We start from the raw sequence: 111,605 nt of genomic DNA, 5'->3' as shown, positions 1-111,605 counted from the left end.
TCGCTGCCGATCCGCAGGTAGAGGTCGGGGCGCATCGGCTCGCCGCTGGACTTGTCGGCGACGCCGAAGGCCCGTTCGTAGTTCCCCTTGCCGGGCGCCGAGACGCTGACGAGGACTCCGGGCACGTCCGCCTCGCGCATGACCTGCTTGATCGCGTCGTCCAGTCGCTGGGCGACCGCCGGGGACAGTTCGGCGAACTCGGTGTCGGAGGGCGACGGCGGGGGAGAGGGCGCCGTGAGGGCGGTCGGGGAGGCCGCCGGCGCGGTGCCGCCGTAGGCGGCTCCGGCGGAGACCGGGACCGCCAAGGTCCCGGCCAGGGTCAGACCTACACAGAGCTTGCGCCAGTGGGCTGGTGAGTACCTCATGGCAGATCCTCCCTGTCAGCCGAGGACGGAACCTTCTTCAGGCTAGGCCGGGCACCCCACCCCCGCACGGCGGGAGCGCGGAGCCCGGCCGCCGCCTCAGCTACGGAACACCGTTGCCAGGTGGGCGGCGAGCGCGTCCTCGGCCGGGAGGGGAAGCCGCGCCCCGAGGTATCCGTCGGGCCGCACCAGGAAGACGGTCGGGGCCCGGACGCCATAGCGGTCGGCGAACTCGCCCCGGGCGTCCCGGTACACGGGGAGCCCGGCCTCGGCGGCGGGCGCACCGTCCCCGGCGAGCAGGGCGCACGCCTCGACCCGGCCGCCCGTCGACTCCTTTGCCATGTCGGCGAGTCGGCGCAGGCCGGCGACGGCCTCACCGTCGCCGTAGAGCAGCAGGACGTGGCCGCGGTCGCGCAGCAGGTCGTACAGCCGCAGCGGGTAGGTGGCGATCCGGCCGGTGAGGCCGCCGCAGTCCGGCGCGCGGTCCCCGGCGCGCGGCCCCGCCGTCTTGTCCTCCCGCCCCGCCCCGCCGTCCTGCCCGTGCTCGGGGGCGCCGGTGGTCCGCGGCGCGGCCGCCGCTCCGTCCACGATCGGGCTGCCCCGGTAACCGACGAGGAGTTGGGCCTCGCGGAGCAGCAGCGTCGCGGGGTCCTCCGGGTCCGCTTGCACGCCCTCGGCGGCGTGCCGGACGGTCCGCCCGACGACCTCCTCGCCCACCGGCCGGCGCTCGGCGTCGTAGCTGGCGAGCAGACGCGGGTGGGCGGCGGCGTCGAGGGCGAGGGCGAGCTTCCAGGCCAGGTTGTAGGCGTCCTGGATACCGGTGTTCATGCCCTGCGCCCCGGTGGGCGGATGGATGTGTGCGGCGTCCCCCGCGACGAAGACGCGCCCCTCGCCGTACCGGTCCACTAGCCGGTGGCTGATCCGGAACACCGACGACCAGCGCAGTCCGTACGCGGTGACGGGCTGGGGTGACAGCCGGTCGAGGACCGGCTGGATGTCGGAGAGGGCGGGCCCCTGGGCGCCGTCGAGGCCGTGCGCCACGCCGTCGGGGTTCCCGGCGGTGTCGTGCGCGCGCCGGGCGGCGGAGAGTTCGGCCGGCACCGTCATCGACATGCGGTACCGTCCCCGGCCGGGCAGCGGGATGCACACGAGCGTGTCGTCGACCGTTCCGTCCTCGGCACGGTGCAGGGAGCGCACGCCGTATCCCTCCGGCAGCTCCCAGTCGACCTGGAGGTCGCCCAGCATGTACTCCTCCGGGAACGCGCCTCCCTCGAAGGAGAGCCCCAGCCCCTTGCGTACCGTGCTGTGGGCGCCGTCGCAGCCGATCAGGTACCGGCAGCGGATCTCCTCCCCGCCCGTTCCCGCCGGGTCCGGCACCGGGTCCGGCACGGACTCCAGGCGGGCCGTCACGCCGGTCTCGTCCTGTCGGAACGACACCAGCGCGACACCGCGCTCGATCCGGGTCCCGAAGCGGGCCAGGTGCTCTTCGAGGACGCGCTCCGTCTCGTACTGCGGCAGCGCGGCGAAGCCGTACGGCACCTCGGGCGGCAGGGTGAGCTCGAACCGGCCCGCCTCCGAGCCGTTGACGTAGACGAGCTGGCCGCGCATCGGGACGGCGGCGTCCAGCGCCTCGCGCACCATGCCCATCCGGTCCCAGATCTCCAGTGTCCGGGGCTGGACGCCGACGGCTTTCGCGTACGGGAGCCGCGCGGGCAGCCGGTCGACGATGCGGACGGTGGCGCCCTGCCGGCGCAGCTCGGCCGCGGCGGTGAGCCCGACCGGCCCGGCGCCGACGACCAGGACGTCGGGGGAGTGGTCCCTGCTGTCGCGCATCACCGGCGCCTCCTGAGGTGCGGCCCCCGCCTCCTTGTCTCATGGTCGGCCGGGGCGCGTGGGGCCGCACCTCCGGACGGGCCCGGGCGCGAGGACGCCGGGCGGGGCGTACGGGGGTCCGTATGCCCTGCCCGGCGTCGTTCGTCGTGCGGGAAGTTACGGTGCGACGGTGATCTGCTGGGCCGGGTCGGTGGTGTCGGTGACCTTGTAAACGGCGTTGAAGGTGGATGACGTCGCGCTGGTCGGGCAGCCGAACCCGCCGGTGACCTTGACCGGGACCGAGGCGTTGGTGAAGGTCAGGGAGGGCGGGGCGCCGTTGGCCCAGGAGCCGGGGACGCTCGCCGCGGCGGTGGGCGCGGTGACGACCGTACACGTGGCCAGGCCGGTCGTCTTGACCACGAGCCCGCCGGAGGGGACGGTCATGGTGGCCGTGATCGGCGTCCCGTGCTGCATGGACACCTGCCAGGCACCGCTGGTGGTGACGGTCGGGGTCACGCCCGGCATGCTGGACGTGCAGGAGCTGTAGGTCGGAGCGGAGATCGGCGAGGAGACCGCGCCGGCCGGGTTGTGGTTGCCGGGGGCGGCCGGGACGGTGCCGGTGGAGACGGAGACCGAGCAGGTCACCGTGACCGAGCCCGCCTTGAGGGTGGCCTTGCCGCTGAGCGTGGCCTTGAAGGCGTGGCCGGCCGGGGTGACGGTGGTGGAGCCGGCCGCCGCCGTGGGTAACGGCGCGGCGGTCGCGGCGGCGGCGCCGAGGGTCAGCGCGCCGGCGGCGGCGAGTCCGAGGGCGAGGGGGACGAGGGTGTGCGTACGGCTCATGGCTGTGCTCCTTGGGGATCGGAGTGTGGAGCGGGGACGGAGGGCTTGCCGGGCGTGGGGGAGCGCGGCTGCCAGGCGAACATGAGGCCCCCGCCGAGGATGCCGAGCAGGGTCCCGACGAGGAATCCGCCGAGGTTCGACAGCACCAGTGCGGCGGTGGCGATGAGGACGGTGACGATCCCGGCGAGGGTGCGGTAGTGCGGGGAGAACCAGACGGAGAGACCGAGGACGATCATCACGAGGCCCATGAGGACCGACGGGATGCCCGCGACGCCCTGGGTGAGCATGACCTTCATCGGGGCGAGCGGCAGGACGCAGATCTCGGCCCCGGCGAGGGCGGTGACGAGCCCGCCCCAGAACGGTCGGCTGCGGCGCCACCGCCGGAACCGCGTCCGCCCTCGGGTCAGAAGCATTCCTTCTTGCCCTTGCTGACGTGCATGTTCAGCCCGGAGAGCTTGAAGGTCCCGGCGTTGGTGGCCCAGGCGGTCTGCCTCAGCTTGGTGATGGTGACGGTGTCGGCCTGCTGGGCGAACAGGTCCTGCATGCCCTGTGCGTCCTCCGGACCCTTGTCGAGGGTGGAGGCGTCGCGGCCGATCTCGATGTTGGTGAAGGACGCGTTGCCGGAGAGCTGGGTGGCGTCGACGAAGAGGTTCGTCGCCTCGACGGGGTCCTTCTGACCTGCGGTCAGGTAGAGCGAGATGTCGCCGATGACCGGGAGCGTGGTGACCACCGACTGGCAGAGGCTGTTGAGTTCGGCCTCCTTGATGGCGGTGACCGCCACCGGGATGAGCTCGTTGCGGGCGTTGACGTCGACGCTGCCGTACTGCGCGAAGCCCGTGCCGTTCAGGCTCTCGGCGGAGACCTTGAACTGCTGGCCCGAGACGGCGAAGGAGGCGGCGAGCGCCCCCTGGGCGAGGGCGATGCCGAGGCCGGCGGTGACGGCGACGGCGGGGACGGTCAGGACGGCGAAGCGTCGCCATCTCACCCGGCCGTCCTCCATGTCGGGTAAGTCGTTCGAATCGTGTCCCATGACGGATCCCCTTGGCTGAGTGGGGTGGGGCAGTGGGTGTGAGGTGAGACGGCCCGACCGGTGCGATCCGGCTCCGCACATGCGTTACTCGCCGGTATGACCGTGGAGACGAATGTAAGAGTGCCAATGGCGGTTGGCAAGGTTGTGGGGGAGCGCCCTTTCGGACAAGTCCTACTGCTGCGTACGCAGCAGAGCGGCGACTTCCGCTTCCACCCGCCGCGCCATCGCACGGGCGAACTCCGTGGCCACGACCTCCCCCGCCACCGGGCGCAGCGCCGCGGCGGCCTCCGCGATGTGATCCAACCGCCCGGCCGAAATCCGCTCCAGGCTCTCGGCACCGATCACATGCCGCCGGAACAGCGCGACGAACCGGTCCGCCACCGCCGCTGCCTGCGTCTGCACGAAGTCGCCCGCGTCCAGGATCTCCGCCAGCGGCAGCCCCCGGCGCACCAGCGTGAGCGTCGCCTCCAGCAGCCGCCGGCTCGGGAACGTGACCGTGTCCCCCTCCACCCGTACGTACTCCAGCGCCGCGGCCCGTCGGGTGTCCTGCGCGGTCGCCGTCGAGCCGAACATCTCCCGCAACTCCGCCAGCGTCATCGTGACCGGCTCCTCCTGCACCCAGTCGCGGGTCATCTCCCGCTCGAAACCGAGGAGTTGGGCGATTCCCCCGCCCTGCTCCCAGGCGTCCAGGAGCTCGGCGATGCCGTTCACGGTGTAGCCGCGGCCCAGCAGATCGTCGATCAGCCGCAGCCGGGTCAGGTGCTCGTCGGAGTACCAGGCGATCCTGCCCTCCCTGCGGGGCGGGGGCAGCAGACCGCGTTCCTGGTAGTAGCGCAGATTGCGCACCTTCACCCCGGCCGCCCTGGCCACTTCCTCCCGGCGATACCGCGCCCCGCCCGCCACTGCCGTGTCACCCGCCGCCTCGCTGCTCACGGCCCCGAGCCTAATGCCGCGAGGGGTTCGTTTCAGCCATGCCGCAAGACCCGCGGCTCCCTCCGGCGGCTCGGCTCCGATGCCCCTCTCCGCGTACCGGCGGGCGGCCGAGTTCCGGACGCCGCCCGCGTCGGCGAAGATGGGGGCGTCACTGTTCCGCCCACACGAGGAGCGACGGCAGATGCCCACATCCGGGGCCGGCTCGAGACCACCGACGATCGCCGACGTCGCCAGCGCCGCCGGAGTGTCGCGCACCACGGTCTCCCACGCGCTGAACGGCCTCGGAAAGGTCGACCCCCGGACCCGCGAGCGCATCAAGCGGGTGGCCGGCGAGCTCGGTTACCGGCCCAACCTCCGCGCCCAGCGCCTGCGGCGCGGAGAGGCCAAGGCCATCGCCCTCGCCTCCTCCATGCCGTTCGCCGTGGCCGCCGGACCCTCCCGGCTCGGCTTTTACATGGAGATCGCCGCCGCGGCCGCCGAGAGCGCGCTGCTGCACGAGTATGCGCTCGTCCTCGTCCCGCCCGTACGGTCCGGATCCGGACTGAACTCCGTGGACATCGACGGCGCCATCGTCGTCGAACCGGACGTGAACGACGCCGCGGCGGCCCACCTCACCGAACGCGGCCTGCCGTACGTCGCCCTCGGCCGGCCGGTCTCCCCCGACGAGCAGGCGCCGTACATCGACCTGCACGGCCGGCTCGTCGCCGAGCTGCTCCTCACCCACCTGCGCGATCAGGGCGCCACCCGCCCCGCCCTGATCATCGGAGCCGGCGAACGCCACTCGTCGGTCGACGCGCGCGCCGCGTACGAGCGGCTCGCCGAGGAGCACGGCTGGGAGGCGATCGTGGCGACCGCCCCCGAGGCCGGCGGCGAACAGGCCGGCTACGACCGCTGCGCCGAGCTGCTGGCCCGGCACCCCGGGATCGACGCCGTGTGCGCCCTCGTGGACGCCTTCGCCGTCGGCGCGGTACGGGCGATCCGGGACAGCGGCCGGGCCGTGCCCGACGACGTCATGGTCGCCACGCGGTACGACGGGCTGCGCGCCCGGACCTGCGAGCCGCCGCTCACGGCCGTCGACCTCCATCTGGACCGGGCGGCCTCCGACGCGGTGGAGCTGCTCCTCGGCCGACTGCGCGGCGAGGTGACCACCGGCGCGGTGGTCTCCTCGCCCGAGCCCCGGGTGATCCCGCGCGCCTCGTCCCTGCGGGTCACAGCCCGAGCATGAGCACCACCCCGGAGACCAGCGCGAACCCGAGCACGAACAGGCGCATCCGGGAGGCGTCCAGCCGGTGGTGCACCAGTCGGCTCGACCACGCCCCGAGGGCGATCGCGGGGACCAGCGCCGCCGCCCAGCCCAGGTCCCCCGCCTGACCCTCGCCCGTCGCGAACAGCAGTGCCAGGGAGGCGACTTCGCCGACCAGGAAGCAGGCGGCGACCGTGGAGCGCAGCTCCGCGGGCGGCCGGTGCTGGTAGACCAGAGCGAGCGGCGGACCGCCGACGCCGGTGGCCGTCTCCGTCAGCCCGGTCACCGCGCCCGCGCCGAGGTAGGCGGCCCGCCCGGGCGTGAACGCGGGCGCCGCGAGGCTCACCACCGCCGCCAGGACGGTGGCGCCGCCCACGAAGAGGCCGAGGCTGCGGTCCGGGATCAGCCAGAGCAGCGCCAGACCGGCCGGGGTGGCGGCGAGCCGCGCCGTGGTGATCCAGCCGGCCCCGCGCAGATCGAGCGAGGCCCGTTCGCGCCAGGCCACGTACACGTTCAGCGGGATCATCGACGCGAGGACGAACACGGGGAGCAGGCCGGGATCGAGGATCCCGGCCACGGGCGCGACGATCAGCGCGAAGCCGAGCCCGCTGGTGCCCTGCACGAACGCGGCGACGGCCACGGTGAGGGCGAGGACGGCCAGGGTTTCGGTGCTCACGGCGCGGTGCTCCCTCCGCGGGCCCCGGCGATCGCGCCGGGCGCCCCGGGCGGGACACGGGGCGCCGGTACCCCGCCGCGGTCCGCTGCGCGGGCGCGCGCCACGGTGGACGCGCGGGCCGCCGTGGAGGTGGGGTGGACGCGGGTGACCGGGGCCCGGTCCACCGCGGCGCGGGCCAGTTCGGCCGCCCGGCGGACCAGCGCGGGGCCGTCCCAGGTGGTGGGCAGGCCCCGCCACAGCCGCAACCGGCCCCCGACGAACACCGCCGTGATCTGGTCCCGGTTGCCCCGCCGTACCAGCTCCCAGGGCACGTCCCAGGAGAGGGCCAGTTCGGGGGTGGTGACATCGACGAGGAGGAAGTCGGCCGCCAGACCCTCGGCGACGGTGCCGGTCCTGGCGCCGAGGCCCACGGCGTCGGCGCCGCCGCGCGCGGCGTGCTCCAGCCAGGTCCAGCCGGCCCCGCACGAGGAGTCGCCGGTGGCGAGACCGTACGCGATCCGCTGGGCGAACTCGGCGGCCTCGGCGAGGCGGAAACCGTCGCCCCGGGTCCCGTCGGTGCCGAGGCCGAAGCGGATGCCGCGCTCGGCCATCGTCAGGGCGGGCGCCACGGCGTTGCCCTTCCAGGCGCTGGCGACCGGGTTGTAGCTGACGGCCGTCCCGGTGTCGGCGAGCAGCGTCAGCTCGCGAGGGGTGAGCAGGGTGGCGTGGGCGGCGAGCAGCTGGGGGCCGAGCGCGCCGAGGTGGTGCAGGTACTCCAGCGGGCGCAAGCCGTGCCGGACCAGGGAGCGTTCCACACCGGCCAGGTGTTCGTTGACGTGGATCTGCAGGGTGGCGCCCGCCTCGGCGGCGAGCCGCGCGACACCGCTCAGGGTCGCCGGGGTCGCCGCCTCGGGGATCGAGACGGCGAGGGACGGATGGACGAGCGGGTCGCCGGCGTAGCGGGCGAGGTGCTTCTCCGCGTCGGCGAGGGCCGAACGCCCCCTAGCCGCCGTGGCGTCGGAGCCGTCGGCAGGGGGAGAGGCGCCCGAGCCGTCGGCGTCGTTGGCGACCAGACCCAGGACGCAGCGGATCCCGGCGTCACGGGCGGCCGACGCGACCACCTCGATGTCCACGGCGGCCCGCGTTCCCGCGTCGGCGACGGTGGTGAATCCGCCCCGCAGCGCTTCCAAGGCCGCCAACTTCGCCGCCGAGTAAGCCGATTCCTCGTTCAGTGCCCCCTCCAGCGGGACCCAGACGCGGCGGAAGATCTCCGACGGCTCCCCGAAGGCGAGTGCCGAGCCGAAGCTCTGCGTGAGGTGGTGGTGGGCGTCGACGAAGCCGGGCATGAGCACATGGCCGTGCAACCGCGCCTCCGCGAGGTGCGGATGGGTGCGCCGGACCTGCGCCGTGGGGCCGACGGCGCGGAACGAGCCGTCGGCGACGACGACCGCGAAGTCCTCGGCGGGGCCTTCGGGCAGCAGGACGGCGTCCGGTACGAGCAGGAGCGGGCCGGGCCCGTCGAGGGGCTCCCGGGGGAGCTGGTTCATCGGTCACTTTCCGTACGGTGGGCGGTCAGGCGGGCGGCGATGCCCGGCCTGACGTGGTGGAAGAGGATGTTGAGGACGGCGGCGACGCACGCGCCGACGGCGACGCCGCTCTCCAGGAGGATGCGGAGGTTCGGCGAGAAGCCCGCGTACACGCCCGGGATGAGGATGGGCAGCAGGCCGAGCGCCAGGGCGACCGCGCAGACGAAGGTGTGGGTGTGGCTGTCGAGGTCGGAGCGGCCGAGCATCTGCACGCCGAGCACCGTGATGACCGCGAAGACGACCATGGCGGTGCCGCCGATGACCGCCGACGGGATGACGCTGATCGCGCGGATCACGGGGGCCAGGAAGCCGATGGCGATGAGGACCACGCCGGCCGCGGCGGTGACGTATCGGCTGCGGACGCCGGTGACACGGACGATCCCGATGTTCTCGCCGCTCGTCACCATCAGCGGCAGGCCGACGAAGCCGCCGGCGAGGGAGGTGAGCGCGTCGCCGCGGATGGTCTTGGGGACGGCGGAGCGCCGGTCGATGTCCTTGCCGACGGCCTCGGCGTTGATGACGGTCTGGCCGGTGGCCTCCGCCATGGAGGCGAGGCTGTAGAGCATCAGCGGCAGCGCGGCGAGGAGGTTGAACTGGGGCGAGCCGAACGGCATCAGCTGCGGCAGGCTGACCAGGCCGCCCTCGGCGGCGCGGCTCAGGTCCATGTGCCCGAGGACCGCGGCCAGCGCCGTGCCGGCCAGGAGTCCGAGCATGACCGCGAGTTGACGCAGGATGCCGGTGAACAGCAGGTAGAAGGCGACGGTGAAACCGATCGTCGCCATGCCGAGCATGAGGTTGGTCGGATCGGCGAAGCCCGGCGTGCCGGGGCGGCCGGTGACCAGGACGGCGCCGACCTTCACCAGGTTGATCCCGACGATGACGATCATCGTGCCGATGACGAGGGCCGGGAAGAACGCGAGCAGCCGGGAGAACAGGGGCAGGACCACGAAGATGAAGAGGGCGGTGAGGATCACCGCGCCGGAGGCCGTGCGCAGCCCGTGCTGCTCGGCGATGGCGAGGAAGAGGATCAGGGGGGCGCCGCCCGGCAGCATCACGAAGGGCAGTCGGGGCCCGAACTTCCACGGTCCCAGTGACTGGACCAGGGATCCGACGCCGGAGAGCACGAAGGCCGCGGAGAGCAGGTCGACCGTCAGGCCGGCGTCGAGCCGGAGGGTGGCGCTCATCAGGAAGATCGCCGATATCGGCGTGGCGGCCATGACGAGGACGTGCTGGATGCCGAAGAGGAGGATCCGGCCCCAGGGGCGGGATTCGTCGACGGGGTGGACGGGGGCGGGGTCGAGGGGCTCCGGCGCCGGAGGCTGCTCCGTACCGGGAAGGGTCTGGCGGGGACTGGACACGTTCGAGCTCCGATCGGCGTTCGACACGTTCTGGTTCAGCCGCGATCCGGCCCTGGACGGGGAGCCAAATCGATTTGGCCGTCAGTATGGGAGGCCCGGTGGCGGCCGTCAAGGGCCGGGCCGTCGACCGGCTCGGACAGGGACGGGGGTCCGCCCCGCGGAGGCCGAGGGGCGGGGCGCGGGTCGGGGTACGCGAGCAGGAGCGCCCTCGGGGGCCGGCGAGGGGAGCCGTGGCGGGCCGCTCGTCACAGGTGCGGCGCCCAGGTGGGGCCCCGGTCACCGGGGCCGTTCCCCCGGCCCGGCGCCCGGTCGGCGAGGCACAATCGCGGCATGCAGATCACCGCGCGGGCGCTCAACCGCGCCACCCTCCACCGGCAGTTGCTCCTCGAGCGCGCGCCGCTCGACGTCGCCGACGCCGTCCGGCGCGTGGTCGCCCTGCAGGCACAGGAGCCCGCATCGCCGTACCTGGCGCTGTGGAACCGGCTCCACGCCTTCGACCCCGCCGAACTGGACGCGGCCCTGGCCGGCTACGAGGTGGTCAAGTCGACCCTGATGCGGGTCACCCTGCACGCCGTGCACGCGGCGGACCATCCCGTCTTCTGGGCGGCCATGGAGCCGAGGCTGCGCGACTCCCGGCTCGGCGACCCGCGTTTCACCGCCTCCGGGCTCACGCCCGATGACGTCGCCGGCCTCGTCCCCGACCTGCTGGCGTACGCCGCCGAACCGCGCTCCGGGGCCGAGATCGAGGGCTGGCTGGAGGCGCGCCTGGGTGCGCGCGTGGAGCGGCAGGCCTGGCGGATGCTGCGGCAGTACGCGCCGCTGTGGCACGCGCCGGTCGGCGGACCCTGGTCGTTCGGGACCCGCCAGTCGTTCACCGCCGCCAGGGTCCGGCCGCCGGCGGCCGCGGATCCCGGCCGGGCCGCCGAAGCGCTGGCGACCCTGATCCGCCGCTATGTGGAGGGCTTCGGGCCCGCCTCGGTCGCGGACATGGCGCAGTTCGCGCTGGTCCAGCGCACCCGGGTCAGGGCGGCGGTGGCGGCGCTCGGCGACGGACTGGAGCGCCTGGAGGGCCCGGGCGGGGAGGTGCTGTACGACGTGCCCGGCGCGCCGCGGCCGCCCGAGGACACCCCGGTGCCGCCCCGGCTGCTGCCCATGTGGGACAGCGTCCTGCTCGCCCACGCCGGCCGCAGCCGCCTCGTCCCGGCGGACCACCGGGCGGCCGTGATCCGGATGAACGGCGATGTGCTGCCCACCCTGCTGGTCGACGGGCGGGTCGCCGGCGTCTGGCGGCGCGTCGACGGGGGCGTCGAGGCGTCGCCGTTCCATCCCCTCGCGGACGGTGTCTGGGACGCGCTGGAGGCGGAGGCCGCGGCGCTCGTGGCCTTCCTCGCGGACCGCGACCCCCTGGTGTACCGGCGCTACGACCACTGGTGGGCCAAGGGCCTGCCGGTGGCGGAGACGCGGCTGCTCGGCGCCTGAGCGGGCCGACGCCGCCGGCCCGGCCGAGGCGTCTCCGGAGGCCGGTGTGGCACGCGCCTCCGGCGTGGCTGACGGTCCCTCAGTCGCCACTCACCGCACCGGCAACGAAATCCGCACTTTCGGCGCCCCTTGACCATCGATTCGTAAGTTACCGAAGGGTTTTGCTTCAAGAAGCGCGGCCGCAGGGCTTGCGCTGGACCGGGCGCGTCCGTCAGGATCTGTCTCCGGCCCGGGCCTTCGCCCCGGCCCCTTGACGCCTCCCTGTCTGGACGCCTGGCCGCGCACCGGTAACCCCGTGCCGCCAGACGGTGCACCGCCCGATCCGCGCGGCCGCCCGTACGCCCCTTTCGAGGCCCCTCTCCGCGACCACGGCGACCCGCCGACACCCCGCCGCGGCCCGGCGCGCCCCACACGCCCCGGTGCCGCGCCCCCTCTCATTCACCTACCACAAGGCAAGGCAGAGATGGCACCACCGGCCTCACGCCGACGACCCCCCACCACCGTGCACCCCGTGGACGAGGTCCTTCCGCTTCCCACCCTCGCGCTCTACGGCTTCCAGCACGTCCTGGCGTTCTACGCGGGCGCGGTGCTCGTACCGGTGATCCTCGGCAGCAGCCTCGGACTCTCCCGGCAGGAACTCGTCTACCTCATCAACGCCGACCTGGTCACCGCGGGCATCGCCACCATCATCCAGGCGTGGGGGTTCTGGCGGATCGGAGCGCGGCTGCCGCTCGTCCAGGGCGCGACCTTCACGGCCGTCTCGCCCATGATCGCCATCGGTCAGGGAGCGGGCGGGGGCACCGCCGGGCTGCTCGTCGTGTACGGCGCCGTGATCACCGCAGGACTCGCGGCCTTCCTCCTCGCTCCGTTCGCCGGACGGCTGACCGCGTACTTCCCGCCGATCGTCACCGGCACCCTCCTCACGGTGATCGGCATCGTCCTCATCCCGGTGGCCCTCCAGGACGTCGGCGGCGGGTCGTCGCTGCTCGGCGGCCCGCACTTCGGGGCCCCCGCCCACCTCGCGTACGCAGGCGGGACCCTCCTCTTCATCCTGCTTGTCGTCCGTTTCGGCGGCCCGTTCCTGCGCAGCGTCGCCGTCCTCCTCGGCCTGGTGGGCGGCACCGCCGTCGCCTGGCTGCTCGGCGACGCCGACCTCGGGGCCGTCGACCAGGCCGACTGGCTCGGCGTCAGCACCCCCTTCCACTACGGCATGCCGCACTTCTCCGTCTTCCCGATGCTGGCGATGGTCGTCGTCATGCTCATCACGATGGTGGAGACCACGGGAGACGTGTACGCCATGGGCGAGATCACCGGACGGGAGGTCGACGGCGAGACGGTCAGCCGCGCGCTGCGCGCCGACGGCGTCGCCACCGTGCTCGGCGGAGTGTTCAACTCCTTCCCGTACGTGGCGTTCGCCGAGAACATCGGGCTCGTCAGGATCTCCCGCGTCACCAGCCGCTTCGTCGTGGTCGCGGCGGGCGTCTTCATGATCCTCCTCGGTCTGGTGCCGAAGGCCGGCGCCGTCGTGGCGTCCGTGCCGCACCCCGTGCTGGGCGCCGCGGCCGTCGCGATGTTCGGCATGGTCGCCTCCGTCGGCATCCAGATCCTCGCCAAGGTCGACCTGAGGGAGGAGCGCAACGCCCTCATCCTGGCCGTCAGCCTCGCCGCCGCGATGCTGCCGACCGCCATCGCGCCGTTCTTCGAACGCATGCCGACCGGGCTGCGGGCCGTCCTCGGCAGCGGCATCACCCTCGGCACGCTGACGGCCGTCCTGCTCAACCTGTTCTTCCACGTCTTCGAGAGCCGCCGCGCCAAGGAGGACATCGACTGGGAGGCTCTCGCCGAGGACGACGAACAGCCCCGGTACGGCACCGCTCCGACGCCGTACGGCACCGCTCCGACGCCGTCCGGCGAGGCCTCGGGAGGCTACGGCGAGAGTCGGGGAGGGTACGGCGAGGCCCCGGGCGGCTACGGCGAGGGCCGGGGAGGGTACGACCCGGGAGGGTACGCCCGGGGCGGGTACGGCCGGGGTGGATACGACTCGGGCGAGTACGGCCACGGGCGCACCCCGTACGACGACGGGACGGGGTCGCAGAGCGCATCGGCCCGCTGACCCGCCCCCCGCTCCGGCAGGCCCGCCGCCTCCGGAGCCGCCCCCCGAGGTGATCCGCCCGTGTCCCACCCCCCGTTCTCACCCGCCCAGGCCAGAGCCGCCCGGCTCCGCATCGGCCTGACCCCCGAACAGGTCGTCGCCGCCATGGCGCAGCTGGGGGTGCGCCGCCCGGCGGAGGCCGTCACGGCCTGGGAATCGGGGACGGCGCCGCCTTCGGAGACCGAGCTGTTCGCGCTGGCCGACGCCGTGTGGTGTCCCGTACCGACCCTCATGGCCGTGCGCCCGCGGTCCCTGCGCGAGCACCGCCTGGCCCGGCGGTTCAGCGCCGAGCGGCTGGCCCTGCGGATCGGCATGGCCGCCTCCGCGTACCTCCGCGCCGAGACCGACCACCACTGGAGCGGGACCGACGTCCAGACCGTGCTGCTCGCCGACGCCCTCGACCTCGAACCGGACGAACTGCTCCGCGTCATCGGCCGGGCCGGCGCACTCGACGACCTGCTCCGGCAGGCCGTCGAAGGACGGTGGAAACAGCACACCACCGCCCTCGCCCGGCTCGTCGACGCCCCCGAGCGCAGTGTCGCGGAGGCGCTGCGCACCCTGCACCAGGAGTACGCCCGCTTCGGCGAGCGCTACCGGGGCCACCTCGTCGCCCGCAGCGACGACGCCCGGCTGAAGGAGATCGCCGGCGAGCGCGCCGGCTGGCTGCACGCCCTCCCGGACCGCTTCCTCCGCCTCGTCGGCCCCCACCCCGGCCCGCCCGCCGCCTGAGCGGACCGGTTTCCGCGGCCCGCCCGGCACGGCCACGGCAGACGCCCCGTGACCGTATGAGAGGCCCGCGACCGTACGAGAAGCCGGCCACCGTACGAGAAGCCCGCGACCGTACGAGAAGTCCGCGCCACCCTCCGTACACCCGGCTCGTCCGAGCCCCGGGCGGCGGGGCTCCGCCGTCGGGACGACGCCCGTACGGCCCCCCGATCGCCCCGGGAGAGTGGTTCCCGCCGGAGGCGGCCGCGCGTGCGAACGTCCTCCGGCTGCGTGAGGATCGATAGTGCGGGTACCAGGAGGCAGCCGCGCCGGTCGGCCGTGCGCCGAGGCGGCGCCGCTGCCACGCGCAACCTTTCGAAGGAGCCGGCCGTGACTGACGTATCAAGCATGGGATCCCCGCCCGACGACGACCGCCCGGTCCTCACCGACCGCCAAGGTCATCCGATCTACGACAACCAGAACCAGCGCACGGTCGGCGCCCGGGGCCCGGCCACCCTGGAGAACTACCACTTCCTGGACAAGATCAGCCACTTCGACCGCGAGCGCATCCCCGAGCGCGTGGTCCACGCCCGCGGCGTCACCACGTACGGCTACTTCGAGGCGTACGGCGCCTGGGGCGACGAGCCGATCAACCGCTTCACCCGGGCCAAGCTGTTCCAGGAGCGCGGCAAGCGCACGGACGTGGCGGTCCGCTTCTCGACCGTCATCGGCGGACGCGACTCCTCCGAGGCCGCCCGCGACCCCCGGGGCTTCGCGGTGAAGTTCTACACCGAGGACGGCAACTGGGACCTGGTCGGCAACAACCTCGGGGTCTTCTTCATCCGGGACGCCGTGAAGTTCCCCGACGTGATCCACGCGCTCAAGCCGGACCCCGTCTCGCACGAGCAGAAGCCCTCCCGGATCTTCGACTTCATGTCGCAGACCCCCGAGTCCATGCACATGCTGATGAACCTCTTCAGCCCCCGCGGCATCCCGGCCGACTACCGGCACATGCAGGGCTTCGGCGTGAACACCTACAAGTGGGTCAACGACGAGGGCAGGACCGTCCTGGTCAAGTACCACTGGATGCCCAAGCAGGGCGTCCGCAGCATGACCGAGGAGGACGCGGCCAACGTCCAGGCGGAGAACCTCGGCCACGCCACGAAGGACCTGTACGAGGCGATCCGCCGCGGCGACCACCCCGAGTGGGAGCTGCTGGTCCAGATGATGGACGACCACGACCACCCCGAGCTGGACTTCGACCCGCTCGACGACACCAAGACCTGGCCCGAGCAGGACTTCCCGCCCCGCCCGGTCGGCCGGATGGTCCTCGACCGCACGGTGGACAACTACTTCGCCGAGAACGACCAGATCGCCTTCGGCACCGGTGTCCTCGTCGACGGTCTGGACTTCTCCGACGACAAGATGCTGGTCGGCCGTACGTTCTCGTACAGCGACACCCAGCGCTACCGCGTCGGGCCGAACTACCTCCAGCTCCCCGTCAACCAGGCCAAGAACGCCGACGTCCGCACCAACCAGCGCGACGGCTTCATGGCGTACGCGGTCGACGGCCGGGGCGAGAACCCGGAGGTCAACTACGAGCCGTCGATCACCGGCGGCCTGCGGGAGGCGCAGTACCCGACGCACGACGACCAGGGGCCCGAGATCCAGGGCCGGCTCACGCGCAAGCGCATCCCGCGGACCAACGACTACCTGCAGGCGGGCCAGCGCTTCCGGCTGCTGGAGGAGTGGGAGCGTGACGACCTGGTCGGCAACTTCGTCACGCTGATCTCCCAGTGCGACCGGGCCGTGCAGGAGCGCATGGTCTGGCACTTCCTGCTGGTGGAGAACGAGCTGGGCCTGCGCGTCGGCGAAGGCCTCGGCATCGCACCGTCCGACGTCTCCCACCTGGAGCCGCTGGCAAGTCAGACCCTGACGGACGACGACCGCAAGCGCCTGGAGAACCTCGGCGACAACCCGCCGCGTGACGTCGAGGGCCTCACCATGACGCACTGCGTCCCGAACGAACGGCACGTCGTCACCCGCTGAACACACGGCAAGGGGTGCCCGGCCGCACACACCGCAGGCGGTGTCCGGCCGGGCATCCCGGCCGCGCGCGTCCGGCGCGCACCCGCACGGGCCCCGACCGCGAGCAGGCGGCCGGGGCCCGCGCACGTCCGGTCAAGGGGCTGCGGCGCCGGAACGCGGGTAGCCGACTGACATGGAACCAGCACCGCGCCGCTCCCTGACCGCGACCGTGCTCGACGCGCCCGATGCCCGCGAGCTGGCGGCCTTCTACGCCGCGCTGCTGGGCTGGCCGGTGAAGGACGACGAGCCGGGCTGGGTCACGCTGGCCCCGCCCGGGGGAGGCGCCGGGCTCTCGTTCCAGACCGAGCCGGAGTTCGTCCGGCCGCGCTGGCCGTCGACCCGCACCGAGCAGCAGATGATGTCCCATCTCGACATCGAGGCGGACGACCTTCCGGCCGCCGTCGGGCACGCCCTCGCCCTGGGCGCGACGCGGGCCGCGTTCCAGCCGCAGGACGACGTGTGCGTCCTGACGGACCCGGCGGGCCATCCGTTCTGCCTCTGGACCCGCGGCGACCGGTCCGGGCATTCCTGACGGGACACGACCGGGCCGCCACCGCCTCCCGGCATCCTCGGGTGGGTCCGTACGGGGAGAGCCTGCGCCGAAGGCGGCGAGCGAGGCCCCTGCGCTCACCGGTCCCCGCCGACCGCCGGCCGGGCGTCGGCGGCGGTCAGGGCGCGCAGCCGGGCGCGGAGCACGGCCAGGTGGACCCGGAGCCGCTGCCACGGGGTGGGCGGCAGGGCGCGGGCGGCTCCGCGCGCGTAGTACCGCTCGACGTAGAACTGGCCCGCGCTGAGCACCGTCGTCACGGCGACGTACCAGACGGTGGCCACCAGCAGCAGGGGGATGACCTGGTACGTCTGGTTGTAGACGAGCTGCACGCTGTAGAGCAGGTCGTGTACGGCGAGCACGCTGACGATGCTGGTGCCCTTTAACGTGCCGATGAGCATGTTCCCGGCGGTCGGCACGATGGAGCGCATCGCCTGGGGGACGACGATCCGGCGCAGGGTGCGCCGTCTGCCGAGCCCGAGCGCCTGGGCGGCCTCGGTCTGGCCGGAGTCCACGGAGAGGATGCCGCCGCGCACCACCTCGGCGGCGTAGGCGGCCTCGTGCAGGGTCAGTCCGATGACGGCGGTGAGGGTGGGGCCGAGCAGGTTGACCGTCTGGACGGAGACGAACTGCGGTCCGTACGGGATGCCGAGGCCGAGGGTGGGGTAGAGGGCGCCGATGTTGAACCAGAACAACAGCTGCACCAGCAGCGGGGTGGACCGGAAGATCCAGACGTAGCCCCAGCTCAGGGTCCGCAGCACCGGATTGCCGGACAGCCGCATCACCGCCAGCGGGGTGCCCAGGAGGAACCCGAGGACCATCACGACGCCGGTCAGCCACAGCGTCAGCAGCAGCCCGTCGAGGACGGCGCCCGTGGTGAAGTACCGCCCCACCACCTCCCATTGGAAGGCCTGGTTGCGGACGACGGAGTCCACCAGCAGGGCGAAGACGAGCAGGGCGGCGGCCGCGGTCAGCCGGCGGCCGACGCGCCGGCGCGGCACGATCCGCGGCAGGTCCTCGACGGCGGTGCGGGGAGCGGGCGGCTCGCCGGGGTGCGGGCCGAGGGGCGGACTGTCGTCCTTCGGTGGTCCGGCGGTCGGGACGGCCGCGGGGTCGGCGGGCGTGACGGGGGAAGGCGAGACCATGGGAGGCACTCCAGGGGCGAGGGACATGCGGCGTGGACGGCATCGGCGGCCCACCCGGTGGCACGCGTACGCGGGCGCCGTGCGGCTCGTGCAGGCGCGGCGACGGCAGGCGTACGGCGCGGCCGGAGCCTCGGCGTCATCACGGGGCCGCGTCCCTCAACGCGGCCGGAGCGGCAGCCGCCCCGGAAGGGGGCACCGCTCCGCCACCGATCGTATGCGCCGACCGTGAGCCCGTGTCAACCACCCTTTCAGAAAAGGACGTTCACGACCCGTCCGGCATCCGGGCGGTGGTTGACGGAATCCCGTGGGACATGGTCAATTGGCCGCATGAACGCTGAGCGGCGACTGGTCACGCGCGACCACATCGACTTCGGTCGGGTGTGGTCCGCGGCGTGTTGCGCCTGACTCGGCAGCGGGCTGTCCGATCGGCCCTTCCCTCCCTCGGTGACCCCGTCGCGGGCCGAGCTCTCCCTGCGTAATCCCGTCGTACACCGGCTCTGACCGGCAGACGTACGGTTCTACGACCCCGGACGCGCGCTGCCGCCGCCCCTGTCCGCCCGAGGCCCCGTCCTCGGCGTCATCACACCCGCCACGCCCCTGTTCTCCCCCTGCCCCGACACGCCGTCACATCGACACATCGACACGCCGTCACATCGACGCGTCGACAGCCAACGGCCGTGCCGAGGGTCGCCCCGCCCTGCCCGCGCGGGGCCGCCCCGGCGCCCACACCCACCGCAGACCGAGGAAAGGCCATCCCGTCATGCCCGTCCAGCCCTCCGCCATCACCGCCACCGACGCCGGATCCGATCCGCACGCCCGGAGTGCGCGCACCCGCGGCAGACGCCGGCTTCGGCCGCGCCTGGCTGCCGTCGTACTGCCGTCCCTGCTGGCCCTGACCGCCTGCGGCTCCGGCGGGGCGACGCCGACGGGCGCGGTGGCGTCCTCCGCGCCGGGCGACGACCCGGTCGCCGCCGTCCGGAAGGTGGATGCCGCCGCCGCCCTGCTGCCCGCCGACGTCCGGACGAAGGGCACCCTGCGGGTCGGCAGCAGCGTCGGCTTCCCGCCCGGCGCCTACTACCCGAACGGCTCCGACAAGCCGCCCGCCGGTCAGGACATCGACCTCGCCGACGCCGTCGCCAAGGTCCTCGGCATCCGCCTGGAGCGCCAGATCGCCTCGTTCGAGACGATCCTGCCCGCCCTCGGCAGCGGGAAGTACGACCTCGGCACCGGAAACTTCGGCGTCACCGCCGCGCGGCTGAAGACCATCGACTTCGTCACCTACGTCAACGACGGCCAGGGCTTCGCGGTCCGCAAGGGCAACACCGCCCTCGGGACGAAGGTCACCGACCTCACCCAGCTGTGCGGGCTCACCATCGGAACCGGGGCCGGCACCACCTTCGAGACCACGCTCGCCGAGCAGAAGGGCGTCTGCGCCAAGGCCGGCAAGAAGCCGTACGACGTGAAGGTGTACTCCGAGAACGGCGCCACCGTCACCGCCCTGCAGCAGGGCCGGATCGACGTGGTGATGTCCACCATCAACGGCCTCCGCCACCAGGCGGCCCAGCCCGCCTCGCAGACCGCGTTCCTCGGCGAGTTCCACCGGCTCGACGTCGGCTTCGCGTTCAAGAAGGGCTCCCCGCTCACCCCCGCCTTCCAGGCCGCCGTCAACCAGCTGATCGAGGACGGCACCTACGCCCGGATCCTCGAGAAGTGGGGCACCGGCCCCTCCGCGATCGAGACCTCGCGCGTCAACCCTCCCGAGCACAAGCGACCGTGAACCCGGTCGACCCCCGCATCCGGTCGACCCCCGCACCCGGCCGGCGCCCTCCAGGCGCCGGCCTCCGCGCTTCGCCCTCTTCGCGCGTCGTCCCGAAGGCCGTCGCGGCGCCCCGCCTCCCCGCGCCGCGGGCCAGGACCGCGTCCCGCTTCCCCGCCCCGACCCACCCCGCCCCGATCCACTCCGCTCCGGAGGTCCCACGTGAGATTCCAGGTCCTGACCATCGTCGGCCACGCCGCGCATCCGCTGACCGGCGCCCTCGGGTCCGCCGCCGACCGGCTCGCCGACGTCGTCGACACCGGCGTCGTGGCCGAGGAGCTCGGCTTCGACGCGTACGCCGTCGGAGAGCGCCACGCCGGCGCCTTCCTCTCCTCCAGCCCCACGGTCCTGCTCGGCGCCCTGGCCGCCCGTACCACCCGCATCAGGCTGCTCACGGGAGTCACCGTCGTGGCCGTCCTGGATCCCGTCCGGGTCGCCGAGGACTACGCCACCCTCGACCAGCTCTCCCGCGGCCGGATCGAGCTCGTCATCGGCAAGGGAGCCGAGAAGGGCCACTTCGACCTCTTCGGGCTCGACGAAAAGCTCCAGTGGGAGTACCAGGCCGAGAAGTACCGGCTGCTGCGCCGGCTGTGGCGCGAGGAGAACGTCAGCTGGCACGGCCGGTTCCGCGCGCCACTGAAGGACGTCACGACCGTTCCCCGCCCCTACGGCGGCCGGCCGCCGCGCGTCTGGCACGGCTCGGCCACCAGCCTCGACTCGCCCGAACTCGCCGCCGAGCACGGCGATCCGCTCTTCAGCGCCAACGCCATCCAGCCCCGCCGGGCGTACGCCCGCCTCATCGACCACTACCGGGAGCGGTTCGAGGCGCACGGGCACGATCCGCGCACCGCCTACGTCGGCGCCGGTTCGGGCGGGCTCTTCATCGCGGACACGACCCAGGAGGCCGTCGCCCGCTTCAAGGACTACTACGAAGCGCGGGTCCGGCAGACGTACGATCCGAGGCTCGAGGGCAGGCCCGGATACAACACGCCGTTCCGCACCGTCGAGGAGGCCGTCGCCGACGGCCCGCACCTCATCGGCAGCCCGCAGCAGATCATCGACAAGATCCTCGGCTTCCACCAGGCCTACCGCCACGACCTGCAGTCGGTCACCGTCGACGGTTCGGGGCTGGCCCTGCCGGAACAGATCGAGCAACTGCGCCGCTTCGCCGACGAGATCGCCCCGGTCGTACGCAAAGAGGCCCCGACCACCCTGTGGCAGGAGCCCTGAGGGGCGGCGCGCACACCGTCGCCGGGCGGGGCGCGGAGCCCCGCCCGGCGACGGTGTTCTCTCAGGCCGCGGCGGGCGTGTAGTGGGAGGCGTCGTCGCCCTCCAGGACCCGGCTGCGCTCGCCGTCGACGCCGACGGGGACATCACCGGCGACCGTCACCCGGTGCAGCAGACGGGGCAGGTCGCCGTAGTCGTCCGGGGCGTAGTGCTGGGTGATGCGGTTGTCGAAGAGGACGACGTCGCCGGGCGCCCACACCACCCGCACGATGTTCTCCGGACGGGTGACGTACGACTGGAAGATGCGCAGCAGGTCGCGGGAGTCCGACGGGCCGAGACCGACGATGCTCTGCGCGAAGCCGCCGATGAAGAGACCGCGCTCCCCGGTCTCGGGGTGGACACGGACGACCGGATGGGCGGTGCGGTACTTCCGGGACACGAACCGCTTGCGGTGCTCGGCCGCCTTCTCGCTCTTCGGCGCGGCGTAGTCGTAGTCGTTGGTGTGCACCGCCCACAGCCGGTCCGCCAGCTCGCGCAGCGGCTCGGGCAGATCGCGGTACGCGGCACCCGAGTCGGCGATCAGGGTGTTGCCGCCGTAGGGCGGGACCACGATGCCCCGCAGCGTGGACGCCTTCGGGGGCGTACGGACGAAGGTGACGTCGGTGTGCCACCGGTTGGCGCGGACGCCCTCCTCGCCGTCGACGGGCAGGATGCCCGGCTGACCGTCGACGGACGGCACGGTCGGGTGCGCGCTGGTCAGCTCGCCGAAGAGGGCGGCGAAGCGGAGCTGGCCGGCGTCGTCCAGGTTCTGGCTCCGGAAGACGAGCGCCTTGTGCTCGAGGAGTGCCGAGTCGATCTCGGCCACGACGGCGGGCGCGAGCTCGCCGGAGAGGTCCACGCCGAGGATCTCGGCGCCGATCCGGCCGCCGATCCTCCGGATGTCGAACGCGGTGCTGCTGGTGGTCATGGGTGCGGTGTCCTTTCACGGGGGCTGCGGTGGTGGGTGCGACGCAGCGGCGTTGGGGTGTGGGGGGTGGGGTCGGGTGTGCTACGCGCCGGCGGCCAGCCGGTTGGCGGGCCGCGGCAGCCCGTAGTGGTCGCGGAGGGTGCGGCCGGTGTACTCCGTACGGAACAGGCCCCGACGCTGGAGGATCGGGACGACCTGGTCGACGAAGTCGTCGAGCCCGCCCGGGAGGTGCGGCGGCATGATGTTGAAGCCGTCGGCCGCGCCTTCGGTGAACCACTCCTGCAGCTGGTCGGCGATCTGCTCGGGTGTCCCCGCGAAGACCCGGTGGCCGCGACCGCCGCCGAGCCGGGCGATGAGTGCGCGCAGTGACAGGCCGTCGCGCCGGGCCAGTTCGGCGACGAGCGTGAAGCGGCTCTTGTTGCCGTTGATGTCCCGCTCCTCGGGCAGGTCGGGCAACGGACCGTCCAGGGGCAGTCCGGTCAGGTCCGTGCCGAGCATCCCCGACAGCTGGGCGAGCCCGTACTCCGGCACCTGGAGGTCGGTCAGCTCCCGCTCCAGGGCGCGGGCCTCCGCCTCGGTGGATCCGATGACGGGGCAGATGCCGGGGAGGATCTTCAGTGCGTTCTCGTCGCGGCCGTAGCGGGCCAGCCGGCTCTTGAGGTCCTTGTAGAAGGTCTGTCCGTCGGCGAGTGTCTGCTGCGCGGTGAACACGGCCTCGGCGTACCGGGCGGCGAACTCCTTGCCGTCCTCGGACGACCCGGCCTGCACGAGCAGCGGGTGGCCCTGCGGGGAGCGCGGCACGTTCAGCGGACCCCGGACACCGAAGTACGGACCGCGGTGGTCGATCTCCCGCACCTTGTCGGTGTCGGCGTAGAGGCCGCGCTCGCGGTCGAGCAGGATCGCGTCGTCCTCCCAGCTGTCCCACAGCTTGGTGGCAACCTCGACGAACTCCCGGGCCCGTTCGTAGCGCAGGCCGTGCTCGAGGTGTTCCTCCTGCCCGAAGTTGCGGGCCTCGTTCACCGTCCCGGAGGTGACGATGTTCCAGCCCGCACGGCCCCCGCTGATGTGGTCGAGGGAGGCGAACTTGCGGGCGGTGTGGAACGGTTCGTTGAAGGTGGTGGAGACGGTGGCGATCAGGCCGACGCGCTCGGTCACCGCGGCCAGCGCGGACAGCAGGGTCAGCGGCTCGAAGCCGCCGAGCGCGTTGTGGCGCACGTTGCCCCACAGCGCCAGGCCGTCCGCGAAGAAGATCGAGTCGAGTCTGCCGCGCTCGGCGGTCCGGGCGAGCTGCTGGAAGTAGGCGAGGTCGGTGACCCGCTCCGGCTGGGTCAGCGGGTGCCGCCAGGCGGCGTCGTGGTGGCCGGCGTTCATCAGGAAGGCGTTGAGGTGCAGCCGGCGGGGCGGGGGTGTGGCGGGCATGGTGGTCCTAGGCGTGAGAGGGGAGGGCGCGCGGCCCTTACGGGGCGGGATGGCGGGGCGGGCCGTCAGGCGGGCAGGCGCCAGGAGCTGAGCCGTCGCTCCACGGCCACGAGGAGTTGGTTGAAGGCCACGCCGATGGCCGAGATGGTGATGATCCCCGCGTACATCTGCGGGATCGCGAAGTTGTACTGCGACGCGTTGATCAGATAGCCGAGCCCGGCCTTGGCGCCGATCATCTCGGCCGCGACCAGCACCAGGATGGACACCGCTCCGGCCAGCCGGATGCCGGTGAAGACGACGGGCACCGAGGCGGGCAGGATCACCTTCTGGAACAGGCGCGGCGCCGACAGGTCCATCGACTTCGCCAGCCGCAGGAGCGTCGGATCGACATGGCGTACGGCGCTGATGGTGTTGAGCAGGATCGGCCAGGTGCAGGCGTAGACGACGATGGAGATCTTGGACGTCTCGCCGATCCCGAGCAGCAGGACGAAGACCGGGAGCAGGGCGAGCGCGGCGGTGTTGCGGAAGAGTTCCAGCAGCGGGCCGAGGACGTTCGCGACGGGCTTGTACCAGCCGATCAGCAGGCCGAGCGGGACGGCCACGGCCACGGCGATGCCGAAGCCGCTGAACGACCGCGTCAGGCTGGCCCCGGTGTTCTCCGCGAGCTGCCCGTCGGCGGCAAGTTGCCACCAGGCCGTGGCGATCTCGCTGAACGGCGGCAGGAAGGTGCGGTCGACCAGATCGAGGCGGGGCGCGGTCTCCCAGAGCAGGAGGAGCCCGAGGACCGCCACCGACTTGACGGCGGCGGTCCGCAGGAGGCGGACCGCGCGGCGTCCGGTGGCCCGTGCGGCAGCGGCCCCGCCGTGCGGCGCGCGGAGGGCTCCCGCCGCCGCGGCCTTCCGCGGCGTGGAGACCGCGTCCGCCGCCGCCTCGGCCACCGCTTCGGCCGTCCCGGCGGCCACGGTCGGGCCGGTGGCCACGGTCGGGCCGGTGGTCTCGGCGGTCTCGGTCGGGCCGGTTGTCCCGGCGGCCACGGTCGGGCCGGTGGTCTCGGCGGTCTCGGTCGGGCCGGTTGTCCCGGCGGCCACGGTCGGGGCGGCGGTGTCGGCGGTCTCGGTCGGGCCGGTCGCCGCGGTCGGGGCGGTGGTGTCGGTCGGGGTCACGGACTGCTCGGTGGGGGTGCGCGTACCGGTCGCGGGGCTCATACGGTGACACCTTCCTTCTCTTCCTGCTGGGCCTTGGCCACCTCGTCGTGCAGCAGGGACCAGATCTCGTGCCGGTGGCGTGCGAACTCGGGGCTGGAGCGCAGGTCGTCCGTCGCGGTGCGGGAGGTGAACTCGATCGGCACCACCTGCTTGATGCGGCCGGGCCGGGACGTCATGACCGCCACCCGGCCGCCCAGGTAGACGGCCTCCTCGATGCCGTGCGTGATGAAGACGATCGTCTTGCCGGTGCGCTCCCAGATGCGGAGCAGTTCGTCCTGGAGGGACTCCCGCGTCTGGGCGTCGAGCGCGGCGAACGGCTCGTCCATCAGCAGGACGTCGGGGTCGTACGCGAGACTGCGGGCGATCGCCACCCGCTGCCGCATCCCGCCCGACAGCTCGTGCGGGTGCCGCGACTCGAACCCGGAGAGGCCGACCAGATCGAGGAACTCCCGGGCCCGGCGGGCGCGTTCGCGCCGGGGGACCCCGGTCGCCTCCAGGCCGAACTCGACGTTCCCCTGCGCGGTGCGCCAGGGCAGCAGCGCGTACTGCTGGAAGACGATGCCGCGGTCGAGGCCGGGCCCGGTCACCGGTTCCCCGTCCAGGAGGACCCGGCCGCCGTCGGGGCGGGTGAGACCGGCGAGCAGGTCGAGGAGCGTCGACTTGCCGCAGCCGCTGGGGCCGACGACCACGACGAACTCGCCGGCCGCGATCTCCAGGTCCACGCCGTCGAGCGCGGCCAGTTCCGTGCTCCCGCCCTTGAGCGGAAAGGTCTTGCGTACGCCCTCGAAAGCGATCTTCGGCGGGGCGGCGGTGGGCTGTGTCACGGGGGATCAGCTCCTTCCCTGAGCGGCCGGGGCCGAGGTGGCGGCGGACGGCCACCGGGTGCCGGCGGCGGCGTTGAACTCGTTGGTGTACAGATCCGCGAGCTTCACGCGGCCCCGGTCGATGTCCCCGCGCTCGGCCAGCCAGTCGATCCACAGCTGGAGTTCCTTGCCGGTGATCAGCCCCGCCTTCTCGGCGACACCGAAGGACTGCCAGTACTTCAGGGGCGTGCTGTCCTCGTTGCGGCCGCGCTTCTCGACGATCTCCGTCATCCGGGCGACGACCTCGGCCCGGGGGGTGGTTCGGGACCACTCGATGGCCTTGCCCACTCCGGTGACGAACGTCCTTGCCGTGTCCGGATTCCGCTCCAGGAAGCGGTCCGTCATCACGAACGTGCCGGCGCTGAACGCCCCGAGCAGCTGGAAGTCCGTGAACAGCGGCCGTATGCCGCCCGTGGCCAGCGCCTTGTCACGCAGGATGCCGCCGAGCACGGCCACGTCGATCTGCCTCTGGCGCAGCGACTGCTCGGTGTTGACCGGGGGCACGACCAGCGGTTCGACCTTGCCCGCCTCCGCCGCGGACAGGCCGGCGCGTCGTAGGTAGATGTCGAGCATCGCCTCGGCGTGGGCGCCGAGGGTGTTCATCCCGACCTTCTTGCCCGGCAGGTCACGCGCCGAGCGGAGGGGACTGTCGGCGAGGACGTAGTAGCCGTTGTACGCGTGCTTGTCGGCGCCGTAGTAGCTGATGACGGCCTTGACGGGGCTGTTGTTCGCGGCGAGCTTGACCACGGCGCCGTTGAACGCGCCACCGAAGTCGGTCTGGCCGGTGGCCGCGGACTGGATGTCCTGCGGACCGCTGATGGTGTTGCCGACCCACTCCAGCTTCACGTCCTCCAGATAGCCGAGGTCCGCGGCCAGTTCCGGCAGGGTGACCGTGCCCGCCCACCCCTGATAACGGAGCGTCCTGGTCTGCCCCGTGGTGGAGGAACCGCCGCCCAGGGCCGTGCCGCAGCCGACGGCGGCGGCGGACAGGCCGAGAAGGGTGAGGAATTGTCGTCGGGTCGATGCGGTCGGGGCCATGGAAGGTCCTGTTCGGGATCGGAGGTGCTGAACGAAGGAATCGGCCGGGGCGCGAAAAAGGGCAGGGGAAATCGCCCGAGGTGTGCCGGTGCGGGGATAGACGAAAAACGGCAGTAAGGGGCCGACGGAATTCGGGGGAATTCAACCGTCGGAATGTCCTGTCACACGGGAGTCCGCGGGGCGCGGTGCGCGCCGTCGTTCACGAGGCGCGCACGGGTGGGACGCCTGACGCGATGCGGGCTGTTCCGGGCGGGACATGAGCTATGACGGAGTACGGACGTGCGGTCCCGCGAGCGTTCACCTGCCCGGTCGGGCCGGGGCATGGGAGGAGAGGAAAGGGGCCGCGGGGTCTATCGACAGGCGGCACAGATGGCGCTGGCCTGGCGTCGCAGATCGACGTGCAGGCGCGCTACGAAATCCTCGGACTGGCTCACAAGCAGGATCCTGGCAGCAGGCCCGTTCCCCGTCAATGTACGCATTGTTACGTCTCACCTTGCGCATTCCCGGGGCGGACGTGCGGAGAGGCGAGGGGCCCTGCTTCGGCGTGATGTCGAGGGGTTCGGCGGGGGGTCGAGCGCCTGGCACGGAGCCGTTCCGGGGCCCTCGCGTAGAGTGGGCGCGGGCCGTGACTGGCGCTTGAGGTGGATCACCACCGGGGAGCGGCTCCGTGGACACCGCGCACCCGCGCGGAACCGCGCTGCCGTGCGCCTGGGCGATCGACCGTGTTCTCGATGACGCCCAGGAGTGGCTTGTGTCCCGTGTCAGCGCTACCCCCAGCAGCACCGCCGCCCTCATGGACGGCACCGCGCTCGCCCGCCGTACGGTCGAGGAGACCGCCGTCCGCGCCGCCGAGATCACCCGCCGCACCGGCGTCACGCCCTGCCTCGCGACCGTCCTCGTCGGCGAGGACCCGGCCTCCGTCACCTACGTACGGATGAAGCAGAACCGCTGCGCGAAGGCCGGAATCCGCTCCCGCCACGTGGAGTTGCCCGCCTCCACCACGACGGCGGAACTGGTCGCCGCGATCACCGCGCTCTCCGAGGACCCCGAGGTCCACGGCATCCTCCTGCAGCACCCCGTCGGCCCGCACATCGACGAGCGCGCCGCCTTCGAGGCGATAGCCCCCGCGAAGGACGTCGACGGCGTCACCATGGCCTCGTTCGCGGCGATGGGCTTCGGACTGCCCGGCTTCGTCTCCTGCACGCCCGGCGGGATCATGCGGCTGCTCGACGCGTACGAGGTCGCTCTGAGCGGCAAGCGCGCCGTCGTCGTCGGCCGTTCCGCGATCCTGGGCAAGCCCGCGGGCCTGCTCCTGCTCGGCCGCGACGCCACCGTGACGTACTGCCACTCCCGTACCACCGACCTCCCCTCCGTCGTCCGCGAGGCGGACGTCCTGGTCGCCGCGGTCGGGAAGCCGAACTTCCTCAAGGGCGAGGACATCAAGCCCGGCGCGGTCGTCATCGACGCCGGCTACAACCCGGGCAACGTCGGCGACGTCGACTTCGCGTCCGCCGCCGAACGGGCCTCCCTGATCACCCCGGTCCCGGGCGGAGTGGGCCCCATGACGATCGCGGTCCTCCTCGCCCAGACGGTCGAGGCCGCCGAACGCCAGCTGGGCCTCTAGGGCGCGTCCGGAAAGTCCCGCCGGGCCCGCGACGCCGGCGGCGGGGGCGGTTCCGGCACCGTCACGCGCAAGCCCGGGCCGCGAACGCCGAGGCGCTGACGCCCTGCGACCCGCGCTGGTGGGGGATGCGTTCGATAGCACAGAGACGACGACGTGAACAGTCGTGGCGCGGGGAGTGATTGTCACGGTTCTGTACGAGACCTGCTGCAACTTGCCCGCAGAGTAGGCGAGCCGGCCGTTCTCGGGTGACCCTGGTCCGTATGGCCCCGTTCTCCGCCGACCCCTCGTCGCCCCTGCGGAACCTCTTCCTGCCGGTCCTGCTCGTCCTCGCGGTCGCCCTGGCGGCGGCCGCGCTGGTCGTGAGCCGTGACGCGGGTGGCCGAACGCCGCCGGGGGACGCGAAGGCCGGCCGGGCCGACGCGGCCGGCCGGACCGATCGGACGACGCAGGCCGGCGCGCAGGAGCCCGCCCCGCTGGGCGGGATCGCCACGCGCCGGCCCTCGCCCACCGCCCCCGCCTCGCCCTCCGCTTCCCCCGCCGCCCCCTCGGCCACGGCTTCTGCCACGGCACCGTCGTCGGCCTCGGCCCCTTCCGGGGTGTCGCCCTCCGCCTCGACGGCGACCAGGCGCCCCGAGCGCCGCCCCGACCCCGCGCCGTCCGCCCTGCCCTACGACCGGCTCCGGGCGGGTGAGTGCTTCGACTTCGACCGGTCCGCGCCCGGCACGGTCACCCGGCGCGCCTGCCATCGCCCCCACGACGCCCAGCTCGTCACCGTGCTGAGGCTGACCGGCGACCTCCTCTCGGACCGGGACGTACGGGAATCGGCGGCACGGCTCTGCCGGGAGCCGCTGCGCCGCAAGGCGGCCGACCAGCCGCTCGGCACCCGTTGGACCACCTTCGTCCAGTACCCGTACCGCACCAGCTATCTCCTCGGCTCCGACACGGTGGCCTGCAGCCTCGCCGCCCACGGCGCACGCGACACCCCGGAGCGGGACCGCAAGCTCACGGCCCCGCTCCTCTGACCGGCTGATGCGAGGAGGCGACCAGAGGGTCGATCACCCTGCCGACGGACACTCAGGCACCATTTAAATACCGGTATAGTTTTACCGGTATAGTTATTGGTTCCATGGAGAGAAGCGGCACATGATCGAGATTCTGAACCCCGCCCAGCTGGCCCGGGCGCGAGACGCGGGCGCTCTGGTCGCAGACATCCTGCACACACTGAAGGGCCGGAGCGCGGTCGGCGCGAATCTCCTGGACATCGACCGGTGGGCCAAGACCATGATCGTCGAGGCGGGGGCCTCGTCCTGCTACGTCGACTACGCGCCGTCCTTCGGGCGCGGCCCGTTCGGCCACTACATCTGCACGGCCGTCAACGATGCGGTGCTCCACGGACGCCCCTACGACTACACGCTCGCCGACGGTGACCTGCTCACACTCGACCTTGCCGTCTCCCGGCGGGGAGTCGCGGCCGATGCCGCCATCAGCTTCGTCGTCGGCGACGCGCAGCCCGCGGAGAGCATCGCGATGATCAAGGCGACCGAACGCGCACTGGCCGCGGGGATCGCCGCCGCCGGCCCCGAAGCCCGCATCGGCGACATCTCGCACGCCATCGGCACCGTCCTCGGGCAGGCCGGATACAAGATCAACACTGAATTCGGAGGGCACGGCATCGGATCGACGATGCACCAGGACCCGCACGTCGCGAACACCGGGCGACCCGGCCGCGGCTACAAACTCCGCCCCGGACTCCTGCTGGCGCTGGAGCCGTGGGTCATGGCCGACACCGCCGAACTGGTCGTCGACGCCGATGGCTGGACGCTCCGAAGCGCGACGGGCTGTCGAGCGGCACACAGCGAGCACACGATCGCCATCACCGAGGACGGGGCCGTTATCCTAACGTTGCCGACGCCGCCGACGCCGACGCAAGCGCAGGGCTGACGTCCCCGAGCTCCGGCCGGCCACCCCGCCCATGGCCCGCCGCTACCCCGCCGCTCGCCGCCCGACTTCCGGGGGATCGGGGCGTGATCGGCACATGATCGGCGCATGGCCCGGGGGCCTTTTTGATCACTTCCGCTGTGGCGGGCAGGTCAGTGGCCCACGTCCGCGGCCGGGCCGGAAGGGCCCGGAACCCTTGCTCGGCTGACTGGAGGAGCTGTCAGGGCGCGAGGTCCTCGTTGGCGGCCAGGATGTCCTCGATGAGGTCAGCAGCGCGCGAGGTGCCGCCCTCGGCCCGGGCGGCGGCCTGCAACTGCACGGATCGGTCCAGGCGTTCCGGATCTGTGACCAGGTCGTTCAGGGCCGCGCGGAGGGTCTCGGCGGTGGCGTCGGCGGTGTCCACCCGGCGGGCGACGCCGAGTTCCACGAGTCGGTCGGCGTTCATGAACTGCTCGGCACCCTGCGGCACGGCGATCATGGGAACGCCGGCGAGGAGCCCTTCGCCGCAGCCGCCCATGCCGGCATGGGTGACGAAGGCGTCGGCCCTTTCCAGGACCGCCCGCTGCGGGACCCAGGAGTGCACCTCGACGTTGGGCGGGATGGTGCCGAGTTCCTCGGGGTCGGTGTACGTGCCGATCTGGAGTACGACGTGCCAGCCGGGCAGGTCGCCGAAGGCGGCGATGCACTGGCGGTAGAACGCGGGCCGGCGCGTGTACGCCGAACCGAGCGAGATCAGCAGGACGTTGTCCGCGGCCGTCGGGCGGGTCCAGCCGTCCGTGTCCGCTCGGGTGTCGAAGCAAGGGCCGACGAAGGTCACCGTGTCGGTGTCGACTCGGTCGGCGTGCGGCTGCATCGCTCGCGGGATCAGGGCGAGGGCACGGGCGGGTGGGCCGGAGAACGTGCCCACGTCCGTGGTGCTCGCCCCGCACCCGGCGAGCCACCGCGCGAACCTGTCCCGGTACGCGTCGGCGCCCGGCAGCTTCCGCAGCTGCGCCGCGACTTCCTCCTGGTAGCCGTCCCAGCTGACGAATGTCGGGGACAGCTGCACGAGGGTACGGCCCTGCGCCTCGGCGAGGGCGCGCGCGGCATAGGCGCCGATGTCGTAGAGGTACAGGTCGGCCGGATCGTCGTCGTAGGCGGCTCGTAGTTGGGGGAGCGCTTGGACGGCGTTGTCCAGGAAGAGGCTTGCCGCGGCGATGGGATCGGCAGGCCAGTCGTTGTCCGCGACGGGCAGCGTGGAGGTGCACGGCACCAGCTCCGCGCCGGCGGACTCGATCCGGTCGGCCACGAACGGGTCGTTGGCGTAGGTGACCCGGTGCCCGCGGGCCACCAGCTCGCGGATGAGCGCGAGGCTGGGCAAAACATGGCTGACGATGGGGATGCCGACCATCGCGATGTGGGCGGGGCGAGAAGACACGGGCGATCACTCGTTTCTGGCACGGGACCGGTGCCGGGCGGTGTGGCGAGGACGCGGTGTCAGGCCTGATCGATCCCCGCGGCGGCCTCCTCCATCTCGGCGACGGTGCCGGACATGATCGTCCGTACGTGCCTGGTGATGTGCCGCAACGGCCAGTCCCACCACGCCACGGCGAGGAGCCGGGCGATGTCCGCGGCGTCGTAGCGGGTGCGGATGAGCCGGGCCGGGTTGCCGCCGACGATGCCGTAGTCGGGGACGTCGCCGGTGACCACCGCTCCGGCGGCGACGATCGCGCCGTGACCGATGCGTACACCGGGCATGACCGTGGCGCCGTGGCCGAACCACACGTCGTTGCCGACGACCGTGTCGCCCCGGCTGGGCAGACCGGTGATCAGGTCGAAGTGCTCCGCCCAGGAGCCCCCCATGGTGGGGAACGGGAAGGTGGAAGGGCCGTCCATGCGGTGGTTGGCGCCGTTCATGATGAATCGGGTGCCCGTCCCCAGCGCGCAGTACTTGCCGATGACAAGCCGCTCGGGACCGTAGTGGTACAGGACGTTGCGCGTCTCGAACGCGGTCGGATCATCAGGATCGTCGTAGTAGGTGAAGTCCCCGACCTCGATCAGCGGCGACTGCACCAACGGCTTGAGCAGAACCACGCGCGGGTGCTCGGGCATCGGGTGGAGCACGGTGGGGTCGGCAGGAACGGGCGGCATCGTGGAGGCGGTTCCTCTCCCGGAAATGTGGAGCGACAACTGTCGCGTTAAGATGCTGGCACAGCCCTGCCGTCCTGATCAACCGGATACTGACTGCCGATGACAGACTCACTGGAAACGACGCCGGACCGCCGTCCGGGTGGTCGCAGCGCCCGCATCCGCGCCCAAGTCCTCGATGCGGTGCGCGCCGAACTCGCCGAGGGCGGTCACGAAGGACTCACGGTGGAGGGTGTCGCGGCGCGGGCCGGAGTGCACAGAGCCACGGTCTACCGGCGTTGGCGCGATGTCGGCGGCCTGCTCGTCGACGTCATCGGCGCCGCCGGCGAGATCGACTGGCAGCCGCCGGACACCGGCTCCCTGCGCGGCGATCTGACGGCCCTCAACCACGAGATCCAGGAGTCCCTGGTCCTACAGCCGTCGTTCGCCATCGCCCTCATGGCCGCCTCGTTCCACTCCGAACAAGCTGCGCGGGCCCAGACGCAGCTGTGGACGGAGCGCTACGCCCAGTGCGAGATCCTCGTCGAGCGCGCCATCGAGCGAGGCGAACTCCCCGCACGGCACACGGACGCGCGGAGCCTGCTGATCGCCGCTACGGCTCCGCTCTACCACCAACTGGTGCTCCTGCGTGCCGATCCCGACCCACAACTCCCGGAACGGGCCGCGGAAGCGGCAGTCCTGGCGGCTGCCGGAGGTGCCTTCTCCCGTCGGGGAGAGAGCGTGTAATCGACGGGAGGGCGATCCGACGCGGCCGTCCCTGTCCGCGTTTACCTGCTGTCTTGAACGTCACCTTCACCCGACGAGGCGCGGGGACCGCGTCTGCGGGGTAGGACCGAGCGGGGGCGGCCGGCATCACCGACCAGGACGGCACCGGTGTCGACACCAGCCCTTTCGGTCACCCGCTGTCGGTCACCGCGGACGCCGCGCCGAGCTGCGCGTTCGCGTCCGGGAGGTGGTCCGGGACGACGACGGCCGTGCGCGGGGCCCTGTGAGGAATGCCACGGGCCGGACCTTAAGCCGCGAGTTGCTGCTCGGTGTCCATCGCCTTGGTCCAGGCTCTGACGAGAGCCTGGTAGATCCGCTGCTCATCGGAGGTGAGCGACCGCTGCTCCCCGTGCGCGCGGGCCCACAGGCCGCGAATCGCGTTGTTAAGGGCAGTCGGTCCGGGGCGCTCTCTGTGCGTGGGTCTCTGGGGCATGCATCCAGGGTAGGCCGGAGGTCTGACAGACACGGACGTCTGAGCCGTGGGATCCGCCACGTCCCGATCGTCATACCCCCGCGTGACTGGGCACCACCGCACAGTGAGCGATCAGGCGCGGGGGTGAAGCCTGGCTGTCCGTGTCGTACGTACGCGAAACCGGGGCCGACCGCGCCGCCCCGCTCAGGGGCCCAGGTGCCCGACGGTACGGGTGAGCGAGTCGTAGTACCGGGCGGAGGCCCACTCCCCGGTCACGGCACACGGCGGCGTGCCGGCGGGGGAGAGCAGCTCCCCGGCAGACACGGCCCACACGGCGTCGCGCCCGCGCCCGAGCGTGATGTGGGGGACCCAGCGAGCCGGGTCCAGGAGAGGGTTGGGCCTTCCGCTGTCCGGCGCGTCGCGCAGGACCCGCCACACCGTCTCGTGCAGAGCCAGCAGGGCGTCGTCGGGCCGGACGGCCCAGGCCAGGGCCTGCACGCGGCCGGAGAACCGGACCAGTCCGTCGAGGCATAGCGGAACGGGCAGGGCCCGTGCCAGTACGTGCAGCAGCCGGTCGCGCGCCCCAGGCGGCAGGTGATCGGCCGCGCCCAGGGTCAGGTGGGGCCGGTTCGTCGCATGCCGGTGGTTCGCCTGGCTGGGCAGCCCCCTGTCCGCAAGGTGCTGCCATACGGCCCGTACGACCCGCTCGGTCTCGCTGTCCGGCATCAGTTCCACGCTGAACACGCCGGCAGCCTACGGCCGCGCGGGTCACGCGCGAGGGTCTCGTGACCGTGTCCCGGGGGCGATCCCTCCTGACGGTGCCCGACAGGGGAGGGTCACGGCTGCTCCAGGCGGCCCTTGGTCTGCACCGCGGGATACGAACTATGGGCCAGACAGGGCGGATTGGTCTTCATGACGAGCCCTGCAGTGCGCCTGGTCAGGCCGCGCAGCGCTTGGGGCAGAGATCCAACGTTCGACACTGCCCACGTGCACGAGGGCGGTGTAGCGTCGCGATCATGAAAGCGTCCAGCGGCAGCATCACTGACCAGGCGCCGGCTGATCCGGTCGCCACAGACGGCATGTTGGCCAGCCAGCCCATCGGCTATTGGGCGGGCCTTGTCCACGAGGCAGTGACCCGGCGTCTGCGTGACGCCATGGCCAGAATCGACGTCACCCAGCCGCAGTACTGGGTACTCAACCGGGTAACCGGCGGGCCCACGGCACCCAGCCGTGAAGAGGTGATTGTCCAGCTGACCCCTCTCGCGGGCGGGCAGCACGAGATTCCTCGGGTCATCGACCAGTTGCTGCACCGAGGCTGGCTACGGATCGACGCTGACCAGAACCTGCACCTCACCGATGCCGGCGAGGCTGCCAGGGCCCGGCTGCGCGGGCTGGCCACAGAGCTGCGGGCGGAGGTCCACAAGGACATCAGTGACGAGGAGTACGTGGCCGCACTCAAGGTACTGCGCACGATGATCGCCAACGTCCAGGGAGACGGGAGCGACATCGCTGGTCGTATGCGGGGCATGTGAACGACTGCGGAAGGTCTCAATGCTGGGGGAAAACTCCAGGAAGCGACCGGGTGCCGCTTCCTGCGGGCGGGTCCCTGATCTGTTCTTGTCAGGGCTACGTCGGCTGAGAAGGTGTCAAACGGGCCACCAGCAGACCGGTAGAAGAGAAGCGATGTTCCGCCGTCTTCGAGGCCCAGGGCGCCGAAAGCCCCGGCGGCGTGATCAGAGGACGCGCGCTCGCTGGCGTCGGTAGCGACGCCGAACTGGGCTGTAGATGATTCGGAAGGGGCGTCCAGCGGCGATGCACGGTGGCAGTGGCCTGCTCAGTCGTCGAACCACACAACGAGACGCACGTTGTCGTCACCGTGCTGTGCTGCGAGTGCTTTCATGGCTTCCCAGACGGGTTGCCACTCGCCGGTTTCGGTGACGGCATCTCTGCGACAGATGGTGACGGATCTGTAGAGCGTGTCTCCGACGAGCCACTCACTTCCTTCGGGCCACTCCCGAATCTCACCGGCTTTGAGACCGACAGACGCGGCGAACGCGCTACTCCAGGAGGCCTTGCTCGTCATCCGGAGCCCGTTCGGCGTCTGGCGGTATTCGTGCAGCCGACTGTCGGGCTTCTCTGCAGGCTCGTCCCAGTCGACGGCCTTCACCTCGGCCCACGTGATCCACGTGGTGCCGTGAAAGCCGTCCTCGCCGTACCACTCGGTCAGCTGGGCGAACCGTGCACTCACAGTGGCAGAGGCATCGATGGGAAACCCCCGGCCTGCGGCCACGGGACGGAAGTTCGCGTAGTTGCGGACCCCGAAGAGACACCCGAACGCGTCGTAGTTACGGACATCGTTGAGAGAGTCGAGGTCGTATGCGCAGTACCAGATCGGTTCCTGATCGTCCTGCGGCGCCCGGTACTCGAGGAAGCCGCTTATGTCTGTACCCATGCCACACATTCTCTCGATGCCGTCAAATGGTTTCGTCTGCACCGGACCGACCACCTACGCATACGTGAGCTGCCTGGCCAGGAGGTGTTGTGGTGGGAACCGCGCCCAGATGGCCTTTCCGTCACAGCACGGACCGCAGCTCTCACCGTGGTCCGGTGTACACGGATGCGACCGGCACCGACGGCATGTGATCCGAACGAAACGGCCTAACCGAGCCCTGTCAACGGCACGAGCGCCGGTCGAACGAAGCATCGCGCGACTCAAGTCCTGGCAAATCCTTCGCCGGGCCCGCTGCAGCCCCAACCGGATGACCGTCATCGCCGCAGCCGCCCTCACCCTGGAACGTCAACGCTGATGCATCTCATTGCCGTTCCAGGGGGTGAGGACGGATTGGCAGTGGCCGTCATCCAGTTGGGAACCGTCTCACGACCAGACAAGTCGACCTTCGGCGAACCGACAGACCGGGTAACCTCCATCGGCGATCCTCGTCAGCATCTCCGCCACGGAGTCGAAATACTGGGCCATCGATTCGTACTCGCCTGTGACCGTGGGCTCACCCACGAACCATCTGCCGACGCGCCCGTCCCTCACATCGACGAACTTTCCCATCCAGCCGTCCTGGTCCGACAGGAACGGGATCCATTCATTACGCCAGAACGGATCGTCCGGCTGGTCCGGAGGGTCGAATCCGCAGGACGTGGAACGGTTCGCGTAGAACCTCTCCATCGCCCGGATGCCCAGAAAGAAGCTTCCCTCGTCTGGAAACCCGTCGAAGCCGCAACATTGCACTTCGTCGTCGACGTCTTCCTCCGGCAGATCCAGATTGTTCTGCGACAGCCACGTCCGCAGGTCCCCATGAAGGGAGATCCCCATCCGTTCCTCGGCTGCCACGAGCATCTCCTCCGTAGCGGGCCCCGGCAGATCCGCATGATCGGCCGGCGCGTGCTCCCGAAGAAGACTCATCACACGCGACCAACTCTCAGCCACACTCATCGCCCTCTGCTCTCTGCCCTCTCTACAGGGATGTCTCCGTCCGACTACCACTGCTGAGGTCGGGAAGTGCCGGCCGGAGAACCTTGCAGGGAGGGTACTTCGAGCATGCGTTCCATCCCTCCCCGCGATCACCTTCCGCCCCGAAGCGCCTTCACAGACAACCCACCGTGCCCGGCGGGCCCAGCCGAGGAGCTTCCAGGACTCAAGCGAGGCGACGGCGTCACCTGGAGTGGCGAAGCTGGAAACGCTCAGTGTTCGCCGCGGTGCTGGCGTGAAAGCCGGGCGGTGCCTCGCTCCGTCCTGTCCGCCACGCCTCCAACTGAGCCTTCAGGTCGGCACTCCTTTCGTCGGCGGCGCGGCGGCTCTGCGCGTCCGGCCGCTGCCCCGCGCCCCCACCCTGAAAGGGTGAGGGCGCGGGCTCCGCTCAACGGAGGTCAGCGCTCCCGCCTGTCGGGGTCTTCTTCGCCCTCGATGTCGATGTGCTCCTTGCGGACCTCGCCGACGACCGTCTCCTCCTCCGTGACCTCCTCAGGGCTGAGGCTGACCCGCTCGACCGGCACGGCCCGGGTCTCCACAACGGGCCGCTCCTCATGGAGGGTGACCTCGTGCTCGGCCTCGGAGATCTCGGGGCCCGACATGGCCTGGTCCCGGTTGGCGTCGGTGATGGGCTCGCGTACCACGCGGACCTCTTCGTGACGCACCGGGATCGTCTGCTGGACCTCCTCGGTGACCACGTACTTGCGCAGTCGTGCCCGGCCCACCTCACGGCGTTCGGTCCCGACGTGCATCTCCTCCTCGGAGCGGGTCATCGCCTCATCGCCCGGGCCGGACCTGTCCGTCTCGCCGCGCATCTCGTCGCCCGTGTCCCCGCTCATCCCCCCGTGAGCCCAACCGCCCTCACCCGGCTGATTGGCCCGCTGCCAGGCGTCGTCCCAGTTGATGCCGTAGTGCTGGTAGAGCCGCCGCTCCTCACCCTCGGACAGGTGGCCATCGGCGTCGACATCGATGTTCGGTGCGTCCTTGATCCTGTCCTTGGGGTACGGGACCTCCAGATGATCCTCGATCACGGCGGCATCCTTGATCGGGACGAAGGACTCACGGGAGCCGAACAGGCCGGTCTTGACGCTGACCCACTCCGGGAGACCGGTCGCGTCGTCGAGGAAGACGTGCTTGGCCTCACCGATCTTGTGCCCCTCGGCGTCGTACACCGGGTGGTCGAGCACGGCGGGGATCTGCTCTCGGGTGATCATGTTCCCTCCTGCTTCCTATCGGGGTCCCCCAGCGCCTAACCGATGCAAAGGGATGAAAACACCCAAACTGGGATCATTTACGCCTTTGCTGCGGCCACCCCACCTGGGGTTCGACTTCAAGCGCAAGGGGCGGGAGGCCGCCGGTAACCGAACGGACGGCGACCGCGTCCGGAGCGCTGCCGAGCCCTCGTCCGGAGCGCTGCGCACACCGCGAGGGCTACGGGGCGGGCGTGTACTGCACGACCGTCGTACCGCATTCCCCCTCGTGGGCCTGGGCGAGCGCCTCCGCCAGTATCCGGTGGGCTCGGGCGGCCGCGTCCGCCGCAAGGAACTTCAGCGCCGCCGGGGCGAGGCCGGGCTCCAGGCTCGTCTCCGGGTCCAGGGACGGCGGCTCGCCCGGCGCCGAGGGCAGGGCCGGGGGAGCGGGCAGCGGTGGCAGGATGTCCCGTGCGGCGAACGCCTCCCGCGCCGACACCCCCGCGACGACGGCCTCCCGCTCCACCGGCGAGGAGGACGCGGCTGACGCGGCCCGGGACGCGCTGCGCTCCTGCAGCTCCCCGAGGAGCGCCCGCTCCCCGCGCCCCCGCATCAGCAGCAGCACGAACGGGTCCTCGTCGAGCAGCCGCGCCATCTGATAGCAGAGCGCGGTCGTATGCGGACAGTGGTCCCAGGCCTCGCACCCGCACTCGGGGTCGAGATCACCGATGCCCGGCAGCAGTTCGAGCCCCGCGGCCGCCGCGTCCTCCACCAGGTGCGGCGGCATCTCGCGGTCGAGCAGGGCCGCGATGTGCCCGGCGCTGTCCACGGCCAGGTCGAGGAGCCGGTCCCACTCGTCCGGCGACAGCTCCCGCAGCAGCACATCGCTGCGGTACGCGGTGCCGTCACGGTCCTTCACGACGGCCGTGATCCTGCCGGGCCGTACCGACACCGCCCCCACCGCGCCCTCGCGCGCGTGCCGCCGCCCCCGCTTCAGCTGCTCGTTGTCGAGCGCGGTGTCCTCCAGTGCCTGCAGCCACGCCCGGCCCCACCAGGTCCGGGCGAAGGCCGCGCCGCGTGCGGCCGGCAGCACCGCGAAGGTCCGCTCCTCGCCCCGGTTCTCGTATCCGCTCATCGTCCGTGCCCTTCCGTGCGCAGCTCCACCAGGTCCGCCAGCTCGGCGTCGGTCAGCTCGGTGAGTGCGGCCTCGCCCCCCGATCCGAGCACGGCGTCGGCCAACGCCCGTTTGCGGACGAGCATGTCGGCGATCCGGTCTTCGATCGTGCCCTCCGCGATCAGCCGGTGGACCTGGACCGGCTGGGTCTGTCCGATGCGGTAGGCGCGGTCGGTGGCCTGCGCCTCCACGGCCGGGTTCCACCACCGGTCGTAGTGGACGACATGACCGGCCCTCGTCAGATTGAGCCCGGTGCCCGCCGCCTTCAGCGAGAGGAGGAAGACGGGCACCTCACCGTTCTGGAAGCCGGCGACCATCGCCTCGCGCTCGGCGATCGGGCTGCCGCCGTGCAGGAACCGCGTCGGCACGCCCCGCTCCGCCAGGTGCCGTTCGAGCAGCCGTGCCATCTGCACGTACTGGGTGAAGACCAGTACACCGGTGTCCTCCGCGAGGATCGTGTCGAGGAGTTCGTCGAGGAGGTCCAGCTTCCCCGACCGGCCCTCGATCAGGGGCCGCTCCTCCTTCAGATACTGGGCGGGGTGGTTGCAGATCTGCTTGAGGGAGGTGAGCAACTTCATCACGAGCCCGCGGCGCTCCATGCCGTCGGCCCCGGCGATCGCCGCCATGGTCTCGCGTACCACCGCCTCGTAAAGCCCGGCCTGCTCCTTCGTCAGGGAGACGGCACGGTCGGTCTCGGTCTTCGGCGGCAGCTCGGGCGCGATGCCCGGATCCGACTTGCGGCGGCGCAGCAGGAACGGCCGGATCAGGGCCGCGAGCCGGGCGGCAGCAGCCGGGTCCTCGCCGCCCTCGACGGCCGAGGCGTAGCGGGAGCGGAAGGTGCCGAGCCGGCCGAGGAGCCCCGGCGTCGTCCAGTCGAGGATGGCCCACAGCTCGGAGAGGTTGTTCTCGACCGGGGTGCCGGACAGGGCGACGCGCGCCTTAGCCTCCAGGGTACGGAGCTGACGGGCCGTGGCGGAGTACGGGTTCTTCACGTGCTGGGCCTCGTCCGCGACGACCATGCCCCACACCCGGCCGACGAGCGTGTCGGTGTCCAGCCGCATGGTGCCGTACGTGGTGAGGACGAACCCGTCCTCGGGCAGGTCCGCCAGATCGCGCGCCGTCCCGTGGAAGCGGCGTACGGGCGTACCCGGCGCGAACTTCTCGATCTCCCGCTGCCAGTTGCCCATCAGGGACGTCGGGCAGACCACGAGGGTCGGCCCGACGGTCGAGGGATCGGTCTGCCGGTGGAGGTGGAGCGCGATGACGGTGATCGTCTTTCCGAGGCCCATGTCGTCGGCGAGGCAGCCACCGAGGCCCAGCGAGGTCATGCGGTGCAGCCAGTCGAGCCCGCGGAGCTGGTAGTCGCGCAGCGTCGCGGCGAGGGCGGCCGGCTGGGCGATCTCCCGGGGCCCGCCTTCCGGGTCGGCGAGGCGGGCGCGCAACTGCTCCAGCCCGCCGGTCGCCTGGACCTCGACGCGCCGGCCGTCGACCTCGGCGGTGCCGGTGAGCGCGGCCCCGAGCGCGTCGACGGGGCTGAGCTCGCGGCCCATGGAGGCGCGGGCACGGCGCAGTTCGGCAGGGTCGATCAGCACCCACTGGTCCCGCAGCCGAACCAGGGGGCGGCCGGCTTCCGCGAGACGGTCCAGCTCCGCGCGGGTGAGTTCCTGGTCGCCCACGGCGAAACGCCAGTCGAAGGTGAAGAGGGAGTCGGCGGAGAGGAGCGAGGGCAGCGCGGAGGAACGTGCGACGTCGAAACCCGCCCCCGCCCCCGTCCCGGTGCCGGTGCCGGTGTCGGGTCTGGTGTCGTTGTCGGTGTCTGTGTGCGAGCCGGTTCCGTACGGCGTACGGTCCGCTCCCGGCACCCGTGTCGTGTCCGTCCCCGACCACTCGCCCCCGGGGCCGATCACCGCTCGCGCGGTGAGGCGGTGGGCCAGTTCGCGGGGCCAGTGGACGCGGACGCCGGTCGCCTGGAGCGCGTGTGCCGCCGGGCCGAGGAGCTCGGTGACCTCCTCGTCGGCCAGCTCCACCGCGTCCGGGACGGCCGCCGAGAGCAGCGGGGTCAGCGGGGCCCAGGCGCGGGCCGCGCGGCGCAGGGCGAGCAGCGCGTCCATCCGGGCGCGGGGCCCGAACGCCGCCCCGGTCGGGCCGGCCCCGGCCCACACCTCGGCCGCGTCCGCCACCAGCGTGGGGTCGGTGGCACTGTGCATCTGCAGGACGGCCCGGAAGGCGGGCGCCTCCAGGTCGGTGAGCCCCGGCAGTTCGACGCGCAGGGAGAGACACACCCCGGCCTCGTGACCTATGGCCCCGCCCGCCGCCGAGGCCCCCTGTCCGGGCAGCGCCTGCGGTTCGTCGGCGGCGAAGGCCGGGCCCCCAGCCGCGATCGGCACGGCCGGCGTGCGCGACAGCCCGTCCACGACCGCGTCGACGAACTCCCGCAGCAGCAGCTCCGGTTCGGGAAGGAGCGGATCGCCGTCGGAGCCCGCTTCCGGGAGCGGTACGGCGTGGGCGGACGGCGGCATGGAGGCCGCGAGCGTCCGCAGCGCGGCGAGCTCCTCGGGGCCGAGCGGCCCCGCACGCCAGGCGTCCCGGTCGCTACCGGTCAGGCCGGGCAGGAGCAGCCCCCGCGCCACCCACTCCAGGGCGAGAAGGGTGGCGGCGCCCCAGAACGCGGACGCGGACGACGCCGTCCCGGAGAAGCGGGCGCGGGTGAGGAGCGGCAGGGCGTCCCGTACGGGAAGAACCGACGCGGCCACGGTCCGCGGACGGAGGTCGTCGGCCACCACGGTCAGGTCCGCCGCCGCGGTCGTATCCGCCGTTACGGGGGCGGGTGCGGTCGCCGTCGCGTGCGTCGGTCCGGCGGCGGGCCCGGGGGCCGCCTCGCCGGGGACCTCTCCGCCCGGCTCCCGGCCTTCCCGTGCACCTCCCTCGCGTGTGGCTACATCGGGTGCGGGGTCGTCGAGTGCGGAGAACTCGGGCAAGGAGAGCTCGGGTGCGGTGAGCTCGGGTGCGTAGAAGGCGATGCGGCCGGTTCGGGGCGGGTCGGAGGGCAGGAAGACGGCGGAGCGGCGGGCGAGATCATCGGGTGCTGACGACAGCGACAACGCATTCCTCAAATTTGACTAGCGGGGGCCGAGCGGTCGAGGGTACCCGAAGTGGAGGTCCGCCGTGCGGGAGAGCCCGGTGACCTGCGTCACGCGTGGCGGCGCCGGCCCGGCGTCGCGCACAGCAGCCCGATGTGCCTTCGGGGGGCGGGGGTGGAGCCAGCCCCACCCTCGTCCCCGGGGCACCCCCCGGAGGCCCCGGGGGATGCCGTCATGGCCGTGGGCGATCCCCGATCCGTAGGTTCGAAGGAGCCGGGCGGACCGCGCCCGGGCCCCCGCCCACGGACCCCGGAGACCGCCATGCCCCAGGCCACCGCCACGCTCACGGCGCCCGATCGGAGCGCAGCCCCGGCCACCGATCCCGACTCGGGCACCGAACCCGCCTCGGCGACCGAAGCAGCTCCGGCGGCCGAACCCGCCTCGGCCAGCGCCCCCGGAACCGGTGCCAGAAGCGCCGGCAGTGACTTCGCCCCGCTGCTGCGCACCGTCAGGGGGCAGGGCCTGCTCGAGCGCAGGCCCGGCTGGTACGCCCGGGGCATCGCGGTCAATCTCCTCGGCCTCGCCGCCGTGGTGACCGGCCTGTTCCTGATCGGCCCCTCCTGGTGGGCGCTCCTCCTCGCCGTACCCCTGGCCTTGCTCTCCGCCCGGATCGCCTTCGTGGGACATGACGCGGGGCACGCACAGATCACCGCCGACCGCCGCCTGGGCCGGCTGATCCAGCTCGTCCATGCCGACCTGCTGCTCGGCATGAGCCAGGAGTGGTGGAACGACAAGCACAACCGTCACCACGCCAACCCCAACCACCTCGACAAGGACCCGGACGTCGCCGCCGACATCCTCGTCTTCGCCCAGCACCAGACCGAGGGCCGCGCGGGTCTGCGCGGTTGGCTCACCCGCCACCAGGCCTGGCTGTTCTTCCCGCTGACCACCCTGGAGGGCATCGCCCTCAAGGTGTACGGATTCCAGGCGCTGTTCTCCCAGGACGGACCCTTCAGGACGCGGCGCGAACGGCTCGTCGAAGGCGCCCTGCTCCTCGCCCACGTCATCGGCTACGCGGCCCTGCTGCTCTCCACCCTCACCCTCGGCCAGGCGCTGCTCTTCGCCCTGATCCACCAGATGCTCCTCGGCCTCCACCTGGGCCTGGCCTTCGCCCCCAACCACAAGGGCATGGAGATGCCCGACGCCCACCCGGACGGCGACAGCTGGGGCCATCTGCGCCGCCAGGTGCTCACCTCCCGCAACATCCGGGGCGGCGCCCTCACCGACTGGTTCCTCGGCGGACTCAACTACCAGATCGAGCACCACCTCTTCCCGAGCATGCCGCGGCCGCATCTCCGGCTCGCCCAGCCCGCCGTGCGTGCCCACTGCCGCACACTGGGTATCCCCTACACGGAGACGGGATTCGTCGAGTCCTACCGGCAGGCGCTCGGCCACCTGCACGAGGTCGGCGAGCCGCTCCGTACGGCGGCCTGAGCGCTCACGCGCGGCGGCCACGACTGAAGAGACGGGACGACGATCATGACGACACGTACGAAGGTAGTGATCGGGGGAGTGGCCGTGGGCCTGCTCCTGATGCCCCTCATCGGGTTCTGGATGTCGCTCCTCGTGGTCCTCGGCGTCCCCGCCGTGGCCTATCTGGCGCTCGACCCGGGCCAGCGGCGCCGGCTGCGCCGGATCTCCCGCAAGGAGCTGCGCCGCTGACCGTCCCTCCCGGGGGCACCCGTACGGGCCCGCATAGGGTCGGAGGCGATCAGCAGCCGGAGAGAGGGAGGCCACCATGGGCGCGAGCGACACGGTGGGCGGGACGGTCCTGACCGTCAGCAGCAACGGCGTGTACGCGTTCACCAAGCCGAACCGGGAGAGCGTCACCCTGCTCGCCGGCCTCGGCGTGGAGGGCGACGTCCATGCGGGCGTCACGGTCAAGCACCGCTCGCGGATGGCCAAGGACCCGACCGTGCCGAACCTGCGCCAGGTGCACCTGATCCACGCCGAACTCCTCGACGAGGTCGCCGGTTCCGGCTTCGACGTCCCGCCGGGCGCCCTCGGCGAGAACATCACCACCCGGGGGATCGACCTCCTCGGCCTGCCGACCGGCACCCGCCTCCGCCTCGGCGCCGAGGCCGTCGTGGAGGTCACCGGCCTGCGCAATCCGTGCGCCCAGATCGACGGCTACCGGCACGGGTTGCTCAAGCAGGTGCTCGGCCGCGACGAGGAGGGGCGCCTCATCCGCAAGGCCGGGATCATGGCCGTCGTCCTGACCGGTGGGGTGGTCCGGCCCGGCGACCCGATCGCCGTCGAGCTGCCGGCCGGGCCGCACCGCCCTCTGGAGAAGGTCTGAGTCCTCGCTCCGCCGGTCGGTCCGATCGCCCTGGAGAACGTCTGAGTCCCGGCTCCGGCTGTGGGTCCGTACTGCCCTGGAGAGGTCTGAGCCCCGGCTCGCCGCTCGGCCCGTACCGCCCCCCGGCGGAGACTGAAGCCTCGGCTTCCCCCCACCCCCCGGGGCCGGACTGCCTGCCCCCTGCAGAACGTCGGAAGCCTCAGCTCCGCCCGCCGAGCCCATCCGGCGCGCAGGAGTTGACGACGTCGCCCGACGCCGGCCGGGCGACCGTCCGGTCCGCGGGTGGCGCCACGTCCCGTTCGACCCAGCGCCGCAGCGCCGCGAACGCCGAGCGGTAGCAGGGCAGGATCGGCCGCAGCTGGCCCGGGTGCGTGTCGTAGAGGCCGTCGGTGTGGGTGCCGTCCTCGATCGTGTAGAAGCGGTGCGAACCGCCCCGGCCCCGGTCGTCGATCATCCGCGCGTAGACCTCCGAGTCGGTCGCGATCGGCAGCAGCGCGTCGAGATCGCCGTGCAGGGTGATCAGCGGCTTGCCGATCCGGCCCGTCAGCGCGATCCCCGCGACCGCCCGGTGGACCGAACGCGGCCGTGCGGCGTAGTCGTAGGCGGCGTCGGAGGCGCACGGCGCGAGGATCTCCTCGACGGTCGTACCGGCCGTCCCGCCCGGGCAGTGCGGATCGTACGTCGGGTCGAACTCGGCCCGGAAGATCTTCTGGGTCAGCCCCCAGTACGCCTTCTCGTGGTACGGCCACAGGAAGCGGGAGCCGGGCGCGAACCCCGCGTCGACGAGGTCGTCGTCGGAGGCGCGGCCGAAGGAGCGGGCCACGGTCACGGGCAGGGTGGTCAGCAGGTTCGGCCCGCGGGCGGTCCAGAGCACGCCCTCCCAGTCCAGCCCTCCGTCGTACAGCTCGGGGTGGTTCTCCAGCTGCCAGCGGGTCAGATAGCCGGCGTTCGAGATACCCGTGATGTACGTGTGCTCGGGGGCGCGGCCGTACCGCTGCCGGACGGCCTTCCCGGCGGCCTTGGTCAGCTCGGTCACCCGGTGGTTCCACTCGGCGACCGCGTCGCCCGGTTTCCGCCCGTCGGTGAAGAAGTCCGGCCCGGTGTTGCCCTTGTCGGTGGCGGCGTAGGCGAAGCCCTGGGCGAGGACGTGGTCGGAGATCAGCGCGTCGGTGGAGTACTGACGGCGGGTGCCGGGCGCACCGGTGACGACCAGGCCGCCGTTCCAGCGGGCGGGCAGCCGGATCACGAACTGGGAGTCGTGCGCCCAGCCGTGGGTGGCGTTGAGCCGGGAGTCGTCGGGGAAGTAGCCGTCGATCTGGATGCCGGGGACGCCGGAGGGGTTCACGGTGCCCTTCGCGGCGAGGCCGGCCTGGTCGGCCGTGTCGGTGTACGGCGTACCCGCCAGGCCGGCCGTGGTCAGGTCCGGCAGGCAGGCGGTCTCCTGGTGGGCGGCGCCGGGCACCTTGAGCCGGTCCTGGTGGGCGCAGGCGGCGAGCGGGACGGCGGGGGAGCCGGTGTCGGCGCCGGCGGGCGCGGCGGGTCCGACGGCGGTCACCCCCACCAGGAGCGCGGCGAGCAGCGGGACGCCTCGGATCGGGCGCATGGACGGCCTCCGGTGGGACGACGGGAACGGGGTGCGCCGCCACATCGTGCGGGGGGCCGACAGAGCGGGCCATGGGTCCGGACCACACCTCGGGCCACGAGGTCGTGTGGTTCTGGCGGGCATCGCGCCGCCCGAGGGTTCGCGGCCCGCTTCGACGACCTGCCGGCCGAGCCGATCCGGCGGTTCTGGCTGTGCGGGGGGCCACGCGCCCGCGGCCCGCTTCGACGACCTGCCGGCCGAGCCGATCCGGCGGGTCCGGCTGTGCGGGGGCCACGCGCTCGCGGCCCTGCCGCCCGATCCGCCAGGTCACCATCCGGCTACGCCTGCTCCCGCCCCTCCCCACGCACCTGACCATCGGCAGAGGCGAACCCGGCTGATCTCTGCCCAGGTTCCCCGGTCGGTCCGTGCGTCAGGAAGGACGTACCGCCATCGCGTCCAGGGCCTCTAGGAGACCCGGCAGCTCGGGGCCGCGGGTGACCGGAAGGACCTCGCGCGGTGCGTCGTCCAGCAGGACGAAGGCCATGTCGTCCGTGCGGGCGACCAGCGACCAGCCGGGCCCGTCGGCGCGCAGCATCCGCGCCCCGCCGGTCGCGAAGCTCGACCGCACCCGGCCCACCGGCGGCGGGTCCGTCACATAGCCGCGCAGCTCGGCGAGGGCGCGCCGGACACCGGTGGAGGGGCCCGCGGGCGCGTCGGCGTTCCCGCCCTCGGCGCCGCCCGTCGGCGCCTCCCGGTCGGCTGCCACGCCACCCGTCACCGCGCCGCCGTCCGTCCCTCCGCCGTCTATTTCCCCGCGCTCCGTCTCCCCGCGCTCCGTCTTCCCGGTTTCCGCTTCGTCCGCTTCGTCCGCGTCGTCCATCTGGTCACGCCAGGCCGCCCACTGCAGAGCCACCTCGTCGGCGCCGAGACGGCGCTGGGCCGGGCCCCAGACCTCGGCGGACGGCGGGGTCAGGGGGGCGCGGTCGCCCTCCTCCGGCTCCGGGTCGTGCGGCGCGGGCAGATCGGGCGCGGCGGTGGCCACGGCGAGCGGCCAGCCGGGGAGCGCGGCCACGACCGAGCGCTCGTCGGGCGAGAGGTCGTACGCCATCCCGCAGTCCCAGGAGGCGATCGCGACCGCGACCAGCGACACGTCATCGACCACCACGGTCCACCGGGCGCCTTCGCCGTCCTGGCCGAGCACGAGCCCGTACCCCTCGGCGTACGGCTCCAGGCCCAGCGCCGCGCACGCCGCCGGGTAGTCGTCGCCGAGCACGCTGGGGAACCGGGCGGGCGTGAGCAGCACCGCCGTCAATACGTACAGCGCGTCGTCGTCGGTGCCGTCGACGGTGTCGCCGGCGGCAGGGTCCGTAACGGCCACGGCAGCCTCCCCATCTGGTCGTCGGCGCACCTTAACCAGTGGGTAACCCACACGTCGAGGGTCTCCGGGGAACCTCACGGGCGAGGAGACGGGCGACGGCGGGGTGCCGGGGTGGTCCGTCAGCGGGGACGGGTGGGCAACTGCGGGGCGAGGGGCGGGCGCTCGCGCGACGAGGGGCGGGCCGTCGCGCGGCGGGGGGCGGGCGACGGCAGGGCGAGGGGCGGTCCGTCGCGCGGCGCGGGGCCGGCGCTCGCGCGGGGGCCGGTCAGCGGTCCGGCAGCCCGAGGAGCGCACGGGCCACGGTCTGCGGGGACTCGTCCCGCTCCCGGGCGAGCGCGATCACCGCCCGGCAGGCCAGTTCGTTGACGCCGAAGGAGAGCGCCTCGGGCGAGACCCAGCCCGACGCCTCCTCGGCCCGCCGCGGATCGTCCTCGACGCAGCCGACGACGTATTCGGAGGCGGCCTCGAAGACGTTGTGCCGCCGCCCGTGCGCGGGAGTGGGCGCCGGCGGGTGCGGGGTCTGTGCCGCCCGGCGGGCGGCGGGCAGGATGCCGCGAAGAATCGCGGATATACGGGCCACGGCCTGCCGCCTTCCTCCGGGCAGGGCTGCCCGGAACCTCCACCGTAGCCACCACGGCGCAGGCGCAGAAGGGCGCCGCTTCCGGCCGCCCCGGCCCCCGGGCCGTCTCGGGGGCGGTCATCCCTCCCGTACGGCGAGCGCCAGGTAGCGGTCGTCCCGGTCCACGTACTCGGTGAGCCGCCAGCCGGCGCCGGCGAGGAGCGGACGGAGGTTCGGCTCGGCGCGCAGGTCGTCCTCCGTGATCCGCCGTCCGTGGCGGGCCGCGAGGGCGGCCCGGCCGATCGGGTGGAAGAGGGCGAGGCGGCCGCCGGCGCGCACGACACGGGCCAGCTCCGCCAGGTCCTCGGCAGGACGCGCCAGATGGGAGATCAGGCCGGCTCCGAAGACCGCGTCGAGCGCCCCGTCGCGCAGCGGCAGCCGGGCCACGTCCGTGAGCAGCAGCGCCGCCGCGCCGTCGCGCCCCGCTCGGACCGCCTCGGCGAGCATCTCGGGGGTCAGGTCCGCCCCCAGGACCGTTCCCGCGGCGCCGACCGCCTGGCGCAGCGCGGGGAGCGCCCGGCCGGTGCCGCAGCCCGCGTCGAGCACGGTGTCGCCCGGGCGCAGGCGGAGGTCGGCGACGGCGGAGGCGTAGGCGGGCCCGTCGTCGGGGAACCGGGAGTCCCAGCCGGCGGCGCGGCTGCCGAAGAATTCCTGGACACGCGTGGGGTCGTCGCTCATGCGTCCATGATCCCCCACGGGCGCGTTCAGTCCCAGGGGTGAACGTCCTGCGCGCACGTTCGACCGCGGCACGATCGTTCTGGAACATCTCGTTGTCATATTCCATCAGGTTTCGAAATGCGCCCCTGATGCGCCCCGTTCTGCGCACTAGCGTCCCTGGGTCATGGGACACCTGGACCACGCCACCTTCGGCTGGCTGACCCCCGTGCTGTCGTACGCGATGGCCTGCACCGGCGCCGCCCTCGGGCTGCGCTGCACCGTACGAGCGCTCGACGCCACCGGCCGGTCGCGGCGCAACTGGCTGCTCACCGCCGCGTCCGCGATCGGCACCGGCATCTGGACGATGCACTTCGTCGCGATGCTCGGCTTCGGCGCCACCGGCACCGACATCCGCTACGACGTGCCGCTGACCATCCTCAGCCTGCTGATCGCCATGGCCGTCGTCGGTGTCGGCGTCTTCGCCGTCGGCTACGGCCGCGACCGGATCCGCTCCCTCCTCGTCGGCGGACTCACCACCGGCGTGGGCGTCGCGAGCATGCACTACATGGGCATGGCGGCGCTGCGACTGCATGGACAAGTGCGGTACGACCCGTTGCTCGTCGCGCTCTCCGTCGGCATCGCCGTCGTCGCCGCGACGGCGGCGCTGTGGGCGGCCCTCCACATCCACGCACCGGCGGCGGTCGCGGTCGCGTCGCTGGTCATGGGCGCGGCGGTCAGCAGCATGCACTACACCGGGATGTTTGCCGTCGAGGTCGAGGTCACCCCCTCGGCGGCCGCCCTCCCGGGGGCGTCGGCGATGCAGTTCATCTTCCCTCTCGCGGTCGGCCTCGGCTCCTACCTCTTCATCACCTCGGCCTTCGTGGCGCTCTCCCCGACCGCCCGGGAACGCGCCGCGTACGCCTCGGCGGAACGCCTCGCCGAACCCGACGAGCGGGGCGCCGACACGGCGGCCCCCCTCCACCACGACCCGCCGGCCCCCGCCGGGACCCGGGCCTGACACGCCGGCCTGACACCCGGGCCGGAACCAGCGGCACTCCGCACGCCGGGCGCACCCCCCGGCACGCCCCCGCACTACCGAGCGCCCGGCGCACACCCCGCACCACGTAACGCACCGCGCACGACCCACCGCACGCCGGGGGCGCCGTCGCCTACCGCACCCCACACGCGCACCGCACCGCACCACCAGGAAGACGCAGCCGGAACGAGGAGGCCATGCGAACTCCCCGCAGGACCCAGGACACCGACGCGACGGCGAAGCCGCGCCCGGGAGCCCCGCGTGGACGGCGCGCGCACGCCGCCCCGCCCGCTCCGGAGCAGCCGGGGCGCCCGCCGCACGCGCCGGAGCGAGCCGCGCGGACCTCCGCCGAACGGCCGTCCGCCGCGCAGGGACCGCCCGGGCCGCCGGAGACGCGGACCCGGCGCCGACGGCTCGGTCTGCGCCCCCGCACCGTCCGCGCGAAGATCGTCTCGCTCCTGATGGTGCCCGTCGTGTCGCTGCTCGCCCTCTGGGGGTTCGCCACCGTCACCACCGCCCAGGACATCGCCCGGCTGCGCCAGCTCCAGCGGGTCGACGCCGAGATCCGCGAACCCGTCGCCGCCGCCGTCGCCGCCCTCCAGGCCGAACGCCGGGCCGCGCTCCGGCAGATCGCCGCGCCCGGCACCGGACGCGCCACGGAGCTGGAGGAGAGCGCCGGACGCACCGACGCCGCCGTCGCCCGGCTCCGCCTGGACGGCGGCCCCACGGTCGGCAACACCGGAGACCTGCCCCGCGAGGTCGCCGACCGCATCGGCCGATTCGTCACCCGGGCCGAAGGTCTCGGACAGTCCCGTACCACCGCGGGCGCGGGCCGCGGTGACTGGGACCGGACGTACGACGAGTACACCGCGACGATCTCCGCCGCCTTCGCCGTCGGCGGCGCCCTGAGCGGCATCCAGGACGCCGAAATCGGATCCGACGCACGCGTGCTCCTGGAATTCGGCCGGGCGGGCGAGATGCTGGCGCGTGAGGACGCGCTGCTCGGCTCCGCCCATCTCGACGGAGAGATGCCCGCCGGACGGCTCCAGCGGTTCGCCGGCGCGGTCGACACCCGCCGCACCCTCGTCGAGTCCGCCACCGCCGATCTCCGCGGCCCCGAGCGCGACGCCTGGCAGGCGCTCACCGCCCAGCGCGGCCACCAGCAGCTCGTCGCGGCCGAGGACCGCGTCCGCGCCGCCGCCCCGGGACGCAAGGCCGCCCAAGCCGTGCCCGCCGCCACCTGGGACGACGCGGTGGCCGTCGTACGCACCGGACTCGCCCAGATCGAGACCGACGCCCGCCGGGGCGCCGCCGACCGCACCGACCCGTTCACCGGCGGCGCGCTCACGGCCGGCGGCGCCGCGGTCCTGCTCGGCCTCGGCGCGGTCGCCGCCTCCCTCGTCATCTCCGTGCGCATCGGACGCGCCCTGGTCATCGAACTGATCAGCCTGCGCAACACCGCTCTGGAGATCGCCCGGCGTAAACTCCCCGCCGCCATGCGCCGGCTGCGCGCCGGAGAGGAGATCGACGTCCAGGCCGAAGCCGCACCCGGAGCCGTCCCCCAGGACGAGATCGGCCAGGTCGGCGAGGCACTGACCACCGTCCACCGGGCCGCGCTCTCCGCCGCCGTCGAACGCGCCGAACTCGCCAGCGGGATCTCCGGCGTCTTCGTCAACCTCGCCCGCCGCAGCCAGGTCCTGGTCCACCGCCAGCTCAACCTCCTGGACAGCATGGAACGCCGGGCCGACGACCCGAACGAACTCGGCGACCTCTTCCGGCTCGACCACCTCACCACCCGGATGCGCCGGCACGCCGAGAGCCTCATCATCCTCTCCGGCGCCGCCCCCGGCCGCGCCTGGCGGATGCCGGTTCCGCTCACCAACGTCGTACGCGCCGCCGTCTCCGAGATCGAGGACTACGCGCGCGTGGAGGTGCGCCGGCTGCCCGAGACGGCCGTCGTCGGCGGTGCCGTCGCCGACCTCACCCACCTCCTCGCCGAACTTATCGAGAACGCGGCCCAGTTCTCCCCGCCCCATACCAAGGTGCGGATCAGCGGCGAACCGGTCGGCAACGGCTACGCCCTCGAAATCGAGGACCGGGGCCTCGGCATGGGCAAGGAATCGCTCGCCGAGGCCAACACCCGGATCGAACAGTCCGAAGCGCTCGACCTGTTCGACAGCGACCGGCTCGGCCTGTTCGTCGTCAGCCGGCTCTCCTCCCGCCACGACATCAAGGTCCACCTGCGGACCTCGCCGTACGGGGGCACGACGGCGGTCGTCCTGCTGCCGACTGACCTTCTCCAGGGCGCCCTCCCGCCCGGCACGGGGGAGCGGACGGCCGGCCCCGAGGCCAGCGGCTCCGAGGCGGCGGATCAGTCTCCGACGCCGTGGGCTCCGGCCGTCACCGCCGTACAGCCCCCGCCGTCCCACCGTCCGCCGCGCATCCCCGCTCTCGCCCCCCGGCCGGACACACCCGCCGCCGATCCCGCACGAGCCCCCGGCGCCGACCCACGGCGAGCCCCCGACGCCGACTCCTCGCGCACGCCGACGGCGGGTGTCACCGCCCTGCGCCTGCGGGGCCGTTCCGCCGCCCAGGAGATGTCCGTGACCCCGTCGCAGCCGACCTCGCAGCCGGCCCCGCCGCAGACCGCGCAGCCGACCCGGCATGCACCCGCGCCGGCGGCCCCGCAGACCCCGCCGCCTCCGCCCGAGGCCGGTGCCCGGAGCGAATCGGGCGACCTGCCCCGCAGGGTCCGCCAGGCGAGCCTTGCCCCCCAGCTGCGCGAGGCGCCCGCGGCGGACCCCTTCCCCGCCCCGACCGTCCAGGGCGAACACGAACGCACCCCCGAACACGTCAGGGACCGCATGACCGCCTACCGCGACGGCTGGACGCGCGGCGGCGGCGAGGCCCCCGGCACCAGACGCCCCCTCGGAAACGGCTTCGGCAGAGAAGGAGACCAGGAATGATCGACCACGAGAGGATCTCCCACCATCGCTCCGGCGAACTCGACTGGCTCCTCGACGACCTCGTCGTCCGGGTCCGCGAGGTCCGCCACACGGTCGTGCTGTCCAACGACGGGCTCGCCGTCGGCTCCTCCAGCGGCCTCAGCAGGGAGGACGCGGAGCACCTCGCCGCCATCGCCTCCGGATTCAACAGCCTGGCCAAGGGTGCCGGTCGGCACTTCCACACCGGCGGCGTGCGCCAGACCATGGTCGAGATGGACGATGGCTTCCTCTTCGTGGCCGCGGCGGGGGACGGTTCGTGCCTGGCCGTCCTCAGCTCGGTGAGCGCCGACATCGGTCTCATCGCCTACGAGATGGCGCGTTTGGTCAAACGGGTCGGCGAGCACCTGCACACCCCGCCGCGGCTCACCGTGACCCCACCGGCCGCCGGCTGACCCGGAGAAACCCATGAACGAGGACAGCACCGGCGAGGCCCCCGGCCCCGGACACCGGCCCGGGTTCGGCGACGAGGCGGGGGCGCCGGGCAGTCACTGGTACGACGCCGACGCCGGGCCGCTCGTACGGCCGTACGCCATGACCGGCGGGCGCACCAAGCCGGGCCCCAGCAACGTCCGGTTCGACCTCATCGCGCTGGTCGTCGTCGACGACGATCCTCCCGGCCGGGCCGAGGAATCCCTCCTCGGCCCCGAACACCGGGCCCTGCTCTCCCTGTGCCGGTCCGAGACCCAGTCCGTGGCGGAACTCGCCGCCGACGCCGACCTGCCCGTCGGCGTGGTCCGGGTCCTCCTCGGCGACCTCCTCGAAGCGGGCTTCGTCAAGGTCAGCAGGCCCGTACCGCCCGCACAGCTGCCCGACGAACGGATCCTGAGGGAAGTCATCGATGGCCTACGAGCGCTCTGACAGCACCGGCGAGGACGACGGCGTGGACAGCACGGCCCTCGCGCTGAAGATCCTGGTCGCCGGCGGATTCGGCGTCGGCAAGACGACCCTGGTGGGCGCGGTCAGCGAGATCCGCCCCCTGCGGACGGAGGAACGGCTCAGCAGGGCCGGGGAGTCCGTGGACGACACGGGAGGTGTCGACCAGAAGACCACCACGACCGTGGCGATGGACTTCGGCCGGATCACGATCCGGTCCGGGCTGTCGCTGTACCTCTTCGGCACGCCGGGGCAGGACCGGTTCTGGTTCCTCTGGGACGAGCTGTCCCAGGGCGCGCTCGGGGCGGTCGTGCTCGCCGACACCCGGCGCCTGGAGGACTGTTTCCCGGCCGTGGACTACTTCGAGCACCGCAAGATCCCGTTCGTGGTCGCCGTCAACTGCTTCGTCGGCGCCCGCAACTACGGCGCCCACGAGGTCTCCCGGGCGCTCGACCTCGACCGGGGCACCCCCGTGGTCCTGTGCGACGCGCGGGACCGGGATTCGGGCAAGGAGGTGCTGATCCGGCTGGTCGAGTACGCGGGGCGGATGCATACCGCACGGCTCCTCGATTCCGTCGGCTGAAGAAGGCGGCCGGTCGGGGAAGGAGGCCGGCTGAGGAAGTCGGCCGGCTGAGCAAGTCCTCCCCGGCACACGAGGCCGCCGGGGGTGCTTGCCCTGTCCACGACAGTGCGTAAGGCTTGCTCGCGACACGCGGACCACGGGGACTACGGGTCGACGGGGACGCGCACACAGGGGGAGGACCGAACGATGGCGCTCGACAAGGGACTGGACTGGCTCTTGGACGACCTGACCCGGCGGGTCGGGTCCATACGGCACGCGCTGGTCCTGTCGAACGACGGGCTGGTGACGGGGGCCAGCAGTGAACTGGAGCGGGAGGACGCCGAGCACCTGGCCGCGGTCTCTTCGGGCCTGCACAGCCTGGCCCGGGGCTCGGGCCGCCACTTCAAGGCGGGGCGGGCCCGGCAGACGATGGTGGAGTTCGACGACGCGCTGCTCTTCGTGACGGCCGCCGGGGAGGGCAGCTGCCTGTGCGTGCTCAGCGCGGCGGAGGCCGATGTCGGGCAGGTGGCCTACGAGATGACGCTGCTGGTCAACCGTGTAGGGGAGCACCTCGCCGTCGCGGCGCGGCAACCGGGCAGGACGGGCTACGCCGAACTCTGACCCGTGACCGCTTCGGGCCGGGAAGGCGCCGGGGCCAGGGTTATCCACAGGCCCGAGCGACGTCGGTCACCAGGAGCTACGGTCGTCACCGAGAGTATTCGTCACTCACGGGGGAGATCGTCATGACGCTGGAGGAGAGCGCGCGCACGCTCGCGCTGGGGCGGGCCGCGCAGGAGCTGGAACTGCGGCGCGAGGAGTTCCGCCTCGCCGTGCAGCTCGGCCTGGTCCGCACGGTGCCGGGCGCGGCATCCGGCGCTCCGGGACGCGGCGGCGCGACCGGCACGCGGGGTACGCGCGGTGCCTTGGCCGCCGGCGGCGCGCGGCGGCGCGTGGACCGGCAGGAGATCGACCGGCTCCGCGCCGCACCGGACTTCCCGGACGGCCTGCGCGAGCGCGTCCGCGCGGTCGGTACGACGGAGGCGGCCGAACTGCTGTCGGTGACCCCGGACCGCTTCACCAAGCTCGCCAGGACCGGGCACGTCAGCCCGGTGCGGTTCTATCTGAACCGCTATCGGGCGGTGGTGTGGCTCTACCTCGCCGGTGAACTCGGCGAGTTCGCACGGGCACGTCCGGACCTGCTGACCGGCAGGCTGCCGCGACCCGTCCGCGAGAAGCTCGACGCGGGAGACGACCACCGGCCGCGGAACTGGCGCGCCAGGCGGCTCGGCCTGCTCCTGCGGGCGACCGAGGACCCGTGGCAGCGGGCGGCCGCCATCGCCTCACTCCTCGATCCGCTCCAACTCGCCGAGGTCGTCGACGACCCCTACGAACGCGCGTATCTGGACAGGCTGCGCCCGGAGCCGCCGTCCGGACGCACCGACTCCGCCGCCGCCGTCGAGATCACCGACCGGCTGCTCCTCGCGGACGACCCGGACGAGATCCTCTGGCACCGCCTGAGCCTGATCCTCGCCCTCGACGCGGCCCGCGAGGAGCGGCCCGCCCCGCGCCCCGACGGCGGAGCGCGCCCCCTCCCGGCGTTCCCGCCCGTCGCTCTGCCACACCGCCTGACGGCGCTCCCCGAGGATCCGGCTGTGACCCCCGAACTTCCGGCGGCGGCGCCCCCACGCACGGCGGTGCTCCCGCGGCCGGCCCGGCGACGGACCGCCCGCGGGCTGCTCGACCGCCTTCGCCGGCGGAAGGAGACCCGAGCGAGCGGAGGACCCGGCCGCGCGGCCCTGGCGCGGCCCGGTGCGGCGGGGGACCGGCCGGGGACGGAAGGGGGAGGGGGTGCGGATGCAAGTCGGCCGGGGACGGAAGGCCGTGCGGGTGCGGGTGCGGGTGCGGGTGCGCGGGCGGACCGGCCGACGGCCGAGGGGCGGGCGGGGGGCGAGACGTGATCGAGGGAAAGTCCGAGGTGCGGGCGCGCCCTCGCGCGGGCACGATGACCGCATGCTGCTGGCCCGACTCGCCGAAGCCTCCCACCAGGTGGCCGCCACCTCCGCCCGGTCACGGAAGATCGCCGTCCTGGCCGAGCTGTTCTCCGAGGCCGTCCCCGAGGAGAGCCCGCTCGTCATCGCGTATCTCTCCGGGCGGCTCCCGCAGGGTCGTATCGGCGTGGGCTGGAGCGTGCTGAAGGACGCGGCCCCGCCCGCCGTGGAGCCGGCCCGCGAGCCCGCCCTCACGCTCGCCGGCACCGACGCCGTCATGGCGGCTCTCGCCGCCGTCTCCGGAGCCGGGTCACAGGCGCGGCGGGCCGGCCTCGTTCACGAGCTGATGGCCGCCGCGACCCTGCCCGAGCAGGAGTTCCTGCTCCGGCTGCTCTCCGGCGAGGTGCGCCAGGGCGCTCTCGACGCCATCGCGCTCGAAGGCGTCGCCCGCGCCGCGACCGTTCCCGCGGCCGACCTCCGCCGCGCCGTGATGCTCGAAGGGTCTCTGCCCCGCGTGGCGCGGGCCGTTCTCGCCGAAGGTCCCGCTGCGCTGGAAGCCTTCGCCCTGCGGGTCGGCGTCCCGGTCCAGCCGATGCTCGCCCACACCGCCGCCTCCGTCACCGAGGCCGTCGCCGCGCTCGGCCCCTGCGTGGTCGAGGAGAAGCTCGACGGCATCCGGATCCAGGTGCACCGCCAGGGCGACGACGTCCGGATCTTCACCCGTTCCCTGGACGACATCACCGACCGGCTGCCCGAGGTCGTCGCGCAGGCCCACCGGACGACCGCAGACTCCTTCATCCTGGACGGTGAGGTCATCGCGCTCGACCCCGCCACCGGCCGCCCCATGGCCTTCCAGGACATCGCCTCCCGGGTCGGCTCCCGTGTCGACGTCGCGACCGCCCACGCCACCCTCCCTCTGTCTCCCGTCTTCTTCGACGTCCTCGCCGCCGACGGCGAAGTCCTCATCGACCACCCCGGCCACGAACGCCACCGGGTCCTCACCCGGCTGCTCCCCGAGCCGCTGCGGGTCCGCCGCACCGTCGTGGACGACCCGGCCGCCGCCGACCGTGTCGAGGAGGCCGAGCGGTTCTTCACCGAGACGCTGGACCGCGGCCACGAAGGCGTGCTCGTGAAGGCCCTCGACGCGCCCTATGTGGCCGGGCGCCGCGGCCGCACGTGGTTGAAGGTCAAGCCCGTTCACACCCTCGACCTCGTCGTCCTCGCCGCCGAGTGGGGACACGGGCGACGCACCGGGCTGCTCTCCAACCTCCATCTCGGGGCCCGGGCCGCCGACGGCACGTTCGTGATGCTCGGCAAGACCTTCAAGGGCCTCACCGACGAGATGCTCCGCCGACAGACCGAGATCCTGCGCGACATCGCCGTCGAGGACGACGGCTTCACCGTGCGCGTGCGGCCCGAACTGGTCGTGGAGATCGCCTACGACGGACTGCAGCGCTCCACCCGCTACCCGGCCGGGGTGACCCTGCGCTTCGCGCGGGTCCTGCGCCACCGGCCCGACAAGCCGGCCTCCCAGGCCGACACGATCGAACAGGTCACCGGCGCCGGTTGACCCGGGACCCCGTACCGGCCCCCTCGCCCCCGGACCTCCCGCGCTTCCCGACGCCCGCGGGCCCGGGCCTGCGGCTTCCGCCGTCACCCTGGTCAGCACGGTCAGCACGGTCAGCACGGTCAGCACGGTCAGTACGGCCGGCGCGGGCACCGGCATTGTTGCCGTTGTCGCCGTTGGTGTACCGACGGCGCACCCAGAGCGGCAGCACGTACCAGCTCAGCAGGTACCAGGCGACCAGGCCTCCGACCAGCCACGGGACGTAGTCCGCCCCGGTCGCCACTCGCAGGATCAGCGTCAGGGCCGAAGCGAGGGTGGCGAGGAGCAGGAGCAGCCCGATGGCGGTCAGGCGCGAGGCCCACTCCACCGCCTGCGGCTTGATGCGCTGCCCTGCCACCAGACGGTGGAACGACACCGGACCGATGAGCGCGCCGGTCGCCGCCGCGCCCAGGGACACGGTGATGATGTAGATCATCCGGTCGGAAGCGGAGAGGTCCGGGAAACGGGCGGTGAAGACGACGGTGAGCAGAAAGCCGAAGAGGATCTGGACGCCGGTCTGGGCCACCCGGATCTCCTGCATCAGCTCGCCCCACTGCCGGTCGGCGCGCTGCTCGGGCGTCTCGCGACGGCCCCTGACCAGCCCGTCCCCCCCGCCCGTCTGTGCTGGATCCGACCGGCTGGACACGGGACCTCCCGTTTTCGCTCCTGTGCCGCGACTAACCGCCCGCACCGGCTCTCAACCCCCGCGGGGCGGAACAATGAGGGCGCGTCGCACGGTGCCGCGGGCGTCGAGGGCTGAGCCCGCCGCAAGCCCACCCACCCCGCAAGCCCGTTCCCGTCGCCAGCCCGCTCCCGCCGCCGGCCCGTTCCCGCCGGTGCCGTGCCGCCCGGCACCCCGGAGGCCGGGCCTCGCGGGAAGGGCGGGCGCGAGGGATGCTGGAGTCGAAGGCACGACGAGCGATCCGTCGGGGCGCGAGGAGATGAGCGACGTGTACGACACTCACATCGACACCGACGTCACCGTGCAGCTGAGCGACTGCTCACGGGAGGACGCCCAGGCCGTCTTCCGCGTCCTTGACGGCGTCTACGCCCTCGAGGACATGACCGCACCCGGACCGGCCGCGGCGACGGCCCCCGAACCCACGGTCTGGACGGCCACCTTCGACACCGCGGCCGGGCGCCGTGAGGAGACCCGGCCGGCCCCGCTGACGGGCATGGTCGAGGCGGTGCTGTCGGGCGGCTATCACGCCGTCGACGAGGTACAGAAGACCCTCGCCGCGGGCTTCGACGTCAAGTCGGCGCACTCGGTCTCGGGCGACCAGGAGACCGAGGCCCGGCTCCTCCTCGCCCCGCGCTGACCCCTCGACCGGTCAGGCGGACCCCACCGCCTGACCCGTCGACCGGCTGACCCACCGGCCCTTTCGAGCCGGGCCACGTACCTCCGGGCGGAGCGGACGGGCGCCGCCCGGGGCCGGCCTCCGAGCGTCCCGGCCCCTTCTCCCGTACGCCCCTTCTCCGTACGCCCCGCCTCCCGCGCCTCTCCCCGCGCGCCCTCCCCGCGACGCGCCCCCTCCCCGTACGCCCGCACCTCTGTCGCACCGGCACCGCGCCCCCGGCCACCCCCCTATGCACCCCGTGTATACATCCTGTGTAGAGTGCTCGGCGAACCCCTCGGAACCGCCCCTGACCAGGCGGGAGTGGGTGACCGATCACATCGACACGGGGAAGCGGGTTGCACATGTTGGGAAGGAAGCCGGGCAGGCGCCGGGGGCCGGCCGTCGCGATTCTCGCGGCGTCCTCGCTGATGCTCGCGATCGCCGGTTGCGGGGTGGACACGGTGACGCCGGGGGATGCCCGGGGCGAGGCCGCGCCCGCGGACGGCAAGGGCGGAGCGGCGGGCGACGGCGGCGCGGTCGACTGCGGCAAGGTGAAGTGCATCGCCCTCACCTTCGACGCGGGTCCGGGCAAGGACACCCCGCACCTGCTCGACATACTCCGCGAGAAGAAGGTGCCGGCGACCTTCTTCCTGCTCGGCAAGAAGCACGTGGACCGCTATCCCGAGGTCGTCAAGCGCATCGCGGACGAGGGCCACGAGGTCGCCAACCACACCTGGACCCACCGCATCCTCACCGACCTGGACGCCGACCAGGTCCGGGACGAACTCTCCCGCACCCAGAACGCCATAGAGAAGATCACCGGCCGCAAGCCCACCCTGATGCGGCCGCCGCAGGGGCGCACCGACGACACGGTCTCCGAGGTCAGCCGCGAACTGGGCCTCGCGCAGATCCTCTGGAGCGTCACGGCCAAGGACTACGCCACGACCGATTCGGCGCTCATACGTCAGCGGACGGTCGACGGCGCCAAGGGCGACGGCATCATCCTGCTGCACGACATCTACGACGGTACGGTTCCGGCCGTACCCGGGATCATCGACGAGCTGAAGCAGCGGGGCTTCACCTTCGTGACCGTCCCCCAGCTCCTGGCGCCCGGCACGGCCGAGCCCGGCACCGTCTACCGCCCCTAGGGCGTGTTCGGAAGTCCCGTCTGAACTGCGACTGGGGGGCGAGGCTCGGGTGCGTGCGCGCGGTGAGCCGTGTCACAGCGTTCATAAGGGGTTCTCGGAACAATGGCAGAAGGTTCACCGTTCATCCATATGTGACGTCGAAGGGGTCCGGTCCCCGAGTCCCCCCTTGAGGCGACCGCTCTTCACGCGTCACGGCAGTCGGCCCCGGTTGGAATCCCCCGTCCTACCGGGGCTCTGTCGTTCCCGCCCTCGCACTGCCGCCCCCGGCTTCCGCCCTTCCGTGGCCCACGCCCCCAGGCGTCCCGGAGCCTCCCCGGAGCGCTCGGAGGGCTCGCGAGGGGCGCGCGCTCCGGCTCTTTGAACCCCTTCGGGTGAGGCTCCGCATGCGCCGTGTCCGGCCGGGCAAGGATCGCCGCGGGGCGCGACGATCACGGCGACGACCCCGCTGACCAGGTGTGGAGCACGGGGGGACGTTCATGGTCGATAAGCCTGCGCGGGTGCGCCGCCTGCTCGGAAGCGCGGCCGCCGTGCTCCTGCTCTCGGGGTGCGCCACCGTCACGGGAGGCCCCTCGCTCCCCACCGACGCCAGGGAGCGGGACACCCTCCTCAGGACCGCCGAGCGCTCCGTGATCGAGCGCTGCCTCGCCGCCCGGGGCTTCGCGCCGCCGGCCCGGCCGCGTAGCCCCGCCGAGGACAGCCGGCTCCAGGCGGCCCTCTTCGGAACCGGCCCGCGCGAGCTGTCCGTCACCCTCGCCACCGGCCAGACCGTCACCGCCCACAGCGACGGCTGCCTCGCCACCGCCCGGAGCACCCTCTACGGCGACCAGGCGCGCTGGTTCCGCGCCCAGGTCACCGTCGACAACCTGCGGACCGAGGCCCAGGCCCGGATGAAGACCGATCCGGCACACCGCGCCGCGTTCGACCGCTGGGCCCGGTGCGCCGCACCGCCCGGCCGCCCCCGCCCCGCACGTCCCGAACCCGCCGTCGCCGCCCGTTGCGAGCGCGAGAGCGGCCTCGCGGACGTCAGGGCCCGGCTGGAACCCGTCGAGCTGGCACGGGTGCGCACCCTGCGCCGGGACCAGCTCGCCACCTACCAGCAGCTGCGCACCCGCGCGCTGCGACGGGCAGCGGAGCTGTCCGTCCGCACCACCACCGCAGAGAAAGGCAAAGACGCCTCATGAAGCGCATTCTCGCCACCACCGCCGCGGCTCTGCTCGCCCTGACCGGCGGGCTGGCCCTGACGGGCCCCGCCCAGGCGGCCGACTGCCCGAGCGGTCACTTCTGCGTCTGGCAGGAGGCGAACTTCGGCGGTCAGCGGGCCAACTGGAGCGGTGACGACGGCTGGTGGGAGGGCTGGATCGCCGACACCGACTCCTCCTGGGCCAACCACGGGATCACCGGTCCGGGCGTCAAGGACCATGTCCGCGTCTACGAGAACGCCTGGCAGGGCGGCGCCATGACCATCTGTCTGGCCCCCGGTCAAGAGGTCGGCTACAACGGCGCCGCCAACGACCGGGGCGACTCCCACACCTGGGCCATGAGCTGCTGAACACCCCCGGCTTCCGAGCTCGGCCCCTCCCGCCCCACGCCCCTCGCGGGACGGGAGGGCGCCGAGCGAGGGCACGGCCCCGAGGTCAGGACGTGCGGGCCCGGAGCGCCGCCAGCGCGCGATCCGCGTGGGCGCTCATGCGCAGTTCGCTGCGGACGACCTCCAGGACCCGGCGGTTCTCGTCGATCACGAACGTGACCCGCTTGGTCGGGGCCAGCGAGAAGCCGCGCGTCACCCCGAAGCGGTCCCGTATCGCGCCCTCCGGGTCCGACAGCAGCGGATAGCCGAGCGAGTGCCGGTCGGCGAACTCCTGCTGACGCTCGACCAGGTCCGCGCTGATGCCGACCGGCGTGGCGCCGGCGGCCCGGAACTCCCCGGCCAGGTCCCGGAAGTGGCACGCCTCGGCCGTGCAGCCCGGCGTGAGGGCCGCCGGGTAGAAGAAGAGGACGACCGGCCCCTCGGCGAGCAGGCCCGTCAACGAACGAGGCTTCCCCGTTTCGTCCGGAAGGGTGAAGTCCTCCACGATGTCACCGACGTTCATCAAGCCCAGCCCCTTGTCCGCCACCGGCCCCTCCGGTCGCCGACCGGTGACGTTACCCCTGAAGACGCCTCTCACGGTTGCCGGACGGCGCTGCGCCGTTCCAGGACGGCCAGGGCCCGCTCGCCCCAGCGCAGGTTCTCCTCCTCGAAGGAGCGGCCCCGCATCAGGGTGAGGTACGGTCCGATCCGCTCGGCCTCGCGCAGATACGTCTCCTCGTCCCGGCCGCCGAGCAGCCATTCCCTCGTCCGGTCGTAGCGGGCGAGCTTGCCGCGCGCCCACTCCATCCGCTCCGTGATGAACCCGCGGATCGCCTCGGTGTCACCCTCGTCGCACGCCTGGACCTGGACCATCAGCTCGTCGCGAATGGCGGTCGGCCGGGGCGCCTCGGCCGTGTAGGCGACCAGGTCCGCCCGGCCCGCGTCCGTCAGCGTGAACATGCGCTTGTTGGGCCGTCGCTCCTGCTGCACGACGCGGGCGGCGATCAGCCCGGCGTCGGCCAGCCGGTCCAGCTCGCGGTAGAGCTGCTGCGGGGTGGCGGCCCAGAAGTTGGCGACGGACACGTCGAAGAGCTTGGCCAGGTCGTATCCGGACGCCTCGCCCTCCAGAAGAGCGGCGAGAACAGCGTGCTTGAGGGACATCCCGACACGCTAGCAGTCCGTTGAATAGTTCCTTCCACACCTATTCAACGGATTCCTCCCGTGGCGTTTATCCCCGTCCGCGTGCCCCGAGCGCGTGCGCGTCCCCGGACTCCGCGAAATCCTGGATCCGGGGGGACCCGCGACACGGTCGGCCGGTTCCTCGCCGCGAAGGGCGTCGAGGACCCGGGGGTCGTACGCTCGCACTCGAGCCAGCATGGGAGCAGACCCCGATGGACAGCAAAGCGTTCGTCTACACCACCTACCTCCGCACGACCCCGGACGAGCTCTGGCAGGCCCTGACGGATCCGGCGCTCACCCGCCGGTACTGGGGGGTGGCCTTCGAGACGGAGTGGACCACCGGCGCGCCGATGGTCTGGGACGAGGGCGGCCGCAGCACCGCCGACCCCGAGCAGGTCGTCCTCGCGGCCGAACCCGGCCGGCTCCTGTCGTACACCTGGCACACCTTCACCTCGGAGTGGGCCGAGGCGGTCGGGATCGGCCAGGAGGTGTACCGCAGGCTCGCCAAGGAACGCCGGTCGAAGGTGACGTTCACGATCGAGCCGGCCGGGGACATCGTCAAACTCACCGTCGTCCACGACGACCTGGAGCCCGACGGCATGATCGGCGACCTGATCAGCGAGGGCTGGCCCGCACTCCTCTCCAGCCTCAAGTCCCTCCTCGAGACGGGCGAGGAACTACCGGAACCGCCCCGCTGACCCCCCTCGCACGTCAGCGGTACTCGACCGTCAGCGTCACCGGCGCGTCCTTGTCGACGAAGAGATACGCCGTCGAGGGCGGGGCCGTCTCGAAACGCAGCCGGACCTGCGTCATGCCGGACCGGTCCAGGGCGGCGAGCGCCTCCGCCGACAGGTCCGTCGACGCGGCACTGCCGGAGGTGAACCCCGCGATCCGGGCCGCGCCCGCGACCGTGGCCGCGGCCGACCAGTCCGATGCTTCGACGGTGCAGCCGCCGAAGCAGCCCGTTCGGACGTCCGCCAGCAACCGGTTGCCGGCCGGCGATGACCACGGGTCGCCCGATCCGCTGCCGCGCCGCACCGTCAGATACGCCCGGGTGATCTCCTTGCCGGCCGGGATGCGCGAGGTGTCGAAGGAGAGCAGCGTCCGGTTCACCTTGCCGTCCGTGCCGCGCCCGAGCGCGAGACCCAGGGTGTCCTCCAACGTCCCCACCGCCGCGGAACCGTCGGCCGCGGCCTTCACGTAGCCGTCCTGCGCGTCCGTGCTCGGCAGCGTCACCTCGCCCGCCGCGGGCGGGGGAGTGGAACCGCCGCGCAGCGCCCCGACCATGCCCATGATCGCCTCGATCTGCTTGCCGCCGTGCCGGGCGTGGGCGGAATCGCCGAGGTAACCCCACCAGTTCCAGCAGCCGTTGGGGTTCTCCAGGGTCGCCGTCGCGGTCGCCTGCGGGTAGAGCACGATCATGTCGTTGGTGTCGGCGTACTCGTTGAGGTACGCGGACTCGATGAATCGCGTCCCGAAGCCCTGATAGCCGTAGCCCTGTTTGCAGCCGTGCAGCGCCACCATGAGGGTGCAGGTGGCGCCTTCGGCGCACGACGTCGGGACGTACAGGAAGCCCTTGTCGCCCATGGACAGCGGCGCCGCGGCCCCGCCCGGGGCGTAGGCGTTCTGGTCGAACTGGATCAGCGAGCCGCCGGGGGTGGCGCTCGGCGCCGCGGGCGTGCCGCCGAGGAGGTGGCCCAGCAGCTCACCCTCGGCGTCGATCCCGCAGTCGTTGACCCACGGACTCTGGGTGGCCGTGCAGGAGTTGGGGCCGAGCGGGCTGATCCAGGCGTGCCCGGCGGCGGTGGTGCGGTTGTACCGCACGCGGGCGCCGAAGCGGCCGTAGTAGTCGGCGAGCGCGTCGGCCACCGGTCGCTTCACGGTCGAGTCGTTCGAGCCGCTGAAGACATAGACCGGGTCACCGGCGAGATGCGCGACGGGGTCGACCAGACCGCGGGCCGACCAGTCACGGGTGGTCTGTTCCAGTTGCGCGAGCTGGAGGTCCTGCGTGGTGTTCATGCACGCGTTGAGGGCGGTGGCCAGGGTGTTCCGGGCGCAGTTGTACGGCCCCGAGGCGAAGACCGCCGAGCCGCTGAAGGTACCCGAGTAGGCGACGTGCAGCTGGGTCGCCATGTAGCCGCCGGACGAGATGCCGGCGCTGTGGACGGTGCCGATGGCGTAGGGACGCAGCTGACCCGGGACGGGAGCGGGGGCCGCCGCCGCGACGGGCACCGCCGCGGGAGCCGCCTCGGCTGCGGTCGTCGCCGGGGGAGAGACAAGAGGGAGGAGGAAGGCGAGCACGACTGAGGCGGCCACCAGCATCGATACGGCGAACGCCGGCCGGCGCGCCGGGTACGGAGGGCGCGGTGGACGGCGACGGGCGGTGGGGCGGGGTGGACGCATACGGACTCCCAAGTGGCTCGATCGTGTCGGGGTGATGGCCGGGAGGCTAGGGGCGCCCCGCACCCGGCTCCTATGGGCCCGGACGACACAAGGACCCCGCCCCGCTATGGCTTTCCCCGACCTGGCACCCGGTCCGGCGCCCCACGGCGGACGCCCGCAACCCGCCTGCGAGGATGGGCACATGAGCGACGACGCGAACAGCGGGACGAGGGACCGGCTGCTGGCCGAGGCGGTCGGACTACGGGAAGCGGGCGAGCGGGAGGAGGCGCGGACCAGGCTTCTCGCACTCGCCGCGCAGCACCCCGGCGACGCCGAAGTGGCCTACCAGACGGCCTGGGCCCACGACGTCCTCGGCCTGGAAGCGGAAGCCGCCCCCTTCTACGAGCGGGCGCTGGACGACACGGCCGCCCCCCGACTGGGGGAGGAGGACCGGCGCGGGGCGCTCCTCGGCCTCGGCAGCACCTACCGCGTCCTCGGCCGCTACGACCAGGCCGTCACCACCCTGCGCCGCGCCACCGAGGAGTTCCCGGAGGATGCCGCCCTGCGCACCTTCCTGGCGATGGCCCTGTTCAACACCGGGCGCCACGAGGAGTCCACCCGGCTGCTGCTGGGCGTGGTCGCGGCCACCAGCGACGACCCGTACGTACGCCGGTACCGGCGGGCCATCGAGTACTACGCCGGGAACCTCGACGAGACGGTGTGAACGCGTGAACGCGTGACACGCGGGCGGGCGCCGACCGTGGGAACCGGCCAGGTGCGGTGCGGCGCCGTCAGTCGTTGACGGCGGTGAGCAGCACCACGGCGTCCTCCAGGGCGACGAGCCCGTGCCGCTCCTTGGGGATCATCTGCAGCTCGCCCGCCGCCAGCTCCTCGGAACGCCCGGCCGCCGTCACCTTCACCCGTCCGCGCAGGACCTGCAGGCTGGCGGCGGGCGGCGCGTTGTGCTCGTCCAGCACCGTCTGCGACGTCATGGCGATGACGCTCTGCCGGAGCACTCCGTCGTGGACCAGCAGCTGCGCGCTCCTGCCGTGCGCGTCGGCGCGCGCCTTCGTCAGGTGCTCCTCGACGAGGGCGGCGAGATCGAGAGGTACGGAATCGGGCATCGTTTCTCCCTGCGAGTGCGCCGGCGCGCGGCTTCCGCCTCCCAGCCTTGCGCGTGTCCGGGGGAACGCAACTCGGGACGCCGCCTGCCGGCCGGCCCGCGTCATCCGGCGGGCGTTCGCGACCGGGGGCGGAACCGGACCGTACGGGCGGCGCGTCCAGCGACGTACAAGATCGTCCAGGGGCGCGAAGGAGTACGCGATGACCGGCACGGCCACCCGATACCTGTACCTGGTGCGGCACGGCGAGGCCCTGCCCGACGAGAGCGGGCTGACGGAGGCCGGGCGGCGACAGGCCCGGCTGCTCGGCCGCCGCCTCCGGGACGTGCCCTTCGCCGCGGTCCATCACGGTCCGCTGCCCCGGGCGGAGCAGACCGCACGCCTGATCGGCGCCGAGCTGCCGGACGTCCCGCTGCGCGTCTCGGAACCGGCCGGCGACTACGTTCCCTACGTGCCCGCGTGGGACGAGCTCCCGGCCGAGTCGGCCGATTTCTTCCTCCGCTTCCTCACGGATGCCACGGAAGAGGAACGCCGGCACGGGCCCGTGCTGGCCCGGCGGGCGCTCGACCTCTTCACCGGCCCGGTGGACGGGCTGGAGGACCGGCACGAACTGGTCGTCACCCACAACTTCCTGGTCGCGTGGCTCGTACGGGACGCCCTGGACGCGCCGGAGTGGCGCTGGCTCGGTATGAACCAGGGCAACGCCGCCCTGACGGTCATCCGCTACGCGCCGGGCCGGCCGGCATCCGTCCTCGTCTCCAACGACGTGCGGCACCTGCCGTCCGAACTGCGCTGGACCGGCTTTCCTCCCGAGCTGCACATCTGACCCGGACGGGCGGGGCTGAACCCGCTCGGCCGGACCCGGCTCCCGCCACCCGGGGCACCTCGGGCGGCGGGCGCACCCGCTGCGGGGCCGCCTCCTACGTCGTACCCGTCCGACCGGCCCCTGGGGCGAAGCCGTACCCGTCCGACCTGCCCGGGTGGGCACCCATGCCGTACCCACCCGACCCGCCCCCGCCCCCCGGCCCTGCAAGCCGTACCCCGTCGAGGGCCCGCCCGGTCGGCACGCAGCTGCAGTCCGGCCGACCGGGCCCCCGTGCGGTTCAGTCGCCGTCGGGCGTCCGAGGCGTGCCGCGCTCGATGATCGCCGCCGTGTCCAGGCCGGGCGGCAGGGTGCCGAAGGCGATGCCCCAGTCGCTGTCCAGGCGCGAGGCGCAGAACGCGTCCGCCACCGCCGGGTGGCCGTGCCGGACGAGCAGTGAGCCCTGGAGGACGAGCGCCATGTGCTCGACCAGCCGGCGTGCCCGGTACTCGACAGCGGCGGGATCGCCGAGGTCGGCCAGGTCCTTGCGCAGCCGGGCCGTCGCCGCGTCGAGCCGGCGGTCGGCGCCGGCCGCCCGGTCGACCTCGGCGAAGAATGCCTCGACGGCCTGCGGCTGCCGGGCCATCGCCCGCAGCACGTCGAGGGCGGCGACGTTGCCCGAGCCCTCCCAGATGGAGGGCAGCGGCGACTCGCGGTAGAGACGGGGCAGCCCCGAGTCCTCGACGTAGCCGTTGCCGCCCAGACACTCCAGGGCTTCGGCGGCGTGCGCGGGAGCCCGCTTGCACACCCAGTACTTGGTCACGGCGAGGCCGATCCGGCGCAGCAGTTCCTCCTCGGCGTCGCCCGCCGCCGCGCGGTCCACGGCGCCCGCGAGTCGCAGCCCGGCGACCGTCGCCGCCTCCGCCTCCACGGCCAGGTCGGCGAGGACGTTCGTCATCAGCGGCTGGTCGACCAGTCGCGCCCCGAACGCGCTGCGGTGGGTGGCGTGGTGGACGGCCTGCACCAGCCCCTGCCGCATGCCGGACGCCGAGCTGACCGCGCAGTCCAGACGTGTCATGTTCACCATCCGGATGATGGTGGCGACGCCCCTGCCCTCCTCGCCGACGAGCCGGCCGAGGGCCCCTTCGTACTCGATCTCGGAGGAGGCGTTGGAGCGGTTGCCGAGCTTGTCCTTGAGCCGCTGGAGGCGGATCGCGTTGCGCGAGCCGTCGGGCAGCACGCGGGGCACCAGGAAGCAGGAGAGGCCGCCGGGCGCCTGGGCCAGCGTGAGGAAGACATCCGACATCGGGGCGGAGGTGAACCACTTGTGGCCGGTCAGCGCGTAGAAGCCGTCCTCGCCGGTCGGCACCGCGCGGGTGGTGTTCGCCCGGACGTCCGAGCCGCCCTGCTTCTCGGTCATCGACATCCCGGCGATGATCCCGCGCTTGGAGGTCGGTTCGCGCAGCCCGAAGTCGTAGAAGGGCGAGGTGAGGAGGGGTTCGTACACCTCGGCCAGCTCGGGCTGGACCCGCAGCGCGGGTACGGCCGCGTAGGTCATCGACACCGGGCAGAGATGCCCGGGATCGGCCTGCCCCCACACGAACACCTTCGCCGCGCGAGCCACATGGGCCCCGGGGCGCGCGTCGCGCCAGGGCGCGCCGTGCAGGCCGTGGCGTACGGCGACCGACATCAACTCGTGCCAGTACGGGTGGAACTCGACCTCGTCGACACGGTGGCCGTAGCGGTCGTGCGTGTGCAGCACGGGGGAGTTCCGCTCGGCGGCGCGGCCCCACTCCTGGGCCTCCTCGCCACCGGCCCGCACCCCCAGCTCCCGGACCTCCGCCTCGGCCCAGCCCGCGCCCTCCCGGCGCAGCCCCTCCAGCAGGGCCGGGTCGGCCGACACGTCGTAACCGATCAGCGGCGGGACTTGGTTGGTGACCTCATGCGTGGTCGGCATCGGGAACTCCCAGGGCTCGCAGGGTGAAGGTGACCAGGGCGGGTACGGTGTCCGGCCCGACCGAGCCCGCCGTCAGCGGGCCGACGAGCGCCTCCGCTCCGGCTCCCACCAGCGCGGACGCCGTCAGCGAGGCGTCCTGGGGCGGGAGCTGTCCGGTGCGCACGCCCTCGGCGACCCGCTCGGCGAACACATCGCGGAACGCCCGCCGGAAGACGAGCCGTTCGGCGTCGACGGCCGGGTCGACGGGCTCGGCGAGCAGGGCGTAGGCCAGGCGCGGTGACTTCAGGGCGCGGTGCGCGAAGGTCTCGATGACGGCGACGACCCGTGCGGCGGCGTCCGGGTGGTCGGTGCGTCCGGCCGCTTCGGAGACGGCGGCCACTTCGCGGGAGACCACCGTACGGAAGAGCTCGACGGCCAGCTCCGCCTTGCTCGGGAAGTGGCGGTACACGCTTCCGGTGGCGATCCCGGCGCGCGCGGCGACGGCGGCCACCGTGCAGCCGGCGTAGCCGTGCTCGGCGAGCAGGCCGATGGCCGCGTCGACGACGGTGGCGCGCTGGGCGTCGAGCCGGGCCTGGACGGCGGGGGTACGTCGGTAGGGCACGGAAGAAGTGAAGCAGTGATTCACCGCTTCAACAAGAGCGGGCGCGGGGCGTGAACGACGCATCGGGGAGCGGAGCGTGCCCGGTCCGGGGAGGCCCCCGGGCCGGGCCTGCGTCCTGCGCGGCCTACGACTCGTGTCGTCTGCGCCCCGTGTCGTCCTGCAGGTCAGCCGACGAAGATCTCCGTCAGGGACCAGATCGCGAGCGCCGCCATGCACAGGCCGCCGATGCGCTGCACGGTCTTGAGGGGCACGCGCTTGGCGATGAAGCGGCCGGCGACCAGCGCGAGGGCCGAGACGCTCATCAGGGCGGCGGCGGAGCCGATCGCCGTGGACCAGGTGCCGTCGGTCGCGGCCAGGTTGGCCGTCGTGATCTGGGTCAGGTCGCCCCATTCGCTGATGAAGACGGCCATGAACGCAGTGGAGTAGACGGGCCAGAAACCGGTAACGGTCCTGCCGCCGGCCTCGTCCTCGTCGTCGTCGCCCCCGCCACGCAGCAACATGAAGGCGCCGAAGGCGAACAGTAGGGCCGAGATCAGTTTGACGATCCAGTCGGGCAGCAGGCCGATGAGGCTGCCCGCGCCGACGGCGATCGCGACGTGCACGAGGAACGCGGTCGAGGTGCCGAACCAGACGTACAGCGGACGCATGCGCGTGCCCATGGCGAGGGACGCGAACATCGTCTTGTCGGGAAGCTCGGCGAGGAAGATCAGCCCGAAGGCGGTGAGGATCGCCAAGGGGTCGAGGTGCATACCGGGGCTCTCTGCTCGGTCCGGGCCCGGGATCCGCACGGCACCACGGCGGGCGACGGGAAGAACCACTCGGCCCGGCACGTCGGACCACGCCCGCGGGGTGCGGGCATGGTGAATGCCTGGCCGAAGGTCTCGCCCGTCCGCGCTCTCGCGCGGACCCGGTCACCGGGAACCCGGGGGTTCCAGTGTGTCGACGACCGGTTCTCGGGGCTACTCCCCTTCGCTGTCCCCGAGTCTAACGGACGCCCTGTTCGATCTTGGTGGGCGCTCCTTGTCGGGGTGGTAGACACTGTCTACGCAGCCCTGGTAGACAGTGTCTATGACTCAAGATCGAGAAGCCGAGGGGCTGCGTCGCCGACTCGTCGACGCGGGTGTCGAGCTGGTCGACGGGGAAGGGGCGCAAGCCCTGTCCCTCCGGGAGATCGCCCGGCGCGCCGGGGTGTCCCACGGCGCGCCCCGCCGCTACTTCCCCACCCATCTCGACCTGCTCTCGGCCATCGCCCGCGAGGGTTTCGCCGAGCTGACCGCCCGCGTCGCGGACACGGTCGGTACGGGGCCCGGGGGCGCGGTCGGTACGGGCGGCGGGGGCGGGGCGCTGCCTGGCGGCGGGGACGGGGCGCTGCCCGGCGGCGCGGAGGACGATCCGCGCGCGCGGCTGTACGCCCTCGCCGAGGCCTACCTCGACTTCGCGCTGTCGCGCCGAGGGATGTACGAGCTGATGTTCCGCCACGACCTGCTGGAGAGCGGGCGGCTCGGGCTGCGGGAGACGAGCCTTCCGCTCTTCGAACTGCTGACGCGTCTCGTGGCGCACGCAAGGGGCGACGCCGCCGACGACGGCACCACAACCGGTGCCGATACGGGCACCGCCGCCACCGACCGTCCCGACGGCGCCGCAACCGGTGCTAATACGGGCACCGCCACCACCGGCCGCCCCGACCACCCCGGCCGCCCCGACGGCGCCGTCCCCGCCCTCACCCCGCCGGCCGTCGTCGCCGGGGCGCTGTGGGCCGGCCTCCACGGGATCGCCCAGCTGTGGGGGTGGGGCAGCCTCCAGCTCGCCACCGGTGCCGACGAGGTGGCGCCGCTGCTGCGGGCCGCCGTCGACGCGCACCTCGGGCCCGCGGGACGCGCGCGGTGACGGCCCGCCGCCATGTCGCCGTCGCCTGCAGCGTCCTCGGCGCGGCCGTCGTCGCCCTCGACGGCACCGTGCTCACCATCGCCCAGCCCGCGCTCCAGCACGATCTGCGCGCGGACGTCGACCAGGTGCAGTGGACCAGTACGGGATACCTCATCGCCGTCGCGAGCCTCCTCGTCTTCGCCGGACGGCTCGGCGACCGCTACGGTCACCGGCGGCTCTTCGCCCTCGGCACCCTCGGCTTCGCCGTCACCTCGGCCTGCGTCGCGTACGCGCCCGGCATCGGCTGGGTGACGGGACTGCGCGTCGCGCAGGGCGTCTGCGGCGCGCTGCTGCAACCTGCCACCCTCGGCATGCTCCGCGCCGCCTTCCCGGCGGACCGGCTGGCGATGCCGATCGCCCTGCGCACCAGCGCCATCGGCCTCGCGGCGGCGGCCGGGCCCCTCGTCGGGGGCGCGCTGGTGAGCGCGTACGGCTGGCGCTCCGTCTTCCTCCTCACCGCCGTCCCGGCCCTGGCCGTCGGAGTGCTCGCCGTCGCCGTCCCCCTGCCGGACGTGTCCAAGGCGCTCCGTTCCTCGCGCCCGCCCCGGGACCTCGACCTGCCCGGCGCCTGTCTCCTCGCGATCGCCCTCGCCTGCCTGGTCCATGCCCTGGTCGCCGTCGCCGACCCCGGCCGCCTTTCCCGGACGATCCCGCTCGCGCTCGCCGCGGCGCTCGTGGCCGGTGCGGCGCTCGTCCGGTGCGAGCGCCGCACCCCGCACCCCCTCCTGCCGCCCGACGTCCTCCGCTCGGCGCCCGTCCTCGCCGGGCTCGGCGCTCTCCTCGCCGCCTCCGCGGCCCTCTTCGGGACGCTGTTCGTGACGACGTACTTCCTCCAGGACACCCTCGGCCTCGACCCGCTGGAGAGCGCCCTATGGGTCCTGCCGCTCGCGGTGACGATGGTCCTCGGCGCGCCGGTCGCCGCGCTGCTCACGCGTCGCTTCGGTGCCCGCCGTACGACCGTCTCCGGCGCGGGCCTGCTCGCCCTCGGCGTGCTGCTGCTCTCCCGGCTCGGCGACGAGGCGACGGCCCTGGCGGCCGGCGGCTGCTTCGCCCTGGTCGGCGCCGGTTTCAGTACGGTCATGGTCACCGCCACCGCCGTGCTCGTGCACCGGGCGGACGTGGCCGACGCCGGGGTCGCCGGCGGACTGCAGCAGACAGCCATGAACGTCGGCCCGGCCTTCGGCGTCGCCGCCGCGACCCTCCTGATGACCGTCACCCCGGCCGGGGCACCGACCGGCGGGTCGACCACCGGCCTCCTGGCCCTGGCCGCCCTCGCCGCCCTCGGCGCCGCGGCGGCCCTCGGACTCCCGGGCAGGGCACCGTCCCCGGACCCCGACGAGCAGGCGGCCCCGACAGCGATCACACCACCGCACCCGGCGCCCCCGACAGAGGCGGCACAGCCGCACCCGGCGCCCCCGCCCCCGACCGTGCACCGCCCCTGAACAGGGGCTGCCCCCGCCCGGGCGACCCCGGCCGCTTGATCACTTCGTAACCCGTCGGGGGACAACCTTTCGGTTCGGCTCCCGGTCATGCTCACGTGATCCGTTCCTTCGCCCGTTCCGTCGTGCCGCCGCTCGCCGCCGCGTCCCTCCTCCTCACCGCCTGCTCCGGCGGCGACGGAGGCACGCGGCCGGCGGCCGCCCGGCACGCGGTCTTCGACCAGCCGCTCGACGGACAGGTCGTCCTTGCCCTGCGCCAGACGCAGAAGGCCGGCACCGCGGCCTTCACCCAGACCGTCACCCTCTCCTCCGCGAAGGCCAAGGCCACCCAGACCCTCACCGGGCGGCTGGACTTCGCTGCCAAACGAGGCGAGGCCACCGTGAAATGGAACGTTGGGAAGGGCTTTCTGCGGGCCGCCCGGGAGGCGGTCCTGGGGACGACGCCTAGCGAGGGTGAGGCCGACGCCGCCGGCGAGATCCTCACCGACCCCGCGCGCATTCACTACCGCCCCGACTCGTCCCTCTACTGGCTCCGGTACGCGTCGTGGGACAGGGACCCGAACTACGGCACCGGGGTCATCGACCACCTGCGTGGATTCGAGGCCCCGATAGGCGGCACGCTTCTCGAAGGGCTCGGTGCCGCGGAGGCCACCGCCCGGCGGGCCGCCGGCGCCGGCCGGACGTATCAGGCGACCATGCGCAGCACCCTCACCTGGAAGCTGTTCCCGCCGGACCTGATGCGGGAGCTGTCCGCTCAGAGCCCGCCCATGGTCAGCTACGCCAAGAGTGATCCGGTTCCCGTGACGGTGACCGTGGACGCCCGGGGCCGTGTCACCCACGTCCGGGCCGACTTCTCCTGGGCCCTGGGCAAGAAGGACAGCGCCTTCCAGGACATGAAGTCGCTCCGGATCGACCTCGCCCTCACCGGGCACGGGGCCGGCGCCTCCCGGCCCGCCGTCACCCCCGGCAGCCCTCCGCGCGACGCGAGCACCGTTCTGCGTCGGTTCTCCCGGGTCAAGGCGGGCGACTGCGTCGACTTCAACACCGGCCAGCGGACGCCGCGGCTGGTCGTGACCGTGCCGTGCGCGGGTGACCACGACGGTCGCGTCTTCGCCCAGAAGTCCCTCCGTCCGCGGACGTTTCCCGGGGTCGGCGCGGCGAAGCGACTCGCGGTCGACACCTGCCGCGATGCCTATCGCGAAGCCCCCGACGCGTGGACGGAGGACAGCAGCTCCTGGTGGTACAGGTGGCCCCAGAAGGAAGAGTGGGACAGGGACGGCGGCGGGCACGTCACCTGCTACATCGCCACCTAGGCCACGTCCGGAGCGTGGCACCGTCTCCCCGGCGGGCCACCAGTGACCTTCCGGCTCCGGCCTAGGCGGCGCCCGCTCCGCGTGCGGCGGCGCCCTTCTGCCACTCGCGGCCGATCCCGCGGATCAGGGCGGGGTAGACGCCCAGGTAGCGGAACGGCTTGATCCCCAGCATGTACAGGGCGCCGAGTCGCCCGTTCGGTTTCACCAGTACCGCCATCTGTCCGCTGTAGCCGCCGGCCCCGTCCGGGACCCAGCCGATGTGCAGCACCCCGTGCATGGTCCGGTTGGCCATCTCCGCCGCCCACTCGTCATGCGTCAAGAAGACCGAGGTGAACGGCACGGCCTTGGTGTCCGGCCCCCGCGGGCCCTCACGCAGGTCCGCCGGGAGGCGGTCGCGCAGGGTGGGTACCCGGCCGCCGAGACCACCGGAGGGCGCGTCCCAGCCGAGCAGGGCGCCGAGCTTCCAGCGAAGCGCGAAGAGCGCCCGCCCCACCGGCGAGGGCACGGGGTCCCCCTCGCCGTTCGCGAACTGGTCGACGAGCAGGGCGAGATCGTCGGGCCCACCCGGTGTGGGCAGCTGCCAAACATCCTCGACGTGGAAGTCACCGGTGATCTCGTGGACCCGCCACGGGCGGGAGGTGTGCGCGGAAATCGGAAGTCTCACGAGCAGGCTCCTGTCTATACGATGCCGTATAGAAGAAGAGTAGCGCTCGTCTATACGGTCCCGTATAGACGGGTGGAGGTGAGGGAGACGGACAGTGGGCGTGACCCGCACACCACGCGGCAAGTGGATCGAGGAAGGCCTGCGCGCGCTCGCCTCCGGTGGCCCCGAGGCCGTCCGGATCGAGCCGCTGGCGCAGGCGCTCGGGGTCAGCAAGGGCGGCTTCTACGGCTACTTCCGCAACCGGGACGCGCTGCTCGACGAGATGCTCGACACCTGGGAGCGCGCGGTGGCCGAAGCCGTGATCGAGCAGGTGGAGAGCGAGGGTGGCGAGGCACGGGCCAAGCTGGAGCGGCTGTTCACGATCGCCTCATCGGCCGAAGGGCCGACGATGGGCGTGGCGGCCGAACTGGCGATCCGTGACTGGGCCCGGCGTGACGCGTCCGTCGCGGAGCGGCTGCGACGCGTCGACAACCGCCGGATGGACTACCTCCGCTCGCTGTTCGGCGCCTTCTGCTCTGACGAGGCCGAGGTGGAGATCCGCTGCATGTTCGCCCTCTCGGTGCGGATCGGCGAGTACTTCATCGCCGCCGACCACGGCACCCGCAGCCGGGCCGAGGTGATGGAACTGACCCGGGACCGGCTGCTCAGCTAGGGGGGTGCCCTTCTGATCGCGGCACGCCGCCCGCAACACACCGATCCGCGGCACGCCGCCCGCAACACACCGATCCACGGCACGCCGCCCGGACACACCACCCGACGGAGCCGGGACCCGACGCGCCCGCTGCGTACGATCACGGAATGCCCACAGGTGGTCACCGTCAGCTCCCCGCCTCCCGGACGCGTACACAGATCACCCTCGGCCGCATCCTGCCCTTCCTGGTGATGGCGCTGACCGTCGCCGCCGACCTGCTCACCCCCGAGCGGGAACGCTTCGACCGGCTCCTGGTCGCCGCCCCCGCGCTCGGGGCCGTCACCTGGGGCGTCCGCGGCACCTGCGTCATCGGCGCGCTCGCCATGGCGGTGCGCGGGGCGCTGGGGGCGGCGAGGGGGGAGCCGCTCGTTCCCGATCTGCTCGCCAACGAGGCGGTACTCGCGACGGTGACCGCGGCCGCCGTCTGGGCCAGCCGGGTGCGGCTGCGGTACGAACGGGACCTGCGGGAGGTCACGGCCGTCGCCGAGGTCGTCCAGCGGGTGGTCCTGCGCCCGCTCTCGCCACGGCTCGGCCCGCTGCGCCTGCACCTGCTGTACGTCGCCGCGGCCGCCAAGGCCCGGATCGGAGGCGACTTCTACGAAGCCGTCCGCGTCCCCGGGGGCGTACGCCTGATGCTCGGCGACGTCCAGGGCAAGGGCCTCGGGGCCGTCGAGACCGCGTCCGTGATCCTCGGCTCCTTCCGCGCCGCCGTCGACGACGCGGATGGTCTGCCCGCACTGGCCGCCCGGCTGGAACGCGGCCTCGACCGCTACAGCGCCTGGGACCCGGACTCGGACGCCGCCGAACGCTTTGCGACCGTCGTCCTGGTGGAGATCCCCGACGACGCGCACGTCGCCCGGCTCCTCAGCTGCGGCCACCCGGCCCCGCTGCTGCAACGCGGCTCCGAGGTGCGGGCCGTGGACTTCGCCGACCCGTCCCTGCCGCTGAGCCTGGCGGGCCTCGCGGAAGAGCGGCACCGGGTCGAGGAGATCCCGTTCGGACCGGGGGACCGGCTGTTGCTCTTCACCGACGGGGTGAGCGAGACGCGTGACCGAGCCGGGGTCTTCTATCCGCTGGAGGAACGGCTCCGCGGCTGGGCGCGGGAGCCGGGCGAACGCCTCCCGGCCCTGCTCCACACCGATCTCGTCGCCTATGGGGCCGGCGGCCTCGATGACGACGTCGCCGCCATCCTCGTCGAACGTCCGGAGGAGCAGCCCGACCGGCGCTGACCGCCCGCGCCCGCGCTCGGCTGCGCCACGCCGACCCGGTCTCGCCTTGGGGCCTGCCGCCCGTGCTCGGCTTCCGCCACGCCGGCCCCGTCTCCGTGCCTGCCGCCTCCGCCACGCCGATCCCGTCTCCGTGCCTGCCGCCCGCCCCGGCCGCTCGGACGCCCCGCTCAGCCGAGTGCGTGGCCCGTCGTGGCGTCCACGTGGTCCGGGATCTCCTCGTGCCGGTCGCCGACCGACAGCGTGCCGGTGGGCTCGAACAGCAGGATCGATGCCCCGGTCGGGGCGTACGGCCGGTGCTCCACGCCCTTGGGCACGGTGAAGACGGAGCCGCGGGCCAGCGTGACCTCACGCTCCGAGCCGTCCTCCCGGAGCGCGATGCGCAGCTCCCCGTCCAGGACCAGGAAGAACTCGTCGGTGTCGTCATGGGCGTGCCACACGTGCTCGCCCGCCACCTTGGCGACGCGGACGTCGTAGTCGTTCACCCGGGTCACGATTCGGGGGCTCCACAACTCCTCGAAGGAGGCGAGGGCCTGGGGAAGGGCGATGGGTTCGTTGGTCAGATCGCTCATGCGCCCATCCTGCGTCGTGACCGCGTAACGCCGCGAGTGCTAGAAAGAGCACATGTCGCAAGGATCCTCGCATGCGGAGGAGCGTGCCGATACGGGCCTCCACCGGGTCGTCGTCATCGTCGATGCCCACTCCAACCCCTTCGAACTCGGCTGTGCCACCGAGGTCTTCGGACTGCGCCGCCCCGAGATCGGCCGCGAGCTGTACGACTTCCGGCTCTGCTCACCCGAGCCGCGAACCCTCATGCGCGACGGCTTCTTCACCCTCACGGGTGTCGCCGGACTCGACGCCGCGGACGAGGCGGACACCCTGATCGTCCCCAACCGCCCGGACGTGGAGGTGCCCCGCCGCCCCGCCGTACTCGCCGCGATCCGCCGGGCCCACGCGCGCGGAACGCGCCTGATCGGCTTCTGCAGCGGCGCCTTCACCCTCGCCGAGGCCGGGGTCCTGGACGGCCGCCGGGCCACCGCGCACTGGCAGTGGGCGGACTCCTTCCGGGCGCGCTTCCCCTCCGTACGCCTCGAACCGGACGTCCTCTTCGTCGACGACGGCGACATCCTCACCGCCGCCGGCAGCGCCGCCGCGCTCGACCTCGGGCTCCACGTCGTCCGCCGCGACCACGGCGCCGAGGTGGCCAACGCGGTCAGCCGACGGTTGGTCTTCGCGGCCCACCGGGACGGCGGGCAGCGCCAGTTCGTCGAGCGACCGGTCCCGGACCTGCCCGAGGAGTCCCTCGCGCCGCTGCTCGCCTGGGCGCAGGAGCGGCTCGGCTCCCCACTGGCCGTCCCCGAGCTCGCCGCCCGCGCGGCGGTCAGCCCGGCCACGCTCCACCGCCGCTTCCGGGCCCAGCTCGGCACCACCCCGCTGGCCTGGCTCACCGGCGAGCGGGTGGCCCTCGCCTGCCGGCTCCTCGAACGCGGCGAGGCCGGGCTCGACGTCGTCGCCCGCTCCAGCGGCCTGGGCACCGCCGCCAACCTGCGCGCCCTGATGCACCGGGAGACCGGGCTCAGCCCCTCCGCGTACCGCCGCCGCTTCGGCCCGGCAGCCGGCTGAACCCCCCGGGGCTCGAAAGCCCCCCTCCGCGCCCCCGGCCCGAGCGGCCGATCCGGGGCCCCGAGCCGCTTCGGCCCGGCTGCCGGCTGAACCCCCAGGGCTCGATGTCCCCCCTCCGCGCCCCGGCCCGAGCGACCGATCCGGGGCGCGGGGCCCCGACGCCTCCCCGGAGCCGTCGACGGACCCCGGGCGCGTCAGCCGCGGTACGGAGTGTTCGCCGCGGCCCAGTCGGCGAGGGCCCGGGCGCAGTCGGCCACCGATTCGCGCCAGGTCCTGGCCGCGCCGTCGCCCGCCTCGTCGCTGACGTGCTTGACGATGCGCAGCGGAACGCCGGCGACGGCGGCAGCGGACGCCAGGGCGTACCCCTCCATGTCCACCAGCGGGGCGCGCGCGGCGAGCCGGGCGCGGGCCACCTCGTCCGAGATGAAGGCGTCGCCGGTGGCGAGGACCACCTCGCCGCCGTCAGGGAGCGCCAGCGGCTCGCCGTAGGACTCACCGGTCAGCGTGGCGAGCAGTTCGCCGTCGAGGTCGTGCTGGATCACCGTGCCCACGACATGGGTCCCCGTCCAGCCGGGCCGCAGAGCCCCGGCCGTGCCCAGATTCACGATGCCGGACGGTCGGGGGCCCCGGCCGAGCACGGTGGCGAGCGCGGTCGCCGCGTTCACCTTCCCCATGCCGGTCAGCAGGACCGGCAGATCCGTGTCGAGGAACTGCGCCTCCTCCTTCACGGCCAGCACGAGCAGGGGCCGGTCGGCCGCGATCTTCCCGATGAGTTCCATGGGGCCACGCTAGTTCGAGGCACCCCCGTGCGTACAACCGGCTGGGACCGGCTTCCGGCGAGACCTCCGAGGGGCGATTTCACGCCTCGGCGTGTTTCTTGCTGCAGGACGCTTGTGCGCGGGCCCCGGCCCCGGCACGCTCCTCCGTATGAACACAGCCAGGCACGCCAGTGAACGCCTGATGAGCTGGCCCTCGCTGGTCGCCGACCCCGCCCTCTGCGGCGCCGAGGTCGGCCTGCGGACCGCCACCCGGGAGATCGTCCACTTCCACGGGGAGCACGAGGCGGACGTCCATCTCAGCCGAGCCATGATCGCGAGGCTGCGGCCGGCCCTCCTGGGGTCCAGCGCCGTGCGGTTGCGGGCCGGCTCGGGCTGGGTGACGGTCCGTCTGGACATGGGCTCGGACATCGACTTGCTGGCCACGCTGGTGAGCGCCGCACTCCAGGCCTCCAGCGGCGCCCTGGAGACGGCGGACACCCTGCCGGACGGCTGCACCCGCACCTGACGCCGTCCCGGGCGGCCGCACGCGGCACCGCGCGGACGGCGGTACCCGCGCCCGACGCCGCGTACCCCGTTCGGCGGCAAGCCGGAGGTGTCCGGTCCCGGTGCGGGTACTCCCCGTGGCATGCCCCCCACATCCGGTGCGCCCCACGACGCTGCCCCCGCCGAGCACGGCCACTGGTTCCACCGGCTCTACCAGCGCCTCCTGACCTCGGTCATCGGGCTCGCCTGGAGCCGGGGGCGCGAGATGGAGCTGATGCACCGCGCCATGGGATTCGCCGCCCTCAGCCTGCTCACCCTCGTCCCGCTGCTCATCATCGTCGCCGCGGCCGACCTCGCCAGCGGCCGGGGCTTCGCCCGCTGGCTGGTCCAGGGCCTCGGTGTCTCCGAGGTCTCGGAGGAGGAGGTCGAGCAGCTCTTCGGCCAGCCCGGGCAGGCGCTGCAGCGGACGACCGCGTTCGGCCTCGCGGCCCTCGCGGCGTTCGGTGTGACCTTCGGGTCGGCCGTACAGACGGGATACGAACGGGTGTGGGACCTGCCCACCGCCCGCTGGCACACCATGTGGCGTCACGTCGTCTGGCTCGCGATCCTCGTCGCCGCGCTCCTGGTCTTCGCCGCGACGCCCCCACCTGAGGGCACCGCCAACACCGTCACGGTCGCCGCCGCCGACACCGTGGGGACCGCCCTCTTCTTCTGGTGGTCCCAGCGCTTCCTCCTCTGCGGCCGCATCCGCTGGCGCGCCCTCGCCCCGGGCGCGATCTGCACGGCCGTGGGGCTCTTCGGCCTGCGGATCTTCTCCCAGTTCGTCTTCTCCCCCCTCATCGCCTCGAACGCCGTCACCTACGGCCAGTTCGGCACGGTCCTCGTGCTGCAGTCCTGGCTGGTCGGCGTCGGATTCGTGGTCTACGGAGGAGCGCTGGTCGGCCGGCTGATCCACGAGCGCCGGGTCGCACGACGGCTCGACATCGAGCCCCTCGGACCACCCCACTGGCCGCCACCCGACGCGCCCCCCGATCCGCCCCGCGAAGCGAGCTGAGAGCCGGCCGGGCCGCTGACCACGGCCGCGCGGCGGGCGCGCGACGGCGAGTCCGCGGCCATGATCACCCGATCCGGTGATGTGCTCCCGGGTCGGCCGGATCCGCCGCCCGGACCGCTTGGATGGGACCGTCCACCGGCCCGTCCGTCGAGAGAGAGCCGCCCCATGGCGAACACCTGGCTGCCGCCCGCCGAGTACGTCGCGACGCTGCCGAGAGCGACGGCGTACGCCTGCCTGTACTTCACCGACACCGACGGCCGGCCCTTCCAGCTCCGCGCTTCGTACCGCGCCGAGCTGTGGCAGTGGCCCGGCGGGAACATGGACCCGGGGGAGACGCCCTGGCAGACGGCGGTCCGCGAATGCCACGAGGAGACGGGCATCGTCTTCCGCGGCGAACCCCGGCTCCTGGGCACCTACTTCGTCACCGACCGGGGCGAGGAGTGGCCGGCCAACCACATCGGGTTCATCTTCGACGGCGGGGTCCTGACCGCCGAACAGCTCGACGCCATCGTGCTCGACCCCGACGAGCACAGCGAGTTCAGCGTGCGGACCATGGCCGAGTGGGAGCGGGAGCTGCCGCCGTGGAACTTCGCGCGCCTGGTGGAGATCGACCGGGCGCGCCGCCTCGGCACCACCGTCTACGTGGAGACCTGCGCCGAGGCCTGACCCGGACCCGCCGCGCCGTGCCGGACCCGCCGGGCCGGGCCGGCACCGCGTGGTGCGGGCGCGTGAGCGGCGATGCGTCTGATATGCCTGGTCCGTGTGCTGGAGTGCGACGGCCGACCTCGTGGCGGGAACCGCCATCGGCGCCGTCGGCGTGGCCTGCCTCGCCGCCGTACGGCGGCCCGCCGACCTCCTCCTCGCCGCTCTGCCCCTGCTGCTCGGCGCCCACCAGATCGTCGAGTCCGTCGTCTGGCGGGCGGGCGGCGGGGCCGGCCCGGCCACCCTCGCCTGGGCGGTGATCGCCCTGCCCCTGCTGGCCCTCTGGGTCCCGCTCGGCGTCCTCGCCGCCTCCCCGCCCGGCGACCGGCGGCGCCTGGCGGCCCCCGTCCTGGCCGGCGCGCTCGCCGCCGCCGGCCTCGCGTACCGCCTCGCCGTACGGCCCGTCACGGCCGAGGTCCGCGGCCGCACCCTCGGATACGTGCTCGACCTGCCGTACGCGCTCCCGCTGATCGCGGCCTACCTCCTCGCCACCGTCGGCGCGCTGCTGCTCGCCCGCGACCGGCTCCTGCGCCTCCTCGGCCTCCTGACCGGCGCCGGAGCGGTCGTCTGCGTCCTGCTGTGGCGGACGGAGTTCGTCTCCACGTGGTGCGCCTTCGCCGCCGTCGCCTCGCTCGTTCTGCTCGTCTGGGTCCGAGGCCGTAACCCCCGGGCGCCTCGGCAGTTGACCAGGGCATGAAGAAGCGCAGCATGCTCGCCATCGCCTCCCTCGCCGCGGGCGTCGTCACGGCCCTCGTCACCCCGCCGCCCCACGCGACCGCCGCCACCGGCGCGGACGGGGGCGCGACCGGCACCACCGGACTGTCGCAGAGCGACGCCCCCGTCGAGTCCCTGTTGGAGGACGCCGCGCCCGTCCTGCCCGACGGCGGCCTCCAGCTCCCCGAGGGCGGTCCCCTGGCGTAGCGGTCCTTCCGGAGCGCGGCCTCCCTCAGGGCCGCGGCCGGGCTCTCGGACCGCGGCATCGTCCGGATCCTCGGATCCCCGTACCCACGGCGGAGTACGGGGATCCGGCGTGTGGCGGCAGCCCGTGCGCGCGAGGCGGGCAGGGAATGACAGGATGTCCCCATGAGCAACAACGTTTACTTCGACATCACCATCAACGGCGAGGCCGCCGGCCGGATCGTCTTCCAGCTGTTCGACGACGTCGTCCCGAAGACGGCGCGGAACTTCCGCGAGCTCGCCACCGGCGAGCACGGCTTCGGCTACGCCGGCTCCCCGTTCCACCGCGTCATCCCCCAGTTCATGCTCCAGGGCGGTGACTTCACCAACGGCAACGGCACCGGCGGCAAGAGCATCTACGGCGAGAAGTTCGCGGACGAGAACTTCACCCTCAAGCACGACCGCCCGTACCTGCTCTCCATGGCGAACGCGGGCAAGAACACCAACGGCTCGCAGTTCTTCATCACCACCATCGTGACCGACTGGCTCGACGGCAAGCACGTCGTCTTCGGCGAGGTCGTCGAGGGCCAGGACCTGGTCAAGAAGATCGAGTCCCTCGGCTCCCGCTCCGGCACCACCAGCGCCAAGATCGCCGTCGCCGCCTCCGGCGTCGTCGAGGCCTGAGCGCCCTCCCTCGTACATACACCGGCGCACCCCTGAGGGGTATGCCCGACCGCCCCTGCGGAGCCCGCGGGGGCGGTCTTCGTCTCGTCGCCCGTCCGGCCCCGCGGCGAACGGCCGGCCCGGGGGGTCGTCGGACGGTATCCGGATGCGCCCGTCCGGTGCGGCGGGTACGGTCGCACCCCATGCCGCTCACGTACAGCCGCGGCGGACACCCCGCCTCCGGACGGCGGGCCCGCCCGTGCGCACGCGGCATCCGGGGCGCGCGCCACACCGCACCGGTACGACTGCAGCACTCGCCGACCCGGCCGAAGGAACCATGACCGTCACCCCTTTCCGGATCTCCGTCGCCGACGACGTCCTGCACGACCTGCGCCACCGCCTCGGTCGCACGCTCTACACCGAGCCGTCCGACTCCACCTACTGGGCGGCCGGCACCGACCCCGGCTTTCTCCGGGGGCTCGTCGCCTACTGGGCGGACGGCTTCGACTGGGCCAAGGCCGAAACGCGCTTGAACGCCCTTCCGCACTTCCTCGCCGACGTCGACGGACGCCCGGTCCACTTCGTCCGCCTCCGCGGCCGGGGCGCCGAGGGGGCGCCCGCGCCGTTGCCGCTGATCCTGACGCACGGCTGGCCGAGCAGCTTCGTCGAGATGCTGCCCGTCGCCGAACTCCTCGCCGACCCGGCCGCGCACGGCGGCGACCCGGCCGACGCCTTCGACGTGGTCGTACCGTCGCTGCCTGGATTCCTGTACTCCGCTCCGCCGGCCGGCCCCTTCACCCGGCGGGGCGTCGCCGAGACCTGGCACCGGCTGATGACCGAGACGCTCGGCTACGCGCGCTTCGGCGCGTTCGGCGGGGACATCGGCGGCGGGGTGACGCAATGGCTCGGCGCCCTCCACCCGGCCGAGGTGGCCGGCGTGCACATCACCTCCGCCGTCGTCACCTCCGACTTCGAGGCGGAGCCGCCCACGGCCGAGGAGCGGACCTACCTCGACGCCCTCACCGCCTACGACGCCCAGGACCAGGGCTACAGCGAGATCATGTGCACGCGGCCCGACACCCTCGCCGCCGCCCTGCGGGACTCGCCCGCCGGACTGCTGGCCTGGATCGTCGACAAGTACCGCGACTGGAGCGACTGCGAAGGGGACGTCGAGTCCCGCTGGGACCGGGACACGCTGCTGACGGTGGCGACGCTGTACTGGGCCACCGGCTGCATCGGCTCGTCCTTCCGGCAGTACTACGACTACCCGCGCAACCGGCCCGTGCCGCCCGTCGAGGTGCCGGCCGCGGTCACCCTCAGCCATGAACCGGCGTACGCGGACTACCCGCGGAGCCTCGCGGAACGCACCTTCCGCGATCTGCGCCACTGGAACGCCCCGGGCCGGGGCGGCCACTTCATGGCGCACGAGGAGCCCGAACAGGTCGCCGCCGAACTCCGCTCCTTCTTCCGCCCGTTGCGGTAGGCGACCGGGTTCGGCCTCAGCTTCCGTCGCGCCCGCGGCGGTTCGGCGGCCCCGTGGCGCCGTCCCGGGTCAGGACGTCTCCTCGCCGTAGCGGCGTTCGAACCTGGCGATGCGGCCCTCGGAGTCGACCGTACGGGCCTTGCCCGTGTAGAAGGGGTGGCTCTCCGAGGAGATCTCCACGTCCACGACGGGGTACGTGTGGCCGTCGTCCCATTCGATGGTCTGGTCGCTCGTCGCCGTGGACCGGGTCAGGAAGGCGAATCCGGCCGAGCGGTCGCGGAACACCACGGGGCCGTAGTCCGGCTGCTTGTCCTGCTGCACGTGTCCTCCTTCGGCGGCCTGCGTCTGGGGACAGCCTCGCCCGCGGGGGACAGGGGGACCAATGACCGGGGGCCGACCGGGTGAGGGCGTTCCCTTGTGATCGATCCCGGGCTACCGTGGGCCGCAGGGAAAACACGGAACGCATGCTCGGGGGGAGCACCATGGTGGCCGTACTCGTCTTGTTCGGAGTCATCGCAAGCGCCGTCGTCCTGCTCATCGTGACGCTGCTGCGGCGCGGCAGCGGACCGACCGGCAACGCCGACGGTCTGCTCATGGAGCAGGAACGCCGGGACCAGGCATACCGCGACCGGGTTTCGTTCTCGTCCGTCGCCCAGCACAGCTCGCTGCCGACCATCGGCGACCACCACCACCGCCGGCGCTGAACCGGACGTCGAGCCCCTCAGGCCTGCCGTGCCCAACGGGCGGCCAGCAGCAGGGCGATGTCGTCCGGCCGGTCCGTGGCGCGGCGGGCGTCGCGGATCAGGCGGTCCGCCGTCTCCGCGAGCGGGGCGGAGCCCGTGGCCGAGAACGTACGGCGCAGCCGTTCCACGCCCTCGTCGATGTCGTGGCCCGGCTGCTCCACGAGGCCGTCCGTGAACAGGGCGAGGACCGCGCCCGGCGCGAGCCGTAGGTCGTTGAGCGGGTACGTCGCGTCGGTGTCGATGCCGAGGACCAGCCCGCCCGTGAGGTCCAGGACCTCCGTCTCGCCGTCCGGGTGACGCACCAGGGGCTGGGGATGTCCGGCCCGCACGGCCTGGGTCGCACCGGTCCGCGGGTCGAGGACGATGTAGCAACAGCTCGCGAACTGCCCGGGGTCGAGGGCGATCAGCAGCCGGTTGGTGCCCTGCACCACCTCCTGCGGCGGATGCCCGCCGATCGCGAACGCCCGTACGGCGCTGCGCAGTTGTCCCATCGTGGCGGCCGCGGCCACCCCGTGTCCCTGGACGTCGCCGACCACCAGCGCCAGTTGTCCCTGGGGCGTCTCGATCACGTCGTACCAGTCCCCGCCGACGTCCATGCCCTGCGTGCCGGGCAGATAGCGGGCCACCGTGTCGACCTGGTCGAGCACGGGGAGGCGGTGGGGGAGCAGGGCGTCCTGCAGACCGCGGGCCAGCGCGGACTCGGAGTCGTAACGCCGGGCCCGTTCGAGCGCCTGGGCGATGAGCCCGGCGAGCGCCGTCAGGACGGTGCGCTCCTCCGGGCTGAAGCCGCGCGGCCGGTCGAAGCCGAGGATGCACGAGCCGACGGGCCGGCCGGAGGCGATGAGCGGCAGGAAGGCCCTGGCCCCCGTGTCCGCGTCCAGGGGAAGGTCCGGATAGGCCGTACGGAGCTGGTCCATCGACTCGTAGAAGAGCGGGCGGCCGCTCGTGAGCGTCTCCACGCCCGGCAGCCGGGCGTGCAGACCGACGCCGTCGAACGGCTCGAGGAAGCCGGGCGGGAAGCCGGTCTCCCACGCCAGATAGAGGTGGCGCTCGCTCAGCAGATAGATCGCGAGCTGGCGGCCGCCGAAGGCGGGGAGCAGCTCGTCGGTGACCACCGCCGACACCTGCCGTGCGGTGACGGCCTCGGTCAGCGCGATCGCCAGCGCCACCGGCCGGTACAGCGCCGAGGCACGGTCGGCCGGGGAGCCGAAGCCCATGTCCGGCCGGGTCACGGAGGCGGGCTGGTAGCTGGGGTCCTCCTCGGGGAGCAGGACCAGTGTCACCCCGTCGTGGCCGGGATAGAGCGAGACGGAGAGCCATTCCCCCTCGGAGGGGTGGGCGAGGAAGTGCACCGCCTCGTCCGAGAGCAGCGCCGCGCGGAGCTGTTCCTCGTGGGCGGGGTGGTCGAACCAGGGGAAGATCTCCGTGAGGGGCCGCCCGGCCAGCGCCGAGCGGGGGCGGCCCACGAGGTCCTCGGTGCGGTGGTTGATGTACGTGATCCGTCCGAGGCGGTCGATGGCGAGGATGGCGCGGGGGAGCCGGTCGGTGGCGTCCGAGCCGACCAGGCCGGTGCCCAGGTCGACGAGCGAGCCGGTCAGCCGCCCGCCGCCCTCGCCGGGCACGACGACGGCCCCCGGCTCACTGCCCAAGGCGCCGTCTTCCGGCCGGGAGGCGGTGCCTGCGGCGGGCCCCGGCGCGGCGCGGGCGGAGACCTCCAGCAGGTGCAGCCCCCCGTCAGGACCCCGCAGCCGGATCCGGCGGGCCACCGGGGCGCCGGACTCGGCGGCCCGGCGGGCGATGGTCCAGAGGGCGTACGTGTCCGCCGGGTCGAGGCGGGCCGTGAGCGCCTCGATCGTCCCGGGGAAAGGCGCGTCGTCACCGAGGATCGCCCGCAGGCCGTCGTCGGCGGTGACCCGGCCCGAGTCCAGGTCCCAGTCGAAGTAGCCGATCCGGATGGGCGGCGCGCCGGACGACGGGAGCTGGACGCAGACGGGTTCCACCGCCCACTCCACCGACGTCCCGTCGGCGGCCAGTTCCGCGAGCGCCCCGCCGAGCCGGCGGGCCTCCTGGGCCAGCCGCCCCCGGTCGCGGGCGTTGACGGGCACGCCGGGGCTCGGCGGACGCAGCACCACCAGCACCCCGATCCGTTCACGGCCGCTGATGACCGGCGCGTAGAGGGAGGCGAAGGGGAACGGGAGGCTCGCCACGAGCTGGGGGAAGAGCCGCATGGCCTCTTCCGCGTCGGCCAGGTGCACCGGCTGCCCCGAACGGTAGGCCTCGGCGACGGGGAACGGGCGGTTCACGTGCATGCGCCACCACGGGCGGAACAGGCCGCCCGGAAGCCCCGCGAGGACCGCGAGCCGCAGCAGACCGGGCGTACCCGACCGCAGGTACACACCGCCCGCGTAGCCGCCGAGCGCTTCGATCGTCCGCAGGGCGGCCTCGGCCAGCGTCAGCGACAGCGCGCCCATCTCCGGCCCGCCGACGCTCGCTGTCCGGGCCGCGTCCTCGGCCTCGGCCGACGACTCGGGGCCGGCCGCACCGTACGACGTCACACCCTCAGCATGCTCCCCGGCCGACGAGCCCCGCATCTCGGCGGGCCGGCGCGCGGGGCCGTCCGCCCCTTCGCCCGGAACGCACGGACGGGATCCGTTCCGGCGGCCGGACGACGCCGGGGGAGGAGACCTTGTCCTGTCGTCGCCGCGGAGGGCGGCCCATGGGGGAGCATGGAGGGCGGAGCGGGAAGGCGGGTGCCATGGACGCGAGCGTGCTGACGGCGGCGATCGCCGCGGCGGCGCTCGTCTGCCGTGTGGCGTTCCTGGAGTGGCGCGATCCGGGCGCCGGCCGGCGCGTCTGGTCCTTCGTCCGAGACCGGCGGGCGCTCGGCGCCGGGCTGGCCACGGCCGTCCTCCTCGGCGCCGTCGGCTGGAGCCGCGCCGGAGCGGACGCGCTCGTCTGGGCGGCGCTCGCCGGAGTCATCGTCGCGTCGCTGACGGCGGGCAGGCGGCAGCCCAACGAGCGGGGCGGCCCTCCGGAGAGCTGACCGACGCAACAGTCGTTGCCAAGCCCCTTGACGCACGACTTAACTCACTCCTTGAATCATGCGTGCAACAAAGAAGCGGAGACAGGTGACGTCTCCGCAGCGGAATGTCATGGGCATGACATTCCGTGTCCTCCCCCCACCCAACGGAAGCGAGAGTCATGCGCTCCTCCCGCACACCACGGCGCGCGCTCTGGTCGGCCCTGACGGCGGTGACGGTCCTCGCCGTCGCCGCCCTGGGGCTCGACATGCCGGACGCCGACACGGATCCGCCCCTCGCCTCGGCGCGGGCGGCCGTCGCCCCCGTCGCACAGACCGCCGCCGTCACCTTCGCCGACGAGTTCGACGGCCCGGCGGGCGCGGCCGTGGACGGCGGCCGATGGCAGACGGAGACCGGCGACAACGTCAACAACCACGAGCGGCAGTACTACACCGCCGGCAACCGCAACGCCGCGCTCGACGGCCAGGGCCACCTCGTGATCACCGCGCGCAAGGAGAATCCCGGCAACTACTCCTGCTGGTACGGCCGGTGCGAGTACACCTCCGCCCGCCTCAACACGGCCGGCAAGTTCACCGCCCAGTACGGCAGGGTCGAGGCACGGATGAAGGTGCCGCGCGGCCAGGGCATGTGGCCCGCCTTCTGGATGCTGGGCCACGACCTCGGCCAGGTCGGATGGCCGGCCTCGGGCGAGATCGACATCATGGAGAACGTCGGCTTCGAACCGTCCACGGTCCACGGCACGCTCCACGGCCCGGGCTACTCCGGCAGCGGTGGCATCGGAGCCGGCTACACCCTGCCGGGCGGGCAGGCCTTCGCCGACGCCTTCCACACCTTCGCCGTCGACTGGGCGCCCGGCCGGATCACCTGGTCCGTCGACGGAGCCGTCTACCAGACCCGCACGCCCGCGGACCTCGGCGGCCGCTCCTGGGTCTTCGACAAGCCGTTCTTCCTGATCCTCAACCTCGCGGTCGGCGGGTACTGGCCCGGCGACCCGGACGGCTCCACCGCCTTCCCGCAGCAGCTCGTCGTCGACCACGTCCGCGTCACCACCGCCGACGGCCCCACCGGCGGCGGACCCATCACCGGCCTCGGCGGCAAGTGCGTGGACGTCGCCGGCGCGAACCCCGCGAACGGCACGGCCGTGCAGCTCTACGACTGCAACGGCACCGCGGCCCAGCGGTGGACCGTCGGCGCGGACGGCACCGTCCGCGCGCTCGGCAAGTGCCTCGACGTCGCGTCCGGCGGCACCGCCGACGGAACCGCCGTCCAGCTCTGGGACTGCAACGGCTCCGCCGCGCAGCGATGGGTCGCCAACGCGGCCCGGGACATCGTCAACCCGCAGGCCGACAAGTGCCTGGACGCGACGGGCAACAGCTCCGCCAACGGCACCCGGCTGCAGATCTGGACCTGCGGCGGTGGCGCGAACCAGAAATGGACGGTGACCCGCTGAGCCGGCGGCGGGTGACCCGGACCCGATGAGCCCGGGCCCGGCCCGGAAGCGACTCTTCCGGGCCGGGCAGGCCGATCACGGCTTAACTTATCGTCTGACCCCATCCCCCGGATCAGGCGCGCGTCAGGAGTCACGCGGCGGTATGTTGCGTACAGGAACGTGACGACAGGGGGCAGGGTGACACAGCGCAGTGGCCGTACGGTGCGTGACCTGCGGCGCGAGAACCGCACCGCCGTACTGCAACGCCTGTACTTCGACGGGCCCCTGAGCCGCTTCTCGCTCGGCCCGGTCACGGGCCTGAGCTCGGGTTCCGTGAGCAACGTGGTGGCCGAACTGGTCGCCGAGGGGCTGGTGGAGGAGGCCGGCAGCGTCGACTCCGCCGGTGGCCGCCCCCGCACCCTGCTCCGCATCCGGCCGGACAGCGGCTACATGATCGGCGTCGACGTCGGCGAGACCCGGATCCGGGTGGAGCTCTTCGACCTGGCCCTCACGGAGCTCGCACGGGTGGAGAGACCGCTCGCGACCGAGGGTCCGCGGGGCACCGACCGCTACGACGTCGGGGTCGTCGTCGGCCATCTCCGCGAGGGCATCGCCGAGGTCCTGGAGCGGGCCGGCATCGCGGCGGAGGCCCTGCTCGGCGTCGGCGTCGGCGTCCCGGGCATCGTCGCCAGGACGCCGGAGGACGGCGCCGTGGTGCACGGCCAGACCATCGGCTGGGACGGCGTGCCGCTGGAGCGCCTGCTCCGCGCGTCCGGACTGCTCCCCGACAGCGTGCCGTACTACATCGACAACGGCGCCAAGACGCTCGGACAGGCGGAGATGTGGTTCGGCGCCGGGCGCGGCGCCCGCAACGCCGTGGTCGTGCTCTTCGGCTCCGGCGTCGGCGCCTGTGTCGTCTCCGACGACATGCGCCCCGGCCGCGCCGTGGAGTGGGGGCACCTGACCGTACGGGTACGGGGGCGGCGGTGCCGCTGCGGCGCCCAGGGCTGCCTGGAGGCGTACGCCGGAGCCGAAGCCCTCCTGGAACGGTGGGCGGAGGCGGGCGGACGGCCTCCGGCCGGCGTGGACGAGGAGACCGCGCTGACCGCGATGCTCGCCGCCGCGTACCCGGATCAGACCGCGGCCCCCGGCACCGAGGACGGGCCCGGCACCGAACAGGGCGCCGACCACGGACCCGGCACCGGGCAGGGCGCCGACCGTACGGCGCGCGAGGCCGACGCCACCGCGCTGGCCGTCCTGGAGGAGACCGCCGAGTACCTGGGTGCCGGGTTCTCCGACCTGATCAACCTCTTCCAGCCCGAGCGGATCCTCGTCGGAGGGTGGGCCGGACTCCAGCTCGGCTCCCGCTTCCTCGACTCCGTCCGTACCCACGCCACCGCCTACGCCCTCGCCTACCCGGCCGCCCACGTGCGGATCGACCTCGGCACCCTGGGGCCGGACGCCGTGACGGTCGGCGCCGCGATCCTGCCGCTCACCGACTTCTTCGGGCGCGGCGGCCGCCGCGCCGAGACGGACCCCGAGGAGCCCACCCCGGCCTGGCGCGCGACCCTGGAGGAGCGCACCGCGCCCTGAGGCTCCGGATCGGACCCTGGCTCCCTGCCCCATCCGGATACGCGGGGATACGGGCCGTCACCGGAGCCCCGGCCCCCGCTGCCGAGCCCCGGCCCCCGCAACCGGAGCCCCGGCCGCCGTCACTCCTCCAGGCCCGGCAGGCCGTCCGGGGCCGGGCAGACGCGGCGGCCGCCGTGGTCGAACACGTACAGCTGCGCCAGATCGACCAGCAGCGGAATCTGCGCCCCCACCCGCACGCGTACGTGCGGGCCCGTCCGCACCACGAGGTCGCTGCGGCCGAACGCCCGCCGCTCCGCCGAGGCCGGTGTCTCCGGGAGACCGGACTCCGGGGCGGTGGCCTCGGCGACGTCCGGCCCGGCGCCAGGCCGCGACGACAGGGCCGTCGCGTGCTGCCGCAGACGGGAGAGGACGTTCCGCCGCGGCGGGCGACGGCGCCGTCCGGCGGCCGGCCGGGGGCGAGGCGCCTCCAGCTCGGCCACCACCGCCGGCTGCGAACCCGTGTTCACATGCACCAACGCCTCATGGCCCTGGTACTCCACATGCTCGACGATCCCGGTCAGTGCCACCTCACCCGGCCGGGCCTGGCTCGGCGGGGCGATCCGCACCGCCTCCGAGCGCAGCCCGACGATGATCCGGCGCCCCTGCTGGATGCGGAGCAACTGATGGTCGGAGCTGAGCGGTTCCGGCAGGACGAGGCGCTGCCGGCCGAGGTCGATCGACATCCGGGCGTCCAGCGGCGCATGCACCACGGCCTGCAGCAGACTGATGCGCGGAGTGCCGATGAACGCGGCGACGAAGACGTTCGCGGGCAGGGCGTACGTCTCGCGCGGAGTGCTGATCTGCTGGAGCACACCGCCCCGCATCACGGCCACCCGATGACCCAGGGACATCGCCTCCGACTGGTCATGGGTCACGTACACCGTCGTCACCCCCAGCTCGGCGGTCAGGCGGGCGATCTCGGCCCGGAGGTGGCTGCGCAGCTTGGCGTCGAGGCTGGACAGCGGCTCGTCCATCAGGAAGACGGACGGCTGCCGGGAGATCGCCCGGCCCATCGCGACCCGCTGCCGTTCGCCGCCCGACAGCTGCCCGGGGAACCGGTCGAGGAGGTCCTCGATGGCGAGCATCCGGGCGGTCGCCTCCACCTGCGGGGCGTGGTCCCCACGCGGATCCCGCAGCTTGAGGGGGAAGCCGATGTTGGCCCGGCCGGTCATGTTCGGATACAGCGCGAAGCTCTGGAAGACCATGGCGATGTCCCGCTCGCGGGGCGGTACGTCGTTGGCGTACTCCCCGTCGAGCAGCAGCTCCCCCTCGGTGATGTCCTCCAGACCGGCGATCATGCGCAGCACCGTGGACTTGCCGCAGCCGGACGGCCCCAGCAGCACCAGGAACTCACCCGGTCGGACGGTGAGGGAGACCCGTTCGACGGCCAGGGAGTCGCGCCCGTATCTCTTGCTGACTTCGCGCAGTGCGATGGCACGGCTCATGGCGATCCGCCCGGGGAGAGGAGAAGGGTGCAGGGATGTGACGCCAGAAGCTAGCCGACGAATGCCCATCAGGGAACGCCTTGCGCCAAGATCGGGAGAAGCGGGCCGGGAAAGGGCAAGAGGTGAACCGGCCAATCAACTCCCGCCGCTCGCATGGGAGTTGCCGCTCTCTGACGAGCGCGCTCCGGGGCGGGACGCGAGCCGGTGCCCGCCGCCCCGAGCCGGGGCGCCCGCGCTCCCCGGCGGGCGGCGGAGCGCCGCATCGACGACAGTGGGGGCGTGGACGTGGATGTGGACGAGGTCGCCTCGGAGCTGTACGGGCTGCTGCCCGCGGAGTTCACCGCCGGCCGGAACGCCGCCGTCGCCCGGGCCCGCGCCGCGGGGGACGCCGACGCGGCACGGCGGATCGCCGACCTGCGCAAGCCCACGCTCGCGGCCTGGGCCTCCACCCTCCTCGTACGGCACAGGCCGGAGGAGACCGAGGGGCTGCTCCAGCTCGGCCGGGCGCTCAGGGAGGCCCACCGGAACCTGGACGGCCCACGCCTGAAGGAGCTCGGCCACCAGCAGCACGCCGTCCTGGCGGCGCTCGCCAGGCAGGCCCGGGACCTCGCCGCCGAGGCCGGCCAGCCGGTGAGCGAGACCGTGGTGCGGGAGATCGAGGAGATCGTGCGCGCCGTCGTCGCCGACGAGGCGGTGGCGGAGCAGTGGTCCACGGGAGTCCTGGAGAAGGCCCCGCAGGCCAGGGTCGGCTTCACCGGCCTTGAACCCGGGCCGGCCGCCGTGCCGAGCCCGCCGGAGCGTGGCGGGACCGCCCGTCCGGAGCAGCCCCAGGACCGGCGGAAGAAGACGGTGAGGGAACGGGAGAGCGAGCGGCGGGAGAGAGCCCGGGAGGAGGAACGGAGGAAGGAGGCGGAGCTGGCGGCGGCCCGGCGGGAGACGGAGCGGCGCGACAAGGAGCTGCGGCGGGCCGAGGAGAGTCGGCGGACGGCCGACCGGCGTCTGTCCCAGGCGGAGGACCGCCTCGCCGATCTGGAACGGCGCCGCCGCGAGGCCGAACAGGCCCGGGACCGGGCACGCGACGACGCCGCAACGGCCGAAGGCCGGGCCGCGGAGGCCGGACGGGCCGCACAGGCCGCGCGGGAGAAGCTGGAGCGCCTCGGGAGCTAGGTCGTGCCTTGTCGATCAGGCCGGGGTCGCGCCGCTCGGTGCGCGACGGGCCGGGCGATTGTCAGTGGTGGATGCGATGCTGCCGGGTATGGACGAGCTGATGAGAGGCCGTGTGTACGGCGCCGACCACGACGACCCCGACCCGGGGCCCAGGCCGGGGCGCGACTACCGGGAATTGGTGGCCGGGCCCCTGGACGGACTGCTCCTCGACGTCACCGGCTGGACCCCGGCGCAGCTCCGGGAGCCGGCCGCCCTGGCGACCGAGATAGGGACGTACGGCCCCGGTGGCCGCGCCCAGTACGGCCCGCGCGATGGCGACCCGCTGCACTGGGACTGGGAGGGCGACGTCCGCTGAGACGCGCCCGCCGGCCCCCGGCCCTGGCGGGACCGGGGGCCGGGTGCGTCACAGCGCCGGGTGGGCGTTCTTCAGCAGCTCCTGGAATTGGGCGGAGAACCACCGGCCCGAGATCGGCGCGTCGGGCAGCGCGCCCGACATGCTGTTGCCGTTGCGCGCGTTCCCGGTGTAGGTCGGATCGCACATCCGGTCGAAGCCCTTGCCCTCGTCGTTCGGGATCTCCTTGCTGGCCCCGTCCGACTCGCCCGGCGGCTTCATCCACACGTACGCGTCGATCCCGGCGGCCGGTGCGGCCTGGGGCCGTTCGCCGAGGCCCGCCCCCGACTGGTTGCACCAGTTCCCGAGGTGGATCCGCCGGTCGTAGCGCCCCCCGTCGACGTACGTGTCGACCGAGGTGCGCGCGCCCGGAGCGGTCGGCCGCGCGGTGCCGCCCCAGCCGTTGCGGGAGGTGTCGATCAGCATCCCGAGCCTCTGATCGAAGCCGAGCGAGACCAGCTTGTCGCGCATCGCCTGGGCGTAGGACAGCTCGTCGACGTAGCGGTTCCAGTCGACCCACTTCGACTGGCGCACCGAGACCCCGTTCACGGAGTCGCCGATGCCGAAGTGGCTCTCCTTCAGCGCGCTGTAGTTGGCGGTGTTCACGATGAAGCCGTGGACGTGGCCGACCGTGGCGCCCTCGGCGGTCGCCGCCTGTTTGAACAGTTCGGCGGAGGCGCCGAAGTTGTCGTCCCAGCCCAGCCAGCCGTGGTGGCCGGCGTCGACGTAGTTGTAGACGTTGGCGATCGAGCCGAGCTTGTTCAGCGCGTAGCCGACGCCCTTGACATAGTTGCCGTTGGCCTTCATCACGTCGCAGTTCGGGGTGGCCGTGGGGCGCCCGGAGACGTTGGTGACCAGGTTGGGCAGGGAGTCGATCTCGACCGTGGTGACGATCCGCAGCCCCGCGTACTTGGGGTCGGCGAGGACGGCGGCGATCGGGTCGATGTACTGCGTCTTGTACCGGTCGATCTCGGTCGGGCCCAGCTCGCCGTTGGACGCGAGCGCGGCACAGTCCCGCCCCGGCAGGTTGTAGATCACCAGCTGGACGACCAGCTCACCGCCGCCCTTCTGCGCCAGGGCGGCGTCGAGGTGGTCGCGCAGGCCCATGCCGCCGTTCGCGCCGCCGATGGCGGCGATGCGGTCGAGCCAGACACCGGTGGGCTGGTTCGAGACCTTCGTCCCGCCGGGCTCGGCGGCGGCCTTCGCCGACCACTCGGGGTTCACGTACACCCGTGCGCCCGCGTACGGGTTGTCGGCCTTGCCGCCGGCCGGCGGCGGTGTCGTGGGCGGGGTGGTCGGGGGAGTGGTGGGCGTGTCGGTCGGCGGGGTGGCGCCGTTGCAGGTGACGCCGTTCAGCCGGAACGTCGCCGGCACCGCGTTCGTACCGCTGTACGACCCGTTGAAGCCGAAGGAGGCCGAACCGCCCGTGGTTAAGGAGCCGTTGTAGGACAGGCTCTTCGCGGTGACGGCCGCCCCGGACTGGGTGATGGCGGCGTTCCAGCCCTGGGTGACCTTCTGGTCGCCGGCGTAGGACCACTCCAGGGTCCACGAGGCCACCGGGTCACCGGTGTTGGTGACGACGACGTCCGCGCCGAAGCCGGTGTTCCACTGGTGGGTGATCCGGTAGTCGACCGTGCAGCCCGCGGCCGCGGCGCCGGCGGTGGAGGTCATCACGGTCGCCGTCGCGCCGGTCGCCGTGATCAGTCCGGCGGCCGCGAGCAGGGCGGTGCGGCCGGAGGTCCGACGGGCCGCGCGGCCGGTCGTGGTGGTGCGGAGGCTTGTGCGGCTCATGTCCGGAGTGCCTTTCCGTTCAGGGCGCGCAGACGGTCGCGCAGCCCGATGCCGAAGGAGGTGGGTGTGCCGTCGTACGAGGTGATCAGGGCCGGGCCCGATGAGCAGTTCCAGGTGTTCCAGGTCCAGCCGAGATACGAGAGGGAGCGGTCGTCGAACCACTTCATGACCCGGTCGATGAAGCCGTGACCGCAGGTGTTCTCACCGATCTCGCCCGCCACCAGGGGGACGCGGGCGGCGACGGGGGCGAGGGCGCCGTCCCAGCACGCCTGGGTGGAACAGGCGTTGAAGTTGTACACGTGCCAGGCCGCCGCGAGATTGCCCGCGGGGTCGGTGGGGGCGTGGGCGAGCCACTGGCTCAGGTCGTTGGAGTACGCGACGCCGGGCACCAGGACGAGGTTGCGGGCCCCGGTCGCGCGGACCGCGTCCAGCAGGTCCTGCATTCCGGCGACCTCGTAGCCGATGCCCGGGCAGGTGCCGCCGTCGCGCCAGCAGGTCCAGGCCTGGCCGGCGGTGGGGGTCGCCCGGTCCGGGTAGGGCTCGTTGAACAGGTCGAAGACCACCCGGCGGTCGTTCTTGAAGGTCTCCGCGACCGAGGTCCAGAACGCCGGTGCGTACCGGGCGCCGGGCATCGGCTTCTGACAGGAGGCGTGGACGTCGGAGCAGCCCGCCGAGTTGCCGGTGTACAGGCCGTGGGTCCAGTGCAGCTCGACGATCGGCGTCATGCCGTGGGCGAGGACGCGTCCGACCAGCCCCTTGACGGCGTCGATGTAGGCGGCGCCGCGGTAGGCGGGGGCGATGTTGTCCAGACCCAGCCAGCACTCCTCGTTGAGGGGGATGCGGACGGTGTCGGCCTCCCACTCCGCGATGGCGCGGACCGAGGCGTCGTCGACGGGGCCGTCGAAGATGCCGTGGCCCTGGACGCACATGAACTCGCCGCCGGACCGGTTGACTCCGAGGAGCCGGCGGGGCGCGCCGTTCTGGTCGACGAGGCGGTTGCCGGCCACGCTCAGCTCCGGCGCGCCCGGGACGGGAGCCGGCGGATCGGGCGGATCCGTGGGGTCGGTGGGGTCGGGGGGATTCGGGGTGGGTGTCGGGGTCGGTGGGGGAGTGGGGTCGGTCGGGTCGGGGCCCGGAGCGACGGCGCAGGCCGATCCGTTGAGCGTGAAGGCCGTGGGCGTGGTGTTGCCGCCCGACCAGCTCGCGAGGAAGCCGGCCGTGACGCGCGCGCCGGTGCCGAGCGAACCGTTCCAGCTCTCGTTGGCCGCCGTGGCCCGGGCGCCGGACTGGGTCCACTTCGCGCCCCAGCCCTGGCCCACCCGCTGGCCGGCCGGTAAGTCGAAGCCGAGGCTCCAACCGTTCAGCGGCGTACTGCCGTTGGTGACGGTCACCGAACCCTGGAAGCCGCCGGCCCATTGGCCGACGACGGCGTACTCGACCGTGCAGGACGGCGCGGCCCCTGCTCCGGAGGCCGTACCGGCCACGGCGAACGCGGTGCTCGCCATCGTGAGCGCCGCTCCGGCGAGCAGCGCGGACAGACGTGGGGGATGTCGCATGAGCGACTCCTTGCAGCGAGGGCGCGTCTCTCACGACGCGCCGACTGACGGAATCGCTCCCACTGGTGGGGCCAGACCGTAGCGGCAACCGCCGCCACGCAAAAGAGGGTGCGGAGAAGTTCCCGGTCCGATGCGTTCGACTCTTCACGCACCTTGACGCCCTCGCGTCCCGTCTGCACAGTGGGAGCGCTCCCACTGGTTCAGTGCTTGCGCACTTCTCTCCGCACGCCCCTTTTCCGAGCCGCGAGGAGAACCACTCTCATGCCCTCTCGTCCGACCCGCGGACCGCGCGGACCAGGAAGAACACCCGGAGTGCGCCCCCTGCCGGCGGAGGCGCGGGCCGTCTACCGTCGGCGGTGGGTCACACGGCGGGCCGGTCGAGCGCCGTGAAGGTGAAGGAGAACGTGGCGGGGGCGGCGAGCAGCCGGTGCGGGGGCAGCACGCCCGGGCCGCAGGAGCCCGAGCCGATCCCCTGCTGGGCATGGTCGAGCCGAAGCCAGACGGTGTCTCCGGGGACGAGATCGCTCCGGTGCTCCGCCGCGTCGAGCTGCTCGTCGGTCCAGCGGCGCGCGGCGAACCAGAACGCGGGATCGCCCTCCACCCGCAGTCCTCCGTGCTCCCCGCTCAGGTCGAGCCACCGGGTGTCGGCCCGGGCGCCGTTCTCCTGCGGACGGACGTACGGGGTGTGGAGCCCGTCCACGGTGGTCTCCCAACGGCCGAGCCGGGCGGCGGCGCGGGTGTCCGGGTAGGCCTCGCCCGGGCCGGCGCCGAACCAGGTGACCCGGTCCAGGGCGGCCGGCAGGCCGAGCCGGACCCCGAGCCGGGGGAGGGGCAGCGGCCAGTCGCCCTCGGGGACGACGCGGACCGTGAGCCGCAGCCGGGTCCCGTCGGAGGTCCAGCGGTACGCGGTGGCGAGTCCCGCGTCCAGGGCGGCGGGCGCCACCCGGGTCCGTACCGTCAGCCCCTCCCCGTCCGTCTCCACCGCGTCGACGCGGTGCCGCAGCCGGTGCAGGCCCGCCTCGCGCCAGCGCGCTCCGTAACACTCGTCCGGCTTCCACCACGCGCCGTTGTCGTTGTCGGTCGGCGCCCGCCAGACGTCGAGGCGCAGTCCGCGGACGGGGATGCCCGCGAGGGAGAGCGGTTCGCCCGTCCGGGCGTCGAAGGACGCCGGGCCGAGCGTGATGAGCCCCGAGGCCGCGCCCGGCCGCGCCCCGAGCACCTCGCGCCGGGTCACGGCCGGTGCGGGGAGCGGGAGTTGGCCCCAGGCGATCTCGTGGCCCATGGGCGCCCAGGCGGTGTCGGCGGCGAGCAGCGCCCGTACGGTCCAGGTCCGCTCCCTCCGCCCCTCCCCGTCTCCGTCGTGCGCGGGCGGAGCGGGCAGGGCGACCTCGGCGCTCTCCCCGGGGGCGAGGGCGGGCACGGCCAGCGGGCCGTCGGCGACGGCCACTCCGTCCACCAGGTACGACCAGGTGAAGGAGAGCCCGGAGAGGTCGACGACGTCGTACAGATTGGTGATCCGCACGGATCCGCCACCCGAGTCGACGCCCGAGCCGCCGCCGGCACCGTCCCCGTCGGCCTTCGAACCGCCCCCGGCCGGTTCGATGCGCACCGGCTCGATCACCTTCTTGTACTCGACCAGGCCGGGCGACGGGGTCCGGTCGGGGAACAGCAGTCCGTCGCAGACGAAGTTGCCGTCGTGCAGCTCCTCGCCGAAGTCGCCGCCGTAGCCGTAGCCGTACTCGGGATGGGCGAGGCCGTGGTCGATCCACTCCCAGACGAAGCCGCCCTGGCAGCGTTCGTACCGCTCGAAGAGCCGCTGGTACTCGGAGAGGCCGCCGGGCCCGTTGCCCATGGCGTGCGCGTACTCGCAGAGGATGAAGGGGAGCGCGCGCCGGGCCTCGGGGCCTTCGTCCTCCCGGCGGCCGATCTCCTCGACCTCGGCGTGCGAGGCGTACATCCGGGAGTAGAGGTCCGTGTCCGCGCAGGACCGGTCGCCTTCGTAGTGGAGGGGCCGTGACGGATCGCGGTCGCGGATCCACGCCGCCATCGCGGTCAGCCCCGCGCCGGTCCCGCACTCGTTGCCGAGCGACCAGATGATCACCGAGGCGTGGTTCTTGTCGCGCTCCACCGTCCGGGCCGCCCGGTCGAGCAGCGCCGGGGTCCAGGAGTCGTCGGCCACCGGATTGCCCCGCCAGCCGAACCGCTGGAAGCCGTGGGTCTCCAGATCGCACTCGTCGATCACCCACAGGCCGTACTCGTCGCACAGGTCCAGGAAGGCGGGATGCGGCGGATAGTGCGAGGTGCGCACCGCGTTGATGTTGTGCCGCTTCATCAGCTCCACGTCCTGGCGCATGGTCGCCGGGTCGAGGCTCCGGCCGGTCTCCGGGTGGAACTCGTGCCGGTTCACCCCGCGGAAGAGGATCCGGCGGCCGTTCACCGTGAGGACTCCGTCCTCGACCAGGACCGTGCGGAACCCGATGCGCAGACGGACGCGTTCGCCGCCGACGGCCAGCTCGCCGTCGTAGAGGCGGGGCGACTCCGCGGACCACGGCTCGACCGCCACCGTCACCGCGTCACCGGTCGCGCCGTCGACGCCCAGCTCCGGCACGACGACCCGTCCCGGCACGTCGCTCTCCACGCGCAGGGTGCCCGTGGCGGTGGTGTGGTCGTACGAGGCGTGCACGAAGAAGTCCCCGACGGCGCCCTCGGGGCGGTGGTGCAGAGTGACGTCCCGGAAGACGCCCGGCAGCCACCACTGGTCCTGGTCCTCCAGATACGAGCCGGACGACCACTGGTGGACCCGGACGGCGAGCACGTTGCCCCGAGGCTTCAGCAGCGCCCCGACCGCGAACTCGTGCGGCAGCCGGGAGCCCTTGAACGTGCCCAGCTCCTCGCCGTTGAGCCACACCCGCGCCGCGGACTCCACGCCGTCGAAGCGCAGCACGGCGCCGCCCTCCTCCGGCCAGCCGTCCGGGAGGTCGAAGCGGCGCAGATGATCGCCGGTGGGGTTCTCGCTGGGGACGCGGGGCGGGTCGACCGGGAAGGGATAGAGGATGTTGGTGTACGCGGGGGAGCCGCGGTCCTTGCCCTGGAGCACCCAGTGGCCGGGGACCGCGATCTCGTCCCAGCCGCCGGAGTCGTACCCCTCGGCGGCGAAGGAGGTGTCCTCGGCGTCGGCGGTGGGGGAGAGCCGGAAGGCCCATGTCCCGTTCAGCGAGAGGGAGACGGCGTCCGAGCGGGCGTACCAGGCGCGGGGCGGCAGGCAGCCGCGGCCGGGGGAGACGTCTTCGTACCAGGGCAGGGAGGACATGAAGCTCCTGCGGGAGAGGACGGAGAGGACACGGAGGACGGCATCCCGTCCATCCCATCCTGACGACTTCCTCCGCACAACCCCGTCGGCGCGCCCGACTGTTGGACTCTTCGCGCCGGGTTGGCCCCTTCACGACGTGGGCTCATCCCGGCCGGACGCCGGACGCCGGACGCCGGACACAGGATGCCGGACGCCGGACGCCGAACCCGGCCGGACGCCGGACGCCGGACCCCGGGGCCGCCCGCTGCCCGGGGGCCCGGGGGATCAGCGCAGCCGGCCCGCGCCCGCGCGGTGCCCGACCAGGGCCGGCACGGCCCTCGGGTGGTCCACCCGGGTGCGGAGCACCGGCGTCCAGCCGGCGTCCCCGCGCAGGGCCTCGTCCGGGAACTCCGCGTTGTGGACGGCCAACAGGTCGACGGGCCGGCCGTTGACGTGATTGTCCGCCGTCGTGACCGGGGAGTCCTTCCACTTCTTCAGGATCTTCCCGGCGCCGACGCCCGTCGGCACCGTGAACGCGTTCTTCTCGGCGACGAGCCGGGACTCCTGTCCGACGCCGAGGCTGTACTGGTATCCGGCCGCCGGCACGACGAAGTGGTTGTTGTACGCGTCGACCTTGCCGAAGCGGACGCGCGGCGCCCGTTCGATCACGTTCTCGAAGAGGTTGTGGTGCAGCGTGACCCGCAGCCTGTCCCGGTCGGTCGCGCCCGCGCTGTCGCTGTTGCCGATCATCAGGGTCTTGTCGTGGTCGGCGAAGACGTTCCAGGAGACGGTCACGAGGTCGGCGCCGCGCACCACGTCCAGTTCGCCGTCGTGCTGCTGGTAGACCTCGCCGTAGTACGAGGGCAGCGAACTGTCCGGGTGCGCGCCGTCCGTGAACGTGTTGTGGTCGATCCACACGTGCGTGGAGCCGTACACCACCATGCTGTCGTACTCGGAGTTCCAGGCGCCGGTCGCGCCGTCCGTCGGATCCCACTGCGGGAAGCAGTCGAGCGGGCTCTCCAGCGTCAGGTTCCGGACCACCACGTTGTCGACGCCCTGGATCTGCAGACTCCCGCCGGTGATCCCGGCGTTCCGGCCGATGCCGATGATCGTCGTGTCGGCGGGGACGTACGCCTTGATCGCCTGGGCCTGCGCCTCGGCGGAGGCCGCCCGCCGTTCCTCCTGCGGACCGCTCACCGGCGTGTCGTACCCCCAGACGGCCGGGTCGTAGTCGGCGAGGTATCGGTCGAAGTCGTATCCGGCGGCCTCGAAGGCCGGGCAGCCGGCGGCGGTCGCGTCCAGCGTCCCCCTGACCTTGACGATCCTCGGGCCGGTGCCGGGGGCGGCGAGCGCGGCTCGCAGCTGCTCCCAGGTGGTGACGGTGAAGACCCGGGAGGGGGTGGCTTCGGCGCCGCCGCTGGTCCCGGCGCCCTCGGAGGCCCATCCGTCCCCGGCGGGGAGGCTCTGCCGGGCCGGATCCGGCCCGGTGTGCGCCGTGGCGGCGGGACCGGTGACGGTCAGGGCGAGGGCGGTCGCGCCCACGGCCCACAGATGTGTATGTCTCACGGTCAGCTCTCCTTGGGTTCGGACCAGGTGATCCACTCGGCGGGGGCCTCGGCCGGGGCGGGCGGGAGGCCCGTCCCGGCCGCGAGCACCGCACGGCGTGCGGGGTCCGGCGTCACTTCTTCTGCGCCTTCCACTCGGCCTGCGCCGCGTTCAGCTGCTCGGCCAGGCCGTCCAGGAACTCCTTGGCCGTGGCCTTGCCCAGCAGCACCTTCTGGAAGGCGGGCTCGTTGTCGGCCTTGGAGATGGTGTTCCAGTCCGGCAGGTAGTACGGCAGCTGCACGATGGCGGCCTTGCCGCCGAACAGGACGTCGGCGGCGAGCTTCGTCGGCTCGGCCTTCCGGATCCAGGCGTCCTCGGCCGCCTCGGTGTGGGCCGGGATGGCGCCGGCCGACTCGTTCCACTTGCTGTTCGAGGCGTGCGAGGCGGCGAACTCGATGAACTTCCAGGCCGCGGCCTTGTTCCTGCTCGACGAGAACAGCCCCAGGCCGTCGACGGGGTGCGAGACCTGGACCCGGGTGCCGTCGTCCCGCGTCGGGTTCGGGATGCCCCGGAACTTCGCCGTGCCGAGGGCCTTCACATGGTCTTTGTACGATCCCAGGTTGTGGTTCAGCATGCCGATCTCGCCGCTGTCCCACTGCGCGACCATCTTGGTGAAGTCGTTGTTGACGTCCGCCGCCGGGGTGTTCTTCTTGAACAGACCGGCGTACTTCTCCAGCGCGGCCACGTTCGCGGGGTCGTTGACCGTGGTCGTGTCGCCGTTCCAGAAGCTCGTGATGCCGCTCTGGCCGTACATGGCGTCCAGCGCCTGGGCGATGGAGCCGGAGCCGCCGCGGATGGTGTAGCCGAACCTGTTCCGGTCCTTGGCCGTGAGCTTGTCGGCGGCGGTGTAGAACGCCGACCAGGTGGTGGGCTCCGCCAGGCCCGCGGCGGCGAAGAGGTCGGTGCGGTAGTAGAGGACGCCGTTGCTCGCCGAGGTCGGGACGGTGAAGAGCCTGCCCTGGCCGCCCGCCGACTTCACGCTCTCGACCATGCCCGCGTTCAGCTTGCCCCGGAGCGAGCTGCCCTCGATCCGGGCGTCCAGTGGTTCCAGGGCGTTCTGGGCGGCGATCCCGGCGAGCATCGCCGCTCCGACACCACCGACGTCCGGCAGGCCGCCGCCCTGGATGGCCGTGTCGTACTTGGACTGCACCTCGGTGGAGGCGATCCCGACGTACGTCACCTCGATGTCGGGGTTCTGCTTCTCGAAGTCCTCGATGATCTCCTTCCAGACGTCGGTGCGGACACCGCCGTTGTTGTCCCAGAAGGTGATCTCTCCCTTGCCCGAACCCTCGTCGCCCTTGTCGCCGCCCGCTCCGCTGCCGTCGTCTCCGCAAGCGGCGGTCAGGGCGAGCACGGTCGTCAGGGCGAGGGCGCGGACGGCTCGGCGCCGTCCGCCACGGGGAATGGTCATCGTCGGCTCTCTTCTCTCGGGTCCTACGCGGGACTTGCGGGGGTGGTGCCGGGGGGTCTTCAGACGTGGGGGAGTACGGGAGGTACGGCTCGGGAGGGTGACGGGCGACGGTCAGGGGGTGCCGGGACCGCGGTGGCCGCTCGTGGCGGGAGCCGTCCCGGGGGTGCGCGTCCCGCCCCGGGCGTCGCTCGCGGTGACCGCCTCGCGGACCAGCGCCGCGGCCTCGGAGCGGCCCAGGCGGCCGTCGGCGACCACGGTGACCACCCGGCGTACGACGCTTCCGCCGGCCTCCACCATCAGCCGCCGGTCAGGGGCCAGCGAGGAGCCGACCCCCGGATACTCGGCGGCCCGGACGAACCACGGATCACGCCGGGTCCGCTCCGTCGCCCCGGCGAACACCAGCGTCCAGCCCGCACCCGCCAGCGCCACCCAGTCGGAGCAGGCACCGTGCACCGCCTCCTCGCCGTCCGCGTCGGCGCTGAACACGGCCGGCGCGGCCGCCTCCTTCGGCGCGCGCCAGAAGAAGCCGCCGTAGGCCGCGCCCGGGCGCCCGTTGGTGGCGGGGCTGCCCACCGAAAGGTCCGCGCCCGAGACGTTGGTGAGGGAGAACGCGACGTCCAGCGCCCACGCCGGGCCGGTCAGCGTCGTCACGGCCACCGTCCGGTGCTCCCGCAGCAGCACGCGGTCCGCCGCCGTCCAGCGCAACACCTGCGCGAATCCGCCAGGACCGCGCCGGACGAATCCGTCGTGCCGCTGCACGCCGTGGTTGTCGAGCACCGTCGGGCCCCGGTCGCGGACGAAGGTGCGCCCGCCCCAGAAGTTGTGCCCCGCCACGTCGGCCACGGCCAGGCCCGCCCCGAGGTGGTGCGGATGGTCCGCGGGCAGCAGCTCGGTGACCCGGACCCCCGCCAGGGTGGTGACGGGGTGCAGATACGGCCGGGGCGCGTGGTCGGCCGACAGCTCGGGCCCGGTGACATAGCGGGCGACCGGACGGCCGGCGCAGCGCAGGACGAGCGCGGGGTTCACCGGACCTCCGCCGCGGCCGCGAGCGCCCAGGGGGCGCCGAGTTCGGAGTAGAGGCCGAGGGTGTCGGCGCTCCGCCCGACGAGGGCGTCGATGCCGGCGACGACCCGGCGCGGCCCGTTCTCCCCGGCCTCGGCGCGCCAGTACGCCTCCGGCAACGGCACGGGGTCGGGGGCCAGCCGGATCGCCTCCACCACCCGCATGAAGGCACCGGTGTCCTCGGGCGGCACGCACAGCGCCTCACCCCGGGTCACGTGCGCTATCAGGTTCTCCAGCAGGTCGGTGCGGCCGTGGACGGTCTCCTCAGGGCCGTGGCCGCCCCGTTGGAGCAGCACCCGGTCCTGCTTGTACCAGAACGTGATCCGGCCCCGGCTGCCGTGGACGAGGACGTACGGTTCCGCCGCCGTCTCGGCGCACAGCGTCGCCGCCACCGTCACCCGGACGCCCCGGGCCGTCACGACCCGCACGCACGAGGTGTCGTCGGCCTCGATCGCGTGGGCGCGCAGCAGCTCCGTCTCGATGCGCTCCACCTCCTCCGCCCGGGTGCTCCCGGCGAGCGCGAGCGCCGTCGCGACGGCGTGCGCCAGCGGATTGGTGAGCGCCCCGTCGACGACGTCGGCCCCGCCCAGACGCCGCCGCCCCGACCACGGCGCGCGCCGGAAGTACGCCTCGTCGCGGACCCAGGCCCCGGCCGCGCCGATGCCGAGGAGTTCGCCGATGGCGCCCTCGGCCACCAGCCGGCGGATCGCGGGGACGGCGTGCGACCCCATCGACTGGAAGCCGATCTGGCAGGCGACCCCCGCCGCCGCCACCCCGTCCGCCATCCGCCGGAACTCCTCGAACGACGGGGCCGGCGGCTTCTCCAGGAGCACGTGGGCGCCTCGGCGGGCGGCGGTCAGCGCCAGGTCGGTGTGGGTCTGGATCGGCGTGCAGACCACCGCGATCCGCGCCCCGGTGGAGGCCAGGAGCGCGTCGAGGTCGGCGGACTGCTCCGGCCCACCGGAGCTCCGGGCGTCAGGCGCGCCCGACTCCCGCGACCGCGGCGCGCCGGAGCCGAGCGGCCCCGCCGCGTCCCGCAGCTCCGCCGCGTCGAGCGGCCGGGGCTCGCAGATCCCGGCCAGCCGGACGAGCCCGAGCCCTTCCAGACGGCGGATGTTGCGCAGGTGCCAGCGGCCGTGGCCGCGCGCGCCGGCCAGGACCAGGGGGAGGGGAGCGGACGCGGGTGCGGGCCCGGAGGTGGCGTTCATCCCTTCACCGCCCCCGCGCTGAACCCGGTGACCAGCCACTTCTGGATGAAAGGCGAACACGATCACGACGGGCACGGCCGCGATGACACCACCGGCGGCGAGCGCCCCCAGGTCGACGCTGTCGGCGCCCATGAGGGTGTTGAGGCCCACCGGGATCGTCTGCTTCTCCTGGCTGCTGAGGAACATCAGCGCGAAGAGGAAGTGGTTCCAGGCATGGACGAAGGCGAAGGAGCCGACGGCGACCAGACCGGGGCGCAGCAGCGGCAGGACCACGATGCGGAACGCCGCGAAACGACCGCAGCCGTCGACCCAGGCGGCCTCCTCCAGGGAGTACGGCACGTTCCTGATGAAGCCGCTGATGAGGATCATCGACAGCGGGAGCTGGAAGACGGTCTCCGCGATGATGACGCTGCCCAGCGAGTTGATCATCCGTAGATTGGCGAAGATCTGGAACAACGGGACCAGCAGCAGCGCCCCCGGGACGAACTGGGAGCAGAGCAGGGCCAGCATGAAGCCCTTCTTGATCCGGAAGTCGAAGCGCGCCAGGGCGTAGCCGCCGGCCAGGGCGACCACGGTGGTCATCACCAGCGTCGCCACGCCGATGAGCAGACTGTTCTGGAAGAAGGTGGCGAAGCCGCGCTCGGTCCACGCCTTCTCGAAGTGCTCGGTGGTCATCGGCCAGGGCACGAGCGAGGTCGAGCCGGCCGGGCGGAGGGCGAAGAGCAGGATCCAGTAGAAGGGGATCAGGGTGAAGAGGAGATACACGCCGAGCGGGAGGTAGATCTGCCAGCGCGGGGCCTCGTCCCAGGCGCGGCGGCGCCGGCGGGTGACGGGCGCCGGGGTGCGCGGCGGCGGACCTCCCGGCACCGTCGCGGGCGCGGTCGGCGCGGTCAACGTGTGTTCCGGGGCCGTCACTTGCTCTCGCCTCCGAACTTGCTCAGGCGCAGATAGACCATCGAGCAGAAGAGAAGGATCACGAACGCGACCGTGGTGAGCGCGGAGGCGTAGCCGAAGTTGTGCGCGTCGACGCTGGTGTTGGCGATGTACAGCGGCAGCGTGGTCGTCTCGCCGGCCGGGCCGCCGCCGGTCAGGGTGTAGAGCAGGTCCACGTTGTTGAACTCCCACACCGCCCGCAGCAGGGTGGAGAGGACGATCGCGTCCTTCAGGTGCGGCAGCGTGATGTGGAGGAACTGCCGCAGCCTGCCCGCACCGTCGACCTCGGCGGCCTCGTACAGGTCCTTCGGCACGGACTGCAGATCGGCGAGGATGAGGATCGCGAAGAACGGCACCCCTCGCCACAGGTCGGCGACGACCACGGCGGGGAAGACGGTGGCCGTGTCGGACAGCCAGGACGTGCCGTACTCCCCGATCCCCAGGTCCGCGAGGTAACGGGTCACACCCGTCTGGGAGTTGTAGAGCAGCACCCAGATGGCGGAGGTCAGGACGCCGGAGACGGCCCACGGCGAGAAGACCAGGGCGCGGCCCACGGCACGGCCGACGAAGGTCTGGTTGACGATCAGCGCGAGGGCCAGGCCGAACAGCAGCTGCAGGGTCACCTCCACGACGACCCACTTGAGGCTGAAGCTCAGCGTGCCCCAGAAGTGCGGGTCGTCGGTGAAGACGCGGACGAAGTTGTCCCAGCCGGCGAAGCCGTTGCGCCAGGGCTTGGTGGGGTTGTAGTGCTGAAGGCTGTAGAAGAAGACGCTGATGACGGGATAGGCGATGAAGCCCAGCATCAGCAGCCCGGCGGGGGCGATGAGCAGATACGGAAGTCGGCGGGGCGCCGCGCCGGTGCGGCGGCTGGGTGCCTTGGGGGGCGGGGTCACGGCTGTGGCCATGACGGCGGCTCCGTTCTCGGGCGCGAGGCGCGTCGCGGGACGGTGTGACAGGGGTGCGGGTCAGCCCGCGTAGGGGTCCGGGGTCGCGCCCGGCCGTGCCAGGAACGCGAAGTCGCAGCCGGTGTCGGCCTGGGTGATCTGCTCGGCGTACAGCGCTCCGTAGCCGCGTTCGTAGCGGACCGGCGGCGGCGTCCACTCCGCCCGCCGGCGCGCCAGCTCCTCCTCCGGTACCTCCAGCCGCAGGGAGCGGCCCGGCACGTCGAGGGTGATCGTGTCGCCGGTACGGACGAGGGCCAGCGGCCCGCCGACGTACGACTCGGGGGCCACGTGCAGCACACAGGTGCCGTAGCTCGTGCCGCTCATCCGGGCATCGGAGATCCGGACCATGTCCCGCACCCCCTGCTCCAGGAGGTGGCGGGGGATCGGCAGCATGCCGTACTCCGGCATGCCCGGGCCCCCCTTGGGCCCCGCGCCCCGCAGGACCAGGACGTGGTCCGCGGTGATGCCGAGCGCGGGATCGTCGATGGTCCGCTGCAGGGTGCGGTAGTCGTCGAAGACGACCGCGGGGCCGGTGTGCTTCCACAGACGCGGCTCGGCGGCGATGTGCTTGATGACGGCGCCGTCCGGGCAGAGGTTGCCCCGGAGCACCGCGACCCCGCCCTCGTCGGCGAGCGGACGGTCCCGCGGGCGGATGACCCGGTCGTCGTGGACCGGCGCACCGCCGAGCTGCTCGCGCAGGGTGGCGTGGGAGACCGTGGGCCGGTCGAGGTGGAGCAGGTCGGTGAGGCGGGAGAGGAAGCCGGGCATCCCGCCGGCGAAGTGGAAGTCCTCCATCAGATAGCGCCCGCCGGGACGGAGATCGGCCAGCACCGGCACCGTGCGGGCGATGCGGTCGAAGTCGTCCAGGGTCAGCCGCACCCCCGAGCGGCCGGCCATGGCGATCAGATGGATCACCGCGTTCGTCGAGCCGCCGAGCGCCAGGACGGCCGCCACCGCGTCCTCGTACGCCTCCCGGGTGAGGATCCGCGACAGCCGCAGGTCCTGCCGTACGAGCTCGACGATCCGCATCCCGGAGGCCGCTGCCATCCGGTCGTGGCCGGAGTCGACCGCCGGGATGGACGAGGCCCCGGGCACCGTCACGCCGAGCGTCTCGGCCGCCGCCGTGAGGGTGGAGGCCGTCCCCATCGTCATGCAGTGACCGGGGGAGCGGGCCAGGCCGTTCTCCAGCTCGGCCATCTCGCAGTCGCCGATCAGGCCCGCCCGCTTGTCGTCCCAGTACTTCCACATGTCCGTGCCGGAGCCGAGGGTCTCGCCCCGCCAGTGCCCCGGCAGCATCGGCCCGGCGGGCACGAAGACCGCCGGCAGGTCCACCGACGCGGCGCCCATCAGCAGCGCGGGCGTCGACTTGTCGCAGCCGCCGAGCAGCACGGCGCCGTCGACGGGGTAGGACCGCAGCAGCTCCTCGGTCTCCATCGCCAGCAGATTGCGGTACAGCATCGGCGTCGGTTTCTGGAACGTCTCCGAGAGCGTGGAGACCGGGAACTCCAGCGGGAAGCCGCCGGCCTGCCAGACCCCCCGCTTCACCGCCTGCGCGCGGTCGCGCAGATGGACGTGGCAGGGATTGATGTCGGACCAGGTGTTGAGGATCGCGACGACCGGCTTGCCCAGGTGCTCCTCGGGGAGGTAACCGAGCTGGCGGGTGCGGGCCCGGTGGCTGAACGAGCGCAGCCCGTCCGTGCCGTACCACTGGTGGCTGCGCAGCTCCTCGGGGCGGCGGCTCACACCGGCCACCCGGCGGCTATCGCGGCGACCTCGGCCCGCGCGGACGGGGGCAGTTCCCGGCTCGGCGGCCGGATGTCGCGGCGGCACAGGCCCAGCGAGGCGAGCGCCTCCTTGACGACGGTGACGTTGTCGGCGCTGCCGTCGGCCGCCCGCAGCTCCTCGAAGCGGCGGATCCGCTCCCACACCTTCATCGCGGCCGGATAGTCGCCGGCCCGCAGCGCGTGCAGCAGTTCGAGGGAGACGGCGGGGGAGACGTTGACCAGACCGGAGGTGAAGCCGGTCGCGCCGCACGCGAAGTAGGCGGGGGCATAGGGCTCGGCGAGACCCGCCACCCAGACGAAACGGTCGAGACCCGCGTCCCGCGCGAAACCGGCGAAGTGCGTGGAGTCCGCGACGGCGTACTTCACCCCGATGACGTTGGGGCACGCCTCGCCGAGCTCCGCGAGCCGGGCGCCGCTCAGCAGCGGACTGCGGATGTACGGGACGACGCCGAGCTCCGGTACGGCCTCGGCGATGGCCCGGTGGTAGTCGACCCAGCCCGCCTCGGAGACGTACGGATGGACCGGCTGGTGCACCATCAGCATCCGCGCGCCGGTGTCCCTCGCGTGCCGGGCCGCCTCGACCGCCGTCGGCACGTCGTGGCCGACCCCGACCAGGACCACACCGCGGTCGCCCGCCTCCTCGACCGTCAACTCCGTGACCCGGCGGCGTTCTTCGGGGGTCAGGGCGTAGAACTCGCCGGTGTTGCCGTTGGGGGTGAGGGTGCGCACGCCGGCGTCGAGGAGCCGGCGCAGCAGCGCGCGGTGGGCCTCGGTGTCGAGTCCGCCCTCGGCGGTGAAGGGGGTGACGGGGATGGCCACGACATCGGCGAGGGCGTCCCTCAGGGGCTCGAACGTCATGGTCACTGGCTCTCCTGGGGGAAGGCGCGCTCGACGAAGGAGGCGATGTGGGCGTGGACCGCCCGGCCCGCGCCGACGATGTCGCCGGCGGCGGCCAGCCGCAGGATCTCCTGGTGCTCGGCCGCCTCGCGCTCCCAGGAGGGTTCGGCGGCCCAGGCGACGGTGGACACGAGGGCGGCCTGGTCGCGGACCTCGTCGAGCATCCGGCCGAGCAGCGGATTGCCGCAGGGGAGGTAGAGCGCGCGGTGGAAGTCCCGGTTGGCCAGGGAGCGTTCGGCCGGGTCCTGGGCGGTGGCCGCCCTGCGCAGCGCGTCCGCGGCCGCGTCGAGCGGTGCGCTCGCGGCGACGGTGCG

101 protein-coding genes, 4 pseudogenes and 1 riboswitch (2 of these 106 cut by a window edge) are annotated in these 111,605 nt (G+C 73.0%); of the genes and pseudogenes, 51 read left to right on the top strand and 54 right to left on the bottom strand.

Translation table 11 applies throughout. The features are described 5' to 3' along the window. The 6 genes from ACZ6RC_RS23185 to ACZ6RC_RS23160 form a co-directional block, all read right to left on the bottom strand. Positions 1-365, bottom strand: the 5' end (the start) of a protein-coding gene (locus ACZ6RC_RS23185; RefSeq protein WP_469586312.1) for a serine hydrolase domain-containing protein. Its footprint begins 901 nt before the window's first position; 365 of the gene's 1,266 nt are visible here — the first part of the coding sequence; it begins with the start codon at positions 363-365; its stop codon lies beyond the left edge, outside the window. A 96-nt stretch (positions 366-461) separates the two neighbouring features. Further along, a complete protein-coding gene (locus ACZ6RC_RS23180) occupies positions 462-2,195 on the bottom strand; it encodes an FAD-dependent monooxygenase (RefSeq protein WP_469586309.1) in 1,734 nt (577 codons plus the stop codon). A 156-nt stretch (positions 2,196-2,351) separates the two neighbouring features. Continuing rightward, positions 2,352-3,014, bottom strand: coding sequence for a hypothetical protein (locus ACZ6RC_RS23175; RefSeq protein ID WP_391133646.1), 663 nt, complete (start codon positions 3,012-3,014; stop codon positions 2,352-2,354). Next, positions 3,011-3,427, bottom strand: coding sequence for a DUF6114 domain-containing protein (locus ACZ6RC_RS23170; RefSeq protein WP_391133643.1), 417 nt, complete (start codon positions 3,425-3,427; stop codon positions 3,011-3,013). Before ACZ6RC_RS23170 ends, ACZ6RC_RS23175 begins: the two co-directional genes overlap by 4 nt. Then, positions 3,418-4,044, bottom strand: a complete 627-nt coding sequence (locus tag ACZ6RC_RS23165) for a DUF6230 family protein (RefSeq protein WP_391133640.1) — start codon at positions 4,042-4,044, stop codon at positions 3,418-3,420. Before ACZ6RC_RS23165 ends, ACZ6RC_RS23170 begins: the two co-directional genes overlap by 10 nt. A gap of 171 nt (positions 4,045-4,215) precedes the next feature. Then, positions 4,216-4,977 carry a MerR family transcriptional regulator gene (locus tag ACZ6RC_RS23160; protein WP_469586304.1) on the bottom strand — a complete coding sequence of 254 codons (762 nt, stop codon included), beginning with the start codon at positions 4,975-4,977 and terminating at the stop codon, positions 4,216-4,218. Between the two features lie 181 nt (positions 4,978-5,158). Between ACZ6RC_RS23160 and ACZ6RC_RS23155 the strand changes: the two genes are divergently transcribed. Then, positions 5,159-6,202 carry a LacI family DNA-binding transcriptional regulator gene (locus tag ACZ6RC_RS23155; RefSeq protein ID WP_469586300.1) on the top strand — a complete coding sequence of 348 codons (1,044 nt, stop codon included), beginning with the start codon at positions 5,159-5,161 and terminating at the stop codon, positions 6,200-6,202. Here the strand turns inward: ACZ6RC_RS23155 and ACZ6RC_RS23150 are convergent. From ACZ6RC_RS23150 to ACZ6RC_RS23140, 3 genes are read right to left on the bottom strand one after another with little or no spacing between them, the layout of a single operon-like run. Further along, positions 6,186-6,896, bottom strand: coding sequence for a TSUP family transporter (locus ACZ6RC_RS23150; RefSeq protein ID WP_391133631.1), 711 nt, complete (start codon positions 6,894-6,896; stop codon positions 6,186-6,188). The two genes, ACZ6RC_RS23155 and ACZ6RC_RS23150, sit on opposite strands and share 17 nt — an antisense overlap. Next, positions 6,893-8,422 (bottom strand): amidohydrolase family protein, encoded by a 1,530-nt coding sequence (locus ACZ6RC_RS23145; protein ID WP_469586297.1) that lies wholly within the window; start codon positions 8,420-8,422, stop codon positions 6,893-6,895. Before ACZ6RC_RS23145 ends, ACZ6RC_RS23150 begins: the two co-directional genes overlap by 4 nt. Beyond that, positions 8,419-9,819 carry a uracil-xanthine permease family protein gene (locus ACZ6RC_RS23140; protein WP_469586294.1) on the bottom strand — a complete coding sequence of 467 codons (1,401 nt, stop codon included), beginning with the start codon at positions 9,817-9,819 and terminating at the stop codon, positions 8,419-8,421. Before ACZ6RC_RS23140 ends, ACZ6RC_RS23145 begins: the two co-directional genes overlap by 4 nt. 330 nt (positions 9,820-10,149) lie before the next feature. Between ACZ6RC_RS23140 and ACZ6RC_RS23135 the strand changes: the two genes are divergently transcribed. The 5 genes from ACZ6RC_RS23135 to ACZ6RC_RS23115 all read left to right on the top strand — a co-directional run bounded on the left by ACZ6RC_RS23135 (position 10,150) and on the right by ACZ6RC_RS23115 (position 16,775). Beyond that, positions 10,150-11,298, top strand: coding sequence for a winged helix DNA-binding domain-containing protein (locus ACZ6RC_RS23135; RefSeq protein WP_469586291.1), 1,149 nt, complete (start codon positions 10,150-10,152; stop codon positions 11,296-11,298). A gap of 511 nt (positions 11,299-11,809) precedes the next feature. After that, entirely contained in the window at positions 11,810-13,411 is a 1,602-nt protein-coding gene (locus ACZ6RC_RS23130; RefSeq protein ID WP_469586288.1) for a nucleobase:cation symporter-2 family protein, read from the top strand. Positions 13,412-13,471: 60 nt separating this feature from the next. After that, the gene (locus tag ACZ6RC_RS23125; RefSeq protein ID WP_453617936.1) at positions 13,472-14,179 is read left to right on the top strand and encodes a transcriptional regulator; all 708 of its coding nucleotides are present in this window, start codon (positions 13,472-13,474) and stop codon (positions 14,177-14,179) included. Positions 14,180-14,545: 366 nt separating this feature from the next. Next, positions 14,546-16,204, top strand: coding sequence for a catalase (locus tag ACZ6RC_RS23120; RefSeq protein ID WP_391133613.1), 1,659 nt, complete (start codon positions 14,546-14,548; stop codon positions 16,202-16,204). A 172-nt stretch (positions 16,205-16,376) separates the two neighbouring features. Continuing rightward, entirely contained in the window at positions 16,377-16,775 is a 399-nt protein-coding gene (locus ACZ6RC_RS23115) for a VOC family protein (RefSeq protein WP_469586282.1), read from the top strand. 95 nt (positions 16,776-16,870) lie between these two features. On the opposite strand, the gene ACZ6RC_RS23110 is transcribed toward ACZ6RC_RS23115, so the two are convergent. Continuing rightward, a complete protein-coding gene (locus ACZ6RC_RS23110) occupies positions 16,871-17,935 on the bottom strand; it encodes an amino acid ABC transporter permease (protein ID WP_469586279.1) in 1,065 nt (354 codons plus the stop codon). A 760-nt stretch (positions 17,936-18,695) separates the two neighbouring features. On the opposite strand from ACZ6RC_RS23110, the gene ACZ6RC_RS23105 reads away from it, so the two are divergent. After that, positions 18,696-19,712 (top strand): ABC transporter substrate-binding protein, encoded by a 1,017-nt coding sequence (locus ACZ6RC_RS23105; protein ID WP_469586276.1) that lies wholly within the window; start codon positions 18,696-18,698, stop codon positions 19,710-19,712. 201 nt (positions 19,713-19,913) lie between these two features. Next, positions 19,914-20,981 (top strand): LLM class flavin-dependent oxidoreductase, encoded by a 1,068-nt coding sequence (locus tag ACZ6RC_RS23100; RefSeq protein WP_391133601.1) that lies wholly within the window; start codon positions 19,914-19,916, stop codon positions 20,979-20,981. Positions 20,982-21,042: 61 nt separating this feature from the next. Here ACZ6RC_RS23100 and ACZ6RC_RS23095 read toward each other — a convergent pair whose 3' ends face one another. The 6 genes from ACZ6RC_RS23095 to ACZ6RC_RS23070 all read right to left on the bottom strand — a co-directional run bounded on the left by ACZ6RC_RS23095 (position 21,043) and on the right by ACZ6RC_RS23070 (position 26,949). Further along, positions 21,043-21,945 (bottom strand): TauD/TfdA dioxygenase family protein, encoded by a 903-nt coding sequence (locus ACZ6RC_RS23095; RefSeq protein WP_469586271.1) that lies wholly within the window; start codon positions 21,943-21,945, stop codon positions 21,043-21,045. 81 nt (positions 21,946-22,026) lie between these two features. Beyond that, positions 22,027-23,364 (bottom strand): LLM class flavin-dependent oxidoreductase, encoded by a 1,338-nt coding sequence (locus ACZ6RC_RS23090; RefSeq protein WP_469586268.1) that lies wholly within the window; start codon positions 23,362-23,364, stop codon positions 22,027-22,029. A 65-nt stretch (positions 23,365-23,429) separates the two neighbouring features. Next, complete coding sequence (locus ACZ6RC_RS23085) at positions 23,430-24,569, bottom strand: ABC transporter permease (protein ID WP_469586265.1); 1,140 nt, start codon at positions 24,567-24,569, stop codon at positions 23,430-23,432. Next, positions 24,566-25,393, bottom strand: a complete 828-nt coding sequence (locus ACZ6RC_RS23080) for an ABC transporter ATP-binding protein (RefSeq protein WP_453617922.1) — start codon at positions 25,391-25,393, stop codon at positions 24,566-24,568. Before ACZ6RC_RS23080 ends, ACZ6RC_RS23085 begins: the two co-directional genes overlap by 4 nt. 6 nt (positions 25,394-25,399) lie before the next feature. After that, entirely contained in the window at positions 25,400-26,470 is a 1,071-nt protein-coding gene (locus tag ACZ6RC_RS23075) for an ABC transporter substrate-binding protein (protein ID WP_469586261.1), read from the bottom strand. 350 nt (positions 26,471-26,820) lie between these two features. Next, on the bottom strand, positions 26,821-26,949 hold the full coding sequence (locus ACZ6RC_RS23070; RefSeq protein WP_469586258.1) for a putative leader peptide: 129 nt from the start codon (positions 26,947-26,949) through the stop codon (positions 26,821-26,823). A 136-nt stretch (positions 26,950-27,085) separates the two neighbouring features. Then, a riboswitch (ZMP/ZTP riboswitch) is annotated at positions 27,086-27,191 on the top strand. A gap of 72 nt (positions 27,192-27,263) precedes the next feature. On the opposite strand from ACZ6RC_RS23070, the gene ACZ6RC_RS23065 reads away from it, so the two are divergent. The 3 genes from ACZ6RC_RS23065 to map all read left to right on the top strand — a co-directional run bounded on the left by ACZ6RC_RS23065 (position 27,264) and on the right by map (position 30,035). Further along, positions 27,264-28,094: a bifunctional 5,10-methylenetetrahydrofolate dehydrogenase/5,10-methenyltetrahydrofolate cyclohydrolase gene (locus ACZ6RC_RS23065; RefSeq protein ID WP_453617999.1), complete on the top strand. Its 831-nt coding sequence runs from the start codon at positions 27,264-27,266 to the stop codon at positions 28,092-28,094. A gap of 260 nt (positions 28,095-28,354) precedes the next feature. Further along, positions 28,355-29,116: a hypothetical protein gene (locus tag ACZ6RC_RS23060; protein ID WP_469586256.1), complete on the top strand. Its 762-nt coding sequence runs from the start codon at positions 28,355-28,357 to the stop codon at positions 29,114-29,116. A 121-nt stretch (positions 29,117-29,237) separates the two neighbouring features. After that, on the top strand, positions 29,238-30,035 hold the full coding sequence (gene map, locus ACZ6RC_RS23055) for a type I methionyl aminopeptidase (RefSeq protein ID WP_469586253.1): 798 nt from the start codon (positions 29,238-29,240) through the stop codon (positions 30,033-30,035). Positions 30,036-30,252: 217 nt separating this feature from the next. Here map and ACZ6RC_RS23050 read toward each other — a convergent pair whose 3' ends face one another. Further along, entirely contained in the window at positions 30,253-31,422 is a 1,170-nt protein-coding gene (locus tag ACZ6RC_RS23050) for a macrolide family glycosyltransferase (RefSeq protein WP_469586752.1), read from the bottom strand. Between the two features lie 86 nt (positions 31,423-31,508). Continuing rightward, positions 31,509-32,162 carry a CatB-related O-acetyltransferase gene (locus ACZ6RC_RS23045; protein WP_469586249.1) on the bottom strand — a complete coding sequence of 218 codons (654 nt, stop codon included), beginning with the start codon at positions 32,160-32,162 and terminating at the stop codon, positions 31,509-31,511. Between the two features lie 99 nt (positions 32,163-32,261). Here ACZ6RC_RS23045 and ACZ6RC_RS23040 point away from each other — a divergent pair, with 99 nt between their 5' ends. Further along, the gene (locus ACZ6RC_RS23040) at positions 32,262-32,885 is read left to right on the top strand and encodes a TetR/AcrR family transcriptional regulator (protein WP_469586246.1); all 624 of its coding nucleotides are present in this window, start codon (positions 32,262-32,264) and stop codon (positions 32,883-32,885) included. 655 nt (positions 32,886-33,540) lie between these two features. On the opposite strand, the gene ACZ6RC_RS23035 is transcribed toward ACZ6RC_RS23040, so the two are convergent. Then, a complete protein-coding gene (locus ACZ6RC_RS23035) occupies positions 33,541-34,080 on the bottom strand; it encodes a 2'-5' RNA ligase family protein (protein WP_469586242.1) in 540 nt (179 codons plus the stop codon). 272 nt (positions 34,081-34,352) lie between these two features. On the opposite strand from ACZ6RC_RS23035, the gene ACZ6RC_RS23030 reads away from it, so the two are divergent. Further along, positions 34,353-34,868: a MarR family winged helix-turn-helix transcriptional regulator gene (locus ACZ6RC_RS23030; protein ID WP_469586238.1), complete on the top strand. Its 516-nt coding sequence runs from the start codon at positions 34,353-34,355 to the stop codon at positions 34,866-34,868. A gap of 302 nt (positions 34,869-35,170) precedes the next feature. Here the strand turns inward: ACZ6RC_RS23030 and ACZ6RC_RS23025 are convergent, their stop codons facing one another. Next, a complete protein-coding gene (locus ACZ6RC_RS23025; protein WP_469586235.1) occupies positions 35,171-35,788 on the bottom strand; it encodes a hypothetical protein in 618 nt (205 codons plus the stop codon). 208 nt (positions 35,789-35,996) lie between these two features. Here ACZ6RC_RS23025 and ACZ6RC_RS23020 point away from each other — a divergent pair. Continuing rightward, a pseudogene (locus ACZ6RC_RS23020) lies at positions 35,997-36,143 on the top strand (transposase family protein); the annotation flags it as partial. A gap of 68 nt (positions 36,144-36,211) precedes the next feature. Here the strand turns inward: ACZ6RC_RS23020 and ACZ6RC_RS23015 are convergent. The 4 genes and pseudogenes from ACZ6RC_RS23015 to ACZ6RC_RS23000 form a co-directional block, all read right to left on the bottom strand. Then, positions 36,212-36,751, bottom strand: a complete 540-nt coding sequence (locus tag ACZ6RC_RS23015; RefSeq protein ID WP_469586749.1) for an SMI1/KNR4 family protein — start codon at positions 36,749-36,751, stop codon at positions 36,212-36,214. 464 nt (positions 36,752-37,215) lie between these two features. Next, positions 37,216-38,031, bottom strand: coding sequence for a DUF2382 domain-containing protein (locus ACZ6RC_RS23010; RefSeq protein ID WP_469586232.1), 816 nt, complete (start codon positions 38,029-38,031; stop codon positions 37,216-37,218). 262 nt (positions 38,032-38,293) lie between these two features. Continuing rightward, positions 38,294-39,142, bottom strand: a pseudogene (locus tag ACZ6RC_RS23005) (SWIM zinc finger family protein); the annotation flags it as partial. After that, positions 39,139-42,282 (bottom strand): SNF2-related protein, encoded by a 3,144-nt coding sequence (locus ACZ6RC_RS23000; protein ID WP_469586229.1) that lies wholly within the window; start codon positions 42,280-42,282, stop codon positions 39,139-39,141. The gene ACZ6RC_RS23000 and the pseudogene ACZ6RC_RS23005, both read right to left, overlap by 4 nt. A gap of 300 nt (positions 42,283-42,582) precedes the next feature. On the opposite strand from ACZ6RC_RS23000, the gene ACZ6RC_RS22995 reads away from it, so the two are divergent. The 3 genes from ACZ6RC_RS22995 to ACZ6RC_RS22985 all read left to right on the top strand — a co-directional run bounded on the left by ACZ6RC_RS22995 (position 42,583) and on the right by ACZ6RC_RS22985 (position 44,620). Next, on the top strand, positions 42,583-43,755 hold the full coding sequence (locus ACZ6RC_RS22995; RefSeq protein WP_469586226.1) for a fatty acid desaturase family protein: 1,173 nt from the start codon (positions 42,583-42,585) through the stop codon (positions 43,753-43,755). Positions 43,756-43,800: 45 nt separating this feature from the next. Beyond that, complete coding sequence (locus ACZ6RC_RS22990) at positions 43,801-43,983, top strand: hypothetical protein (protein ID WP_391133551.1); 183 nt, start codon at positions 43,801-43,803, stop codon at positions 43,981-43,983. A gap of 76 nt (positions 43,984-44,059) precedes the next feature. Then, positions 44,060-44,620: an MOSC domain-containing protein gene (locus ACZ6RC_RS22985; RefSeq protein ID WP_469586223.1), complete on the top strand. Its 561-nt coding sequence runs from the start codon at positions 44,060-44,062 to the stop codon at positions 44,618-44,620. 199 nt (positions 44,621-44,819) lie between these two features. Here ACZ6RC_RS22985 and ACZ6RC_RS22980 read toward each other — a convergent pair whose 3' ends face one another. From ACZ6RC_RS22980 to ACZ6RC_RS22965, 4 genes are all read right to left on the bottom strand, one after another. Continuing rightward, positions 44,820-46,223, bottom strand: coding sequence for a tannase/feruloyl esterase family alpha/beta hydrolase (locus ACZ6RC_RS22980; RefSeq protein ID WP_469586220.1), 1,404 nt, complete (start codon positions 46,221-46,223; stop codon positions 44,820-44,822). 409 nt (positions 46,224-46,632) lie between these two features. Continuing rightward, the gene (locus tag ACZ6RC_RS22975; RefSeq protein ID WP_469586217.1) at positions 46,633-47,580 is read right to left on the bottom strand and encodes a hypothetical protein; all 948 of its coding nucleotides are present in this window, start codon (positions 47,578-47,580) and stop codon (positions 46,633-46,635) included. Positions 47,581-47,845: 265 nt separating this feature from the next. Then, positions 47,846-48,127, bottom strand: coding sequence for a hypothetical protein (locus ACZ6RC_RS22970; protein WP_391135860.1), 282 nt, complete (start codon positions 48,125-48,127; stop codon positions 47,846-47,848). A 150-nt stretch (positions 48,128-48,277) separates the two neighbouring features. Beyond that, positions 48,278-48,877 (bottom strand): class I SAM-dependent methyltransferase, encoded by a 600-nt coding sequence (locus tag ACZ6RC_RS22965; protein WP_469586214.1) that lies wholly within the window; start codon positions 48,875-48,877, stop codon positions 48,278-48,280. A gap of 163 nt (positions 48,878-49,040) precedes the next feature. Here ACZ6RC_RS22965 and ACZ6RC_RS22960 point away from each other — a divergent pair, with 163 nt between their 5' ends. From ACZ6RC_RS22960 to ACZ6RC_RS22925, 8 genes are all read left to right on the top strand, one after another. After that, entirely contained in the window at positions 49,041-49,874 is an 834-nt protein-coding gene (locus tag ACZ6RC_RS22960; RefSeq protein ID WP_391133536.1) for an MHYT domain-containing protein, read from the top strand. Positions 49,875-50,089: 215 nt separating this feature from the next. Beyond that, positions 50,090-52,858, top strand: coding sequence for a sensor histidine kinase (locus tag ACZ6RC_RS22955; RefSeq protein WP_469586210.1), 2,769 nt, complete (start codon positions 50,090-50,092; stop codon positions 52,856-52,858). Next, positions 52,855-53,289 (top strand): roadblock/LC7 domain-containing protein, encoded by a 435-nt coding sequence (locus ACZ6RC_RS22950; protein ID WP_391133530.1) that lies wholly within the window; start codon positions 52,855-52,857, stop codon positions 53,287-53,289. The genes ACZ6RC_RS22955 and ACZ6RC_RS22950 overlap by 4 nt, the downstream gene beginning before the upstream one ends. Before the next feature lie 13 nt (positions 53,290-53,302). Beyond that, positions 53,303-53,755 (top strand): DUF742 domain-containing protein, encoded by a 453-nt coding sequence (locus ACZ6RC_RS22945; protein ID WP_469586206.1) that lies wholly within the window; start codon positions 53,303-53,305, stop codon positions 53,753-53,755. Then, the gene (locus ACZ6RC_RS22940; RefSeq protein WP_391133524.1) at positions 53,736-54,353 is read left to right on the top strand and encodes a GTP-binding protein; all 618 of its coding nucleotides are present in this window, start codon (positions 53,736-53,738) and stop codon (positions 54,351-54,353) included. Before ACZ6RC_RS22945 ends, ACZ6RC_RS22940 begins: the two co-directional genes overlap by 20 nt. Before the next feature lie 186 nt (positions 54,354-54,539). Continuing rightward, positions 54,540-54,953 carry a roadblock/LC7 domain-containing protein gene (locus ACZ6RC_RS22935; protein ID WP_391133521.1) on the top strand — a complete coding sequence of 138 codons (414 nt, stop codon included), beginning with the start codon at positions 54,540-54,542 and terminating at the stop codon, positions 54,951-54,953. 122 nt (positions 54,954-55,075) lie between these two features. Then, entirely contained in the window at positions 55,076-56,290 is a 1,215-nt protein-coding gene (locus ACZ6RC_RS22930; RefSeq protein WP_469586201.1) for a DUF6397 family protein, read from the top strand. Between the two features lie 52 nt (positions 56,291-56,342). Further along, a complete protein-coding gene (locus ACZ6RC_RS22925) occupies positions 56,343-57,890 on the top strand; it encodes an ATP-dependent DNA ligase (protein ID WP_391133515.1) in 1,548 nt (515 codons plus the stop codon). Between the two features lie 172 nt (positions 57,891-58,062). Here the strand turns inward: ACZ6RC_RS22925 and ACZ6RC_RS22920 are convergent. Then, positions 58,063-58,572: pseudogene (locus ACZ6RC_RS22920) on the bottom strand (DUF6328 family protein); the annotation flags it as partial. Positions 58,573-58,867: 295 nt separating this feature from the next. Here ACZ6RC_RS22920 and ACZ6RC_RS22915 point away from each other — a divergent pair. The 4 genes from ACZ6RC_RS22915 (at position 58,868) to ACZ6RC_RS22900 (ending at position 61,960) form a co-directional block, all read left to right on the top strand. Further along, on the top strand, positions 58,868-59,245 hold the full coding sequence (locus ACZ6RC_RS22915; protein ID WP_391133506.1) for a hypothetical protein: 378 nt from the start codon (positions 58,868-58,870) through the stop codon (positions 59,243-59,245). Between the two features lie 380 nt (positions 59,246-59,625). After that, the gene (locus tag ACZ6RC_RS22910) at positions 59,626-60,411 is read left to right on the top strand and encodes a polysaccharide deacetylase family protein (protein ID WP_469586197.1); all 786 of its coding nucleotides are present in this window, start codon (positions 59,626-59,628) and stop codon (positions 60,409-60,411) included. A 476-nt stretch (positions 60,412-60,887) separates the two neighbouring features. After that, entirely contained in the window at positions 60,888-61,592 is a 705-nt protein-coding gene (locus tag ACZ6RC_RS22905; protein WP_469586194.1) for a hypothetical protein, read from the top strand. Further along, a complete protein-coding gene (locus ACZ6RC_RS22900; protein ID WP_391133498.1) occupies positions 61,589-61,960 on the top strand; it encodes a peptidase inhibitor family I36 protein in 372 nt (123 codons plus the stop codon). Before ACZ6RC_RS22905 ends, ACZ6RC_RS22900 begins: the two co-directional genes overlap by 4 nt. A gap of 85 nt (positions 61,961-62,045) precedes the next feature. On the opposite strand, the gene ACZ6RC_RS22895 is transcribed toward ACZ6RC_RS22900, so the two are convergent. Together ACZ6RC_RS22895 and ACZ6RC_RS22890 are read right to left on the bottom strand one after the other, a co-directional pair. Further along, a complete protein-coding gene (locus ACZ6RC_RS22895) occupies positions 62,046-62,501 on the bottom strand; it encodes a peroxiredoxin (RefSeq protein WP_391133495.1) in 456 nt (151 codons plus the stop codon). Positions 62,502-62,572: 71 nt separating this feature from the next. Further along, a complete protein-coding gene (locus ACZ6RC_RS22890; RefSeq protein WP_391133491.1) occupies positions 62,573-63,139 on the bottom strand; it encodes a PadR family transcriptional regulator in 567 nt (188 codons plus the stop codon). Between the two features lie 230 nt (positions 63,140-63,369). Here ACZ6RC_RS22890 and ACZ6RC_RS22885 point away from each other — a divergent pair, with 230 nt between their 5' ends. Continuing rightward, a complete protein-coding gene (locus tag ACZ6RC_RS22885) occupies positions 63,370-63,855 on the top strand; it encodes an SRPBCC family protein (protein WP_391133488.1) in 486 nt (161 codons plus the stop codon). A 13-nt stretch (positions 63,856-63,868) separates the two neighbouring features. On the opposite strand, the gene ACZ6RC_RS22880 is transcribed toward ACZ6RC_RS22885, so the two are convergent. After that, positions 63,869-65,479, bottom strand: a complete 1,611-nt coding sequence (locus ACZ6RC_RS22880; RefSeq protein WP_469586189.1) for an extracellular catalytic domain type 2 short-chain-length polyhydroxyalkanoate depolymerase — start codon at positions 65,477-65,479, stop codon at positions 63,869-63,871. 262 nt (positions 65,480-65,741) lie between these two features. Between ACZ6RC_RS22880 and ACZ6RC_RS22875 the strand changes: the two genes are divergently transcribed. Beyond that, positions 65,742-66,263, top strand: a complete 522-nt coding sequence (locus ACZ6RC_RS22875; protein WP_469586186.1) for a tetratricopeptide repeat protein — start codon at positions 65,742-65,744, stop codon at positions 66,261-66,263. A gap of 67 nt (positions 66,264-66,330) precedes the next feature. Here the strand turns inward: ACZ6RC_RS22875 and ACZ6RC_RS22870 are convergent, their stop codons facing one another. After that, positions 66,331-66,663 (bottom strand): cupin domain-containing protein, encoded by a 333-nt coding sequence (locus ACZ6RC_RS22870; protein WP_391133479.1) that lies wholly within the window; start codon positions 66,661-66,663, stop codon positions 66,331-66,333. Between the two features lie 199 nt (positions 66,664-66,862). Between ACZ6RC_RS22870 and ACZ6RC_RS22865 the strand changes: the two genes are divergently transcribed. Then, complete coding sequence (locus ACZ6RC_RS22865; protein ID WP_469586183.1) at positions 66,863-67,486, top strand: histidine phosphatase family protein; 624 nt, start codon at positions 66,863-66,865, stop codon at positions 67,484-67,486. 277 nt (positions 67,487-67,763) lie between these two features. Here ACZ6RC_RS22865 and ACZ6RC_RS22860 read toward each other — a convergent pair whose 3' ends face one another. The 3 genes from ACZ6RC_RS22860 to ACZ6RC_RS22850 form a co-directional block, all read right to left on the bottom strand. Continuing rightward, positions 67,764-69,419, bottom strand: a complete 1,656-nt coding sequence (locus ACZ6RC_RS22860) for an acyl-CoA dehydrogenase family protein (protein ID WP_469586178.1) — start codon at positions 69,417-69,419, stop codon at positions 67,764-67,766. Continuing rightward, positions 69,403-70,020 (bottom strand): TetR family transcriptional regulator, encoded by a 618-nt coding sequence (locus tag ACZ6RC_RS22855; protein WP_469586175.1) that lies wholly within the window; start codon positions 70,018-70,020, stop codon positions 69,403-69,405. The genes ACZ6RC_RS22860 and ACZ6RC_RS22855 overlap by 17 nt, the downstream gene beginning before the upstream one ends. Before the next feature lie 164 nt (positions 70,021-70,184). Then, positions 70,185-70,769: a TMEM165/GDT1 family protein gene (locus tag ACZ6RC_RS22850; protein WP_391133389.1), complete on the bottom strand. Its 585-nt coding sequence runs from the start codon at positions 70,767-70,769 to the stop codon at positions 70,185-70,187. A 319-nt stretch (positions 70,770-71,088) separates the two neighbouring features. Here ACZ6RC_RS22850 and ACZ6RC_RS22845 point away from each other — a divergent pair, with 319 nt between their 5' ends. The 3 genes from ACZ6RC_RS22845 to ACZ6RC_RS22835 all read left to right on the top strand — a co-directional run bounded on the left by ACZ6RC_RS22845 (position 71,089) and on the right by ACZ6RC_RS22835 (position 74,698). Then, entirely contained in the window at positions 71,089-71,907 is an 819-nt protein-coding gene (locus ACZ6RC_RS22845) for a TetR/AcrR family transcriptional regulator (RefSeq protein WP_469586171.1), read from the top strand. Then, positions 71,904-73,388 carry an MFS transporter gene (locus ACZ6RC_RS22840; RefSeq protein WP_469586167.1) on the top strand — a complete coding sequence of 495 codons (1,485 nt, stop codon included), beginning with the start codon at positions 71,904-71,906 and terminating at the stop codon, positions 73,386-73,388. Before ACZ6RC_RS22845 ends, ACZ6RC_RS22840 begins: the two co-directional genes overlap by 4 nt. A gap of 95 nt (positions 73,389-73,483) precedes the next feature. Beyond that, entirely contained in the window at positions 73,484-74,698 is a 1,215-nt protein-coding gene (locus tag ACZ6RC_RS22835) for a hypothetical protein (protein ID WP_469586164.1), read from the top strand. Positions 74,699-74,759: 61 nt separating this feature from the next. On the opposite strand, the gene ACZ6RC_RS22830 is transcribed toward ACZ6RC_RS22835, so the two are convergent. Next, positions 74,760-75,362: a DUF2867 domain-containing protein gene (locus ACZ6RC_RS22830; protein WP_469586162.1), complete on the bottom strand. Its 603-nt coding sequence runs from the start codon at positions 75,360-75,362 to the stop codon at positions 74,760-74,762. A 94-nt stretch (positions 75,363-75,456) separates the two neighbouring features. Between ACZ6RC_RS22830 and ACZ6RC_RS22825 the strand changes: the two genes are divergently transcribed. Both ACZ6RC_RS22825 and ACZ6RC_RS22820 read left to right on the top strand, forming a co-directional pair. Beyond that, the gene (locus tag ACZ6RC_RS22825) at positions 75,457-76,014 is read left to right on the top strand and encodes a TetR/AcrR family transcriptional regulator (protein ID WP_391133378.1); all 558 of its coding nucleotides are present in this window, start codon (positions 75,457-75,459) and stop codon (positions 76,012-76,014) included. A gap of 146 nt (positions 76,015-76,160) precedes the next feature. Then, complete coding sequence (locus ACZ6RC_RS22820) at positions 76,161-77,282, top strand: PP2C family protein-serine/threonine phosphatase (RefSeq protein ID WP_469586157.1); 1,122 nt, start codon at positions 76,161-76,163, stop codon at positions 77,280-77,282. A 167-nt stretch (positions 77,283-77,449) separates the two neighbouring features. Here ACZ6RC_RS22820 and ACZ6RC_RS22815 read toward each other — a convergent pair whose 3' ends face one another. Further along, positions 77,450-77,851 carry a cupin domain-containing protein gene (locus tag ACZ6RC_RS22815; protein ID WP_391133373.1) on the bottom strand — a complete coding sequence of 134 codons (402 nt, stop codon included), beginning with the start codon at positions 77,849-77,851 and terminating at the stop codon, positions 77,450-77,452. Positions 77,852-77,903: 52 nt separating this feature from the next. On the opposite strand from ACZ6RC_RS22815, the gene ACZ6RC_RS22810 reads away from it, so the two are divergent. Next, positions 77,904-78,902: a GlxA family transcriptional regulator gene (locus ACZ6RC_RS22810; protein WP_469586154.1), complete on the top strand. Its 999-nt coding sequence runs from the start codon at positions 77,904-77,906 to the stop codon at positions 78,900-78,902. Positions 78,903-79,096: 194 nt separating this feature from the next. Here ACZ6RC_RS22810 and ACZ6RC_RS22805 read toward each other — a convergent pair whose 3' ends face one another. Beyond that, positions 79,097-79,681, bottom strand: coding sequence for a nucleosidase (locus tag ACZ6RC_RS22805; protein ID WP_453617838.1), 585 nt, complete (start codon positions 79,679-79,681; stop codon positions 79,097-79,099). Between the two features lie 148 nt (positions 79,682-79,829). Here ACZ6RC_RS22805 and ACZ6RC_RS22800 point away from each other — a divergent pair, with 148 nt between their 5' ends. The 7 genes from ACZ6RC_RS22800 (at position 79,830) to ACZ6RC_RS22770 (ending at position 84,963) form a co-directional block, all read left to right on the top strand. After that, entirely contained in the window at positions 79,830-80,186 is a 357-nt protein-coding gene (locus ACZ6RC_RS22800; protein WP_469586150.1) for a luciferase domain-containing protein, read from the top strand. 120 nt (positions 80,187-80,306) lie between these two features. Continuing rightward, positions 80,307-81,218, top strand: a complete 912-nt coding sequence (locus tag ACZ6RC_RS22795; protein ID WP_453617836.1) for a YhjD/YihY/BrkB family envelope integrity protein — start codon at positions 80,307-80,309, stop codon at positions 81,216-81,218. A 165-nt stretch (positions 81,219-81,383) separates the two neighbouring features. After that, positions 81,384-81,884: an NUDIX domain-containing protein gene (locus ACZ6RC_RS22790; protein WP_469586146.1), complete on the top strand. Its 501-nt coding sequence runs from the start codon at positions 81,384-81,386 to the stop codon at positions 81,882-81,884. A gap of 94 nt (positions 81,885-81,978) precedes the next feature. Then, positions 81,979-82,617 carry a DUF6629 family protein gene (locus tag ACZ6RC_RS22785; RefSeq protein ID WP_469586144.1) on the top strand — a complete coding sequence of 213 codons (639 nt, stop codon included), beginning with the start codon at positions 81,979-81,981 and terminating at the stop codon, positions 82,615-82,617. Continuing rightward, positions 82,614-82,841, top strand: coding sequence for a hypothetical protein (locus ACZ6RC_RS22780; protein ID WP_391133352.1), 228 nt, complete (start codon positions 82,614-82,616; stop codon positions 82,839-82,841). Before ACZ6RC_RS22785 ends, ACZ6RC_RS22780 begins: the two co-directional genes overlap by 4 nt. Positions 82,842-83,003: 162 nt before the next feature. Then, a complete protein-coding gene (locus ACZ6RC_RS22775; RefSeq protein ID WP_391133350.1) occupies positions 83,004-83,501 on the top strand; it encodes a peptidylprolyl isomerase in 498 nt (165 codons plus the stop codon). Positions 83,502-83,817: 316 nt separating this feature from the next. Beyond that, a complete protein-coding gene (locus tag ACZ6RC_RS22770) occupies positions 83,818-84,963 on the top strand; it encodes an epoxide hydrolase family protein (protein WP_469586138.1) in 1,146 nt (381 codons plus the stop codon). A 69-nt stretch (positions 84,964-85,032) separates the two neighbouring features. Here the strand turns inward: ACZ6RC_RS22770 and ACZ6RC_RS22765 are convergent, their stop codons facing one another. Beyond that, positions 85,033-85,284, bottom strand: a complete 252-nt coding sequence (locus ACZ6RC_RS22765) for a type B 50S ribosomal protein L31 (RefSeq protein ID WP_391133342.1) — start codon at positions 85,282-85,284, stop codon at positions 85,033-85,035. Between the two features lie 161 nt (positions 85,285-85,445). Here ACZ6RC_RS22765 and ACZ6RC_RS22760 point away from each other — a divergent pair, with 161 nt between their 5' ends. Continuing rightward, complete coding sequence (locus tag ACZ6RC_RS22760) at positions 85,446-85,667, top strand: hypothetical protein (RefSeq protein ID WP_391133340.1); 222 nt, start codon at positions 85,446-85,448, stop codon at positions 85,665-85,667. Between the two features lie 17 nt (positions 85,668-85,684). On the opposite strand, the gene ACZ6RC_RS22755 is transcribed toward ACZ6RC_RS22760, so the two are convergent. After that, positions 85,685-88,297, bottom strand: a complete 2,613-nt coding sequence (locus ACZ6RC_RS22755) for a SpoIIE family protein phosphatase (RefSeq protein ID WP_453617830.1) — start codon at positions 88,295-88,297, stop codon at positions 85,685-85,687. A 164-nt stretch (positions 88,298-88,461) separates the two neighbouring features. On the opposite strand from ACZ6RC_RS22755, the gene ACZ6RC_RS22750 reads away from it, so the two are divergent. The 3 genes from ACZ6RC_RS22750 to ACZ6RC_RS22740 all read left to right on the top strand — a co-directional run bounded on the left by ACZ6RC_RS22750 (position 88,462) and on the right by ACZ6RC_RS22740 (position 91,769). Then, entirely contained in the window at positions 88,462-88,749 is a 288-nt protein-coding gene (locus ACZ6RC_RS22750) for a hypothetical protein (protein WP_469586134.1), read from the top strand. A gap of 158 nt (positions 88,750-88,907) precedes the next feature. Then, complete coding sequence (locus ACZ6RC_RS22745; protein WP_391133331.1) at positions 88,908-90,197, top strand: RICIN domain-containing protein; 1,290 nt, start codon at positions 88,908-88,910, stop codon at positions 90,195-90,197. A gap of 177 nt (positions 90,198-90,374) precedes the next feature. Then, positions 90,375-91,769 (top strand): ROK family protein, encoded by a 1,395-nt coding sequence (locus ACZ6RC_RS22740; RefSeq protein ID WP_469586129.1) that lies wholly within the window; start codon positions 90,375-90,377, stop codon positions 91,767-91,769. Between the two features lie 119 nt (positions 91,770-91,888). Here ACZ6RC_RS22740 and ACZ6RC_RS22735 read toward each other — a convergent pair whose 3' ends face one another. Further along, positions 91,889-93,253: an ABC transporter ATP-binding protein gene (locus ACZ6RC_RS22735; protein ID WP_469586126.1), complete on the bottom strand. Its 1,365-nt coding sequence runs from the start codon at positions 93,251-93,253 to the stop codon at positions 91,889-91,891. A gap of 279 nt (positions 93,254-93,532) precedes the next feature. On the opposite strand from ACZ6RC_RS22735, the gene ACZ6RC_RS22730 reads away from it, so the two are divergent. Together ACZ6RC_RS22730 and ACZ6RC_RS22725 are read left to right on the top strand one after the other, a co-directional pair. Beyond that, positions 93,533-94,420, top strand: a complete 888-nt coding sequence (locus ACZ6RC_RS22730) for a hypothetical protein (protein WP_469586123.1) — start codon at positions 93,533-93,535, stop codon at positions 94,418-94,420. An 88-nt stretch (positions 94,421-94,508) separates the two neighbouring features. Then, on the top strand, positions 94,509-94,775 hold the full coding sequence (locus ACZ6RC_RS22725) for a hypothetical protein (protein ID WP_391133319.1): 267 nt from the start codon (positions 94,509-94,511) through the stop codon (positions 94,773-94,775). Between the two features lie 48 nt (positions 94,776-94,823). Here the strand turns inward: ACZ6RC_RS22725 and ACZ6RC_RS22720 are convergent, their stop codons facing one another. From ACZ6RC_RS22720 to ACZ6RC_RS22665, 12 genes and pseudogenes are all read right to left on the bottom strand, one after another. Beyond that, positions 94,824-96,602: a glycoside hydrolase family 6 protein gene (locus tag ACZ6RC_RS22720; RefSeq protein ID WP_469586119.1), complete on the bottom strand. Its 1,779-nt coding sequence runs from the start codon at positions 96,600-96,602 to the stop codon at positions 94,824-94,826. Continuing rightward, positions 96,599-98,158, bottom strand: coding sequence for a cellulase family glycosylhydrolase (locus tag ACZ6RC_RS22715; protein WP_469586116.1), 1,560 nt, complete (start codon positions 98,156-98,158; stop codon positions 96,599-96,601). Before ACZ6RC_RS22715 ends, ACZ6RC_RS22720 begins: the two co-directional genes overlap by 4 nt. 361 nt (positions 98,159-98,519) lie before the next feature. Further along, entirely contained in the window at positions 98,520-101,468 is a 2,949-nt protein-coding gene (locus ACZ6RC_RS22710; protein WP_469586113.1) for a glycoside hydrolase family 2 TIM barrel-domain containing protein, read from the bottom strand. A 264-nt stretch (positions 101,469-101,732) separates the two neighbouring features. After that, complete coding sequence (locus ACZ6RC_RS22705; protein WP_469586110.1) at positions 101,733-103,013, bottom strand: pectate lyase family protein; 1,281 nt, start codon at positions 103,011-103,013, stop codon at positions 101,733-101,735. A gap of 112 nt (positions 103,014-103,125) precedes the next feature. After that, complete coding sequence (locus ACZ6RC_RS22700; RefSeq protein WP_469586107.1) at positions 103,126-104,463, bottom strand: ABC transporter substrate-binding protein; 1,338 nt, start codon at positions 104,461-104,463, stop codon at positions 103,126-103,128. Positions 104,464-104,574: 111 nt separating this feature from the next. Beyond that, entirely contained in the window at positions 104,575-105,489 is a 915-nt protein-coding gene (locus ACZ6RC_RS22695; protein ID WP_469586105.1) for a DUF6807 domain-containing protein, read from the bottom strand. Next, on the bottom strand, positions 105,486-106,733 hold the full coding sequence (locus ACZ6RC_RS22690) for a Gfo/Idh/MocA family protein (RefSeq protein WP_469586102.1): 1,248 nt from the start codon (positions 106,731-106,733) through the stop codon (positions 105,486-105,488). The genes ACZ6RC_RS22695 and ACZ6RC_RS22690 overlap by 4 nt, the downstream gene beginning before the upstream one ends. After that, positions 106,730-107,600 (bottom strand): annotated as a pseudogene (locus tag ACZ6RC_RS22685) (carbohydrate ABC transporter permease). Before ACZ6RC_RS22685 ends, ACZ6RC_RS22690 begins: the two are co-directional and overlap by 4 nt. Positions 107,601-107,644: 44 nt before the next feature. After that, positions 107,645-108,571 (bottom strand): carbohydrate ABC transporter permease, encoded by a 927-nt coding sequence (locus tag ACZ6RC_RS22680; protein ID WP_391133295.1) that lies wholly within the window; start codon positions 108,569-108,571, stop codon positions 107,645-107,647. Positions 108,572-108,631: 60 nt separating this feature from the next. Beyond that, positions 108,632-110,353: an L-arabinonate dehydratase gene (araD, locus tag ACZ6RC_RS22675; protein WP_453617805.1), complete on the bottom strand. Its 1,722-nt coding sequence runs from the start codon at positions 110,351-110,353 to the stop codon at positions 108,632-108,634. After that, complete coding sequence (locus ACZ6RC_RS22670; protein WP_391133290.1) at positions 110,350-111,258, bottom strand: dihydrodipicolinate synthase family protein; 909 nt, start codon at positions 111,256-111,258, stop codon at positions 110,350-110,352. Before ACZ6RC_RS22670 ends, araD begins: the two co-directional genes overlap by 4 nt. Next, positions 111,255-111,605: the 3' portion of a GntR family transcriptional regulator gene (locus tag ACZ6RC_RS22665; RefSeq protein ID WP_469586097.1), read on the bottom strand. It continues 291 nt past the right edge of the window; only the last 351 of its 642 coding nucleotides appear in the window; the start codon falls outside the window, past its right edge — the gene reads right to left on this strand; its stop codon occupies positions 111,255-111,257. The genes ACZ6RC_RS22670 and ACZ6RC_RS22665 overlap by 4 nt, the downstream gene beginning before the upstream one ends.

It is taken from the genome of Streptomyces sp. NPDC048353, from assembly GCF_055587165.1.
Note: the sequence above shows the minus strand (reverse complement) of the source record. Positions and strands in the feature narration are given on the sequence as shown.

Bases quoted from the DNA above. Each gene is read 5' to 3' on its own strand.
- ACZ6RC_RS23180 (WP_469586309.1), bottom strand. From the start codon at position 2,195: ATGCGCGACAGCAGGGACCACTCCCCCGACGTCCTGGTCGTCGGCGCC.
- ACZ6RC_RS23175 (WP_391133646.1), bottom strand. From the start codon at position 3,014: ATGAGCCGTACGCACACCCTCGTCCCCCTCGCCCTCGGACTCGCCGCC.
- ACZ6RC_RS23170 (WP_391133643.1), bottom strand. From the start codon at position 3,427: ATGCTTCTGACCCGAGGGCGGACGCGGTTCCGGCGGTGGCGCCGCAGC.
- ACZ6RC_RS23165 (WP_391133640.1), bottom strand. From the start codon at position 4,044: ATGGGACACGATTCGAACGACTTACCCGACATGGAGGACGGCCGGGTG.
- ACZ6RC_RS23155 (WP_469586300.1), top strand. From the start codon at position 5,159: ATGCCCACATCCGGGGCCGGCTCGAGACCACCGACGATCGCCGACGTC.
- ACZ6RC_RS23145 (WP_469586297.1), bottom strand. From the start codon at position 8,422: ATGAACCAGCTCCCCCGGGAGCCCCTCGACGGGCCCGGCCCGCTCCTG.
- ACZ6RC_RS23135 (WP_469586291.1), top strand. From the start codon at position 10,150: ATGCAGATCACCGCGCGGGCGCTCAACCGCGCCACCCTCCACCGGCAG.
- ACZ6RC_RS23115 (WP_469586282.1), top strand. From the start codon at position 16,377: ATGGAACCAGCACCGCGCCGCTCCCTGACCGCGACCGTGCTCGACGCG.
- ACZ6RC_RS23110 (WP_469586279.1), bottom strand. From the start codon at position 17,935: ATGGTCTCGCCTTCCCCCGTCACGCCCGCCGACCCCGCGGCCGTCCCG.
- ACZ6RC_RS23105 (WP_469586276.1), top strand. From the start codon at position 18,696: ATGCCCGTCCAGCCCTCCGCCATCACCGCCACCGACGCCGGATCCGAT.
- ACZ6RC_RS23095 (WP_469586271.1), bottom strand. From the start codon at position 21,945: ATGACCACCAGCAGCACCGCGTTCGACATCCGGAGGATCGGCGGCCGG.
- ACZ6RC_RS23090 (WP_469586268.1), bottom strand. From the start codon at position 23,364: ATGCCCGCCACACCCCCGCCCCGCCGGCTGCACCTCAACGCCTTCCTG.
- ACZ6RC_RS23085 (WP_469586265.1), bottom strand. From the start codon at position 24,569: ATGAGCCCCGCGACCGGTACGCGCACCCCCACCGAGCAGTCCGTGACC.
- ACZ6RC_RS23075 (WP_469586261.1), bottom strand. From the start codon at position 26,470: ATGGCCCCGACCGCATCGACCCGACGACAATTCCTCACCCTTCTCGGC.
- ACZ6RC_RS23070 (WP_469586258.1), bottom strand. From the start codon at position 26,949: ATGCGTACATTGACGGGGAACGGGCCTGCTGCCAGGATCCTGCTTGTG.
- ACZ6RC_RS23065 (WP_453617999.1), top strand. From the start codon at position 27,264: ATGGACGGCACCGCGCTCGCCCGCCGTACGGTCGAGGAGACCGCCGTC.
- ACZ6RC_RS23060 (WP_469586256.1), top strand. From the start codon at position 28,355: ATGGCCCCGTTCTCCGCCGACCCCTCGTCGCCCCTGCGGAACCTCTTC.
- map (WP_469586253.1), top strand. From the start codon at position 29,238: ATGATCGAGATTCTGAACCCCGCCCAGCTGGCCCGGGCGCGAGACGCG.
- ACZ6RC_RS23050 (WP_469586752.1), bottom strand. From the start codon at position 31,422: ATGGTCGGCATCCCCATCGTCAGCCATGTTTTGCCCAGCCTCGCGCTC.
- ACZ6RC_RS23045 (WP_469586249.1), bottom strand. From the start codon at position 32,162: ATGCCGCCCGTTCCTGCCGACCCCACCGTGCTCCACCCGATGCCCGAG.
- ACZ6RC_RS23040 (WP_469586246.1), top strand. From the start codon at position 32,262: ATGACAGACTCACTGGAAACGACGCCGGACCGCCGTCCGGGTGGTCGC.
- ACZ6RC_RS23030 (WP_469586238.1), top strand. From the start codon at position 34,353: ATGAAAGCGTCCAGCGGCAGCATCACTGACCAGGCGCCGGCTGATCCG.
- ACZ6RC_RS23025 (WP_469586235.1), bottom strand. From the start codon at position 35,788: ATGGGTACAGACATAAGCGGCTTCCTCGAGTACCGGGCGCCGCAGGAC.
- ACZ6RC_RS23015 (WP_469586749.1), bottom strand. From the start codon at position 36,751: ATGAGTCTTCTTCGGGAGCACGCGCCGGCCGATCATGCGGATCTGCCG.
- ACZ6RC_RS23010 (WP_469586232.1), bottom strand. From the start codon at position 38,031: ATGATCACCCGAGAGCAGATCCCCGCCGTGCTCGACCACCCGGTGTAC.
- ACZ6RC_RS22995 (WP_469586226.1), top strand. From the start codon at position 42,583: ATGCCCCAGGCCACCGCCACGCTCACGGCGCCCGATCGGAGCGCAGCC.
- ACZ6RC_RS22990 (WP_391133551.1), top strand. From the start codon at position 43,801: ATGACGACACGTACGAAGGTAGTGATCGGGGGAGTGGCCGTGGGCCTG.
- ACZ6RC_RS22985 (WP_469586223.1), top strand. From the start codon at position 44,060: ATGGGCGCGAGCGACACGGTGGGCGGGACGGTCCTGACCGTCAGCAGC.
- ACZ6RC_RS22980 (WP_469586220.1), bottom strand. From the start codon at position 46,223: ATGCGCCCGATCCGAGGCGTCCCGCTGCTCGCCGCGCTCCTGGTGGGG.
- ACZ6RC_RS22965 (WP_469586214.1), bottom strand. From the start codon at position 48,877: ATGAGCGACGACCCCACGCGTGTCCAGGAATTCTTCGGCAGCCGCGCC.
- ACZ6RC_RS22960 (WP_391133536.1), top strand. From the start codon at position 49,041: ATGGGACACCTGGACCACGCCACCTTCGGCTGGCTGACCCCCGTGCTG.
- ACZ6RC_RS22955 (WP_469586210.1), top strand. From the start codon at position 50,090: ATGCGAACTCCCCGCAGGACCCAGGACACCGACGCGACGGCGAAGCCG.
- ACZ6RC_RS22950 (WP_391133530.1), top strand. From the start codon at position 52,855: ATGATCGACCACGAGAGGATCTCCCACCATCGCTCCGGCGAACTCGAC.
- ACZ6RC_RS22945 (WP_469586206.1), top strand. From the start codon at position 53,303: ATGAACGAGGACAGCACCGGCGAGGCCCCCGGCCCCGGACACCGGCCC.
- ACZ6RC_RS22940 (WP_391133524.1), top strand. From the start codon at position 53,736: ATGGCCTACGAGCGCTCTGACAGCACCGGCGAGGACGACGGCGTGGAC.
- ACZ6RC_RS22935 (WP_391133521.1), top strand. From the start codon at position 54,540: ATGGCGCTCGACAAGGGACTGGACTGGCTCTTGGACGACCTGACCCGG.
- ACZ6RC_RS22930 (WP_469586201.1), top strand. From the start codon at position 55,076: ATGACGCTGGAGGAGAGCGCGCGCACGCTCGCGCTGGGGCGGGCCGCG.
- ACZ6RC_RS22925 (WP_391133515.1), top strand. From the start codon at position 56,343: ATGCTGCTGGCCCGACTCGCCGAAGCCTCCCACCAGGTGGCCGCCACC.
- ACZ6RC_RS22915 (WP_391133506.1), top strand. From the start codon at position 58,868: ATGAGCGACGTGTACGACACTCACATCGACACCGACGTCACCGTGCAG.
- ACZ6RC_RS22910 (WP_469586197.1), top strand. From the start codon at position 59,626: ATGTTGGGAAGGAAGCCGGGCAGGCGCCGGGGGCCGGCCGTCGCGATT.
- ACZ6RC_RS22905 (WP_469586194.1), top strand. From the start codon at position 60,888: ATGGTCGATAAGCCTGCGCGGGTGCGCCGCCTGCTCGGAAGCGCGGCC.
- ACZ6RC_RS22900 (WP_391133498.1), top strand. From the start codon at position 61,589: ATGAAGCGCATTCTCGCCACCACCGCCGCGGCTCTGCTCGCCCTGACC.
- ACZ6RC_RS22895 (WP_391133495.1), bottom strand. From the start codon at position 62,501: ATGAACGTCGGTGACATCGTGGAGGACTTCACCCTTCCGGACGAAACG.
- ACZ6RC_RS22890 (WP_391133491.1), bottom strand. From the start codon at position 63,139: ATGTCCCTCAAGCACGCTGTTCTCGCCGCTCTTCTGGAGGGCGAGGCG.
- ACZ6RC_RS22885 (WP_391133488.1), top strand. From the start codon at position 63,370: ATGGACAGCAAAGCGTTCGTCTACACCACCTACCTCCGCACGACCCCG.
- ACZ6RC_RS22880 (WP_469586189.1), bottom strand. From the start codon at position 65,479: ATGCTGGTGGCCGCCTCAGTCGTGCTCGCCTTCCTCCTCCCTCTTGTC.
- ACZ6RC_RS22875 (WP_469586186.1), top strand. From the start codon at position 65,742: ATGAGCGACGACGCGAACAGCGGGACGAGGGACCGGCTGCTGGCCGAG.
- ACZ6RC_RS22870 (WP_391133479.1), bottom strand. From the start codon at position 66,663: ATGCCCGATTCCGTACCTCTCGATCTCGCCGCCCTCGTCGAGGAGCAC.
- ACZ6RC_RS22865 (WP_469586183.1), top strand. From the start codon at position 66,863: ATGACCGGCACGGCCACCCGATACCTGTACCTGGTGCGGCACGGCGAG.
- ACZ6RC_RS22860 (WP_469586178.1), bottom strand. From the start codon at position 69,419: ATGCCGACCACGCATGAGGTCACCAACCAAGTCCCGCCGCTGATCGGT.
- ACZ6RC_RS22850 (WP_391133389.1), bottom strand. From the start codon at position 70,769: ATGCACCTCGACCCCTTGGCGATCCTCACCGCCTTCGGGCTGATCTTC.
- ACZ6RC_RS22845 (WP_469586171.1), top strand. From the start codon at position 71,089: ATGACTCAAGATCGAGAAGCCGAGGGGCTGCGTCGCCGACTCGTCGAC.
- ACZ6RC_RS22820 (WP_469586157.1), top strand. From the start codon at position 76,161: ATGCCCACAGGTGGTCACCGTCAGCTCCCCGCCTCCCGGACGCGTACA.
- ACZ6RC_RS22815 (WP_391133373.1), bottom strand. From the start codon at position 77,851: ATGAGCGATCTGACCAACGAACCCATCGCCCTTCCCCAGGCCCTCGCC.
- ACZ6RC_RS22810 (WP_469586154.1), top strand. From the start codon at position 77,904: ATGTCGCAAGGATCCTCGCATGCGGAGGAGCGTGCCGATACGGGCCTC.
- ACZ6RC_RS22805 (WP_453617838.1), bottom strand. From the start codon at position 79,681: ATGGAACTCATCGGGAAGATCGCGGCCGACCGGCCCCTGCTCGTGCTG.
- ACZ6RC_RS22800 (WP_469586150.1), top strand. From the start codon at position 79,830: ATGAACACAGCCAGGCACGCCAGTGAACGCCTGATGAGCTGGCCCTCG.
- ACZ6RC_RS22795 (WP_453617836.1), top strand. From the start codon at position 80,307: ATGCCCCCCACATCCGGTGCGCCCCACGACGCTGCCCCCGCCGAGCAC.
- ACZ6RC_RS22790 (WP_469586146.1), top strand. From the start codon at position 81,384: ATGGCGAACACCTGGCTGCCGCCCGCCGAGTACGTCGCGACGCTGCCG.
- ACZ6RC_RS22780 (WP_391133352.1), top strand. From the start codon at position 82,614: ATGAAGAAGCGCAGCATGCTCGCCATCGCCTCCCTCGCCGCGGGCGTC.
- ACZ6RC_RS22775 (WP_391133350.1), top strand. From the start codon at position 83,004: ATGAGCAACAACGTTTACTTCGACATCACCATCAACGGCGAGGCCGCC.
- ACZ6RC_RS22770 (WP_469586138.1), top strand. From the start codon at position 83,818: ATGACCGTCACCCCTTTCCGGATCTCCGTCGCCGACGACGTCCTGCAC.
- ACZ6RC_RS22760 (WP_391133340.1), top strand. From the start codon at position 85,446: ATGGTGGCCGTACTCGTCTTGTTCGGAGTCATCGCAAGCGCCGTCGTC.
- ACZ6RC_RS22755 (WP_453617830.1), bottom strand. From the start codon at position 88,297: ATGCGGGGCTCGTCGGCCGGGGAGCATGCTGAGGGTGTGACGTCGTAC.
- ACZ6RC_RS22750 (WP_469586134.1), top strand. From the start codon at position 88,462: ATGGACGCGAGCGTGCTGACGGCGGCGATCGCCGCGGCGGCGCTCGTC.
- ACZ6RC_RS22745 (WP_391133331.1), top strand. From the start codon at position 88,908: ATGCGCTCCTCCCGCACACCACGGCGCGCGCTCTGGTCGGCCCTGACG.
- ACZ6RC_RS22735 (WP_469586126.1), bottom strand. From the start codon at position 93,253: ATGAGCCGTGCCATCGCACTGCGCGAAGTCAGCAAGAGATACGGGCGC.
- ACZ6RC_RS22725 (WP_391133319.1), top strand. From the start codon at position 94,509: ATGGACGAGCTGATGAGAGGCCGTGTGTACGGCGCCGACCACGACGAC.
- ACZ6RC_RS22720 (WP_469586119.1), bottom strand. From the start codon at position 96,602: ATGAGCCGCACAAGCCTCCGCACCACCACGACCGGCCGCGCGGCCCGT.
- ACZ6RC_RS22715 (WP_469586116.1), bottom strand. From the start codon at position 98,158: ATGCGACATCCCCCACGTCTGTCCGCGCTGCTCGCCGGAGCGGCGCTC.
- ACZ6RC_RS22710 (WP_469586113.1), bottom strand. From the start codon at position 101,468: ATGTCCTCCCTGCCCTGGTACGAAGACGTCTCCCCCGGCCGCGGCTGC.
- ACZ6RC_RS22700 (WP_469586107.1), bottom strand. From the start codon at position 104,463: ATGACCATTCCCCGTGGCGGACGGCGCCGAGCCGTCCGCGCCCTCGCC.
- ACZ6RC_RS22690 (WP_469586102.1), bottom strand. From the start codon at position 106,733: ATGAACGCCACCTCCGGGCCCGCACCCGCGTCCGCTCCCCTCCCCCTG.
- ACZ6RC_RS22680 (WP_391133295.1), bottom strand. From the start codon at position 108,571: ATGGCCACAGCCGTGACCCCGCCCCCCAAGGCACCCAGCCGCCGCACC.